A 115343-nucleotide genomic window follows, 5' to 3' on the forward strand; every position below is an offset into this window, starting at 1 on the left:
CTTATGTCGTTTCTGGACTTTTCATACTATTCCCAGGTATTATCCTGTACGGTATGACCGTTGGATTTCGAGTATCCAAGAAAACCATAACACAACAGATCGCCCAACAGGAATGTGTAACATTCGATCATAAAGGCCTATCCTATCAAATCCCCTTGCTAAAAACAACCCAATTTATCTCCTGGGAAATTATCGAGACCATTATATACACCAACTACCACAGCGACGACCTGGCGCAGTTCAGCTTTTATCTGACACAACCGGCATTGCAAATCGCTTCAGAAAAGCCAGGATGGATAGCGAAAGTTCTCTTACCCTTGATAAAAACAAGTAAAAAGGTCGTTATTTACGAAAATTGCATCAATTTTCGCGAAATCCCGAAAATGCTAGAAAAACATTTTTCCTCCATCACCCCTGTTGACATAAACGAAGTCCATGGAAAAGGAACACTACTGAGCTCAAAGACCACCTTAAGGGAAAATACGGTTCAGATCGAAGAATATTGGAAACCTAATCCAAATTTTGAACCTGAAAAAGTCATTTATGATCGATACAACCGGACTATTGATGAACTGAAACAATCAAAAAACAGCAAAAATTTGTTTTCCTGAGCAAAATCACCCACGTCATCGTGTAATATTCAACAGGTATTGCTTATTATTTATTACTACGTTGGTGCATTGGCTGGGTGATATTAATGTTCGCAGCTGAGGCAAGCAGAATAAAAATCCAAAATAAGTTGATCGGAGATATGACATAAATTCCAGCAATTGTTGCTGATAAAATGGATAAATTTGTACCCGTTAACATTATTACGATGATTAAAAGAATAACAGCATATTGGAATGACCGTAGTAGCTCCTGGCGCAAGGAAAGGGATGAAGCTTGGTCCCGGCCGGAGACCGAACGCTGGCTTGCGTTTTTCAAGTCGGTCCGTAGCCAGACTACGGGCAATAAAGTACTTGAAGTTGGTACTGCTACCGGATATTTTGCCAACATTATGACCCTTGCCGGTTTTGAAGTTACTGCCGTTGACCTCTCCCCGCAGATGATTGAATATGCAAAACTCGTCAGCGAAGAACTAGAACTTCGCGTAGACTATCGGGTCATGGATGCACAAGTACTACAATTTGAAGCCAACACCTTTGACTTCGTCTTCACCAGGTTGATGACATGGACCATCCCCGATCTTGAAAAATGCTACCGCGAGATGGAACGTGTACTTAAACCGGGTGGAAAACTGATCAACCTGGATGCCGATTTTGGGAAAACGGTCTTTAGTAACGACAGGCACGATGAATGCCCATCGGGCGCCATCGATCAGATCAATGACATCAAATCGGCATTGGACATCAGTGCACATCCACGTCCTGCCAAAGACGTCGAACTATTGGAAGCAGTTGGATTTGATTCTATTGAAGTCGATATGGATGCACAAAATCGTATTCTTGAACTCCCTTTCGAAACTGAAGGACTTTTTATGCTAGAGGCTATCAAAAAGTAAAATTTGTTCAACACCTTTGATGTGTTTTTCGTCTGGAAAAACCGCAAAATAATTGGTTTACGGATCTTTCATACCAACCGATCTTTCATGAAAAACTAAGTTTGTCATTTAAATTTTCATCAAAAAAGCCCGATCTATATCGGGCTTTTACAGTAGATAGATTGTTATCAAGAGACAGCCTGATAAGCCTTCCGCGGAAACGAGATCCGAACAGAAACGCCTGTACCATGCTGATTCTCGAACTGCATTTTTCCATCAATCCGTTTGATCAAATCCTTACAGAGGGAGATACCCAACCCTGCACCATTTTTGCTCTCAGATTTTTTACGGTCCCAGCTATTGACAAAATTTAGATTATGGAGGACTTCCGACGTAAGTTCTTCCCCTTCGTTGCTGACGATAAGTTCCCACCGATCGTTCGGATCATCTATCAGTTGCAGCACAATGCTACCGCCGACTCGTCCATATTTAATGGCGTTGCTAATCACATTTCTAAGCACAAAAGCGAGAATTCCTTTATGTGTATCCGCCCAAAAATCCGGACTCACCGAATTTATGATCTGTAAATTGAAACGCTGGATTTCTAGCGTATAGATCCCCAATACCGCATCAATTTGATCGCGAATATTACAGTTCTCGGTATTTTCAAGTTTATCCCGGAGTTGTGACTCTGTCCATAGTAAGACCTCTTCCAACATCGTACGCGATCTAGCCACTTGTCCTTTTAGATTTAAAAAGATGAGTTTAAGCTCCTCCTTATCAACTAGAGAAATATCATCAATCGCCAACAAAATTTCGACCGATGCAAATGGCGCTCTGAGATCATGTGAGGCAATCGATAAGACTTTAGTCTTGAAACTCTCGGCAATTTTTAATTCTTCATTATAATGGTGAATACGAATTGCCTGTTCACTGAGGATACTGTTTGCGGTCGTCAATTTGAGCTGCTCGACCTTTAACAACCGATTCTTTCGGATTAAAAAGTAGATCAGTACGCCTATCAGCGTTTTACTGATGACTATTCCAACAATAAGTAAGGTAATAATAGTTTGGCTTTGCACAATTTTTAGGTAATAAATTAACAATAATGACTAATGGAATATCAAAGCTAAACAATCACATGCTAATTAAAAAATTTACCTTAAAAAAAATTACACTTACCTCGATTCTTTCTTAATTCATTAAAAAAAAAGCTAGATCAATATTGACCTAGCCTTTAAAAAAAACTATCCTCTAATAGACGTATACCTTATATACCTTTGGTCTAATGAACAATAGCTCAGTAAAATAGTTTTAAGTATTTTATTTTTGTTAATTCACCAAATAAACCAATCTATTTTTAAATCCATTTCGGCGATGCTGCACTTTCAGCAAAGATTTCCTAAATTTCCAAAGCCTGCCTAAAGTCTACTGAATATGCTCAAAATTATTTGCGTTTGGGTATGGCTGTCATCACATCCAGTGACATATCCATCGCTTTCTTGGCCCACTTTTTCAGATTGTCCAAATCAGCTGCTTTTAACGCCTTATTTCCAAAGATTACCGCATTAAGTGAATAATTTTTGGCATTCGCACAATTGCAATCTGGAATTATACTGTAGGCAGAAGCTTCTTTTGCTTTACCTACGGCGTCCTTAAGCAAAACTTTGGCATCATCCAGTGATCCAGCCTGATAGGCTTTTTTAAAGCTCATAAAGGCCATCTCGGCATAGGTAGATGCCATACCGCAGCCCGTATTTACCTTTTTGTTCTCCTGGGCCATTACCGAAAAAAACATACTCAGCAAGGTCATCGTAAAAAAATATTTCTTTTTCATGATAAGGGTATAATTATAGGGGTATATCTAACTTAAAAACGCTATTTTATCGTTACTGTTTCTTTAATATCGAAAGAGCAATGTCCATTGTTCAATCCTACCTTAGCAATGGCTGTATACGTCCCCGCTTTTGTGTAGGTATGACTCGCATCTCGTCCTGTAAAATCTTGCACCGTGCCATCACCAAAGTCCACGCGAACCGCATTGTCCACTGTTTGCTTGCCGGTATATGTAATGTTAAAATCAATCTTTGATGCATTTGATTCTGAAGCTTTGTGATCCACATCAACTAGAATGGATTGACCGAAGCAATCCACCACGCTCTTCTCAACTTTATCACCGCAGGAAGAGACTGCTATCAGCCCCAAAAACAGTAGGCTCTTTTTTACAAGTTCCATAGAATAATCTGATTACACTTTTTTTGACAAGATAACAAGATATCCGTAACAACGTTTTCACTTTGTCCATTTTTTTTCTTGAAGAAAAATAACACATAATTCACAAAAACTTAATTATTTAAAAATACAGTACAAATAAACTTTGTTTAGTATTACAAAACTTATGTATTTTTATATAAAATGAAAAACCTAGCAACATATTACGTATTTGATCGTGCCAATACAGCGCTCTCCAAAGTGATTAAACCTATTCCACCTTTGCAGGATGGTGAAATTTTGGTCAACATACGTTATACCACACGCTGTGGCATCAGGCTCGTCGGGACAGGCATTGGTGTAATGAATATGTTTGCGTATGTATTTGCTGCTGTCGGTGAACCTTTGTTTGGCAAGCTGATCGATTACACGGGCAATACTGCCAATATATTTCTTTTCGTTACGCTAATATGTGCGATATGTGCAACAATCATTAGTTTTGTCCAAAGCCCAAAATCAATATCAATTAAAAAACCATGATAAACCGAAAAAAATTCCTAAAAATTGGCAGCCTGGGTATTTCGGGACTTTTAGTTCCCGCCGCATTCAGCTTTGCAAAAACACATACAGACCTAGACTCTGCAGCATCTGAGAACTTGGAAGCGAGACAGCAAAACCTAAAATTCGGTATTATTGCCGACCTGCATTATGACCTTATGCATGATGGTGAACGTCGCGCTCAACTTTTTATCGATGCAATGAACCAACAACAGCCTGATTTCATTATTTCCTTAGGCGATTTCTGTGTCCCAAAATCCGCTAACAAAAAACTGATGGCTATATGGGCACAGTTTAAGGGTAAAAAACACTACGTACTGGGCAACCACGATACCGACGGCGGATTTACCAAACAGTAGGCTTTGGCTTTCTGGGATGCAACATCCCCCTATTATTCTTTTGACGATAAAGGTTTCCACTTTGTGGTGCTGGACGGCAATGAAAAAGATCCCGAAAATAAGATTGAAGGCTATCCACGTACCATTGGAAAAGAACAGCTTAGTTGGTTAAAACAGGATCTCCAACAGACAAAACTTAGAACGATTATTTTTTGCCATCAAGGGCTCGATAATACCATGGGCGGCTTAGATAATGGCATGCAGGTACGCTATTTACTTGAACAAATCAACCAGGAAGCGGGTTTCAACAAAGTCATTCTCGTTTTGACAGGACACCATCACCTCAATTATCACAATGAGATAAACGGCATACACTACGTACAGATCAATAGCTCTTCGTACTATTGGGCAGGCGAAACCTTTGAGAGCAAAGCTTTTGATGCAGCGTTCTATAAAGATCATGGTATCTTAAAACGCACATTGGTTTATCAGGATCCCATTTGGGCAACGGTATCGATTGGTAAGAAAGATATTACGATTCAGGGAACGGAAACCGTTATGGCAGGCATTCCACTCGACCAAACCGGAATTGATGTTTACAAAGACGTCTATCCCATTACGTCGAAAGTCGACTCCCGTAAACTAATGTACTGATGCAACAATCAGTGAATAGCCTGGTAAAAAATCTCCTGATCTAAAAAAAGAAGCCGCTTTCCATAACGGAAAGGCGGCTTCTTTGTACTTCTTTCTTTCGACATCTTCAAGCAGAGCAACCCTAATGATTGGGTTCTACTTTTGTTCGCTATCCGTCTGATCGAGGACTATCTGTTGAATCGGCAAAGCCATATCGATACCTTCATCAGCAAAAGCTGCATAAATTTTGGTTAATAATCCGCTCTTGACACCGCCACTATCTTTGGATATTCTGACCCAAAAATAGAGTTCGACCACCAGTGCCTGCGAGCTCACCTGCACAAATTGCACAGCAGTGCCACCTGAAGAAAGAATCTGCTCGTCCTCGTCCATTATTTTTTTAAGCTGCTGAGTTACCCGTTCAAGATCTACCCCATATTTTACCTCAAGTCGAATACTGAGACGTTTTTTGGCACCACCCTGGCTCCAGTTCATCACATGTGCATTGAGCAGATCTCCATTCGGCATAATCAGATCGGCCCCCTCAGCTGTCGCAATAACACTGCTGCGAAATCCGATAGATTTCACTTTTCCCGATCGCCCACCGATCTCAATTAGATCATCAACATTCACAGGCTTTTCAAAGGCAATGATCAAACCACTCACAAGATTGTTGACAAGCGTCTGTAAGCCGAAACCTATTCCTACACCCAATGCCCCTACGATAATTCCGATCTGCTGAACCGGAATCCCCAGCGCAGAAAAGGCCAGAAAAAATCCAATCACGATAATCGTGATCCGAACGAGCAAAATCCAACTTCCCAGTCTAAATTTATGCTGAGCCGCACCTTCCTTTTTCTCCCATTGGGAGTCCGCAGCAAAATAAGAAACGATCTTCGAAAGCACCGTTGCACAGACCATAATTAATAGAAACACCGCGAGGTTATTGACAGAAAACTGATAGTTACCCAAACGGTGTTCGGTTTCCAAAAAGTCTCTCAATGGATCTGCAAGGAACCTGAATTCGTAGAAATTTCGGCCAAAGAGCACAAACCATCCAACAATCAATACCGCATAGAAAAAAACCGGGGCTCTTTTGCCCACCCTATTATAATTGATATAAAATAATCTTCTTTCCTGCTTCTGATAGACCGAAGAAGCCAATTGCAATCCTTCATTGACCAATCGAATCACCCACAAAAACAAAATAAAAACCACAGCATTTGTCAATCCCGCCACCAAAAGCACTTTACTAAGGTTGAAACGCCCAAAAAGGTTCATTATAATGGACCCAAATTCCAGGAAAACCATAAATGCAATTGGAAAAAGTATCCAGCGTTCTTTGATCTCGTCGCGACGTTTCTTATTCAAGAGCGCCAGCAGACCGACCAGGCAGGAAAGGCTAGCAATGACAAGAATCAACCAACGTTCCGATCGTGAAGGTTGAAGCACGAGGTTATCTAATCCGGCTAAAATAAAAAGGGTCAGAATGGAAAGCCATATCGCCATCCAATACCCTGTTATTGCCGGTCGAAAAACGAGGGATAAAAAGACCGAGGCAACAGTCAATATGGTGATGGTAAACACAAAAGGTGGCGCGGGAAATATAAATTGCATGACGCACAATCCGATGATTAACCCACTCAGAAGCGGCCGGTGCAGCAACAGACTTGACTGAACCATATTTTTATCGTTGATCCTCCTGCGCAATACATAAACATAGGAAACGACGACCAGGGTTGCCAGAAAAAAGAAAAGCAGTTTTCCCAGATGCGCTCTCAAATAATAGAAATAGAGCCATTTTGCTTTCACGAATGAGAAGAAGAGGATTTCATTCATCGGTCGCTCAAACTTACTTGGGACCCAAATATTGACAAAGTTGCGAGCTATCGTTCGGTCAGAGAGCCTGTTCTGATAGTAGAGCACCTCCTCCATATCCGATTCCAGCCGTGCCAGCTCGATATTAATTTTATTCTGCAGTTCGTGGACACTGTTGATCCGCTCTGCCAAATTCAGCGTAATGGGTGAAATCTCCCTTGCAATCACCCGAATCCTGTCCATATACCGGGCAAGATTAGTGGAATCCTTGGAGATGACAAAAAGTGCGGGGTCATTGCTCAAAGAGTCGAGATCCAACTGATAATTTGTGAGCCTATCCTGATAACGGTCCATATCGCGTTTTAAACTCCTTACCTCTATGGAAAGTGCGTTCAAAATGTTGAAGGTCACTTTAAGATTGCGCGATGATTGGGCAGACCCCTTGTTTTCGAAAACACCATCTTTTACAATATCGTGTAAGATGATCAGCTCCTTCAGCCCCTGGTCCACGCTCAACGAATCGAAACCTTTGTGCAGAAAGGAACGCGATTGGCTCGCCAATAACTTAATATCCTCCAATACCCGATTTTGGCGGATTGCAGCACGGTCCATTTCCAAATCCCGGATACTCCTTTTAGCCGATTCTTTAAAAAATCGTTCCGTCTTGGCGACAAATCCCTGTTGAAGAGAATCTTGCGGATTACCAAATAGCACCTTTGAAAACAGTATGATGAAGAAACACGCTAAAAATTTCCTACTCATTGCCCTTGAAGTTTATTTTTTTCCTTTAGGTATTTAAATTGTACTACGAACACCTAAATGTACATATATTGCTTTAATATTGTTTCATTATCCTTCATTTAACAGCAAGATATTTTATATTTTCCCTTCTTTCAATTCGATCTTTCACAAAGCCAAAGCCGCTTCGGTCAAAACGCGATCAGTAGCCTAAAAACACGTCCAGGATCATTCAACCATGATTCCAAGGCCAATTGTGCATCTTCCACCCGATAAATAGCCGTTATCAGTTCTTCGATCGGGCAGGTTTTCATTTTCAAGTAATTCATTACCGCAGCAAAATCCTTTGCCGTGGCATTGCGCGACCCTCTGATATCAAGTTCCTTTTTGACAAAAAATTGTGTATCAAAAGGAATCGCTTCCTTTGCATACCCGATATACAGCACTCTGCCTGTATATGCAGCGGCAGCAATGGCCGCCAGGTATGTTTCCTTTCGGCCAACGGCTTCGATAACAACATCAGCTCCCATGGACTGAGTCAACACATCCAACCTCGCATGCAGATCTTCCGTAGCGCTATTAATCGCATACTTTGCACCTAGTTTTTTCGCTAGTTCGAGCTTTTCAGTACTCACATCGACAGCAATGACTGTTGCTCCCCGTAATGCTGACCGAATGATTGCCCCCACGCCAATCATACCACATCCAAATACCAATACAATATCGCTATCTGTTACCGATGCTCGGTCAACGGCGTGGAAGCCCACACTCATAGGTTCCACAAGAGCCAATTCTTTGGATGTAAGTTGTCCCCCAACGATGATCTTTTCAACAGGTAAGACAAGATATTCGGTCATGGCACCATCGCGCTGTACCCCCATAGTCTCGTTGTAACGGCAAGCGTTGGGCCTATTATTTTTACATGCGGTACAAGCACCACAGTTGGAATACGGGTTTACTGTAACTTTTGTACCAACCTTAAGATCAGTTGTCACTTTAGTCCCCAATTCCACGACCGTTGCCCCAATTTCATGCCCTGGTATGACCGGCAAATTGACCAATGGATTCAACCCCCGAAAGGTATTCAGATCCGAACCGCAGAATCCAACATAGTCTACCTTTAAGAGGACATGTCCCTCCTTAACAGTCGGTTGCGGAATATCCATGATTTCCACACGTCCCTCTTTCACTATTTTTATTGCTTTCATTTATAAATGGCATCAAGATTTAAATAACAATTGCGTTGATTATGCAAAGTTCATATCGGAATTGATAAGATTTCCTGTTTTGGAATCTTTACTATTATCGTATAGTCAAAAATAATTATATAGAACGGAGAAAGGAACTCCATTAGCGACAAAAACTAACACGATATCGATCCATCCCATTATATATCGCAAAACATCTCTTTCAAAAATTCCAAATAAGGGAAGGTTATTAACGATCAGATAAATTGCTTGATGCTAAAAAAAATGCTCAGAGAAGTTAAGCTACTAGTAAGGCTGTTATGAAACCATAACCTTCACAAAAAACAAAACGCTCGGAATAATTCCACAAAAAACATACAACGATCTCTTAGATATGCGTTGATTGCGCAAAAAAAACACATTATCGACAACTGTACGTAAAAAGTGTTGTTTTTTTTTAGAGAAAACGAGTATTATTGTATCTGAGATTTATGGTATCTAACTATTTTTCTGTTTCGCATAATGATAAATAACGAAAAGAATAAACTCGATTTTACACTATTGAATATTGGCTATGCGGAACATCTGGCGGATTGGAACTTTCAAAATATCAAGAGTCCTTTTGCAAGAATACATTATGTATTTGAAGGTGAGGCATCTATTATTTTAAAGGATGAAATCATTAAACTTCGACCTGGCCATCTCTATCTTACACCAGCCTACACCCATCATAGCTATGCCTGTTCAGCTAAACTCTCGCTCTATTACATCCATATTTATGAAAATCCCGAAATAAGGTCAAGTATTTTTGATCGTTACACTTTTCCAAAGGAGATCAAATCTGATCAGCTATTGGAGACAGTCATCCAGCATCTCTATGCCTCAAATCCAGGTCGTGAGTTAAAAATTTACGATCCAAAGGGCTACGATAATTCATCAGAATTAATGAAAAACATGGCACTTCAAACGGCTTCGCCTTTCGCCAGAGCTTCCGAAAACCAAGCGATCATTCATTTGTTGATGAGCCGATTTCTAGCAGAAGCGACCAACAAAATACCACAAGTAGAAAAACGACTTCTGCGTGTGCTCGATTACATAGACGAAAATATCCATCATACGATTTCAATCGAACAACTTGCCAATCTGATTTTTATCTCCAAAGATCATCTGATCCGACTTTTCAAAAAACACATGAATGCCACACCGGTACATTACATCAATCAAAAAAAAATAGAAAAAGCACAGTTGATGATGTTAATCGATGAAGACAATATCCAACAGCTGTGCTTTAAATTGGGTTTTGAAAATATATCTTATTTCAACAGACTCTTTAAAAAAATAACGGGCGAAACACCTACGATTTATAAACGTCGAATAAGCAGATAAAGCAACCCATTATGAATAAGATCTTAAAGACATTGCTTTCGTTGCTAATTATGATGACCCATCGGTAACTTAATTTTCTTTAACTCCTCTAAATTATGTATCGGTCGCTCCAGCTCGTAAGGAATCGGCTGACGCGAAAAACACTGAAAGTACTGCAGACAAGCATCTTTCCACCAAACTGCATCTCTAGCCTGGATTCTCAGTTTAGCTTGAACAGCCAAAAAACGTGGTCGATCAATATATTTTTCCATACGATCCCAAACTTTTTGAAACTCCCTTACTTCTTGGACACCGTGGTCATAACGGAAACATAATTCAGTCCACAGCGTATTGCCGCTATTCATTCGATAATTCCAGGAAACATGATGAAACCACAATAAAAGATTTTCAGGACAAGTGGATATATTCCCATAAATTTTGTCCAATGGTGGATTATATTGTGTAACAGCACGACTTCCATTAACCGTTCGGTCAAAGCCCAATCCCAAAGTATCCGCATTATGGTAATACCAAGGCATCCAGTCTGCACGTCCCCCCGGGATATCTCCCCAAGGTTCTGGGCCGTAATGATGCTCAAAAGCAAAAAGGTGATGCAGGCCTAAAGGCATCATATAATCGACTGCTGCCTCCCGTGATTCAAGCATCAGCTTCTTTATAGGTTCTACAAACTCCTCGACTCCGGTAAAAGTCATACGTATCCACTCATCCGCTATCTGAACCGACGACAGGTTATTGTTCCAAGCCAAACGACCAAAGGCATACCAGTTAGCTTGAGCAAAATGATGCCCCGTCCAGTTGGTATCTAAACCAATATTGGCGACAGCAGCGATTGCAGTTTTACGTCCCAAATGCCCCCTAGTGTCGATCAATTTTGACACCGTCCGCCCTTTTCCATTGGCATAGGTATCACTATCCAATACTTCCTTAAACAAAGGGGCCAAATAGACCAAATGATTAGAAAAGCCTAGATATTCCTGTGTCAATTGAAATTCGAGCATCTTTGCTGTATTTGGCATCGCGCCCAACAATGGATTAAATGGCTCTCGGGGCTGAAAATCTATAGGCCCATTTTTTACTTGAAGAATAACATTGTCCCGAAACTGGCCATCAAGGGGAACAAACTCTTGATAAGCCTGTTTGGCACGGTCATCTTTGGTCGGATGATAGACAAAAGCCCGCCAAAACACTATACCACCATAAGGACTTAGCGCATCAGCAAGCATATTTGCCCCATCCGCATGGGTTCTTCCATAATCTTGCGGTCCTGGTTGTCCTTCAGAATTTGCTTTGACCAAAAATCCACCGAAATCCGGAATTAATGCATAAATTTCTTTGACTTTGGATTTCCACCAGCGCTCAACCTCCTGATTTAAGGGATCTGAATTGCTTAAACCGCCTATGTTTTGGGGTGAGGAAAAATTGATTGACACATATACTTTAATACCATATTTACGAAAGACATCCGCCAATGCTTTAACCTTTATCAGATAATCCGTCTTCAACAGATCCGACGAAGCATTCACGTTATTCAATACCGTCGCATTAATTCCTATTGAAGCATTGGCTCGTCCATATTGTTCATATCGGGGTGAAAGTTTATTCGGCAACTCCTCCCAGTTCCATAATGAATGCCCGGCATAGCCGCGTTCTATTGTCCCGTCGAGATTATCCCAGTGGTTTAATACCCTGATATCATAGGCAGGTATTTCAACCAATCCCGAGCGGGGTATCCCTGCTCCCGTTTCCTGAAGACGTAATAAATGATAAACAGCATATAATATACCCACAGATTGGCCGGCAATCACATAAACCTGATTTTCGTGTTGGCTTATCTGATAGCCATCTTTTAAATCCTTTCGGCTAGGATCTAATTTTAAGATGACATCCCCTCCCTCCCAGTAACATTCCAGTTCCTGTTTTGCCAATGCCAATGTTACATCGGTTGATTTTCTTTTTATAACCTGGATGGTGCCTACAGGTTTCTCCTGTTTTGAAAACCGCAGCCACAATTGACTGCCATCCTCCGACCATAAAGTAGTGGGGATACTACAAAGCAATATCAACAATAAGAAATGGAAATACATGGTATACCTCATCCGTGAAAAAACAAATACATCTTTTAAGAAGACAATCCATCGATTGGCTTAATATGACCATTCTCATCATACGTCAACTCAATAACTTTCATGCTTCTGAGCCAGGTCTTTCCTCCAGATGGAACCGAGTCGTGATAAAATAGGTACCACTTGCCCTTGAATTCCACGATGCTGTGGTGTGTGGTCCAACCAACAACAGGCGATAAGATCACCCCTTGATAAGTAAATGGTCCATAAGGATTGTCTCCGATGGCATAACAAATCAGATGGCTGTCGCCTGTAGAATAGGAAAAATAATACTTTCCTTGATATTTATGCATCCAGGAAGCTTCAAAAAATCGCTTTTCCGTATCCCCATGCTTTAATGGTTTGCCCTCTTTATCTAAAATAACTAGATCCCGCGGCTGTTCCGAAAACTCCAGCATATCAGCAGACATCTTGACAACCTTAGGCGACAATGCAGTTTCATCAGATTTTGGCAATTCATTGGGCGAAACAATCTTATTATTCCGATAAAATTGGAGCTGTCCACCCCATATACCACCAAAATATAAATAATAGGAACCATCTGTATCTTTAAAAGCACATGGATCAATACTGTAGCTTCCCTTAATTGGATTATCCTGCGGCACAAATGGTCCATAGGGTTGGTCTGCCATAGCGACACCCAGTCTAAAAATATCGTTTTTGTCTTTCATGGAGAAATACATATAGTACTTCCCATCTTTCTCGGCTACATCGGAATCCCAAAGCTGACGACCGGCCCAGGGAATGTTTTTTACATCCAATACCTTTCCATGATCAACAACCTCCGCATTGATATCTTCTAGGGAAAATACATGGTAATCCTGCATATCAAAATGGTCGCCGTTATCATTTTCGGGGATGCCGCTTTCCCTATCGTGAGAGGGATAAATATAAATTTTGTTTTCAAAAACATGTGCTGAAGGATCAGCCATGTAATCTCCGGGATATAAATACTTACTTTTGTTCATTTTTCTTATTTCTTTTTTTTTTGAGTCAACGCAATAATATCCTTTACAAAAGGTTTGGGCTGATAATTCCGGTCAAATAACAACGGATAGTCTGTACGTCCCGGAATAGGCCAGCCATTCTTCCATGAATCTCCATCGCCAACACCCCACAATGTCACACGTGATATTTTATCCCGATGTTTGAGATATAAATTAAAAAACGCTACATATCTCGCTCCCAACTCATTCATTTTCGCTGCAGGAAGTCCTTTTTCGTACGGATTCATCGCTTTACTGTAGGCATGACGCTCCCCTATTTCCGCTCCCATATTGGGACGTACATGCGGTAGGACCGAAATATCCATTTCCGTCACCATTACCTTCGCACCAAGCCCCGCAAATCCGAGTATGGTTTTTTCGACTTCATCGACCGATGGATTGTCCAATGCATTATGTTCCTGCATACCAATTCCAGTGACCTGCCCACCGGCAGCCTTTACCTGTTGCACCATGCGCATAATACCCTTTCTTTTTTCGGGGATAGCAGTTGAATAATCGTTATAATATAATTCTGCATTTGGATCTGCCTCATGCGCAAATTTGAAGGCCAATTCAATGAATTGCGGCCCGATGATCTGGTAGAATTTGCTTTTACGCCATTCTCCATTATCCAATATGGCCTCATTCACCACATCCCAACCAAATACCCTTCCTTTATAACGGGAAACAACGGTTTGTATATGCTTCTGCATGCGTTCGATAAGTACCTCTCGGGTGACCTCTTTCCCATTTTTATCGACAAAAAACCAAGCTGGTGTCTGCGAATGCCAAATCAGCGTATGACCGATAATTTGCATTTTATTTTTTTCTCCAAATGCGACAAAGCGGTCCGCATCTTTAAAATCGAACTCACCTTCCCTTGGTTGCAAAAACATACTTTTCATACAATTTTCGGCAACTATGGAGTTGAACTGCGTTTTGACCACCGCGACCGCTGCCTGATCGCGCTCCCATATCTGATCAAGGTTTAATGCTGTTCCTATAAAAAATTTACCCTCAAATGCATCTTTCAAGGTCAATGAATCAGGAGCCCGCTTCAGGTTCTGCAAAGTGGCTGAAGCAGCAGGACCAAATAGTAAGGCTGCTACTGCCACAACAATAGTTTTTAACATCTTCATGGTTTATTTTTGATTAATAAGTATGTCTTGATTCTATATCTTGGTTGATTTTGTCGATCGTTATATCATCCAGTTCGTATTTGGAGATAACATACATCGCGAGCACCAAAAGAACGGCAGGAATAACAGCCACCAACCATAGAATTCCCTTTTCAGCCAATGCAGATTGTCTTACGGCATTATCTTTATCAAATTCAACATAAGTCAGTACCAATCCAGGGACGACACCTCCCAATGCCATTCCAGCCTTATAAAAAATACCTGTCAGTGCATTGACAATACCCGAAATACGCTTACCGGTTTTATATTCACCATAAGATATGACCTCAGGCACAAGAGCCCACATATACCCCGTAGCGACGATTACACCCGTTGACTTGATAAACTGAGCAGCCAATACCAGTCCAATATTACTCTTGAGTGTCTCGTTAGATGAAATTATGTACAACATGAGCATTCCAAGGATAGCGACACTCAGAAAAACATAGAACATTTGCTTCTTTCCTATTGTACGTTTGATAGCCGGCACCAATGGCATAAAAATAAAAGCAGGCAGGGAGCCCAGAGCCATAAAATAAGGCAGCATATCCGGAGCATGTACATTATAGATCATGTAGTAGGATCCTGCCGAATTACCGATGGCCATCATCGCAAATGCTGTAATGAAAAAAAAGGCCAAAATACGCAAAGGCCTATTGTGCTTAAATTCTCGCCATAGATCAGATACGCGTACATTATCAGTATCCTTTTCATCCATAATAACCCGTTCTTTTGTTTGTGAGAAACAAAAAATCAGAAGCGCCAATCCGACTAAAGCATAGATCAGCATCGTTGTAAACCAGGCTTCGGCCGAATCTTTTGAGTTTATCTTTCCATCCGGAGCGAGATACTGTACGACCAGCGGTACACCATATCCAACAGCCAGCCCGCCCACGTTCGCCATAAACATGCGCGTCGATGTTAGTTTTGTCACCTCGTCCGTATCCCTCGTCAAGGAAGCATTTAGAGCACCATAGGGAACATTCACTAAAGTATAAAGCATTGAAAGGCCAACATATGTAATATAAGCGTAGGCCAAAGAACCCGAAAAGCCATTCCAAAAACACAGAATTGCAAACCCTGTCAATGGAATTCCTCCCAGCACCAAATAGGATCTGTACTTTCCCATCCGGGGATTTCTCTTATCGACAAATGCACCTACAATGGGATCCCACAGCACATCCACAATTCGGACAATGAGAAACATGACTCCTGCCGAAGCAGCAGAAATTCCATAAACATTGGTATAAAAAATCAGGAGGTACATCGAAACAGTCTGGTAAATAAGATTCTGTGCAAGATCACCAGCGCCAAACCCCACCCGTTGTTTCATTGAAAGTTTGTAAAAACCTTTAATAGGCTTTACCTCTGTTATACTTTGATCCATATAATTGGTTATTCGATTAGTTGAATTACAAGGGTAAAACTACAAGTAGCTTTCTACCGGGAACCAATACAAATGTTTTATATTCCAATAAAAATGTTTAAAAAAGGCTGTCCATTTTCATTGGACAGCCTTTTTCTACATGTTTGTAAAACCGCTTACCGGCTAACGGTTCAATTCTTTACATACTTTACAAGATAGCTTTTGGTTTGTCCTTTGTAAACACAATCGACCTGTGCGTAACCAGTCACCGAGCTGCCTTGTTTAACTTTGATTTCAACTTCAGGGTTATTTGCCATAGCCTTCACCACAGGAATCTTCTTGTCGTTGGTTTCCATTGGAAAAGTAACTTCATAATGGTTGTAACCAACGATGCCGTTCTCATCGGTAGATCGCACAGGAATCGAAGGCAACATTAGTTTTTTTCCATTCACTGTAATCGTAACCGAAGGCGGTACCGGACGTTCAATTTTTTTGTCTTTCGAACTAAATCCCAACCCTATAAAATCAAAAAGTTCCTTGCCTTCTTCACCCTCAGCGACCAGAAACAAGGCATGTTTGCTATCCAAGTGATCGACATAATTAGAAACATCGACCGTAAATTGCTTTACTGTTGTCGCCGTATTTGCGGGAACTGTTATTTGAGCAATACGCTTTCCTTTCCAGGTTTCATTATCCCAAGGGCCATCCAGCCACACATTGACCTTAAATGAGGCTTGTGTTTTTGGTGTAATAAACAGATTGAAGGTCGTACGATTTCCTTTTTTTGTTCCCTCAAACGCCTTTAATCCAAATTTATCCTGTTTCAGGCCACCAAATCCAAAATATTTAAAACCTGCGATAGTTCCATTTTTCATATTTGTCACAGGCATATGGTTATCCCATACGTCCCATGAATCCTGTTGCAAACTGATATCTGAAAGATAACAGGCATATCCAGCCGAGTAATACCGATAGGGGTCTAATCCATAGAAATGGAATCCTTCCGATGTCACCTCAGCACCTTTATATTCTTTTCCCTGCTTATCTTTAATGGTTAAATTTTCTTGAAATGGGTCAAAAGCTCGGATAGCAACCATCCCACCATCTTTTACGCTCTTTTCATCCCACGAAACTCTGATAGGTTCGACTACCGCTTGACGTGCAAAGCCAAATCCGCGTGGCGGTCTATGGTAAAATACGTACCATTGTCCATTGATCAGTTCGATACTGCCATGGGTATTATGCCCCGCATTGCTGGTTTCGATAGCCGATCCGTCTTTATTTAATACTGGAGCACGCGAATCGACCAAAACACCACCACTCTTCCAAGGCCCCAAAGGTGAATCTGCCACCGCGTACCGCAAGGTTGAATTTGAGCTCCCTACCCCATATTCAGGACCTGAATACCCACTGTATACCGAAACATATTTGTTGCCGACTTTACGAATTGATGAAGCTTCAAAAAAATTAAAAGTTCCTAAATCCTCGCCCTCAAAAATATTAGGATAGGCGGTACCTTTTGGATCACGCAATTCACCATATCGTGCACTTGCTGGCAATAGATAATTAATAATTTCGGTACCTGGTCGTAGCGAATACATCGTTTTCTGATCTAACTGTGCCGCCATCGAGCGTTGAAAACCCCAAAAACCGTATGCCCGGAATCCAATTTCATAATCAGGATCTTTGGGATCCGTCACATATTCAATGTAAATGGCCGGATCAAACCCTAAGATACTTCCAGGCAAAGTACGCTTACCGTCTTCCGTGAGGTTTATAGGTTTAAAGGGGCCATTCGGTCGATCGCCTTTGACTACCATTGCTTCACGTTTATCTCCTCTGCTGTGCGGAAACAAGTAGTATTCTTTTTTTCCATCTTTACGTTTGACCTCTACAAGATCTGGGGCATACATTACATCCCATTTTCCATCAATCGGATAGCTAAAAATAGCACCCTCGTCTCGCCAGCTCGTTAAGTTTTCAATCGGCGCTGACCACATCCGAATGTCAGGCCCACAATAACTCGTAAAACGTAAATCATGGGAACCAATGATATATGCGCGATATTTTCCTGGCTGGTCAGGATCTTCAAAAACACGGGGTTCACCATCAGGGAGATGCTCCCAAAGTGGTAGGTATGGATTACCTATAGACTGGTGCACAAACCCCTTACTGAGATCCTTCACCATATTTTGCTGCTGCCCCAACGCCCGTGTTGTTGATAAAATTCCCGTAACGGATAATAACAATACCATTGTCCGTTTTTTTAAGACAATATTTAGTCCCTTCATAAATTGATTATATTAATTACTTAAATTGCTGAATTATATTTTATACTATTCAATTGATTTTCTTGCCCCAAATTACTCATGCTACCAATTATCGGTACGAAATGGCACAGCTAGCATTCCTTCCTTGTTGACTAGATTTGCATCTTCGGGATTATTGCTCCATGCATAGCGGACTGCCTGTGGATTGCTGATCTTTGGATGACTCAATACAACCTCATTCCCACGTATAATTGCATTCGCCCATACAAATTTTCGGTCTGAACCTGCAATCGCAAAATGTTGCAATTTTTTACCATGACCGATAGCCAGTCCCTTTCCAATTTCGTTGAATGAAACGACAACTTGATTTCCATCGGTCCGCATATGTTTAAACCGTGGGCCGGAAGCGACTACTTGTTCGCCATACAACATCTTAAGCGCGCATAGAAATAATCGCTTTGCCATATCCTTCTTATTTAGCGGATGTATATCGTTCCACTCACCAAGATCATAAGTCACGGCGAGCGCTGTTAAAGGAACCTCTTTGCTAACCTCAAATTGAGCCTCCCTGATCCTTGCCCAGTTAGACTCCGCCGGTACCGTATCTTTGGCCATAAAGTTGGGCAGCTGCACCATCAAAAAAGGAAGCTGAGGCTGACCAAATTGCGCGCGCCAATTACTGATCAAACTAGCAAGATAGCTTTGATAATAGGATGGATCACCCGCATTTGCTTCCCCTTGATACCAGAGAACACCTTTTATTCCATAGCCGCGCAATGGATAGATCATTCCGTTATACAGGCCTGAACCAACCTGCCCCAAATGCCGCAGGCGGCTTTTATACTTTTCAACTTCTTCCTGGTCGATCGCAATTTGCCAACGCCATTCGCCTGCAAGATCAATACATACATCGTCCAATCTAATCTTATAGGATTTATCGGGTGTAAATCCGCCATCCCCTCCATCCGATCGCAGGCGCACGGTTAAATTATTTCTTCCTGCATGAAGTATCCCTGCAGGAATATCGTAAATCCGTGGCGGGTAACGGTAGGCAGTAGAACCTACAAAATGACCATTGACATACACCGAATCGCTATCGATCAAAGTCCCCAAATACAACTTGGCATGCCGCCCTTCTTTAGCTTCCGGAACAGTGAAATTCTTACGGTAATAACGTACCCCTTTAGTAGTTCGCTGCGCTTTTTCCCAGTATCCAGGCACCAGCACCGTTGGCCAATCCGAATCGTGATATTCTTCTTCCGTCCAATAATCCGCTCCCAGATCTCTTTCGGCCAACCGAAGGCTATCGACAGCATGTTGGTCTAGCAACAATTCAGGAAACTTTTTCAGATATTTCTGATCAATCCAGCGCTCTATTCCTGATCCGCCGAGACTAGATACGATCATTCCGACAGGAATACCATTATGCTGATAGGACTCCATCGCATAAAAATAGGCCAATGCCGTCCAATTCATAACATCAGAGGCGATTCCCGAATGCCATCGTTCACCAGAAGGTATATCTTCCTGTCTACCCACTATACTATTTTGTGTCGGCACCTTGAAATAACGGATCATATGATTATTCGATTCATTTATTTCAGGAAAACGTTCGACAAGCCGCTTAATCGGTGTCTCCATGTTGGACTGGCCCGAACAGAGCCAGACATCGCCAATTAACACATCCCGAATAACAATGTCATTGATCTCCATGAGATAAGGACCACCGTAATGCTGTGGCGGGATATGCACAGACCACTTACCATCCCTCCCTGCTTCTGTATAATAGTATGCACCTCTAAAACGAAGAGTAATCTTTTCGCCTTTCGCTGCCCATCCCCAAATATTGAGATCGATATCCCGCTGTAGAACCATCTGGTCCCCCAGGATTGCTGGCAACCGTACACTGGCAGCACTTGGTAGTAGTCCGAGAAGCCAAACAGTAACCAGCGTTAGACGACTAAAAAAAGATGAAAACCAAAAGAAATTTTCTATTCTAAAAAACATATTCTACCACTTTACCTTCCAAATTTCCAACAATCGAAAAACAGAATATTCGACGGAGCCTTGCCTTTAAAAACAAAGTATAAATCGTGTATTCCTTTCACTTTATCGGCTAGTACGGTCTCCACTGTAGTCCAGCGGTCATCGCCCCCTGTCATAGGAACTTGTATGGTAGCTAATAAAGCCCCGTCGATCGCTCCCGAACGAACCTCCATGCTGACTCCACCGTTATGTGTTGTTCCCACCCGTGCAAAAAAAGTGCGGGCACCTTTCTCACCAAAGTCAACATTTTTCACACAGGTATAAGCTCCATCTTTCCTTGCCTTTATAAAAACACCTACTTTTTCACGCTGATAGGATTTAACATGCTCGGACCAAGCAATCATTTCGGCCTGATGAAGTTCGTAAGGGTTTACGTTTGCTAGCCCCTGAGTAATTCCTGCAGTCATTTTCATCGGCGGGATACTGCCGTCTGGATTAAAGTTTAATTCCTGAACAGCAACAGAGCGCGTGAAACCTCCCCCACCGGGTAAAGCTCCATTGTGATAAAAGAAATAGGTCTTCCCTTTAAAATCGACAACACCAGGATGGTTTGTAAATGCTTTTCCTTCGGCTGACATAACTACACCACCATACTTCCAGGGTCCTTCGGCTTTTTTGCTGGTCGAATACCCAATAAATTCAGGTAAAGGGCCTCCCGGCCAAAAAAGATAATACAAGCTGTTTCTTTTGTACAACCAGGGACCTTCCTCGTAGGTTGTAGGTCGTTTCGGATCTCCCGCTCTTTTTCCAAATGATGCTGCTGTCATCGGAACCTCAACGATATCACCCGCATAAGAGATCATATCTTCATTCAGCCTGACATATTTCAGCTGAGGATTCCCCCAGTACATATGTGCCTCACCATCGTCATCAATAAACACAGTCGGATCGATATCGCCCCATTCACTCTGTAGTAATGGTTTTCCCAAGGGATCATGAAAAGGTCCCAACGGACTATCAGCAACTGCAACACCGATCGCACCACGATTGTTGAGTTTAGAAATAACAGGCACATACAGATAAAATTTACCATTCTTTTCAACACATTGCGCCGCCCAAGCATCCCCTTTTGCCCATTCAAAATCTGTATAAGAGAGAATCGCACCATGGTCGGTCCAGTTCACCATGTCATTGGTTGAATACACCCGCCAATTGTTCATATTAAACCAGGTGGATTCTTCCTCATCCTGCGTGGTATAAAGATAAAGACGGTTATTATACACTAATGGTGCCGGATCCGCCGTATAGGATGTCTGTACGATCGGATTTTGTGCTTTTAACGTATTTATTGAAGGCAAAAACAGGAATTGGAATCCAAACAGAAATAACGTAAAAAATTGTTTTCTCATATCATCTTAATTTATGGTCAAATGGAAGTAATCAAAATCTACGTAACCACCAGCCTCTTTACTCGCATAGTTAAAAAGTCCGAAACGATACCCCATAAAATGAGGAATTGTATAACTCATTTTTAGCACGTTACCTATCATCTTCCAATGGTGTCCATCGGTACTATAAAAAAATTGGGCCATATCTTTTTTGTTTGAAAAATCGCAGTTTGCTTTAAGAAATATACGCTGCTGTTTGAGGTCGATCTTGGCCAGTTCTTGTGGCGCCCCCGTCGTCGCATTGATCATTACCACCGATTTTGTATTTCCTTCCATCCGGACTCCTACTAAACCATAGTCTTTCTGCAATAGCGATAATCCTGCAAAATCACCATCTTTCATGTTAGAAACATCTACAGCAATAGCGGCGCTGCAGCTCGGCCCGACGGTGCGTTGCGTCAATGTATTTTTGGCCGACAGCAAGTCATTGGTACGTTCACCAGTTCGCAGTCTCAAAAAACCGCTGCGTTCGGTCACCGACCATAGATCTGCCGTTGGGTTATGGTTCCATTGCCATACCAGCGGGAGAGCGGGTTCTCCAGCTTTTCGCTCAAAATCATCTGAGTTAATGATTCCTGGTCTTAAACTTCTATTTGCGGCAAGATCCAATGTGGTTGGAACCTTTCCATCAATTCCAAGCACAGGCCAGCCATCTTTCCAGTTGACCGGAACCAAAAACGGAATTCGGCCTACAGCACCGTAATCCTGAAAAAGATAGGCATACCATTTTCCGTTGGGCATATCGATCAGCCCTCCCTGCGCCACACCCTGATCCTGCAAAACCACTTTTCCTTCATAGGGACCTTCCAATTGGCTCGCCCGATGTACAATTACTGTGCGCATCCCTCCCGCTGGCCATGAAATATTAAAAAGATAATACATACCATTAATCTTAAACATTTGGGATCCTTCCGCAGGTAAACCGGATTTGCCTTCTTTAGGCTTGGCGGGTAAAGAGGCATCTTCTATCAATACCCGTTGTGTTCCGGCTTTAACACCTGAAAAATCTGGCAATAATTCAGCAATATGGATACGTCCCCCACCCCAGATCATATATATTTTCCCCTCGTCAAAAAATAAGCTATGATCGTGCATCATCGGTTGAAATTCTTTCGAAACCCAGGGTCCATGTTCAATATCTGCAGTGTGGTAGACATGCGTTTTTCCTGTATTGGCCGAAAATGTACTGACATAGTACCGCCCATCATGAAAGCGCAAACTGCTTGCCCAGGAGCCGTGCCCATACGCATTTTTATGGTTTGACAGATTGAGTTCATCCTGATCGCCAAGACGATCGTACGCATAATTAATCAACGTCCAATTGACCAGGTCTTTGGACTTCATAATCGGGACACCGGGGTTCATGTGCATGGTCGTACTGCTCATATAATAGGTATCACCGACGCGTATCATGGACATATCGGGCACGTCAGCAAAGATGATTGGATTATGGGCTTGCTGCGCCAATGCTCCCAAAAACGGGATCATTAAGGAGAAGACAAAAGCGCCGATTTTCATTCTTAACATATTGACAGGATTCATTAGTCGCATTAATTTAGTAAGCCTTAAAAGTATAATGTTTTCCAGACAAGGTTTGTACATCGTATTCATAATAGCTTGGTAATTCAATTCCTTTCAGCTGTGAATCTGCAGATTGAATACTTACTGGTGTTATTACAGGAGCTAAAAGGGTATTAGTCTGATCGCCTTTTGCGATTTGAAGTTCAGATCCTTTCAATGGCGAAGCTGTCCGTAGCCGCAAATTACCGCCTAAAGGTGAAAAGACCATTACCTCCTTTATCTTCCCTTTTTTCCATTGCATTTCAATTTCAAATCCACCGCGCGCCTTGATACCCTTTACCCAACCCTCTTTCCATTGATCGGGAATCGCTGGCAGCAGATGCACAGCGCCATCGTGGCTTTGGACCAGCATCTCCGCAATACCCGCTGTTAAGCCAAAATTACCGTCAATCTGAAATGGAGGATGTGCCGTAAAAAGATTTGGATAGGTACGTCCATCGGGATGGTTTTCATCGGAAATGCTCAGCATTTTCTTTATAATTTCGTAGGCATGGTTTCCATCCAATAAACGGGCCCATAAATTTATTTTCCATCCAATTGACCATCCCGTCGCAAAATCACCTCGATATATCAATGAATTACGTGCAGCCTCAAACAATTTAGGCGTGCGGAACGGTGAAATTTGACTACCTGGAAACAATCCGTATAAATGGGATACATGCCGGTGTTGATTTTGAGGATCATCCACATCTTCCAGCCATTCTTGTAACTGATTAAATCGACCGATATGCATTGGTGGAATCCGCCGTGCCGTTGCCAGCAATGTATCCCTATACATTGCATCAACATCGAGCGCTTCTGCCGCCAAAGCGGTACGGGTAAGCATGTCGTAGCATAGTTGATTATCCATGGTCACGCCTGCCGCAAGTGGCCCTTGCTCGGGCGAAATTGAGGGACTCAGGACGAGCCATTTTTCAGCTGGATAACCACGATGCACGACAAGCGCAGACAAAAGAAAGTCGCAAGCTCCCTTCATAACCAGGTAAAGTTGCCTCAAAAACTCTTTATCTCCCGTAAAAAGATAATGCTCCCAAAGATGTTGGGACAACCACAGCCCCCCACTTGGCCACATTCCGGCAGCCGCAAAATCAATCGGACTCGTCACGCGCCAGATATCGGTATTGTGATGGGCCACCCAGCCACGGGCATGGTACAATGTCTTCGCGGTTTCTTCACCACGTTCACTGAGTTCTTTGATCATGGAAAATAACGGCTGAAGCGTACTGGAAAGATTGGTGACCTCTGCAGGCCAATAGTTCATTTCGGTATTTATATTGATTGTATATTTACTGTCCCATGCTGGTTGCATGGATCGGTTCCAGATTCCTTGTAGATTAGCAGGCTGGCCGCCCGCTTGTGATGAGCAGATGAGCAAATAGCGCCCAAATTGAGCCAACAAGGTCACTAAGGCCGGATCCTGTGTACGGGCAAAGTCTGCAATACGCGCGGACAGCGGCAACTGTTGTTCGCTATTGGCATCCCCCAAATGCAGCTGGAATCGATTAAACTGTCTGCTGTAAGCAAGGGTATGCTGGTGTGAAGCCTGCTGATAGTCTTTGTCCATTGCCTTTTGCAATCTTTCTGCAGCCAGCTTATAGGGATCAGCTCCCAGTTGTTTATAATTTTGAAAATTACTCGCAATTGAAATATAAAGACAAACGGAACTTGCATCTTTTATATCAATCGATTCCTCTTTCACAACAAGCTGTCCATCGGTATGCTTTACTCCCGTATGAATCTGATAAACAACCTGCCCTTTAATACCCTCGTGATCGGATCCTCGTCCTTCTAAAATAAGCTTATCACCGTTTTTGTAAATAGTATGCTTCGACTCATTCTCATAAGTTAATGTGAAATTGAGTTTCCCCTTCTTGCTCGACTTTATTTTCATAACAATGGCATCATCAGCAAACGAAGTGAAAACTTCTCTAGTAAATGTTACCCCATCTACTGTATAACGCGACAACGCAACTGCCCGTTCAATATCCAGTTCGCGATAATAGTGCCGGTACCGTTCATGCCCAGGGAATCGCAGCAGAATATTTCCTGCCGTTTGATAGGGCATGCCATGTGTCTTAGTGAAGAAGGTTTCATTTGCAAGCTTATCGGCTTCAGCTGGTTTCCCATCGAATATATAATTCTGAATAGTTTTTAATGCCGCGCCGCCTTTCTTATTATCGTTGCGATAAGGACCTCCCGCCCAAATTGTTTCCTCATTAAGCTGCATACGCTCACAAGATGGAATTCCATAAACCATCGCGCCCAACCGACCATTTCCAAGCGGTAAAGCTTGTTCCCATACCTTTTCGTCTGCAGGCCGATCATACCATAGGGTCAATGCCGATCGCTTTTGGGCAAACAACAATGTAGTATGCAGTGACAAGATCGCAATGAATAGGCTTATGTACTTCCAAATAAATTTTTCAATCATTTTTCTTGATAGTATTTTTTGCAGTTTCGGAATTAATCATCAGGACTAACAAACTCATTTTAAGAACGGCCAAGGCAAACCGTCGAATTGTTTATTGCTATTATCAAATTATTAAGGCCCTTATTTCTTATCCTTAAATAGCAATTGCGAAACATTATAGAGATCATTCCTCCATACATTGAAATCATGCCCGCCCGACTCCAGATAGTAAATATGAGGCACCCCATGTTCCGAAAGGTACTCATGTGTGCGCTTACTTATATTGAGCAAACCATCCTGGTCACCACAGGAGATCCACAGCAGTTTTAATTTATCTTTAGCTTCTTTCGGAACAGGCAGTAATTCCTGTGGCATCTTGGTATTGGGCGCGGAGGAAAAGCCCCCCACCCAGGCAAAAGTATCGATATGGCCAAGTCCAAAATTCAGGGCCTGTCCACCGCCCATAGACAATCCAAAAATCGCGCGGTGCTCGCGATCCTTAATAACGGGAAACTGCTTTTCAACAAATGGAATCAGGTCATCGAGCAGATCTTTTTCAAAAGTTGAAAACGCAGCTACCCGATCCGGTGCCATCACATTTCCACCAGCACGGTCATCTTCCATGGCGCGGCCATTGGGCATAATCACCAACATAGGTTCCATTTTTCCTTCTGCATACAGGTTATCGAAAATAACCTGAGGACTTCCATGTCTGAACCATTCCCGTTCATCACCGCCAATTCCGTGCAAGAGATATAATACGGGGTATTTTTTTGCTGCACTGTATCCCGGCGGGGTATATATCAGCGCTTTCCTCTTAACTCCTACAGTTTTTGAAGGATAAACAAGGGAATCTATTTTCCCAGTTGATGTCAATTTTCGTTCAACATCAAATCCCTGTGGGGCAGTCTGCTGCGCCTGGGCCACTAGGCTGGCGGAAAAAACGCACAACATGGTGCAGATCATCTTTTTCATATTATAATTGGTTTAATAGCAAATAGATAGCGAGGCTATCACCCATGACGGGACAACAGCCCAATTTCAACTAAATCACCACTTTCCTTTTGAGTACTCTTAATACCGCAGCTACAATAGCATCGGCGTTTAAGCCATATTTATCCATCAGCGCACTTGGCGGTCCCGATTCACCGAAGCTGTCGTTTACAGCCACATATTCCTGCGGAGTAGGCAATTGTTTTGCCAACAGTTGCGCTACACTATCTCCTAGTCCACCGATACGATTATGCTCTTCAGCTGTAACAACACAGCCCGTTTTAGCGACAGAAGTCAGTACGGCTTTCTCATCTAGAGGTTTGATGGTATGGATATTAATGATTTCGGCATGAATACCTAATGTTTCCAATTCTTCGCCGGCACATATGGCTTCCCAGACGAGATGTCCAGTTGCCAAAATAGTCACAGTTGTACCCGGATTGAGCATCACTGCTTCGCCGATCACAAATTCCTGATCTTCCGGGGTGAAAACCGGCACCACGGGTCGTCCAAACCGCAGGTAGACTGGCCCCTTGTGTTTGGCAGCAGCTAGCGTTGCAGCCTTCGTCTGATTATAATCGCAAGGATTGATAACCGTCATCCCTGGAAGCATTTTCATCAATCCAATATCTTCCAATATCTGATGGGTCGCCCCATCTTCACCCAACGTAAGGCCGGCATGCGAAGCCGCTATTTTCACATTTTTATCCGAATAGGCAATAGATTGACGAATCTGATCGTATACCCGTCCTGTGGAAAAATTAGCAAATGTACCTGTAAAAGGTATTTTTCCACCGATGGTAAGTCCAGCTGCAATACCCATCATATTTGCTTCGGCAATGCCGATCTGAAAAAAACGTTCCGGAAAGGCCTTGATGAAATCGTTCATTTTGAGCGAACCGATCAGGTCTGCACAGAGTGCAACCACATTTTCATCATCCTTTCCTGCTTCCAGCAAACCGGCACCAAATCCAGAACGTGTGTCTTTTGATTCTGTATATGTATATTTTTTCATGTTAATCTATTTCAAAATCGTCCTACGATTAGGCGATATAATCACCCAATGTTTCTGCATTCTGGTTTAAGGCCACAGCTAGTTGTTCATCACTGGGCGCTATGCCATGCCATTTATGTGAGCCCATCATAAAATCAACTCCATTTCCCATTTCGGTATGTAGCAATACCATTAAAGGCATTTTAGTTCCGGTCGAAGCTTGCGCCTTTCGAAGTCCTGAAATCACAGAACCAATGTCATTACCGCGCATAACCTCTATAACCTTCCAGCCAAATGCCATCCATTTGCGGGGTAGGTCGCCCAGCGAAAGGACATCATTGGTAGCCCCATCAATCTGCGCACCATTGTAATCTACAATAGCAATCAAATTGTCCATTTCGTTGTGAGCTGCATACATGGCCGCTTCCCATACCTGCCCTTCCTGCAATTCGCCATCGCCCATAAGCACATAAACCATGCGGTTATCTTGATTTAATTTTTTGGCTTGAGCAGCACCAATAGCGACAGAAAGACCTTGCCCCAAGGATCCCGAAGCGACACGGATACCTGGCAGTCCTTCATGCGTAGTCGGATGTCCCTGCAGTCTTGAATTGAGTTTTCTGAAGGTGGCAAGTTCATCGATTGGAAAATAACCTGCTCGCGCCAACACACTATAAAATACCGGAGAGATATGACCATTGGAAAGGAAAAACAGGTCTTCCCCGAGGCCATTCAAATCAAACTGATCGTTTCGCTGCATCAATTCAAAGTATAAGCAGACCAACAATTCGGTGCAGCCCAACGATCCTCCCGGATGCCCCGACTGGCAACCATGCACTATACGGAGTATATCCCTTCGGACTTGCTTAACAATCGCTTCTAAATTATGGATACTATGTCTTGTCATGACCATCTCAATTGTTACTTTGTGCGGCAACGCGTTTATGATCAGCTAAAAATTGAGCAAGGCCACTGTCCGTCAACGGGTGTTTTAAGAGGGAAAATATCGCCTGCAAAGGTCCAGTCATCACATCCGCACCAATTTTGGCACAACCCAAGATATGCGCACTATGACGTACCGAAGCCGCAAGAATCTGGGTAGGGAAAGCATAATTATCGTAGATCGTCCGAATTTCGCGAATCAGGGCCAGTCCATCGACAGAGATATCATCGAGCCTACCGACAAAAGGAGATACATAGGTTGCTCCGGCTTTGGCGGCCAAGAGGGCCTGCCCGGCAGAAAAGACCAGGGTGCAATTGGTTTTAATTTGTTTTGTACTAAAATATTTAATTGCTTTAATGCCGTCTTCAGTCATTGGAACCTTAACAACAATCTTATTGTCTAAGGCCGCTAAGAGCAAACCTTCCTCAATCATCGCGTTAAAATCAGTTGAAATCACTTCAGCACTTACATCACCGTCTACAATATCACAGATAGCTTTGTAGTGCGCATGTACAGGAGCTGTTCCTGTAATACCCTCTTTGGCCATCAGCGAAGGATTGGTCGTTACACCATCTAGGACACCTAAATTTTGAGCCATACGAATCTCACTGAGACTTGCCGTATCGATAAAAAATTTCATTTTTTTAGTTGATTAGTTTTGAATTCGCTAGATCTCCAGCGATTGGTTATAAGACAAAACTATAGCTTTCAACCAGATAGGATTGCAACAAATAAAAAAAAGAAGGGTAAAAATGTTTAAAACAGATTACCCTCCTAAAAAACTGACCTAAAACGACCTTTTAAATAACAATATTATGCTTAGTGCACGGATGTACTTTTATGCGATTGGATATATTCACTTGGCGTCATTTGATATTTTGCTTTAAAGACTTTTGTAAAATAGTTTGGATTGGCAAATCCCGTCTCATAAGCAATTTCAGAAATAGACTTATCGCTTTTTTCCAGCAAACCTGCCGCCTTTTCTAGTTTCACAGAGCGTATAAAATCTACGGGAGACATGCCCGTCAGTTCCAGCAGCTTATTGTAAAGGGAGGCTCGGCTCATTGAGGTGTGGGCACTTAGCGCTTCGACCGATAACTGCGGATTATCGATATTATCGTGTACATAATTGAGTACTTTTTGTAAAAATTTATCTTTTTCGGACCTGATCGTCATTTCGGGCGCTAAAATAGACACCTGTTTACTATAGACTTCCTTGAACGCCTGATTAAGCTGAAGCAAACTGTTAACCTTCGCTACCAGTACATCCATATCAAAAGGTTTGGTCAGATATCCAACCGCACCCGATTCAAGCCCGCAAACAAGACCATTGTCGACCTGTGAAGCCGTCAGCAGTACAACAGGAATATGTTTTGTCCGTTTATCCTGCGCCAGCTTCTGTGAAAATTCCATACCATTCATATATGGCATCTGAACATCGCTCACCACAAGGTCAGGGTGATGAAAAAGTGCTTTTTGCCAGCCATCCTTTCCGTTAGTAGCCTCGATAATCTGATAATACTCCTTTAAAGACTCGCTGAGGTAATATCTAAAATCTTCATCATCTTCAATAATCAACACAAGCGGGCACTGTCTAAGCTCCACAGGCTGTATCTCCGTAACTACTTCTGGTTCAACCCCTCCCTCATATACCGACTCAGCTTGATCCAGCCATAGATCAAATTTAAAGGTACTTCCGCTGTCGGGTTGACTGCTAACCGAAATCTCGCCATGGTACATCTGAACAAATGACTGTGCAATTGACAGTCCAATACCTGAACCCTGACTTGCCACCTTGCCCTCAGTATCATGCTGAAAAAAACTCTCAAATATCGATTGTTGCAATTGCTCGGGAATTCCGATACCAGTATCGCGCACTTCAAGGGAAACATGCAGTTTCTTGTCGACAAGGCTTATAGAGGATATACTTACAGCGATATCCCCACCCTTTTTGGTAAATTTAAAAGCGTTATAGATTAAATTAAATAGAATGCGCTCAACCTTATTTCGGTCAAAACGACAATACAATTTTTCCTGGCATGGAAAAAAAGAATAATCGATACCTTTTTGCAGCGCCATATCCTGAAATGAACGGTATACTTCCTGTACAAAAGATACCAATTCACCATCTTCATCCTGCACTTTCAATTCATGGTATTCCATTTTACGAAAATCCAGTAATTGGTTGACCAAATTTAAAAGCCGCCGCGCGTTACGGCTTACCAAATTTAGTTGATCGCCCAGTTTGCTATCTTTATTTTTGGCAATCAAAGCATCCACGGGACCTGTGATTAAAGAGATTGGGGTTCGGAATTCATGACTTAAATTTGTTAAGAATCGGATTTTCATTGCATCTATTTGATGCTTTGTCTCGGCATCTCTCTTTTGCTGTTCAATGAGCTGCCTCGCCTGGATACGCTCTTGTTCAATCGCAAATTTTTGTTTTAACTTTTGAATCCCGCGATGTCTGATCCACAGCAGGCCGCCCAATACTGCTAGCACATAAAATAGATAAGCATAAATGGTGCGCCAAAACGGTGGAGCAACGTGTATCGCAATCGATTTGATTTCCTTGTTCCAAATACCGTCGTTGTTGCTTGCGCGAACCTCAAAAACATAATCTCCCGGATCCAAATTTGTATAATAGGCACTATTTTCCTTTCCATTTCGAATCCAATTTTTGTCAAAGCCGACAAGTCGGTACTCGTATTGGTTATCCTCAGGTACAGTTAGATTTAGCGCAGCAAAAGAAATTGAAAAATTTTGTTTGTATTTCAGGTTGATGCGATCGGCAGTCAACAGCGACTGCTGTATTGGCCCCTTCTCCGTGGGCTGAACGATCACATTGTCAATTTTTAAATCCGTCAGTGCGACCTTCGCAGGATTGCCATTTGTTTTTAAATGAGCCGGATAAAAATGGTTAAACCCTTTCTGCCCACCAAAATAAATTTCTCCATCGTCCGTTTTTAATGACGCACCGAGCATAAAAGCACCTTCTTGCAATCCCACAGCATTAGAATAGTTTTTGAACTTATTTTGCACCGGAGAATAACAACTCAATCCTTTGTTTGTTGAAAACCAGATCCTCCCTTTATCGTCCTCGATAATACTCTGAATAGCACCATTCACTAATCCATCTTTCTCAGAAAGTGTCTCAAATAGTGTTTTCCCTTTTCGCAGCAAGCCTACTCCATTGCCATTTGTTCCAACCCATAAATTTCCATTTTTATCCGTATGGACGGCTAATATATAGTTGCTTGGGAGCTTATTTTTTACTTTATCATACAGTGTAGTCTGTTGTTTTAAAGGATCATACATCACCAGGCCCGAGCCGTAAGTTCCTATCCACATATTATGTTCCTGATCCTCCGCTAGCGCACGTATAAAATTTCCAGGTAGCTCTATCCCATCGTTTGAGTGCTCTTCCCGCTTATATTTTTTAACGATAGCGCTTCCTTTTTGAATGATGTTCACGCCGCCGCCATTTGTCCCAACCCAGGTATTTCCCCGAAAGTCAACTTTTAAACAAAAAATATCGTTATTATTCAAATTATCTTCCCTGTTACCAACAGTATATCTTTTTAGGTTTCCATTAAGCAGATCATAACAGATAACCCCTTGCTGATAGGTACCGATCCAAAGCTGATCGAGTTTTCTTTCCAAAGTCAACACCGTTAGATCTTTAGGTAAGTTGGCCGAAAGTTCAACAGACGACAGTCTATCTGTCGATCGGTCATATCTCCAGATACCACCACCATCAACGCCCAAAAAAATCTTATTTTGATAAGCCGCGAAAGAAGTTACTATAGCTGGGTCACCGGTCATACCCTCCAGAAAATCTAAACTTTTTAATCTAAATTGGCTTAAATTGGTATCGAATTTATTTAGCCCTCCCTGAAAGGTACCTATCCAGTAAATTCCGCTATTATCGACAAAAATAGATCGTATCGATTTATGAGAAAGACTATGAACATTACTTGGATCCGGCTTAAAGGTCCGAATTGTTAAATCCCTGGTATTAAGCACATCAAGACCCTTGTCCGTTCCGATCCATAAGTCTTGCTTTTGATTGTAACATAAGGTGTAAATGCGGGGGCTGCTTAAAGCTCCTTTCCCTTCTCCTGCGCTGAATTTATTGAACTGCGAATCGCCCGGATTCAAATATTTAAGGCCAAGCATAGATCCGACCCAGATACGGCCCTGATCATCTTCAACAATGGAACTAATTTCAATTCCATTTCCATATCCTTCCTTTTCCGAAAGAACTTCAAAACGTTTTATGGTCTTTAGGTCTGCTGATATGCGGAATATGCCATTCTCTGATGACACCCACATGTTGTTCTCACGGTCACGAAAAACACTGCCCGTTACTTTACCGGCAAAAGCTTCTACAATACGTCGATAAGTTGGATCCATTCTCTTTTGTAGATCATTGACGTCCAAAATATACAAAGCACCATAGGAAGCGATCCAGATATTTCCACTTGCATCCTTATCGATCGCATTAATAGCGGTACTGAGCCATTTACCATCAGGGGTAAGATTGTACGACCTGATCCGGTCAGCTTCCCGATCATAATAACTTAATCCCCCTCCATTTGTACCGATCCATATTCTTCCCTTCATGTCTTCACATAAAGCCGAAATATGGTTTGCCATTAAACTATTCTCTTTGTTGGCATCATAGCGGTAGACATTGTAATGACGTCCGTCGAAGCGATTAAGCCCATCTTCTGTTCCTAGCCAAAGAAAACCATAACTATCGCGGTAGATACTATAGATTGTATTGGAAGAAAGTCCATCCTTTGAAGAATAGCGTTGAAAAGTTACAGGCTGGCTTTGTCCATAAGAAAAAAACGTCAGCATCATCCAGGTGAATACCACTAAAGTTCGTATCATATATTTAGGTATGTAATCTTTAATACAAAAAAATCTGTATTGAACTGTCAACTAAATTATCAAATTAATCCCTACTAAACTAGTCTCTACAATCATTTGACCCATGTAAGCGGTATTTTTTGACATTCTTATCCTTCATTTAAACATTCTTGCTATCCACCAAATTTTCCAATGGCTAGCTTTGGTATACAATTATAAACTGCTTTGAAAGGCATTTCCAATATAGGGAAAACTATATGCAAACAATGCAACCGGTTGCTATATAGTTATAAAAAATTTAACCAATTATTATACAGCATATGACAGTACCTGATGATCCATGACTGTCCCTTAGATTTTTTATCAAAATGAATTAAGGGAACACCGATACAAACGTATCTAGCCAATTAGAGAAAATTTAACCAAGAATTCTTAAACCTATTTATCAATCCACAAATGCGATGATGATTACATGTACAATCACACGAGTAAGGCATTGGAAAAAGCTATGGGGTATAGCTAAGCCATTCACTTTACTGCTGTTCCTGCTTTATGTTGGACAGACAACACTCTATGCTCAGGCCAAAAGGCAGATAAGGGGCATTGTCGTCGATAGTAACCATAAAAAAGTGAGCGGTGCGTCCATCAGGGTAAAAGGCACCTCGCTAGCCACGGCTACCGATGACAATGGAGATTTCACGATCCAAGTCCCTGCAGATAATAATTTGTTGACTATCTCCAAGCTAGGATATAGCCAAATCGAAGTGGATATCCACAATAAGAACACGGTAGAAGTACAACTAAGCGATAAGTCTATCGAAATCGAGGAAACCATTGTCGTCGGTTATGGTCGTCAGAAAAAAGAAACTGTCGTTGGCGCCATTGCGCAAACTTCGGGTAAAATCCTTGAGCGCGCAGGTGGTGTTTCTAGTGTAGGCGCCGCATTGACCGGTAACGTCCCCGGAGTGATTACTACTGCAAGTACAGGTATGCCCGGCGAGGAAGATCCCCGTATTGTGATTCGGGGGCGTAGCACCTGGAACAATACTGATCCTTTAGTCATGGTGGACGGCGTAGAGAGGCCACTATCTGCCGTTGATATCAGTTCCATCGAAACTGTTTCCGTCCTCAAAGATGCCTCGGCAACTGCTGTCTATGGTGTTAGAGGGGCCAATGGCGTTATTTTAATCACCACCAAGCGGGGTAAAGAAGGGCAAATGCTGATACGCGGTACCGTCAACAACATTGTAAAAACGGTTTCCCAACTTCCGGGAAAAATGGATTCGTACGATGCTTTGATGCTACGCAACAAGGTTATCGAATATGAGTTAGGGATTTCTCCTTCCAGTTGGGCCAACTATCTTCCACAAGACGTCATCAATAAATACCGTTTTCCCGCTGACCAGACGGAACGCGAACGTTACGTGAATACCGACTGGGCAAAGGAATTATTTAAAAGCCACGCTTTTTCACAAAATAGCAGCGTCAATATTGCTGGTGGTACACCCTTTGTCAAATATTTTGCCAATGCGGACTTTCTTTACGAAGGCGATATGTTCCGCCAGTTCGAAAATGCTCGCGGTTATAAAGCTGGCTACGGTTTTAACCGTCTAAATGTACGGTCCAATTTAGACTTCCAGCTTACTCCCACAACTAAATTTTCAACCAACCTGGCAGGGTCTCGCGGTGTCAAAAAAAGTCCATGGGGCGGCGGCAACGATTATTCCTATTGGATCGCTGCCTATACGGTAGCTCCAGATGTTATTTATCCACGCTATTCAGACGGTACCTGGGGTTACTATGCCTTAAACACACAAGCCGGGATAAACTCTGCCCGTGTGCTGGCACTCAGCGGAACCGAATACATCACCACCAGTCGTATTACAACAGATTTTACGCTCGAACAAGATCTTAAGTTTTTAACGAAGGGGCTTAACGTTCGTGGGACAATCTCACTGGACAACACGTTTGTCGAGGGCGGCCGCGGTATCAATGATGCCAACAACAGTACACAAAGTAAATGGATCGATCCCAATACGGGATTGCCAACCTATCAGATCGCTTTCGATGGTACAAATAGATTTGACTTCGTCGAGGGCATAAACTGGACAACCGGTGCCGGACAGGTTAGAGACTGGTCTACCTATCGAAGATTATTTTATCAATTGCAGTTAAACTACGCAACGACCATCGCTAAGAATCACAACATCACTGCCATGGGGTTATTCAACCGCAATCAGACCGGAACAGGGAGTATGATTCCCTCCTATCGCGAAGACTGGGTATTCCGCACCACCTACAACTACAAAAATAAATATATGCTCGAGTACAATGGAGCCTATACGGGATCAGAAAAATTCGGTCCTGACAATAGATTTGCCTTTTTCAATTCCGGTGGGATAGGCTGGCTAGTTACTGAAGAAGAGTTTATGAGGCCTATCTCGTTTCTCAATATGCTCAAGTTACGTGCGTCCTATGGTGACATCGGCGACGATAGTGGCGGCCGTCAATTTCTGTACCTAACCCAATGGGCATATGGGGGCACCGCTGGCATGGGGGTTGAAGGCCGCTACTCCTACTCCGACGGCAATACCAGTCCTTATATCTGGTATAAGGAAAGTGCGCTTGGCAATCCAAATATCCGCTGGGAAAAAGTTAACAAATTCAATATCGGCCTCGACTTCGCTCTGTTCAATAGCCAGATAACCGGTAAAGTCGACTTTTTTAGAGACCGGCGGACAGATGTTCTGATTAGCGGCGCCAACCGAGCCATTCCTTCCTACTTTGGGATGGAGGCACCTACAGCCAACCTAGGTAAGGTACAGAATAAAGGGTTTGAAGTAGAACTGAAATTTAACAGACAGCTCAATACCGACTGGAGAATATGGGCTGATATCAATTTTACCCATGCCAAGGATAAAGTCATCAATGCCGATGCCCCCGAGTTGCTGCCCGAATATCAGAAACCGGATAACAAACAAGTTAGTCAAACCTATTCTTATGTTAGCTCCGGATATTACAATACTTGGGACGAACTTTATTCGAGTACCGCGCACGAAAGCAATGACCTAGCGAAACTACCCGGCAATTATCATATACTGGATTATAACGGGGATGGTATTATCGATGCTAAGGATAATATTCCCTACGCCTTTCCTTCGGTACCACAGAACACTTATAATTATACCATTGGATTTGATTGGAAGAATTTCAGTGTCATGACCCAGTGGTATGCCGTAAATAATGTCACCCGGCAAGTTGTTTTCAACAGCTTCTCGGGCCAGCTTAACCTTGCTTATGACGAAGGTTCCTATTGGTCAAAGGACAATGTCAATGCAGACGTACCACTACCACGCTGGTTATCACAGTCGAGTACTTATACACCCGGTAGCCGGTATATGTTTGATGGTTCCTACATTCGATTGAAAACAGCCGAAATTGCCTACAATTTTAATCGGGAATCCAGCGTAATCAAACGACTTGGGCTTCAAAACCTTCGCATTTTTCTAAATGGCAACAACTTAGTTTTCTGGTCCAAAATGCCAGACGACCGTGAATCCAATTATGCCGGTACGGGCTGGGCATCGCAGGGCGCCTACCCTACCGTAAAGCGGTTTAATCTAGGTGCAAACATTACATTTTAATCCTACCACTATGAAAAAGTATTTCAAGGTAATCTTTATATCTACTGTGATCTGGTCTTCAACATCCCTACTCTCGTGTAAAAAATACCTGGATAAAGAAGAACAGTCCAATGTGTCCTCCAAAGAAGCATTTAAAAACTTTATTAACTTTCAGGGCTATACAGAAGAGTTATACAGCTGTGTTGTCAACTTCAGCAACAACTACTGGACCAACTCGTGGAACTGGGGTGAAGATGAAATGACCTCAACGGCTGGCAATTACCATTTCGTTCACAAAATCGACAACGGTAATTTTTGGGGTTGGCAAAGAGAATCCGACGGCTGGGGCTCCGGCTGGATGGATCAGGGTGATTTTACCACCATCAATGGGGATGTATTTGCCAACCGTGCCTTCCGCGATTTATGGAGCGCGGCCTGGTTTGGTCTGCGAAAAGTAAGCCTCGGACTAGAAAATATCGACAAATTAACCGAAGCCACCTCCGAAGAAAAGAACCTGATCAAGGGGCAATTGTTATTTTTCCGAGGTTGGTTTCACCACCGATTGATGGAATATTTTGGCGGGATGCCGTACATCAATTATGTACTTCCAAGTGACGAAAAGCTGCGGTTGCCAAGATTGAGCTACCATGCCTGTGCGGATCTTGCTGCGGCCGATTTTAGAGAAGCGGCCAATCTATTGCCGATCGACTGGGACAATACCACTGCCGGAAAACGTACCCTGGGTAAAAATCAATTGCGCATCAACAAAATCATGGCCCTTGCTTATCTTGGCAAAAATTATCTTTGGGCGGGAAGCCCTTTGATGAATTTTCAGTCTACCGGGAATAAAACCTATCATACTGACTATTGTAAAAAAGCAGCTCAGGCCTTTGGCGAACTACTTTCACTTGTCGAAAGCGGACAGACAAATTACGCCCTTGTTCCTATGGCCAATATCCACTTGAATTTTTACACAACAGGCCAAAATTGGGCCATGCCCGGGAGTACAGAAGCTATATTTAGAGGGCCCTACATTGACGCATGGGTATCGAATTATGGTACCAGTAAACAGTACATTCCGCTGGTCGTCTCCGACGGAGATGCATTGAAGTTTATTCCAACAGCCAATTATGTCGACTACTATGGTATGAAAAACGGTTTACCGATCAAAGACATTACCCAGTCTGACGCAGAATCAGGTTACAATGCCGAATACCCTTGGAAAGATCGCGACCCACGCTTTTATAAGGACATCATTTTCGATGGAACAAAAGTCGTCCAGGGAAATACACAGGACGAAAAAAATCGATACGCTAACCTTTACAGTAATGGAAGCTATCGAGATATCCAGTCTGGCAGCCAGACAGGCTACGTGTTACGTAAATTTGTTCCTATAACAGCCAACAAATATGATCAAGCCTATAATTATGGATCCAATCTTCATATTTACGTGCCCTATATGCGTTTATCTGATGTCTATCTGATGTACGCCGAATCCGCCATGATGGCTTCCAACTCAGCTACAGGCAAAGCCGACAATTACGGTAAAACAGCAGTTGATGCGATCAATATCGTTCGGGATCGGGCTGGCGTGGGTCATGTAGATGCCAAATTTCTAGGTTCGGCGAACGCATTGTTGCCTGAATTACGGCGGGAACGAGCTGTGGAGCTCGCTTTTGAAGGTCATCGTTTTAATGATCTGCGACGCTGGTTGCTGTTGACCGAATCACCTTACACCTTAAAAAAATCGGTTGTTTTTGATCGGGTAGGAACCTTCAACACCGTAGATCCATCCCAAAACCGCGTCGTAAACATGAAAGAAAATGTGCTTTTGGAACGGAAGTTTACAAGCAAGCATTACTGGTTGCCCCTAAAGGTCAGAGATGTCAACATGTATCCCGAGTTCTATCAGAACCCAGGCTGGTAACAAGTTTTTCATTTAATCATTCAAAAAATGAAGTACAAAAAATTAAGAATAGCACTATGTCTTGGATTAAGTTGGATAGCTACCGCTGAAGGAATGGCGAAAGAATCACTTAATCCAACCATTAGACAACATAAAAATATTTTTCCGGAGCGCTCGACATTTGTTGGTCCGGACAGTATTGGCACCGATAGTACGACACTTGTACAGGTCGCTTTCCGAAAAGTTCAGAAGAAGGACCTCATGGGCAATGTACAATCCATCAATGTTCCACAATTGCTCGACAAGAGTTACAATACCTACAGTCTGGAAAATCTAGATGCCTTTATTCCGGGATACAACGGTAATATTTGGGGTATGGGTGGTTATTTGGTATTAGTGGACGGATTTCCGCGTGATGCCAATAACGTTATGCCAACAGAAATCGATCAGGTCAGTGTATTGAAAGGCGCCAATGCCATCGCTCTTTATGGTAGCCGAGCAGCCAAAGGCGTTATTAGCATCACGACAAAACGCGGAAAATCCGGAGGTCAACAGATAAAAATTAGAGCCAATAGCGGTATCAATGCGGCTATGAGCTATCCACAATATCTTGGCTCCGCAGAATATATGACATTGTATAACGAAGCTCGACAAAATGATGGATTATCACCACTCTATAGTACCGAAACAATCTACCAACATGCAGCCGGAACAAATCCTTATCGTTATCCCAACGTGGATTACTATTCATCGGACTATATCAAAGATCACTATAATCGCTACGATGCCACCGCCGAAATCTCAGGCGGAAATCAACGTGCACAATATTATACCAACTTTGGATTTTGGTCTGAAGGGTCCCTCCTCAATTTTGGACAGGCGAAAAAAAATGGTGGCGCCAATAGATTCAATATGCGCGGTAACATCGATGTGAAAGTCAATGATCTGATCTCCCTGAACGTCGATGCGGCAGCCAGTTTTTATATTTCCAAAGGGGTAAATGCGGACTACTGGGGTGCAGCAGCAACCGTGCGGCCACATCGCTTCTCTCCACTCATTCCTATTGATATGATCGAAGAAGGTGACGTCAACTCGATGGTGTATGTCAACAACAGCAATTTTCTCATCGATGGCAAATATCTCCTTGGGGGAAGTCAGCTGGATCAAACCAATGCCTTTGCAAACGTTTATGCCGGCGGCACAAACCGCTATCTAAATCGGCAGTTTCAATTTAATACGGGTTTGAATTTTGACTTGAAAAATATCCTGGAAGGATTGGTTTTCAAAACCAACCTGGCTGTGGATTATCAGTCAAATTACAACCAATCCTATAACAACAATTATGCTGTTTATCAGGCATCGTGGAACAACTATGATGGAAAAGACCTTATCAGTAGCCTCACAAAATATGGTGACGACCGTATTTCAGGCATCCAAAATATCAGTGGCAGTACCTATCGGCAGACCATCGGTCTCAATGGGTCCCTAAACTTTAACCGTACCTACGGTAATGACCACCATGTATCGGCAATCCTATTGGCCAATGCGTTCCAGATCGCTGCCTCTGGCAGCTACCACAAAACCAGCAATGCCAACCTAGGGCTGCAGTTGGGCTACAATTATTCAAGCAAATATTATGTTGACTTTAGCAGTGCTTACAGTCATTCCGCCAAATTACCACAAGGGAATAGAAGAGCCCTATCTCCTACTTTAGCGCTCGCCTGGCGTCTATCTAAAGAAAATTTTTTGGTCGACAGCAAAGTCGTCAATGAGTTAAGATTATCCGCCTCGGCCGGTATATTAAACACGGATCTGGATATTAGCGACTATTACCTCTATCAGGGCTATTATACCTATAACGACGCAGCATGGTATAGCTGGCGCGACGGTGACCTCGTCCATACCTTTGACAGACGCAGGGGTGACAACCCCAACATGAAATTCCCGAAACGCAAGGAATTTAATATCAACCTCGAAGGTGGGCTCTACAACAACCTGATCACCTTTAATACGTCCTACTTTGTTAATCGGATGAGCGGCGGGTTGGTACAGGCGGCAACACAGTACCCAATGTATTTTATGACTTACTGGCCGGTTTATTCAGACCTTCCCTATGTCAATTTTAACGACGACGAACGCCGGGGTGTCGACTTTGGCATCAACCTGAACAAACAGATCAACAAAACCTTCGTATCACTGGGTTTCAATGGGATGTACTATACGACCAAGGCGGTAAAAAGGGACGAACTCTATGAATTTGCTTACCAAAACAGAGCCGGAAAACCACTAGACGCCATCTGGGGCTTACAGCATGATGGTTTTTATAACAGTCAAAGTGAAATTGACCAAGCTGCCTTTTCAACATTTGGAGAAGTCAAGCCTGGGGATATCAAGTATAAAGATCAGAATGGTGATGGTACCATCGATACCCGCGACGAGGTATACTTAGGCAAAGGCGGATGGGCCGGTGCCCCACTGACATTAGGTTGCAACCTGACAGTCAAATGGAATAATTTCACATTATTTGCCGCGGCAACGGGACAGTTCGGAGCCAAAGCGATGAAAAACAGTTCTTACTTTTGGGTAGATGCGGAAGATAAATATTCAGTGGTCGTACGTGACCGCTGGACAGAGTCGACCAAGGAGACCGCAACTTATCCGCGCCTTACCACCTTTAACAGTGACAACAACTTTCGAAGCTCAGACTTTTGGCTTTACAAGACCGATCGCATCAACCTATCCAAAGTGCAGCTGTCTTACGATTTCCCAAAGCGTCTATTCAATGCTAAGTTTATACACGAACTGGGGATTTATGCCACGGGATCCAACCTACTGACCATTGCCAAAGAAAAGGAAACGATGCAATTGAATATTGGACAAGCACCACAAATGCGTTTTTTCAACATCGGACTGAAGGCACTATTTTAATCTTTACTATCTAAGACGAGAATGATGAAAAGAATACTAACCATAGCCATCCTAAGCAGCTTACTATTTTCTTCCTGTGAAGATATGTTTGAGCCGGCTCTTGAAAATAATCTTGAAATTGAAACAGCCAATAGTCGCCCCCTTTACGCACAAGGGCTACTTTTAAATGGATACAACCGGGTTCCGGCTAATAGCTATAGCTTTGATGATGTCGCCACAGACAATGCTGTGAGCAACGATAAAAGCAATACTTACCTTAAAACAGCAACCGGACAATGGACAAGCATCAACAATCCTTTCGACCAATGGCGCAATAGCTATGCAGCCATACAGTACCTCAACAATTTTTTATCCCTAAGTGATAAAGTAGAATGGGCCTTGGATCCCAAGGTCAGTACGATGTTTAACGATCGCATGAAAGGTGAAGCTTATGGTCTCCGGGCACTATTTATGTTTCACCTGTTGCAATCCCATGCCGGAAAGTCGAGTACCGGTGAGATACTTGGTGTGCCTATCCTGCTGACTCCCGAAGATGTCAATTCGGATTTTAACCACAGTCGTGCACCGTTCGAAGCCTGCATGCAGCAACTTTACGATGACATCAAAAATGCAGAAGACCTGTTGCCTATGGATTATGAAGACATCAGTGCAGACAGTCAAGTTCCGGTCAAATACGCAGGCACAATCAATAAAGACGACTACAACCGTGTATTTGGAGCCTATTTCAAACTCCGCATGACCAAGCGCATCGCGCAGGCAATTCGTGCCCGAGCAGCGTTAATGGCGGCAAGTCCGGCATACAGCGAGGGCAGCAAAACAACCTGGGAGCAAGCCGCCACCTATGCGGGGCAGGTCATCCAGGCCAAAGGCGGACCAAGTGGTATCGATCCGAAAGGATTCACCTGGTACAATAAAGATGTGGTCGATGGCTTAACCTCCGGATCCAATCCGGCCGAAATACTTTGGCGCACCGACAAAGGAAATAGCAACAGCATGGAACAGGACCATTTTCCGCCAACATTGTTTGGCAGAGGACGTCTCAATCCTACACAGAATCTGGTCGATGCCTTTCCCATGGAAAATGGCTATCCCATTGACGATGCCAATTCGGCTTACAATAAAACCAATCCGTACGACAAGCGGGATCCCCGATTGAAGACTTACATTATTGTCAATGGTGCCACGGCAGGCGTAAGCAACACGGCTATCAATACCGCTGCCAATAGTCCAACAAACGATGGGTTAAATAAGGTCGAGACATCTACTCGGACGGGCTATTACCTGAAAAAGCTGCTGCGCCAAGATGTAAACCTCAACCCTTCATCTTCTACACAACAAATGCATTTCAATACACGTATACGGATGACAGAAATGTATCTGGCCTATGCCGAAGCCGCAAATGAGGCCTGGGGGCCTACTGGCATGGGTACTTTTACCTTCTCGGCCTACGACATCATCAAGGCTATTCGCAGACGGGCGGGTGTAGGAGCCAACAATGGCGATCCTTACCTAGAACAGGTAAAAAACAACAAAGAGCAAATGCGGCAGCTGATCCGCAATGAGCGGAGACTAGAACTTTGTTTTGAAGGGTTTCGGTTTTGGGACCTGCGTCGCTGGAAGTTGGATATCAACGTTGCTGCAAAAGGAATCAGTATAAGCAACAACAGCTATACCGAGATTCCGGTAGAGAATAGACTTTATGAAAACTTTATGTACTACGGTCCGATCCCGTACAGTGAAGTACTCAAATACAGCAATCTTGTACAGAATACGGGATGGAATTAACATTAATACACGCATAATGAAAAAGATCAATCTTCTTTACGCCATGGCTTTGGTAAGCCTGGCGTCTTGCAAAAATAACGACTGGGAGTTCCCAGATTTCGAATTTCAATCGGTATACTTCGCCTATCAGACACCAGTCAGAACGGTAACCCTAGGCGAAGACATTTTTGACAACAGTCTCGACAACCAGCATAAGGTGAAAGTCATGGCAACCACTGGAGGAGTATACAACAATGGAAAAGACATCCGTATCGATTTTGTTGTCGACAACAGCCTTACGAATGGCCTTAGCTATCCAAACGGGCAGACAGTTACCGCATTACCCAACAATTACTATCAGCTTGCTAGCAATCAGATCAATATCCCAAGTGGTAGTCTCACAGGTGGTGTTGAAGTACAGCTGACTGACGCATTTTTTGCCGACCCAAAATCCTTGGAAACCTATTACGTACTTCCTCTAAGGATGACAAAAGTGGTTAACGCCGATTCCATCCTCTCCGGTAAAACTTCGCTACAGGCTGCCAATAGGGCTATTGTATCCGATTGGGATGTCGCACCAAAAGATTTTACCTTTTATGCACTCAAATATATCAATCCCTGGCACGGCAATTACCTGCGTCGGGGTACCGACCAAATTGTCGGCAAAGGTGCCAATAACAGCTTGACAAAAAATATCGTCAGACATCAGGCTTATGTAGAAAAAGACGAAGTCAAAAGCGTCACGACAGCAGCGCTAAAGAAATCGATCTTGCCTCTTTCTTTTAAAGGAGCTGATGATGTCAATATCAATGTCAATCTGAACTTAACTTTTGATGACGACAACAATTGTAGCATTAGCTCGGCAAGTGCTGGCATCTCCGCTACAGGAACCGGTAAGTTTGTCAAACGGGGCGAAAAAAACAGCTGGGGCAATGCAGACAGAGATGCACTTTATCTTTCCTACACGATCGATATGACACAAATGAGTGTCACCAGCAAGGATACCCTCGTGATGCGGGACAGATCTGTAAAAATGGAAACATTTACACCCATCAAAAAGTAGTATCAATTCTATAACGAACAACGATGAAAAAAATCAATAAAACTATCGTCATCCTACTTTCGCTCGGCACCGCCTGGAGTTCCTGTTCCAAATATCAACCACTGGATTACGCCGTCGATAAACCGGAGAAAGTACTGACGCAGGAAGATATAAATGCCTACAACCCATTAAAAAGTTATCTGGATAAGCAAGGCAACCCCGGATTTAAGCTCGGTGTTGCGCTCAATATGAACGATTATTTTAACAAAGGAGTACTCTACCGCTTGGCTAACCGCAATTTCGAAGAAATGGTGATGGGCTATGAAATGAAGCATGGTTCCATTGTGCAAGCCGACGGAAGCCTGAATCTATCTCGTGTAGAACAGCTGATCACAGCTGCACAGGAAAACAACATGGCACTGTATGGCCACACGCTGTGCTGGCATTCGGGACAGAATGCCGCCTACCTGAATAAGTTAATCGCTCCTGTGGTAATACCAGGTTCTGGAGGACCAGCTCTAGCGGGACATGCATTAAAAATGAGCAATCCCACTGTTGTCAATGCCTGGGAAGCACAGACAGCCACAGACATTAACCCCACGGAAATAGGGAAAGAATATGTATTGAAGATTGTAGCCCGGGGCAGCAAAGCGGGCAACATTGGTATCGATCTGCAGAGCACCTCCAATTATACGGGCGACAATATGGGTTCATTGGCATTAACAACAAGCTACAAAGAATACGAACTCAAAGTGACCGCAACTGCCGCGCGTAACCGTTTTATCATCAATTTTGGTCAATACGATGGTACCATCTTCATCGACAAGGTTGTGCTGACAAAAACAGGCAGTTCGGCAAGCCTCATTGCCAACAGTGATTTTGAAAGCAATATTGATGGCTGGTTTGGCTGGGGAAACAATTCCTCCCGAACGCAGTCCGCCAATGGCGAAGGTTATGGGAGCCCTGGGGGCAGCACGATCGAGAAAACCCCTGCCGAGAAAGAAGCCATTCTCGCGAAAGCACTGGAGACATTTATTGCCGGCATGCTTGAGAAAACCAAAGGCTACATCAAGGCTTGGGACGTAGTCAACGAACCGATGTCCGACTGGCCCGACCAATATGCCCTAAAGACGGGAGTGGGCAAAACCGATCTGGCGGATGATGAATTCTACTGGCAGGATTACTTGGGTAAAGATTATGCCGTAAAAGCCTTCCAGTTTGCCCGCAAATATGGTAATGCCAATGATCTCCTATTCATCAATGACTATGGCTTGGAAGGCAGTGACAACAAATGTAAAGGGCTGATCGCCTATGTCAGCTACGTCGAAAGCAAAGGGGCCAAAGTGGATGGAATCGGTACCCAGATGCACATCGACATCAACACAAGCAAAGACAATATCGTCAGTATGTTTAACCTATTGGCCGCCACCGGCAAGCTGATCAAAGTGTCTGAGCTCGATATTGGTTTGGGAAATGGCATAAAGACTAGCAATGCAACGACTGAAATGTATCAGCAGCAGGCCGACATGTACAAATTTGTCGTTCAAAAATATCTTGAGATCATTCCCAAGGATAAGCAATATGGTATTACCATATGGAGCCCACTGGACAGTCCGGACCAAGAGAATTCATTCTGGAGACGTGGGGAACCCATCGGTTTATGGACCGAAGGATTCGTTCGAAAGCCAGCCTATCAGGCGGTTGCTGAGGCATTGTTAGCTAAAAAATAAGATCATTAATCACCCTTTTATATTTAAATTATGAGAACAAACAAAATGTGGTTACTTCTGGTCTTTTTCTTAGTTTTTCTTTCCAGCTGCTCGCGGCTGGAAGAAAAAACCTTGACCAGCGAATCCGAAAGAAGTCTTAAATCCAATGTTTCCGCCCAAGCCGTTACAGGTTGGCCACGAACGACACCAACCTTACATGTAGGCGGGAAGTACCTCAAAGATCCCTGTGACAACAATATTGTCCTGCATGGAGTGGCCATTACACCCAGCCCTTGGTTCAATGGCTGCCAGTATGGTGCCAACTCCGGTTACTGCACCTGGGATAATTACAATGTTCAGGGTGCGCTCAATTACAATAAAGCAGTCATTGACAAACTCAGCAGCGCGGCCGACGGTTGGTATCTCAATTATATCCGTCTGCACATCGATCCGTATTGGACCAATGATCCAGGCGCTCCTATTCCTGAAGACGACATCTCAAGATTTAACTATAATCGCTTGGTTACCTATACTGATCAGGTCATTATTCCAGTAATCAACCATGCCCGCAGCCGGGGCATGTATGTGATCTTGCGTCCTCCTGGCGTATGTCCACACCGTATCGCAGTCAATGATGCCTATCATACCTATCTTAAGACCGTATGGACTTTCCTATCGCAGCACCCATCACTAAAGAATGCTGACAATGTGATGTTTGAATTGGCTAACGAACCCGTTGAGATTCTGGGAACAAATGGCAACTGGGGGACGACCGGCAACGAGCATTTTGCTGCGTTGAAAAATTTCTTTCAGCCCTTGGTCAATATCATCCGTAATAACGGTGCCAACAATGTATGCTGGATACCAGGAACTGGCTGGCAGTCCCATTATCAAGGCTATGTCAATAATCCGATTACGGGTGGCAACATTGGCTATGCAGTACATATCTACCCCGGGTATTGGGGTGGTGTCAATACCTATCAAGCTTTTCAAAATGCCTGGAATACCAATGTTAAACCTATTGCAGACATTGCTCCCATTGCCATTACAGAGACAGACTGGGCTCCACAGGGATATGGCACATTTGGTACGGGATCAACCGGTACCGCCGGCGGAAACGGTTTTGGTGCAAATTTAAAATATATTGTGGATCAGTCCGGCAATGTAAGCTGGAACCTTCTCGCCCCCGACGATCTGCTCCACAAAGGGGATCCCAACGCTGGGACAGCTTTTAACAATGATTGGGAAGCCTGTGCTGCTCCCGCTAAACAGTGGTTTCAGCAGTATGCTGCCTCCAATTACCCCATGTCTAACTGTACAGTTACTAGTCTGGTCAATAATGGCATTTACGAAATCGAATTCCAGACCGATGCCAACAAGGTACTTGATTTAAAATCAGGTGAAGATGCCAACGGTGCAGTGCTCAGACCGTGGACCAGAAATGGCGCAAATGCACAGCGCTGGGTCGCTATAGATGCCGGTAACGGATACTGGCGCTTTGTTTCAAAAGCAAGTGCAAGCAATCGCTGCATTGATCTGACGAGTAATAGCAATGCGCTTGGAACTGCCATCCGGCTTTGGCAGAACTATAGCAATGATGCTCAGGCCTGGAAGGTAACTGCTGTAGCCAATGGCTATTACAAAATTACCTCAAAGGTAGATGCTACACGCGGTTGGGATGTACCCAACTGTACCATGGACGGCAATTCCAATCTTCAGCTTTGGGATTACTATGGTACCTCCTGTCAATTATTTAAGTTCAAATTTATTGCCATGAACTAAACACTATCTTTTCGCGGTAAGCCATACTTACCGCGAAATAGGTTAATTTTAAAAACATAAAAAGCTTCACGATGCGACAAACACAATTTAAAATGCTGCTACTGATCTTCTTGGTATGTTGTTTTACCGGAACAACAGCTTTTGCCCAAGACAAGAACTTCCATATCTACCTTTGTTTAGGACAATCCAATATGGAGGGACATGGACAATTCGAACCTCAGGACACCATCACCAACAGCCGGTTTCATGTGCTAGCGGCAGTAGATTGCCCCGAATTGGGACGGCAGTACGGTAAGTGGTATCCTGCCCGGGCACCACTCACGCGTTGCCACACAGGCCTTACACCTGCAGATTATTTTGGCAGAACGCTTGTAGAAAAGCTTCCCAAAAATATCGAGATCGGAGTCATCAACGTTTCGGTAGGTGGTTGCCATATTCAATTATTTGATCAAGATAGCACGGCAAGCTATGTCGCAAAGGCACCCGAATGGATGAAATCCATGCTTGCAGCTTATGACAATAATCCTTATGAAAGGCTCCTCGTCCTGGCCAAGATGGCACAGCAGAAAGGTATTATCAAAGGTATTTTACTTCATCAGGGGGAATCCAATACCGGCGATCGCGAATGGCCCAATAAAGTAAAAAAAGTCTATGAAAGCCTCTTGCACGATTTGCACCTGAACGCCGAAGATGTACCCCTACTTGCTGGTGAACTCCTATCGGCCGAAGCAGGGGGTAAATGCGCAAGTATGAACAGTATCATCCAAACATTGCCCGCTACTATCCCAACTGCCCGTATCATTTCTTCTGCGGGTTGCCAGGGTATCGGCGATGGACTACACTTCAGTCCTGCCGGATACCGGCAGCTGGGTAAAAATTATGCGGCAAGCATGCTTAAATTGCTGACGAAAATAAAAAAATAAAAAAAGCTAGGGAGTCAATCCCTAGCTTTGAATGACAAGCAGCTAGCCGCCCGAATCACTAAACCGTTCTTTTCTTATAATTTCCTTCGTTATCTTTAAAAGAGATAACAAAACGCTCGATCATTAATTTCCAAAAATTTTGGCCAACTCCTGGTGTAACAGTTCACCTTTTATATTGATAGCGACAATGTTTCCTTTAGGATCCACTAAATAATTTTGTGGTACCGCACGTACGCCATACAATACCGCAGCCTCATTGCTCCAGCCTTTTAGATCTGCGACATGGATCCATGGCAAACCATCATCTTTGATGGCTTTTAACCAGGCATTTTTTCCTTTGGTATCATCTAGCGACACTGCAAGGACCTCCAATCCTTTACTTTTGTATTTGTTATAGGCCTTTAATAAGTTGGGGTTTTCAGCACGGCAAGGACTACACCAGCTTGCCCAAAAGTCGATAAGCACATACTGGCCTTTAAAATCGGATACTCTGATCATTTTCCCTTCCGTATCCGGCTGGGAAAAATCGGGTGCCTTATTGCCGATTTTTACACTTCTCTCCGCTAGAAAACGCGCTTCCAACTGTCGCGCATTGGTCATTTGACGCACTTCTTTGGACAGCTTCAAAAACAAAGGTTCGATCTCACTGAGCTTTCGTTTGTTGGCCGCATCAATAAGGGCGTCCACCGCAAATATTGAATTGGGATTTTTGGCAGCAAATGCAAGCTCTTTTACCCGGCGGGCTTCAAAACGCGCCTCAAACTTTTCATGAATAGCCTTATACTGCTCGCTGGCATCGGGAGCATCTTGCTTTACGGCCGCAAAGGCCTTATTCCCCGCATCAATGATATCCATGAAACCACCACCAATTTCATTTAAATAAGCGACATATGCGTTATGCAACGGCGACCCTTTTATGGAAGCGGTACGCAGCGAATCTCTGATGGTAATGTTATAATTTTCATTGCCTAAATAGAAGTATAAACGGTCGCCAATATTCTGTGCGATCAATTTACCCTTACCATCTTGATCAAAAACCATTCTGGAGTAAGACGGCTCCTCTACTATTCCTTTGAAACTAAACTTGCCATTCACAATAGCCGACGAATCCGATGCCGGAAATCCATCTTTTGTATAATCCAAATACACTTTTTTACCATTGAAAGCTTCTGGTGCACTTCCATTGATCTGGAAATTTGCTTGCTGCGCAAATGATGCCATGGGTAAAAATGCTAGTGCTAAGGCAACTATTTTTAAATTTTTCATGTTTATATGATTAGATTTTATTTTTATTCCTTATTACTTACGCCAAGTCATGTCCACAGGATTTCCTGGAAGACCCTCAATTGTTTTGAGCAACTCGCCATTTTTCCCAACACGGATATCCATATAATACAGCGCTCCTTCTGCCCCAGCAATCAGGATATTCTCATCGTCCTCTAATTTGAGCATGCTTATATTCGATTTGACGGTTGTTTTTAATAGATCGACTTGCTGATTGAGCGGGTTGTAGCGAAATATCTGATTTTTGTAGGCCACATAAATATACCCATTTCGGGTCGCCACCAACTTTGTTTCCGCATTGATCCATTCTTGTTTTATAAAGATCTTCTTATGTATTGCGGTGATCATAAATGGTCCATTAAAATTTGCATTGAACTTCAATTCATAAATATGACCACTCCCGTCCTTCGTATAAGCATAGGTATCCGTATTATTGATCTGCACCATTTTGATCAGATCCATGCCTACCTGTGTTGGATCAAAAATTTCAGTATTGACGGGACTATACTGGGTACCAAAATACATAGGGCTGCCGTAAATATTGATTCGGACAAACTGCTTTTTATTTTTTTCGAAAGCGATTACGCTATAATTATTGTCTACTGTTGTCAATACTACTTCTGGTGCTAACGCGTAGTCCCCATCCGCATAAGTCCCAAACATGCCGTAGGTGTTCGATTGATCCCAGGTGTTTGTAGTTCCCCCATAAAATTTGTCATTGATCACCCCCATCATTACCCCTTGAGGATGGGCGAACAAACTTCCCACAGCAATCGTTGACGGTGCCAAAAAAAAGTTATCGTGCAGGGTACCGGGTTTTACCGCCTCCTTAACAAGATTGTTTACATCTAGACGCACGCCGGCCTGTTTTGATATAATCCAGTAACCCAAGGGGGTATTTCCCGTAAACTGGTTTTTTAAGTAATGGATATGCATAGGATCCACCGGTAATGGTTCGCCGTTGATCGCCTCATAAATATTGGACTGTACAATATTATCGGGCTTTATAAACGAGAGTTTACTAACCCCGTTTTCGACAGATAACACAAGTGACCCACGCGAAAAAGCTGTCGTTCCCTGGATCTTAAAATTATAGAAATATTTCATCCCGTTACCCGTATTGGTCACCGTAAGGCGCGCCGTATATCTTTTGGCCTGAAGCCCAAAAACGATACGCAGCGCGGGACCTTCGTAGTGGTTAGCTTCGGGCACGAGTGCCTCTGGCACATCGATTCGCCAGTTACATTTCACTGAAGCCGCATCGATGCCGGTAATTTTTGGGGTTATAATAAGGCTGTCCCCCACCGATGCTTCATACAAAGTATCTAACCCTGAGATCTGCGGCCCATCAGGCATATCGATGGCATAATTTCCCTTGTCCTTATAACAGCTTTCGAAAGCCAATAGGGTTAAAGACACAATAGCAAAAAATAGTATTGCTCTCAATCTGTTTAAATTTCTTTTCATCTATCTGACTTCCTTTCCTGATTCATCTATAAAATAATACTTACCCGAAGCGCTATTTTTCTTTAATAAGATGCTTCGGTTTGGATTGTCCACATGATAGAATTGGTAGGTCTGTCCATTATCGTTGCTGCTCAGCACGTAATTTTTTTCTGGATGATCCTTGACCCATTTAAATGGATCGTTGAGCATCATGAGCAAGAGATTTGCAAAGTAGAGATTTTTGGGTGCATCGAGCCCGACCGTCGAAAGCGAACGTTGTTCGGTGACAATTAGGAAGAGCTGATGTTTTACCCGCGAATAATTATCGAGCCACATGGTCCACCAGGCAGGCTGTTCCAATTGGGCCGAAATAATAATTCGCGCCCGTATCAGTGTTGGGTTTTCAACCCCAAAGTCATCACTAGCCTTAAGTTTTACGAGCAGTGATACAGATTGACTTTCAAGCGCGCTTATATTATGCACAACGATAGGCATAAAGGCCCGACCGGCATTACTTTCCAATGGATATTCTGATTTCAACGGATCATAGTGCAGGTCTGCACGCGCCGTTGATGAATCTTTTTCCACGAAAGTCTCAAAATGCCGAGTGTGCTGGTCACGATATCCCATTATTTTGACAGGAACAAAAATGGTATCCTGCGCCTTGGTCATATCGTAGGCAAAAGTATATACAATGCTATCCCGATCAGCGTCGCTCAAATCAAAATAAACATTTGCCGACCTGTCGTAGGTCGCTAAAACTGCCTTTTTGCAAGAACACAACATCAGCAGTGGTAGTAGCAATAGCAGAAGTAATAAAGTATCTTTTTTCATTTTGGTTACAATTTACCGTTGTCCATAGATAATTTCATCATCCGGCAACGGCCATACATAAATTTGTTGACTGGCCGGAATTGTAGTGCCTTGCTGTCCGACAATTGGTTCATTGAGCCGTTTATACGCAAAAAACAATTGTCCTTCGGCAAACATTTCTTTCCGATATTCTTTCAGTAGTTCGGTTCGGAGTTTGGCGTTTGTCGAAATATCCACTTTCTGACCAATGCCTCGATGTTCACGGACCTCGTCAAGCCATGCTGCAGCCTGAGCGGGTGCTGTTTCGTAGCTACATTCGGCGGCGATATAGTAGATTTCACTCAAGCGGATCGCCGGAGCTACCAAATAATGAAGATTGGCGGCAAAACTGTCACCCAACGTATTCCGGCGATATTTGTGAATAGATGATATAAAGGAATTTCCAACGCTTACTGTTCCAAACCATTGAGTATAGCGCATGTCACCGCCACCGGCTCCTGCAACTTCGTAAATGGTTTTTGCCTCATCCTGATCCAAATAGATCGCGCTGTTGTTGTCCTGAAACCAGTCATTGTTATAGGTGTTGTTCATAGCCGGGATATACCAGGCAAACAACAGTTCTTTATAGAAAATCCGATCCTTTTTATCCGCATCGACAGCAAGGAAATCAGTGGCATTGGTCCATGGAAATTTTTTGGCATCAATCACTTCAAGTGCGTTCAGCAATGCCTTTACTTTGTCTCCGCTGTAGAGATAGGTGCGTGCCAGCAGTCCACACACAGCATAATAGTTAAGCCGGTGCCTTCTATTCTGTAAAAAGAGGCTCTTGTCCTGTAGCTCCGAATTTTTCAACGTGTCACCGACAGTGGGATAACCAACCACATAGGATTTCAGGCGGATGGGGTCAACTTTCAGCAATTCTTTGGCTTCTTCCAGATCTCCGATTACCGAATCCAATAGTTGGGACACTGTGGACAATTTGGTAGACTTATTTGAATAGGTCGTTACATATGGAATGGCTTCAATTTTGTTATTTACAACCGGAGCCGGACCAAATAGGCGCAAGGCATCAAAATGCAGATATGCTCTCAAAGCCAGCGACTCACCTTTGATCAATTGATAATTGCTTCCCGTAAACAATTGTTTTTTACGGTCGATTTCCTCGAGTATCAGATTGGTATTAACAATACCATTGTATAGACCTTTCCATATATTGTCCTTTCGGCCAATAAAATTACCGTCATTAAATTTAAACAACTTTGTCTGCTGATAACGCAACGGATCATTGCTTGATAATGCATAGTTCTGGACCAATACCTCCGGTGTTCCAATGGTTAGCTCCTTACCATAGAGATCGTCTTTTGCACATCGCGTATATACCCCAATCAGGGCTTCCTTGAAACCATCTTCGGTGGAGAAGAGAACTGATTTGTCAATTTCGCTTTCTGGTTGTATATCGAGCCACTTGGAGCAAGAAAGCGTACTCAGGGCTGTGAACAGTATTAAAACTATAGTTAAATTCTTCATCTGTACATATTTTTTCCATCCTTCGGATGGGATTTACCATCTTTTATAATCCTGCCTGTAGGGTAAAAGTCACACTTCGGGCAAATGGATACGTAATTCCACGTTCCACTTTCACCGAAGACCAACGAAAGATATCATTTGCAACAAGGCCGACACGCAGGCTTGACAGCGCCAATTTTTTCGACAGCGCTTTCCCTGCATCATAAGAAAGATTAAGAGACTGTAGGGCAAATAAGTTGTCCGGCATAATAAAACGCGAGGACACTCTTGTCTGTCCCAAATCCTGAATACTTTTGTAAAAGGTAACATCGCCAGGATTTTTCCATTTTTCCTCCAGAACCCTGCTATCCACATTGTAGCGTGGATCGGCATTTTCGACACGGTCTACCAAGGTTTGGTTATAGGTTTTACCTCCTATCCGCGTTTGGAAATAAGCGACCATCATAAATTGCTTATAGCGAAGTGTCCCTCCGAAAAATCCTTCCATTGTTGGAGTAGCTAACCCAACGACATCAATATCCCTTGCATCCCAGTCATACGACAACGTCCCGTCTTTTTTAATAAAAACTTCCTTTCCATTCTCGGGATCGATACCCAAAGAAGGAACGGCATAGATAGCGTCGAGGGATTGCCCTTCTTTATAACGAAGCAAAGGAACAGCCATTAAATCAGTTCCCTGCTGAGCTTCGTCGACACGTTCGTTGTAGCTCTTCAATGCGTTTGAAATACGGACGATTTTATTTCTGTTCCGCACCAAATTCGCCAATAGACTCAGAGTCCATTTTTCATTTTTAAGGGCAATCCAATTGGCATTGAGCTCAAATCCTTTATTTTCAAGGTCCCCCAGGTTTTCTTTATAAGAGCTAAATCCGGTAGAAGGTGCCAGGTTAATATCAGCCAAGATATCACGGGTTATCTTATGGTAGTAGCGTGGCGAAAGGGTCAGACGATCGTGCCAAAGGCCTAGATCAAGACCAACATCGGTACTTTGGGTCTTTTGCCAGGTCAGGTTTTCATTGCCATAGTTACGCACGATACTTCCCAGCCCCGATGAGTACCAATTGCTTTTATCGTAACTATAGGTTGTCCGCGACATGTAAGGATCGAACTGCACAGATCCCGTCAGCCCCAGTGTTGCACGCAGCCGCAGCTGGCTGACAACATCGTTGGCGAACCATTTCTCCTTGTGCATATTCCAGCCGATACCAGTCGACCAAAATGGTGCGGTGCGCTTATTTGCCCCAAATTTTGAGGAGCCATCGATTCGGACTGTTGCATCCATCAGATAGCGGTTATCATAGGAATAGTTAGCACTTAAAAAAGCTCCAAACAACCTGGAGGCACCCAAACTGCTCGACGGACTTGCATTCTCAGCATATCCCTTGGCAAATCCTACACTTGTAAACCGATCATTCGGAAATCCGATCGCTTGAAATGAACGCTCGTCATAGCTTTCTGTCCGTATATTGGTTCCCCCCACCACATTGAAGCTATGTTTATCAATCGTACGCATCCAATTGAGACGTATGTTTGCATCCCAGTACAATTCATTGTTTGTATAACTGGTATAACTACCCTTTTCGTCTGTTTGTGCCGTAGGATAGAAATAAAAGTCATTGGCTAAGGGCGAGCGGAAATTATCATCGGTATTCAAACGTTTCAACAAACTTACCTGTCCCCGAAGGCGCAGCCCATTACTCAGGTCAAAATCCCCCGAAAAATTGTTCAGCAGTTCGGTATAGCCCAATTTATTGAAGCTATTCAATGTCGCATTATAGAGTGGATTCAAGACGTATTCCCGTTGTGCACTACCTGAGTTTGCAACCCTTGTCCATACATCCGCCTCCTGTATAATATTGCCCTGATCATCTGTCATGCGGTAGTAAGGATTCATTCTTACATAATCCGCAAAATTTCCATAGGGCGATTCACGCCCGTCTACCACGGTTACGGCAAGCTCATTCTGAAATCTAAATTTATCCTTTAGGTTATAACTAAAGTTTAGCCCGCCCGAATATTGATTTCTTCCCGATCCCTTCATCACACCGGGTCTGGTCTGATAACGCATGTCTACGCCATAGCGGAAACTTTCCGACCCACCTTCTAGATAGAGACCATGCTTTTGTCCGACCGCGGTCCGTACTGGCTGTGACAGCCAATAGGTGTCAACACCGCCAAGCACATTTGCTAGTTTCTGATAATACAGCTCATCCAATGCATCCTGTGGTTGGCGCTGAATTGTTGCATCATACAGCCCAGCCAGTTTTTCATAGGCCAATTTATCAGCAGCATGCAATACATCGTATCCTGTCAAATCCGGCATATTTATATTGCTCTCATGCGTATAGGTCAATTGCAATTTCCCGTCCCTGGGCATCTTAGTCGTTATTACCATCACACCATTGGCCGCTCTCGAGCCATAAATGGCTGTAGCAGCAGCGTCTTTCAAGATCGTGACACTTTCAATACGGGTCATATCCAGATCGAGAACCTTCTGTACACTCACTTCGAAACCGTTTAATATAAAAGCCGGCATATTGATAGTTGTAGTGATATTATCCCTTCGCAGCACTTCGTTCCCGCCAGTAGGCAAAGATGAAGATCCGCGCACATTGATATTCGGCAAGGCATTGGGATTGGATCCAGCAAGATTATTGTCGAGCAATTTAAACGATGGATCGAATACCTGCATGGCTTGGAGGACGTTTTGCGGATTTACCTGTCGCAGCTCGTCGCCACTTTTCGTAATCGCCGTTCCTGTATAGGAATCTTTTTTTAGCACTTGGTACCCTGTTACAACGACCTGCTCAAGAGCATTCGCCTCTTCTTCCATCACTACACTGTATTCATCCTTGTTTTCGGACAAAGCGAGCGTGAAGTTTTTATAGCCAACCCTACTGAATGTAAGCGGTTGCATAGTACCGACAAAAGAAAAATGCCCATCTTTATCGACCACTGCGATGGTATTGCCCACCTGTGAAATATTCACGTCGGAAAGCGGCTTACGATCTTTCCCAAGGACTTGTCCACGAATCTGCTTCTGGGATGGTTTTTCTACCTGGGGGAGGCTTTTGGGCTCGGATTTCCGTGAACTGGCTTTCCTTTCCAGGAAAATTGTCTTTGATTCAATCGTGTAGCCGATTTCCTGCTGACTTAAAATTTTATCAAGAAATAATTTAAGGGGCATTTTGTCCGCTTTAATTGAAATTGACTTTGCCGATTCCAATATCTTTTTGGCTCCGAGCACCTCATAGTTCGTCTGAAGTTTGACCGCCTGCAGCACATCCATCAGTGGAACATTGTGCCCGGAATAGGTAACGGTTTGCGCATTTACCTTATGGCCCAGCTGGAGTAAGACAGCAAAAACGAGCCATAAAAGGGGTTTGGTCGCTTGTGAAAAACAACTTAATTTCATTAATTCTAGTTAGTTTAGTTAGGTTAGATTGTAGGATCCACTGATTAGATGAAAGGATCCACTGTCCAATTTGTTAATTCATATCGTTTGGTGAAGTATAATTTTTCGTTCTTTATTGCCCTCCTTTCTGTGCTTTAGGATCATTTTTTTCAATAATGAGTTTCCCATTTTCCGTCAAATGATACGACAGATCCTGGTCTTTTAATATTTTAAGGATAGTTGATAACTTGCTCGTTCTGAATGTTCCACCGAAAAAGGAAACATCAGGCACATCGCCCTTATACACGACATCTATGGCATACCATTGGGAAAGTTCATCCATCACTTGGCGAAGTGATTTTCCGTCAAAATTAAATTTGCCATATACCCAAGCCATTTCTTGTTGTACGTTTACCGGATGTTTGGTCAACTTTGTACCTGTGTTGACAGACTGATCGCCGGGCAATAAGGTTACTTTTTGACTTCCGAGCAGCGTCGTTACCATTACTTTACCTTCTAACAAAGTGGTCTTTGTAGGTACCGATGTCTGATAGGCATTGATATTGAAGTGCGTTCCAAGTACTTGTACTTGCTGGTTTTTAGTATGAACTATAAAAGGCTGATCCTTCTTTTTTGCAACTTCAAAATAAGCCTCTCCACGGAGCGTTACCTCGCGTTTATCTTTAGCGAATACTGTCGGATAAGAAAGTGTCGTCCCGGCATTTAGTTTAACGAGGGTTCCATCGGGAAGAGTGACTTCGTAGATACCACCCCGTGGGGTTTCGATTCTGGCAGACACCGCAGCATTGATCGGAGCAACTTCATGTCCGTCTTCATAGCGTATGCCGCCGCCATCGATAACAACTTGTTTTTCGCCTTTATTCAAAGCATATTGCCTACCGTCCGAGAGTGTGATAACAGCCTGATGGGAAGCTGGAAGCCAATCATTTACAACCTCCCGCTGCGTTTCAACCAGCCGGTTGCTATCCTTATTCCAATACCAAACCACAGAAAGAGCCAGCAGCACACTGGCGGCAGCAACGTAAGGCAATAGACGTTTCAGGAGCCCAGGTCCTTTCTTTGAAGTCTGGAAGGAAATTTTAGCTTTTAATGACTCAAAATTACGTCGCGTTTCAAAATCCTGTAGACGCGTATAAGCATCACGCTGCTGCTCCGCATCAAGACAACGTTGATAGATCTGTTTGTTCCTTTCGGATTCCTGTAGCCAAATCTCCAAAAAAAATCGATCTTCGCCTGTTAGCGTTCCCTGCATTTTTTGGAGAATGAGTGCACTGATACGGATGAGTTTTTCTTCTTCTTTAGGATCCATTTTGAGCTATTTCATCTATAGATACCACGCCGATTTAAAAAAGTACCAAAGACAATTAAAAAAAATTAAATTTTCCCAAAAAGAACGATTAATGACAATAGGTAATTAAAGGAATCTCGTCTCAAATGTTGGCGTAGCAGGCCTAGGGCACGTAACTTTTGATTTTTTACTGTTTGAATATTTAGTTGCAATAGATCCGCAATTTCCTGATTGCTGTTGCCTTCGAGGTAGCTCAGCTGTATAATTTCACGTGCTTTGGGTGGCAGCTTCTGAATGGCTTCGTAGAGTTCGGCCATGGCTTCGGTATACACAATTTCATGCAGGTAAGATTTTTGATTCTGTTCCTGTTGTGCCACATAACTATCGACTCGATTCAATCTTCGCTGCCGAGCGGTCTGGTGATTGATGCCTACATGACGGGTGGCCTGATAAAGCGCCGCCTTCAGATGTGATAAACTTTCAAAATGCCGTCTGCTCTGCCATAAGCGAAGAAATCCCTCCTCAGCGATATCTTCAGCTTCTTTGCTTTCATCCACAAAGCTCGATGCGTATAAACAAATGCGACTAAAATAACGGTTGTATACATGCGCACAAGCCTGCTCCTCCCCGTTAAGGAAATCTTCAAGCAGCTCTTTCTCGCTCGTATACTTCATGGGTAGATTCGTTTAGCTAGCGGTTAATCTTTTCGTGGATAAATATAACTAAAAAGAATGGATACTTCCTATGATTGGCCTATCCCTAAATTCTTCCTACTATTTTTTCACAATTTTCGCTCCTATACCATAAATTTTTCAGCCAAGCACATACAAAACAAGCTCAGGTCAGTAATTTATTCAGAACTGTTTCCCTACCCTTGTTTTTTCGTTGACAAATGCCCTACCTTTGAGCTGTCGCTTTTTAAAGCAAAACCTAATCCAATAAATCAACCTATTTGCCCTATGACACCTTGCTTCAACAAAATTTCTGAAAGCACCTTTCTCCGATACCTCATTATCTGGACAATTTTGTGCTTGATCACAGGCTTCAATTACTGCTTAGCGCAGCACAAGCAGACCGCTGACCGCGAGATACCGAGATCTATTATTGACCGAGCGCTAGCGGCCTCCATAAAAATGTTCGGTATAGACAGTGCGAGCAGTCAGCAAAACAGTGCGCCTTTCAGTGGAGTCATCGTGAACTCGGATGGAACGATCCTTACGGTGGCGCATTCCACCAAGCCGGGCAATTTTTATCGGGTGATTTTTCCTGATGGCAAGCAGGGTGTTGCCAAAGCGCTCGGACGACTGGTCGTCGACCAACAGAGCAACCTGCCCGATATTGCGATGATGAAGATGCAGGGTGAAGGTCCTTGGCCCTTTGCTGAAATGGGCTGGTCGTCATCCATCGCCGAAAAGCAACTCTGCTTTGGATTATCCTATCCCGAAACCCTGCCCTTCAACATCCCTTTTCTCCGCACTGGGCGCATTTTAAAAAAAATGGATGACTACGGTTTTATTCAAAGTAGCAGTATTATGGAGCCCGGTGATTCCGGCGGTCCATTATTTGACGCCTTAGGCCGCGTAATTGGCCTACATAGTCGTATCGATGCTGCGGAGAGCATCAATTTTGAAGTACCTATAAACAGCTATCGCATCTATTGGAGCTCGCTGACCCATCCGGTTGCAATAAACAGTAACCCCACTGCTACTGATTCAATCGGTAGCGATCCCTTAGCGAAAAACCTCGCGGTATTCGGAATCAAAAAGCCGACACAAGACCCCAAAACAAATGTTCAGTCTATCCCTATTCACAGTACATTGCAGGGAGATAGCATGTATATATTAGGCACCGCATTTAATCTGGCAAACAACAAGCAGGTGATCTTATCCAAGAGTAGCCAGATTGGCGCAGCGCCAATGGCCAAATTTCACAACAGCACCTATGCTTTGAAGATCCTGCTTAGAGATGAAGAAAACGACCTGATCGCACTTATAAGTGATCATAAATTTCCGGCAATCACTGTATCGGCGAACACCGGACTGGCCATTCCTGATTCTTTACTCGGTATAAAGCTGTTGTCGCTGCTTGCCGCCAATAAGCGTAAAAGCGGTGTCCTAGGCATGCCGCCGCGAACCTTTCCACGCATACCGATTCCGGGCACGTTCGATGCGCAGATGCAGGAAATTGCAGGTCTTCCAACCTTAACAAAAGTGGACAGTATGGGTGCTGCAGGACGGGCTGGACTTCGTATTGGAGATCAAATCATGGCATTAAACGGCCAGGATGTTGCAAGTGCCCTCAAAATCAATGCTGCCATGCCGCAATTTTCTGCAGGCGATACACTAGCGGTTCAATTCCGTCGCGGGGTGACGGCACTACATACCCAAGTCATTCTGTCCAAATGGGCAGTGCAGCAAAACCCACATCCCGCCAATCACATTCCCAAAGGAAAATCAACGCGCAGGGATAATTTTCCACGTGTATTTCTCCACGATTCCCGCATTCATGCCGACGAATGCGGAAGTCCGATCATCGACAGCGAAGGCAATTTTATAGGACTCAATATTGCACGCTTTAGTCATACAGCTTGCCTTGCTATCCCTCGAGATACTATCCTGGACATTTTATCCAAAGCGCAACAGCTCATTAGCAGCTCAAAAAGATAATGTTATCAGGTAATTTTTAATACTGTCGCAATATTGTTTTGAACGAAGTCGTCGGGTAGCGATACTTGCAGGGCATTGTCGAGTTGTCGAAAGGAAATCCGATCATCCGTTCCGAGCAGCTCTACCTGACTGACCTTTCGCGTATGGCCTGTCGAACGGCCCAATGACTTGATTGTAATCTGCGTTCCGGTCGTTGTTCCCATAATAAAGGCATACACTGTATTTCCCTTTGTCGTAAAACGGACATCATCGCCGGTAAAAGCTTTACCTTTTCCTTCATTGAAGCCCTGCACATGCAATGTAGGAGCTTCCTCTTGTGCAGGTCCCTCACCAAAAATGCGCCAAGGACGCGTTCCAACAATGGCTTCTTTGTGTATGGCCATCCAGCTTCCTATGCCTTGTACCACTTCCTTCGCCCTATCGTCGATAGAACCATCACCGCGCAATGGTACACTTAACAATAAGTTACCGTTTTTACTGACGACATCAATCAGCATATGAATTACGGTTTTAGCCGATTTATAGTGATTATTCTCATAAATCCGGCGATCATAATGCCAAGACCCGATACAGGTACAGGTCTGCCAGGGCTGCGGTTCAATGGTATTGCTCTGTCCACGTTCAATATCCCATACCAGGCATTTTCGTTGTTGTTCATTCAGTATTTTCCCATTGATTACCACATTAACCTTGCCTTTATTTGCCTGCACGCTTTTATTATAAAAATCGGCTACGATCTCCAAGCCAACATTGCTTATTGGATAAAGTGGCAGCACCGTATCGTCAAAATAAACGATATCGGGTTTGTAATTGTTGATCAATTCCAGGGTCCGGGCCTTAAAGTTTTCGCAATAGGCCTTTGTTGGCACACTTACCCCTGAATTCACATCCCAATGCCATTGCCGATGAACGGTGTTATCATCCTTACTATCCAAACTAAGCGCATGATCCTGTGCATAAAGCTCCTGCGGATCGTATGCTGCCCACCATTTTCCTGCGCCATCTTTTTTCGTTAGTTTCCCATCATAGGGTATACCGGCAAACTTGCCTTCTTTATCACTCCGCTGTGCCGTTTCATACCAGGTCCAGGCATGTGCCGCGTGTACGCTGACACCAAATTTCAGCCCTCTTTTTTTTGCAGCGCTTTCCCAACCCTTTATAATATCTTTCCTGGGGCCAACATTTACACTATTCCATTGATGGTGGCTGCTGCGATAAAGGTCTAGATTATCATGATGATTGGCCAAAGCCATAAAATACTGGGCTCCGGCATTTTGATACAGTTCCATTAACTCTTCCGGATTCCAATTTTCGGCTTTCCACTGATGGATAACATCTTTAAAACCAAACACCGAAGGATGTCCATATTTTTCAACGTGATAATTATACTGATCGGATCCCTCCTGATACATGCCCCGCGCATACCAATCGCCGCGCTCGGGCTGACACTGCGGGCCCCAGTGCGCCCAGATACCAAATTTGGCATCCCTGAACCACTCAGGCACCTGATAATTTTCTAATGAACGCCAGTCGGGATTAAAAGGAGCTTTCCCCAGATGAGCTTGGGAAAGGCTAAATTTACTCAGGAAAAGCGTCGGAATAGTTGCACCGAGAAACTTAATTGCTGTTCTTCTGTCCATTATACAATGATCTTCGATCAGAATGCCTCGACACAAATTGCACGACAAAGGCATTCGGTTTATAATTTGTTATCTACTTGAATACCAAAAATACCTGTATTGGATCAGGAAAGAAACTACATAATCGATCAATACTAGTACAATATCGACACAGGATTCTTTTTGATCAGTTGAACCAAAAAAAGGTGCCCTAAAAAGGACACCTCCACCTAACACTAACTATGAATAAATAAAAACATCTATTTTCCCAGATCAATTGTTCATATCATTGCCTTTCAAATTTTTATTGTTGTCCAATTCCGACTGTGGAAAAGGATAGAACATTGCTTTGGTAGACCAGCCGCCTTTTTTTAAAGGTTCCAGCCAGCTTGGATTGGCCATCCCCCACCGTAACAGGTCAAAATACCGCTGATATTCTCCCAAAAATTCAACAAATCGCTCATGCACGATAATATTTTTGATCGTATTTAAAGGAACGCCGTTTTTTACTAATCCCTGAGCGATCAATCCATCTACATCAGGAATTGTTCCATTGGATTTTTGATACCATAGGTGTGGCTGCTCATCCGGAACGATATTATTGGCGCGCTTACGCACCAGGTTGATGTATTGTTTCGCTCCGGCGATATCGCCACGTTCATTGAGACATTCCGCATAAAGCAGCAGCACATCGCTATAGCGAAAAATACGATCATTGTTACCATTATCAAAGTCAGCGATCTGAACATCCGGACAATATTTCCGGGTACCAAAGAAATCTTTATTGGTCGCCAGGTTTTTCATCCAGTCCGTATAGGTCGTGACCTTACCGTCCAGCTGCGTAAACTTTGCACCATTCTCGCACCAAAGCGTCATATATTTCCGGGGATCTCCTTCTTCAAATTCATCATGTGCCATTTTATTGGGCGCCAGATTCCACCAGGCACCACCCGTTCCGTCAAACATTCCGATTTCCTGCCACCGCCATGAACTCGATATATCGTCCCCCAGCCAGCCCGGTCCATTGTAGAGTTGCACCTCAAAAACAGACTCCTGATTATTCTCTTTTGTTTCCAGAAAATTATCCCTGTAAGAGGACATCAACTGATACTCCTTGCTATCAATCACGCTTTTCAACTGGATCTCAGCATTGGCAAAATCCGCTGCCTGTCCTTTTGCGAGGATGGGTTTATACAAATAAGTTTTGGCCAGGTAAGCCTGTGCTGCACCTTTGGTTGCCCGACCGATCATTTTACTGTCGGCATAGAGTGCTGCCCGCGTTGGCAACAATTCCGATGCTTTCTTAAAATCATCCACGATCAGCGCATACACGGCACCCGCCGCTGCGTTGCCCGGATAATAATCTTCGTTGGTCTCGACAGGTTTATTGATCAGCGGAATGGTTTCGCCAAACAACATGCTCAGGTGCAAATAGTTCAGTGCTCTCAAAAAATACGCTTCCCCCAAGAGTCTATTCTTTCTATTTTGATCTATTTCGCCTTCAAACTTCTGAATCCGATCGATGGCTAAATTAGCCGCAAACACCCCGTTCCAAAAATCTCTCCAGGTCTGGGCGGCCATCCCATCGCTCGCAGGGGTATTGTAGGTATCCTGATACATGGGTTCCCATTTGAAGGTATGATTGTAATCATCCCCAGGAGCCAAAAGCTCGAAATACAAACTGCGCGCATATCCACCCTGTGTGCGGCCGATTAACGCTTGGTAGGCCGGTATGACCGAATTTTCCAATTGATCTGCTGTTTTATAATAGGTGTCCGTCGACAATTCCTGCGGGTTGGAGAGATCCAGATTCGGTTTGCAGCTTGAAAACTGTATCAGCAATGCAGCAGCTGCGAGTTTTATATATTTTCTATTCATGATGTCAATAAGGGATTAGAATGTAAATTGAATACCCATAAAATACTCTCTTGAATTTGGAAAGCTCAACCCCCAAGGCGTTTGCCCATCGATACCACGGCTTAGATTGGAGCGTGTATCGCCCGACCCCACTTCAGGATCATAACCTGAATACTTGGTAAAGGTCAGTAGGTTTTTTGCGCCTACGTAAAACCGCAGTCGGTCGATCTTCCAACGTTCAAGTCTAGGACTTGAAAAACTGTAACCAATGTTGAGTACTTTAAGCCGGAGGTAAGAGCCATCCTCCACAAACCTGTTGGATGCCCTTAAATTTTGATTGGGATCGCCGAGTACAGCGCGTGGAATAGTAGTATCTGTATTTTTTGGATAGACCGTAGTTTCACCAGATACCGGATTTTTGAAGACAAGCTCCTCCGCACGATAACGATCCAGAGTCGATGCAAAATTATTGTAGTAATGGTACATTCCCTCGCCCCAATAGCGGCTATTGTTGTAGATGTCGTTTCCTTTACTTCCCTGCCACATCATCGACAGATCAAATGTGCCAATCGAACTGTTGTAGTTTACATCAGCATTGAAGCCGTAACTAAAATCAGGTATTGGGCTTCCCAAAAAATCCTTATCCTGATCATTTAAGACCTTGTCGCCATTTCGGTCATTGAAGCGTACATCGCCCAATGCTGCGTGGGGTGCAAAAGCTTTATCGGCATCCAATTGTGCCTGACTGGTATATAAACCGTTGGTGGTGTAGCCCCAAAATTCCCCTACCGAACGACCAACTGCTGTTCTTGTGACGTTTTCACCCCCAGGAGAGATACTTCCCCATAAAATTTCATTATTGTTGCCCAGACTCAGCACGCGGTTTTTCACAAAAGAAATATTGGCGCCGATACGATAGCCAAAATTACCGACCTGATCTTTGTAGGAAGCCAGGATATCCCAGCCCCGATTCCGTATGCTACCGGCATTCAGCACGGGAAAGTTGTTACCATAGCCTGCGGTAAACGAAATGGGTACATTGATCAGCATGTCCTCGGTCTTTTTATTATAGTAATCAACTGTCAAAGCCAATTTATGATCAAAAAGCTCCAGATCGAGACCAAGATCAGTTGAATACTGACTTTCCCATTTTACATTCGGATTCGAGGGAGTCTGTGGCAGGGCCCCCGTGACCATCACATTGTTCAGGTAATACCAGACATGGTCGAAACTAACTGTCCGTTGATACTGATATTGTGCAATATCCGAATTACCCAAAAGCCCGTAACTAGCTCGGAGCTTCAATTCGCTGATCGCAGGAAATGCTTTCATGAAAGATTCCTGACTGATCCGCCATCCCGCTGATACCGAAGGAAAGTTTCCATAGCGGTATTGATTGCTAAAGTTGGCCGATCCATCCCGTCGCATATTAAATGTCAACAAGTAGCGGTTATCATAATTATAGTTGACACGTCCCAGCATGGAATACATGGCAGACTGTCCCACACCTGACCCCACAAGACGGGAACTCGCCAGGGATGCCGAATTAAGGATCAAAACATCCGGACTCGGCAAACCACGGGCCCCAGCATTGACAGCATTATACCGGGATTCTTCTGAAGTGATTCCCGCCAAAGCCGAAATCGCATGCTTACCAAAGTTATTTTCATAAGTCAGCGTGTTTTCAAATAACCAGCGGTTATTCTGACTGCTGGAAATATTGAGTTCATCCGGATTATGGTTCTGATATTGTCCGACAGAGTAGTTACCTATATACCCCTCATTCCGCACCCGGCTAAGGTCGATCCCCATATTAAATTTGTAAACCAGGCCTTTTATAATCTCATAAGTAGCCCAGGCATTGCCGTTTACCGAAAAGTTGTCATTGACGTTTTTATTGAGGTATGCATTTGCCAATGCACTCTGAACATCCGTTCCATTGCCAGCTCCGGCAAAACCAGTGCTGCTGTTGGCATCGTAGAGCGGTAATGTCGAGGACCACTTTTGCGCATCGATGATATTTTTGTCGCTCCAGTTGCGGCGGGTGTAACCTAAGGAAAGGGTTTCGCCTATCTTGAGTTTTCCTTTGGTAAAATCAGAGATAAATTGGGCGCCATAATACTTATTTTTATCTTGAATAATAATGGATTTGTCTGTCGCATAGATACCGCTAAGCCGAAAATTGGCGTTTTGAGATCCGCCGGAAACCGAGAGATTATGCCGTTGATAATTGCCCGTCTGCAGCAATTCGTCCATCATATTATACCCGTGCCCGATGTCGGAGGGTTTAGACAGCGCGGCCAGATAATCTTTGCGCGAAGGATCCTTATTGTACATTTCCTCATTAATCAATTCGGCCAGTTGCTGTCCGTTCAGCAGAGGTATATTATGGGAAATATTTTTGATGCCGGCGAAGGCATTATAATCGAGCTTCACCTCTCCGGCTTTACCCCGTTTTGTGGTGACCAAAATAACGCCATTGGCCCCACGGGAACCATAGATGGCACTTGATGCGGCATCTTTCAAAACCTGAATGCTGGCAATATTATTTTCATCCGGCATAGCTCCGCCGATCATCCCATCCACGACATAGAGCGGATCGGTTCCGTTAATGGATCCAACGCCACGGATACGGATAGCGCCATTGGTTACCTGCACTCCAGGCACGGCGCTCTGAAGCGTAGCAATTGTACCACCAGGTACTTTCACCAGATCTTTGGTGTCCACAACAGCGATGGAAGAGGTCAGATCGACCTTCTTCTGTTTACCATAGCCTACCACCACAACTTCATCCACGGCAATTTCTGCGGCAACAAGTGGAATACTGATTTCCGAAGAATTACCGATTACATATTCTGCCTGATTATAACCCACATTGGATACAATAAGGACTTCTCCCGGATTGAGTTTGAGTACAAATTCGCCTTTCTCGTTTGTTGAAGTACTGAGGGTTTTATCCTTCACTTTGATCGATGCCCCAATAATTGGTTTTCCTTGATCACTGATGATCTTTCCATGAATCACTTTTTCCTGAGCAGACAGTCGTCCAATGCCCATTAAAATGGAAGCCATTAACAACCATTTCACTTTCCTATTCCTTTCTTTGGGAAAACAAAAGAAAGAAGACACATAATTTCTGTTCATAATCTTTATTTGAGATAAATGTCTTTTTGCCCCTTGAGGCGAGTACTTGGTTATTTATTTATACAAATTGGTTATTTATTACTTATATGCTAACTGTATCTGCTCACCGCTATGTGCTATCTGGTCACATAATAAGCTCGCTTTAACAGGTGGCATCCCTTAAAAATTCACTATTGCATTTACTGGATCATTTATTTAAAATGAACTGGCTTTTCGCCAATTGGTTACAAAGCAAAGCTATTGCTTTCAACAAAATCGCTTTGCAACGAATATTTAAAAGAAGGGTAAAAATGTTTAAAAGCTGTTATCGAAGACCATTGCCATTACTTTTGGATATCGATCCAGAACCTATCTTGAGATCAAAACAGGAAACCTACTGGAGATATCATTTTGAGAGATCTATAGAAATGCGGTGATTAAGTAGCCAAGCGAAAACAGTTTAACAAAAAAAAGCAACATTAATTTATAATCTTTTGAAGAAATATTAAAAATATTTCACATCTTTGAATTGACTTATGCAATCGATTGAATTGGCCATTTAACGCATATTTTGGATAGTTTATCCGACCTATTTTTTAAAGAAAAACCAAACTTAATGGAATATTTTTCGCTATTGAAACACCATTCCGATGAAATCATCAAATTCATCGCTAATTGCGGTATATTTTCCTTACTCCTCAAAAATGGTAAGGTGATCCATTTTATACCGGACGACCCGGATCATTTTACCGAATGGCTCCATAGGAAAGGCATCAAAAATATTAAAAAATCACAATCTGTCACTATTGAGGAAGAGATTCCCGTATAAACGAATAACGGAATAATCGTATTCCTAGATAAAAAGAATTTGCTTAACGGCCGAAAATAGTACAATATTAACCAATTGAACCCTTACCCTCATTCCAGTGTATGAATGGCCAGTATTAAACTTCGCATATCCTGCTGAATAGAACGTATGGTCGCCTGCAATTCATTGTGCATATTGGCTAGATCATGTAGTTCCTCGGCTGCAAAAGTTCCACCATTCTTAAAATAAAGCTGCTGCAGGGGACTATCCGGTTCATCGTCCAAACCATATTGCAGCCAGCGCTGCCGCATTGTTTCTATCAGTGACGAGTTTTCAGCGTTGCTAAATTTTTTCTCGGATAAAATTCCCCAAACTGAGCTTGGGTAGATCTGCGCCTTATTATTTTGATACCAAATACTTTCAAGCATATTACGTTGCAGCTGCATCTTGACCTTTTTGCCTTTTGGGTTCAGTGTCATAAATCCCAATACGGCGGTACCGACCCCGCCAGCGATGCTCAACCCATTGTTGAGGCCATCATTTTTGACCGTTGTTGCAGTAACCGCTGTCACCGCTCCCAGAAGTATAGAAGCCACCGTCAAACGGGTCTGCGTTTTCGCATTCAGTTCGTCTATATATCCTGCGAGCTTATCGATACGCTCACCGTTACAGTCCAACTCCGCTGCAATGGCATTCAGTTCTGTCTCAAACAGCATGTACCTTTCAGTCATCTTTTGCCTTGCCGCCAATTTCAGTGTAGCACTATTCGCAGTCCCCAAATACTGGATAATGGGTTCTGCAAGATTGAGGTATTTGATCAGCACAAAATCATGGTAAGAAAAAATTTTCCTTATCTGGATACTATCCGAGGCAGCGATTTCCTGTATTGGAATTGATGTATAGGCCACATTTGGCGCACAGTAGTTTGTTGTCAACGTATGTACCTGAACATTGTTGATCAAGGTCGAACAGGCTGTCAACAGCAATATGGACAAAAAGAGAAAAGATCTGATCGTTAGAAGAAGTATTTTCATTACCTGAGGTTATGCCTTAATTTTTACAACAATAACCTTTTCAGAATGTTTTTGCCCCACCTATTTACTTTTTTGGAAAACAAAAAGAAGGCCCTATATTTTTTTGAAAATCCGCACAACAGGTCGATCACTCCATATTTTTTTAATATATTTAAAATGAAAACAGGAACCCATTGTATACAGATACAATGCGGGTGCAAAATATACGAGCCTAGCAACATCAAAAGACCATTTATGAACAAAACCCTTTTTCGGAACCTATTTATTGTATTATCATTCGTTGTGATACTCTTGCCCATTTACCCATCTATGCGGTCGTATTTCAGCAAAACATGTATTACCGAAAAATATGGAGTCAATTACAACGAGCAACGCAAAAAGCTGGGGCTGCATCCCATTCCAGCTAGCTGGGGCAGAAGGAACCTTGATTCCTGCATCATCTGGTATAATCCGAGCGGCAATATAGGGCATCGCTGGAAAAACATCTATTTTAAAGGCTGCAGTATCAAAAAAGAACTCGATCTTTTTTCTTTCGGATATGATGCCGAAAAAAGACAATATACCAAGGTATTGGAAGTGACGACAGATTATGATTTACAGGAGAAAGTGTTGGATATCCGCTATAAAGTGCTGACCGCATCATACAGTAAACAGATCGAAAAAAAAGAAGCTGACTCATTGATCAGCTCTTTAGCGCTAAATGACTCCAAGTGATCCTTCTTCAGTAAACTTTCGATAAAAAACGGTATTGAACAATGTTCAATACCGTTTTTTATGGACATATCATTTTTACTTCCAGATACGAAGTCTTTCAAATTCACCATAACCTAACTGGTTGTTACCGGCAATCTGATAAAGTCCGACGCGCAGTCTTTTGCCGTTCAGATCGGGGCGTAGAAACGGTGTTCCGGGAAGATCCTTCCAGTCCATGCCATCTCCCGAGCAACGCAAAAAGAAATAATTACCGATCTTCTGAACCTGAAGGTAGGGCGAAAAATTTAGGCCGGTTCCTGTATTCTCTTCCTGAAAAATCTGTGGGCCGATGCTCCGCGAAAGATTGCCCAGGTTCCATCCCGTCAAAATACAATTGGTGATGTAGGCATCCTTACTATCCACGCGTTGAATCATGATACCGGCTTCACTTGATGTACGTGCTTTGCGGGCCAAGCCTGCCACATCGCTTATCTTAACCTCTAGCGTGAAATCTCCCTCCAGCTCTTTATAAACAAAGGGGGCCAGAAGGTCTGCATCACCCCATTTTGTATTTTTGGACTGGATTTTCCAGGTTCCATTCAAGTAGGAAAGCGCTGTCTGTGTACTGTCGGTTCTTTCACTGTATTGATAACCATCCCAGAAAGGAATTTTCTGATCCTTGGCGGAATAGCTTTCATCGTGTGCTGGCTGTACCAATTGCGGCCTTTTCGCCGAAACCCCTTCCACTACCGGCTTACTGACATGGCCAAAGGCATCCTTTGCCAGAACTTCGATGGATTTTCCAGGTTCGAATGATTTAAAGAGATGGTAAGACTGTTGCTTCCAGCCTGAACTTTCGCCCTCAGAACGGAAGAGATACCACATTCCCGCTTGCTTTTCGACCTGTACAAATACCTGATCCGCATTGATCAGGTGCGGCGGAGAAAGCACCTGCGGAACATACCCGTCCAGCCCATTGGCCAAGCCTGCTTTCCACTGACTGAACTTTGCGTTTATCTCATCCGATGTTAAGGTGCCAGAATAGGCGCGAAAGAAATGAAATGGATAAGCCAGTTCAATGCTAGTCTTATTTACCCCCAGCAGTTTTTCAGAAAACACCCGCTTTTCAGCCTTCCCATTGCGATAAAAGCGCTTTTTTCCTTTATCATGCACAAACAAAGCATGCTGCCAGGCAGCGCCGTCGTACCAGTCAAAATCCAGCGTATACTGCTGCTGACGAAGAATGTCCGTTAGCGCCGCACTTTCAAAAGCCTTACCTTTCAATGCCAATCTATTTCCCGCTACCACCACCTCCGCATCGTCAAGCGCCACTAAGGTATCCTTTGCTGTTCCCTGGTTCCGCAAAGTGCTGAGCTTTCCGAGATTTAAATCGTCAGTTTGCAGCCCAAAGAAATCCGATTTCGGGACTTCATTGGCCAAACTGGCCACTTCCTCCTCATCCAAGCTCGTATTATATACCTGCAAACTGGATACATAGCCCGAAAAATACTGATCTAGCACATCCGAAGCTCCCAGGACAAAAACATCTCCGGGCCTGACAAACAGCATCCTATTTTCCCTGCGTTGCAGCTTTCCGTCCACATAAATAGATTCCTGATAGCCGTCAAAAGAAAATACAATATGATGCCATATATTTGCGCCTGGAACCGATGCATATCCCAAATCAGGCCAGGAGCCATGCGTGATGGCCCCACGTCCGGGATCAGTACCATAACCAAAAATTGCTTTGCTGAGATCCTGCTGCCCCGACGACCAGGCAACCAACTGTTCAAACCTGGCGATGTCCGGATTATTGACCCATAGCGCAATACTATAAGAACTATTTGTAGCCAACGACTGTGGCACAGTGAAAGTCGAGCGCAATGCGGTAGCTCCATCAAAGAAGAATGCCTTTTTACCCTGATAATTTTTAACGGCCAAGGCATGTTCTGTACTGAACATCCCCCCGAGTAGCCCTTTATTCTGAATACCTTTTACCTGTTGCCCCTCCTGGTAATTGGCCGCATCGATATGGATTAAATTACCCAATGTTATTTCCTTGACGGGCATCGTTTGTGCTGCAGACCACAGCGTCTGTTGTGGAAGCTTTTGTGCATACACTTTCATGTTCCAAACGCCACGAGGAAGTCCATTCACTTGCGTGTTCAATACATGTAATCTAACATATCTTGCCATAGCTTTGCCGTGTTCAACAATAGGACTTGCCCAACGGTCATTATTCGAGCGATCTACAAAGCTTTTCCAGGCAAGACCATCCACAGAGGTTTCGAGTCGGTATTGATAGGCATAAGTTGGGTATTCAAACTGAATGGATATGGTCTGTATATCCAGCTTCTTACCCAGGTCAATAGCTACCCAGGCCGGTCCTTGATTATTTTTGGCACGCCATAGTGTTCCATTGTTGTTGTCGACTAAGAATGCAGGCCTAAAATCTGTATTGTAGTAAGAGGAGGCCTTCACCGTTTTCCCAAAAGCCAAATCGACCGGCCCTGTAACTGTTGGAAGCAAATCTGTCACACCAGCATGTGTGGGCCGCACCGGCTCAATATCGCCGTCAGGCCTAAAGAATAGCTCGTCCATGGCAACCTGACGGTGGAAGCCGCCCCCAGCATGTGGATTATTATGCCTGTGATAGACGATGAAATAACGATTATCCTGTTCAAGAATACTATGATGTCCCGGACCATGAATACTACCATCCTCGTTTGTAATCAATATCGGATTGGCCGATGGATATTCAAAAGGTCCCATGGGACCGATTTTACTTTTAACATATTGCACACGATAAGTACCATCTTCACAATGCCCCGAGGAGTACATCAGGTAATAGATGCCCTTACGCTTAAACATATAGGGCGCCTCAAAAAAGTCCTTTGCCACCGTATTAGGAATCAATGCTGTTTTTTCGAACGTTTTCATATCCCTGTTGAGTATCCCCACCCCACATCCATGATCGGGGTAGATTCCCCAGGTTCCCCAAAATAGATAGATGCGACCATCATCATCCCGAAAGGTTTGCCCGTCCAGAGTAATTACACCTGGAACCATATAGTTCGGGATCATCGATTTGCCACCGGCTACCAAAGGTTCCCAGGGGCCTGTGGGGCTGTCGGCCACTGCCCCAAAAATTTCTACAGGCTGACTATAATAGAGGTAATATCTTCCGTCGTATCCCTGCGTCATATCAGGAGCCCAGTACCAGTGTGTATTGGGCCAGTTCATGGGTTGAATGGTCCAGTTCTTAAAATCCCTGGATGTCCATACCTGTGATGGCCCTGCTCCCCAACCATTACCATCGGTGGTCGCATAGATATAATACGTATCTGCAATTTTCTTGATGCTCGGGTCCGCAAAATACCCAGGCAACAGTGGATTCAATACATTAGGCTGTTGGTAGGGTTTCAACGGCTGTGCCACCAGCCCTGTAAGCGACATAACCAGTGCAACCAAAATAGCGAAAGAAAAATGATGTTTCATGATAACACAAAGTTTACTGGTACATAAAAAACGATATCGCCATTCAACTAACTTTACAACAAATAAAATCTACGATAAATGTCTATTTAACATTAAATTTATAACTTCGATCATCGCATTACAAATTTTGAGGGCTAATAGGTTAAAAATGGGCTATTGAAGGTTAAAATCTACCCATAAATCGAGGGTACAATCCTTCATCTTTGTAAGAACAATGATCTTCGGCGTATTAAATGAGCAATAACATGTCAAAAATGAATCTTAAAAAAAGCTATTGGATCCTATTTGCGCTCGTATGCACACAGTTGCCAAGCAGCGTATATAGCCAACAGGACGAACACCCCGTATGGAAAGCAGTCAAAGCACAGCAAGCCACTTTAGGTGTAGAAGAGGGTGCCAAAAACTTTACCCTCAAAAACCTCCATGTAGCTATCCTCAATGCATCGCAGACGCTATCTTCTTTTCGCCCCAACGGCGGCGAAAAAGATTTTGACTATACACCTGTTGAGCTCCTGAGCAAAAGAGACCGCAATAAGTTTTTTCATATCGGTGATATCAATATCAGTTTGCGCCGTCAGGGTGATACCCCCTGGACTTCCTACTCATCGGCGGCAGACCGTAAACATGTCATCCCAATAAATCCGGCAAAAAACGATCTTGCAAGCGCAGATATCAGCCCTACGCTCAACAATATTCCGTTGAAGGTTGTACGCAGCTGGCGAGATGACGGAGGCGATCTGATCCTGAGTTTTGAAGTTTCAAATCCCAACGATTATCCCATCGAAATCGGCGCGCTGGGTATCCCACTTCCCTTCAACAACAACATGGATTGGAAAAATCTCGATCAGGCACATGCACAGAATGTCTTTTTCGATCCCTATATCGGCCAAGATGCGGGTTATCTACAGGTCAACCGCCTACATGGCAATGGGCCGAGTCTGTTGGTATTGCCCTATAAAAATGCAGGCTTTGAAGCCTACAATCCGCTCAATACAGACCCTACCCCCCGAAGTATTACCTTTGAGGGATTTCATGAATGGATGATCCACAGTAAGGCCTATGCCGAGACTGATTGGAAAGGCGTAGAACAATGGAATACACCGACTTCTACCCTCTTGAAACCACATGAGTCAAAGACCTTTGCCTTAAAATTTGTCCTCGCGCCAAGCATCCGGCAAATTGAATCGGAGTTATTGAAAAACAATAGGCCTGTCGCTGTTGGACTTCCCGGATATGTTGTCCCCATGGACAATCCCGCCAAACTTTTTGTTAAGCACAACAAAGCGGTCAAAAGTGTCAGTGTCTATCCCGAAGGTGCATTGACCCTGACAAAAAAAGGAAGCACAGCTCAGCAATGGACCAAATACGAAGTGAAGGGCAACCGTTGGGGACGTGCGCGGCTTACCATCAACTATGGGGATGGCATTACACAGACGATCCACTATAAAGTAATCAAATCCGAAAAAGAAGTTGTACAGGATCTGGGCCATTTCCTCACCACCAAGCAGTGGTATGAAAATGACAAGGATCTCTTTGGCCGTTCACCATCTGTCATATCCTATGACTATGAAGAACAGCAGCCCATCACCCAAAATAGGAGCGCCTGGTTTGCAGGCCTCAGCGATGAAGCTGGAGCAGCAAGCTGGCTTGCCGCCCTGATGAAACAAGTACTGCAGCCCGATCAACAGGAAATAGCCAAATTGAAACGTTTTGTCAATGAGACACTATACGGTCATATCCAGCATAAAGAAGGCGACAAGAAATATGGTGTTGTCAAAAGCCTTTTTTATTATGAACCAGATTCAATGCCCGCCGGTACCTACCGTTCGGATATCAACTGGAAAACCTGGTCTGCCTGGCCCAAAAAGGAAGCCGATGACATTGGACGATCCTACAATTATCCACATGTTGCGGCAGCACACTGGGTGATGTACAGGCTCGCCCGCAACTACAACAATCTGGTCAATGAGGAAACCTGGGACAAGTACCTCGAACGGGCTTACCAGACCAGTATCGCCATGGTCGAAAAAGCACCTTACTACGCGCAATTCGGTCAAATGGAAGGCAGTATCTTCCTTATCGTCCTCAATGATCTCCGTAAGGAAGGATTAACAACGATGGCCGACAAGCTTGAAGCCGCCATGCGCAAGCGAGCAGAGCATTGGAAAACCCTCAATTATCCATTCGGGAGTGAGATGCCATGGGATTCTACAGGTCAGGAAGAGGTATACCTCTGGTCGCGCTTTTTCGGCTTCGACGAAAAAGCTCAAGTGACGCTCAATGCCATCATTGCTTACATGCCTACCGTACCGCACTGGGGTTACAATGGCAGTGCACGCCGTTATTGGGATTTTGTCTATGGCGGCAAGCTCTCCCGTATCGAGCGGCAGCTCCATCATTATGGTTCGGCCCTCAATGCCATTCCCGTCCTTACAGCCTACCGCGACCATCCAGACGACTTCTACCTGCTCCGTATCGGACATGCAGGTATGATGGGTGCATTGGCCAATGTCACAGCCGACGGCTTTGGCCCCGGAGCATTCCACTCCTACCCATCCACACTGGCCAATGACGGCATCTCGGGCGATTATGGAACCGGCTTTTACGGGTATGCCGTCAATTCGGGGACCTATATTGTCGAACATCCCGAATTTGGCTGGCTGGCTTTCAGCGGAAATCTAAAAACCGAAAAACAACAGGTCAAGGTTGCCCTGACTACAGCTTCCAAAGGACGTGTCTTCCTGGCAAAAGAAAATCTTTGGTTGACCACAGATGCCGGAGAAATTGCCGAATTGCACTACGATCAAAAAGACCGCAGCGTCACCCTGATCTTCAATAATGAAGCAAAACATAACAGCACAAATATTCTGCTCAATGTAAATCCCGAAAGCCATTATGAGGTGGAAGGAATAAACCAAGATCCATTGAATCGCTATGTAATACCCCTATCAACAAAAACAGTAAAATTGAAAAAGCTGAAGTAGAAAAGAATCCAGACAATGGCCTACTAAAACATGGCCTATATCTTCTCCAGCCTCCATGCTAGAAACACAAGCGATTATAAGACTTCAAAAAGCGGGCTTTCATTTACATGGAAGCCCGCTTTGGTTTCGTAGCAGCAGCGCAGTTCAATTTATTTAAAAAAAATAATCTACTAATTTTATAGACTTTATTTTTAATTCCCTATATTTGCTTATCGTATTCAATCAACTAAACTTTTTTAACATTTAAGATCCCTTATGAAAAATCAACTATTCCACATTGCATCCATGCGAATGTGTTGCTAACACAAAACTACAGTGTTCTGCTGTAGAAACATTCCCCTAGAAATCCTGCAAGTAATCAATTGGCGTTGGCACTTGTTTAATTTTTAACTATTAATCCAAATTTCATGAAAAACATTGGAGTACGGCTGTATTCTATCTATTTTCTATTGTTCTTTTTTTGGGTACAACCCACTTATTCACAGAACAAGCCCAAACCTATCGTAAACGCTACCCTTGAGGGCCATATCATTGACGCTTCTACAAAACAGCCTATAGAAGATGTCACTGTGCAATTGGATGCTGTTACCCACTCTGTGAAAACCGACAGGGAGGGTAGATTTCAATTTGTTACTGGACAGAAGCTCCCCTTTAAGGTCAAGCTAACACATCTCAACTACAAGTCACTATCCCTTGTGATCGACAAAAGCCCCATTGTTATTGCGCTCAGCCCAGCGAGCAAAGACCTGGAAGAAGTTGTGGTAACAGGTGTTGCACAAGGTACGAGCCGCAAAAAGCTATCCTTTGCATTGACCAAAGTAGACCAGGAGCTGATCGGCACCGTTCCTGCGCTCGATGCTTCCACGAGTTTACGCGGAAAAGTCGCCGGCCTCCGCATCGACCAGTCGGGTGGCAATGCCGGGGCATCGGTATATCTCCGTGGATCAAAGTCGGTAACCGGAGAAATCGAACCGTTGATCGTGGTGGATGGCTTCGTCACAGCCCTCCGTCTTTCAGATCTTAATCCCAACGATATTGAGAGCATCGAAGTAGTCAAAGGAGCTGCAGCCTCGGCCTTATATGGAACCCGCGGCGAGGGCGGGGTCATTCAGGTGTTGACAAAAAACGGTAAAAAGGAAGGAAAACTGAATATCAGTATAGATAACGAACTTGGTTACTCAAGTCTGTTATTAGTTCCACCCCTATCCTATCAGCATCATTTCAAGGTCAATCCAGACGGATCTTTCCTGTTGGTCAATGGAGCCCGGGTGATCGACTACAAGGAAAATGGTTTTTCGGTCAATCTGCATCCCTATAAAGACTATGTGGACAATACCAAAAATCTATTGGGCCGGACCAGTTATTTTACCAATTCCATCTCGGCCGCAGCAAGTGGTGAAAAATACAACATCTATTTATCCGCACAAAACCAACATAAAGGCGGTGTTTCACCAGTGGTCGATGCAGACAAAAGACAGAACATTCTGTTCAATCTTGGTTACCGCGTTTCACCCAAAATTACAGCCGATCTAACCACGCAGTATAGCTTCTTCAATACACCTTCGAGTGCTGTATCCAGCCGTTCGGATGGACTGCTTTATTCGACTTTACTTGTCGAGCCTTTTATCGATCTCAGCGAAAAGAATGAATCGGGAAAATATGTCTACCTACCCAAAGGGAGCAATCTTTCCGGTCAGCAATGGACCAATCCTTTCTATCGACTGAGCAATGAGGAATACGCCTATCAGACCGAGAATCTGCTGCTGGGTGGAAAACTAAAATATGTAATTACCGAACACCTGAGTGCCGAAGGAGCCCTTTCCTTACAGACCAAACAATATAATACCGAAGAATACTACCCTAAAGGATATCAGACCATTGTCCCGGATGTCAGTCTGAATAATGGGAACTATGCTTTAAGAACCTCCAAAAGCACCAGCAAAAATGGTCAGCTACAATTAAATTACAACCGCAGGACTGGCAATCTGGATTGGGGTCTTACTGCCAAATATGTGTATGAATTTGCATCGCAGGCAGGTTTCAATGCTTCCGGTCGAAATCTTACGGCCCCAGTCAAAAGCCTAGATGTGACAGAACCGAGCACGAGGATTATTTCATCCAATTGGGAGAAAACAGTTAACCATGGCTATTTCCTCAACGCCAAGTTTGCCTGGGCAGATAAACTATTTGTCGACGCCCTCGGCCGGCTCGATCAGAGTTCACGGTTTGGCCGCGATGTCGGTACAGCCTTTTTCCCCCGCATTTCCGCCGCCTACCGTTTGACGCAGGATATCAAGCTCGATCCATTGACAGAGTTTAAGCTGCGGGTGGCATATGGAAAAGCGGGAAGCCTTCCTCCTTTTGGCGCCAAAGACAGCCGCGTCAGCATCACCAATACAGGGGGTGTCAGCTATACACAAAATGACAATACCGATCTGAAGCGGGCAGTTACCGCGGAAACGGAACTTGGTTTTGATGCCGTCTTATTTAAGCGACTGAATGTGCAGTTCAACTATGCTTTTTCAAATAGTACCAACGATTTTATTTCTGTCCCAGCCTTTACACCAATTTCGGGCTCAGCAAGCATCTACGACAACCTAGGCGCTGTAAAATCAAATTCTCTCGAGCTGGAGGTCAATGGAAAAGTGCTCGAGCATAAAAAGTTTAATTGGTCATCAGGCCTTACTTTCAGCCGCGTCCGTAGCCGGATTACCTCGCTGGGCGATGTTCCCGAGTTTACATACAACGGTTATCGAAAAGCTGTCGGTGCCAGTACCACCGCAATTTATGGGTACAGTATCCACTCGGATCTCGCGCAGTTGCAAACCAATGCCGACGGTTTTGTCATCAATGCCGGTAACGGTACCAAACGGGTTGAAGACTATGTGGTAAATGACTTTGGTGTTGTGGTCGAAAAAGCAGCTTTAGGTACGGCAAATGAAGCGCCCGTATTTTATGTCAATGCTGCAACTGGCAATGCCAAAATTATCGGCGATGCCAATCCAGATTTTTTACTGGGCTTTACAAACACCTTTAATTACGGGCGTTTTTCACTTTACAGCGTGCTGGATTGGCAACAAGGGGGACAGAAATTCAATGAAACCGCGCAATATCTGACCTATGTCTACCGCTCGGAATTTTCAGACCGGAGTGCCGCCGCAGGCAAACCGCTAAACTTTACCACCCAGGTATTCAACGCTTCACAAGTAACAGATTATTGGATCGAAAAAACCACCTATTTGGCCCTTCGCGAGCTAGCGTTATCCTATAAAATCCCAACAGAAAAACTAGGTCTTTCCAAGGTTCTGAAAAACGCCAATCTATCTCTTATCGGCAGAAACCTCTTTATCTGGACAAACTATAAGGGAGTTAATGTTGATGGAATCGGACAGGATGGATTCAACTACCCTACCTACCGTATTATTTCAGGAAAACTAACCTTCAATTTTTAACCTAATCAGACAAAGTAAAACATGAAGAAGATATTTTTTGGTTTAGCCGTGCTTTTCTCACTAGGCTCATGCGAATCAATCGGATTCGATGACCCCTCGACATTGACGAATGCCGAAGCCATAGAAAAGATAAAAAGTTTGGGTTATGTACTCACAACAAGCAGTGTGCAAACCGCCTTTAATACCACGACCAATAACGCTGGTGGCTCCCATTTTAGTCTTTGGGCAGACCAGTCAACCAATACCAACGGCAGCCAGTCCTGGTGGGATTTTGCGAACGAACCGCGGTTACGTTTGAACAACAATTCCGCTTACCGCGGTAATGCAGCCGTTCGTGAAGTGTATTCCAATTTCTATCAGTCCAATTTGGATGCCACCAAAGTGATCGACCTGATCGAGAATCAAAAGTTGACGATCTATGATGACAAGGGTGCCGACCGGACCAAAGACTGTCTTATTGGTGCCTACTATGCAAAAGGTGTCTCCCAAGGTTACCTGGGCGCAATATTCGACCGCGGACTGATTGTCGATGATGTCAACCTTAAACTCAAGGAGTTTCCCAATTCCTATAAAGAGCTGATCGAGAATGGCATCAAACATCTTGATAAGACCTTGCAGCTTATTGCCGAAACACCCAACCTGAATTTCGATTTTTTAAAGGGTGTCACCATTTCCAAAGGCGATCTCGTATTGCTGATCAATTCGCTTTCTGCACGGATCCTTTCCTCCGTAGCACGGGATAAGGCCGAAGCAGAAAATCTGGGTTCTCCTTATTGGAACAGAGTTCTTGCCTATGCCAACAAGGGTTTTACCACCGATTACACCATCACCACTACCGTGGGCGGCTATTACAATGCCCTGGTCGATGTACTCGAACGGCCTTACGGAACGGCCTCCTATGTTCCTGCAGATATCAAAATCGCTTATTTGGCGGATAAAACAAAAAAAACGCCCACAGCTTATCCAACCAACAACAGCATTATCTTGGGTCCTATTGAATCTGACGACAAACGTTTCTACCAATATTTTACTTACACAAGTAACTTCGGTATTTTGCTTGAAGCCAGAGGAAGGGGGCTTTTCAGCAATTACATGCGTTCCCGGTGGATGTATCCCAAATTGTCTACCCTCAATGTTGCTGGCGCTGTCAATCCTTACTTTTTGGCCGAAGAAACACGCTTATTGCGGGCAGAAGCAAAATACTGGTTGAAAGATTACGATGGTGCTGCCGCTGAGCTGAATGCTTCGACAGCCTCCCGCAAACAAAAAGGAGGTCTTCCTGATGTGATAGCCAACGCCAGTGCCCTACGCGATGCCATTCATTATGAATATGCCATAGAAATAGATGGGGCGGGTGGTACTTTTGTACCCTTCACCTTTATGCGGAGAAATGATCTGCTACAGGGCGGCACGCCCACCCAGTTTCCGATACCACAGATCCAACTGGAACTCATCGGAGAACCTGTCTACACTTTCGGTGGGAATGAGTCTGCCGGTGAAAAAGGCAAATTTGGTGAGCTTGGTACAGCCCGCGACAATGGCTGGAAGCCAGCTTCAAAATAATCAAACAGAACAACCATTCTGTCGAACTAACCCCGTTTATATATACGCCTTCTGTTTTCCGCGCTGCACACAGCAGCGTGGAAACAAAGGCTATTTTTAAGGTTCTATTTAGCTCAGCAGCTTTTGCTGAAATGCAAAACGGATCAGATCGGCCGTATTTTTGCTTTTGGTTTTGTCCATCAGGTTCTGACGGTGCCCTTCGACAGTCCGTTTGCTCAAAAAGATTTTATCCGCAATTTCCACAGCGGTGAAACCCTGCGCAATGAGTTCCAGTACGGCAAATTCCCTTTCTGTGATTTCATACTGCGACAGCCGTGAAGTAACATCAACATTCGCGCTATTCTCAACATCAAAATTTTCCATAAACCGTAGACCGAAATTGGTCATCAGATATTTATGCCCCTGAGATAAACGTAACAATCCAAATAAGATTTCATCATAATCCCCCCCTTTAGATAGATACCCGTCTGCGCCACTCCGAAAAGCTTCGGCTACATCAACCGGATCTTCAATCATGGAAAGCACAGCAAACCTAAGATCAGGATATATTTTTTTGGCCATTCGGATGAAACTCACACCATCCATGCCCTGCATATTCAGGTCCGTTAAAACCAGATCCGGCAATGCATTTTGTTCAAGATAGATTAATGCATCCTCTGCACTGTCTACTTCTCCTACCACCGAAAGCTTGTCGTGGGTATCAATGATCAAGCGTATCCCATTTCGCACAAGTCGATGGTCATCAACTAAAAGAATTTTAGTCATTTTTCCTCCAATCCTACCAAGATAATCTATTTTTTTAATTAAGTTATTTTTTAAAATAAGTTCACGTAAAAATCCCCTCCAGTTCTACTTGACCTTTCGCCATATCTTTTCATTACCCACCTGATTATAGTGGGGTGCCAGCGCAGAAAAGCGTAGTGTCTCCTGACTGCCTAAGGCAAGGTAGCCGAATGTTTCGAGGCTTTCATCAAAAAGGGACAATACCCTGGCCTGCAGCTCTGTGTCAAAATAGATCAGCACATTGCGACATAGAATCAGCTGAAAAGCATTAAAAGAAGCATCACTCACCAAGTTGTGAGAAGCAAAAACAATACGTTCCCGCAAAGTGGAATTGAATTTTACCCAGTTATAGTTCGCGGTATAGTATGATGAAAAATCAGCTTTACCGCCCGAAAGCTGATAATTTTCAACATAGGATTTTAGGTTTGCCATCGGGATAACAGCCTTCTTTGCCTGCTCAAGCACCGAGGGGTTGATATCGGTGCCGTAGATCAATGATTTGTGCAGCAGATTGTCTTCCTGCAATAGGATTGCCAGTGAGTACGCTTCCTCACCTGTCGCACAGCCCGCTATCCAGATGCGGATAAAGGGCGAAGTACGCAATTTGGGAAGGATTTCATGGCGAAGATTTGCAAAAAAGCTTGGGTCACGAAACATTTCGGTCACATTCACCGTCATCTTTTCAACAAATCGCTGCACGTATTCCGGATCGTGGACAACACGATAACGTAGCTCGGCGAAACTCGCAAAATTATCCAGCAGGCAAAGCTGGTTGATCCGCCGCGATAAGGATGCTTTCGTATAGTGGGTAAAGTCGTAACCATAGAGACGCTCCACATCCTCCATCAGGATCATGACCTGCTCTTGGCTGACAATTTTTTTCCCCGTGGTCATCCTGCTATTTCTCTTATCATCTGCACAAGCAGTTCAATGTCGATCGGTTTCGAGATATAGCCATTTGCCCCTGCAGACAGACATTTTTCACGATCGCCGGTCATGGCCTGTGCCGTCACGGCGATAATAGGCAATTCACTTGCATTCCATGAATCACGGATCAGCTTGGTGGCTTCATAGCCGTCTATCTCGGGCATCATCATATCCATGAGCACAATACCTATGCCGCCATGATCCCGTAACTGAGCAAGTCCTTCTTCTGCAGAAAGACTGCCTATCGCCTGAAAACCTCTTGACTTCAAAGCCAATTTCAACGCAAATATATTGTTCTGATCATCGTCGATGATCAATATGGTTTTATTTTTATCCATGCTCCTGATTTATTGCGTTATTATTCATACAGCCATACGCGCAAGAGAGACAATAGCTGATCGATATCCACCGGTTTGGATATATAATCAGACGCTCCTGCGGCAATACATTTTTCCCTATCCCCCATCATTGATTTGGCTGTAACAGCAATAATGGGCATATTTTCGTATCGCTGATCTTTTCGGATCGAAGCAATCGTTTCGTAACCATCCATTTCGGGCATCATCATGTCCATCAGGATCACCGCCACATCCGGATTATCTTCCAGCTGTTTCAGCGCATCTTTTCCGTCCGTTGCCGGCACAACGGTCATCTGATATTTTTCGAGCGCTTTGGTTAGCGAGAAAATATTTCGAATGTCGTCGTCCGCTACAAGTACTTTTTTTCCCTGCAGAATATCCTGCAAAAATCCAAGTCTACCCGGCGATTTGGTAGAAGGACCATTATTTTCCTCTACAAGATGTAGAAATAGACCGACTTCGTCCAAAATACGCTGATAGGAATTAGCCGTTTTTACAATGATAGAATCCGCATACCGTTTTAATTTCATTTCCTCTACCTGCGAAAGGTTCTTACCGGTAAATACAATAATCGGCAAATTTTCAAGGCCTTGGTTTCGTTTTACGGCTTCCAATGTCTCGTAGCCAACACGGTCTGGGACCCCCATATCAAGGATCACACAGTCGGCAGTGTCTGAGCTCAGCGCCACAATGCTATCTTCTACATTGCTCTTGATCTCCGAGGCAATGTCAAAACTTTCAAGAAAGAGCGACAGCGCCGCAGCATGTTTGGGATTTTCTTCAACGATCAATACTTTTTTGGGATGCCGCGTAAGGGCATCTTCTATTTTACGGAACATATCGCCCATCTGCTCCAATGCCATCGGTTTATTGATAAAGTCTATGGCGCCCTGAAGCAGGCTTTCTCTTTTAACCTGTAAAGAAGACATAATATGCACAGGTATATGTCGAGTCTTGGGGTTTTCCTTGATCTCAGCCATTACCTGCCAGCCATCTTTAAGTGGAAGCTGAATATCCAATAGGACCGCCAGCGGCATATAACGGGCCACCATCTCCGCAGCGATATCACCACGGACGACCACGATACCTTTGTAGTTTTGCTGACGCGTATATTTCAGCAGGATCTTTGCGAACTCAATATCATCTTCAACAATCAAGATAAAGCGGTCGCCTGCGACGATGCTATCGCGATCATCCGGAATATCGGCTGGAATAGGAATCTCAGGCATCCTTTCCATGGCCTGCACTGCCACTTGTGAATCTTGCCCCACTACGGCGTGCTCCACCGTTTCAACGTCTGTTTCTCCGATCATTGGTCGCTGCAATTCCGCAGCAAATACGGATGGCATGTTGCCCGAAATCTGCTCCGGAAGGATAAGGCGGAATACACTGCCTTTGTTTTCTTCACTATCCAACAAGATTTCGCCTCCGAGCAGACGCGCCAGTTCCCGACTGATCGAGAGCCCCAGTCCAGTACCGCCAAATTTGCGGCGCGTCGAACCATCAGCCTGTTGAAAAGCTTCAAAAATCAGATGCTGCTTGTCTTTTGGTATTCCTATTCCCGTATCGCGCACTTCAAATACGATACGGTGTCTCTGCGACTGTTCGCGGTCAATATGCAAGGTAACCTTACCCGAAGCTGTAAATTTGATGGCATTCGACAATAGATTACGTAAAATCTGATCCAGGCGCTGCTTGTCTGTTTCGAGCTGCATCGGCAAACCCTTCGCGGCGCTCATTTCTAATCCGAGCTGCTTATCTGCGGCGATTGGTCCGAACATAGCCGTCAGTCCATTCAGTATATCGGCAAAATATACAGGCTGTACATCCAGATCCATTTTTCCGGATTCTATTTTGGAAAGGTCCAGAATCTCGTCTATCAAGGTCAGCAGGCTCTTTCCAGAACTCTGGATAACGGCTGCCGATTCCATCTGCTCTTCATTCAGGTTACCATCTGAATTTTCGGCCATCAAACGGGAAAGTAACAAAATTGAATTGAGCGGTGTACGTAGTTCATGCGACATATTGGCCAAAAACTCAGACTTATAGCGTGTACTTTGCTCAAGCTCTGCCGCCTTTTTCTGAATTTCCTGATTGCGTTCCGCGATTTCAACATTTTTATCTTCCAATAATTTTGAGCGCTCCTCCAATTCACGGTTAGATTGCACTAGTTCTTCCTGCTGTACGCGGAGTTCCTCCTCCGATGCCTGTAATTTATGGGTATGCATTTCGAGGCTCGAATTAAGGGATTCCAATTCGGTATGCTGTGCCTGCAGCTCTTCAGTCTGCGCCTGAGTTTCTTCCAATAGATTCTGCACCACAAGTCTAGCCTGTGCCGCCGCAAGTGTGGTACCTACTTTTTGCACTGCATCTCTAAAAAATGCCAGCTGTATGGAAGAAAAAGGCTGTAGTGACCCCAGCTCAATCACACCGATACATTGATTACCATCAAAAACAGGCAAGATAAAAAGGTTGTTCACCTGCACCTTTCCGATAGCAAAACTGATAACATAGCTGCTATTTTCGAGGTTTTCAAATAACTTTTCTTTCTCGTCTTTAAAGACCTGACCGACCATACCTTCTCCTGGAGCAAAGCGCTTATGGTCGGGATCTTCGAGTCCATAGGCTCCCCTTAAGACAAGTTCATCCTGTTCCATCAGATAAATGGCACCATTGACACAATTGCCATATTTTGTCAGATGGCCGAGCATAACGGCTGTGAGCTCTTCCTGCTGTTTATTACCCATCAAGAGGTTGCCCAGCTGGGTTAGTCCGGCCTGATGCCAATTGTTATTACTGAGTTCATCAAATGATGTTTTGAGCGACCTGGCCATTTCGTTGAGGGATCCCGTCAAGCTGCCCAAATCGTCCTGTTCGGCATCCTGAATCTGCATATCGTAATTACCGGCAGCAATCTCGCGTGCTATACGCTGGGTAATGCTCAGTCGGCGCTGGATCTCCTCATCTTTTCGTTTCAGGTCATTCTGCAACTCCTCACGCTTAAAGAAATCTGCCCTGAGGCGGAAGTAAAAAAACAGCGTAATTAGCAACGAAACTGCCGCAGCCAATAAAACAAATATGGAGGTGTATCCCGAAGAGCGTGTAAGTTCATCTGAACGTCGATTTAGCAGCGATTCTTCTTTATCTATGATTTTGCTGATCAACAAACGGCAACTGTCCATGTAGGTTTTGCCTTCTTCGAGCTGGGCAACAGAGACCATACCACCTCGTTTTTTGATGTTCACCAAATTCTCTAATCGATCTAGTCGAGACTGAACAAGTGTTGACAGGGTATCAATCACCTGCTGCTGCGCTGGGTTATCAGCCGTAAGATCGTGCGCGCGGCTCAGCGATTGAGGCAAGGACTGAAGACCATTTTTGTAGGGATCGAGAAACTTGTCCATCCCCGTCAGCAGGAAGCCGCGCTGGCCTGTTTCTGCATTCTGTAAATCCTGCAAAATTTTATTGACACGGCTCATGACCCGGCGGCTGTGATCGACCATCGCACTATTATGGATCTGCTTACGGATACTCACATAAGAAGCCGTTGAACTCGCTAACAGGATCAACAGTGAAATTCCAAAACCTACCTGCAGGTTTCTTAAAATAGTTTTAGGCATGCTTTTCAACAATTGAGTTAAGACAATGCCAACTGATGATCTAGATGGCCGCCAAATATAGCAATAGGGAGCTTAAATTAAATCCCGTGTCGCCCGGCCCCAACCATCTTACCGTATTTTAACAAAAACTTACGTATTTATCCCCCTTCAGCAATCTTGCCAACAATGATAGCGGAGGTAGCGGCGCAAAAATCTAGCCCCGAATAATCCGGATTATAGCCGCCCATATAAGGTACAGCCATCATGAAAAGACGTTGACTGGCGTTGCCGCTGTGGTCTACCAGCCGGAAGCTGTCGTCTATCTTTACACCGGGTACCTGCAAAAAAATGGCGCCATCCGGAGCCACAAACATATGGTCGTTGCCTGCCAGCATTTGTTCTTTGGCCTGTTCCACTGAACGAAATCGCAGGTAAGCTGGACTGACATTGCCATTGTCGACTAAACTCTTGAAAGGAAATTCTTCAAAGTTCAAGGGTCGCTGTCCTACACAATCCACAAATGTCTTATAATGGGTTTTTACTTCTATCCCAGATTCATCGGTATAAAAATAGTTAGCGCCGCGGTCGCTCGCAGGTTCAATCCGACTGTCCGTACCAACATTGACCACTTCCAGCCGACCAGCATCGTGTAGTGCGAGGAGCTCACGACTGGAACTCTGCGGCACAAAAGCGATGACAATGGAAATCAACGGCATCAGTACTTTTTTTAAACGCAGCATATCTTCGGCAGACATATATTTGGCCGGGTAATTCAGGGTAAAGCTCAAGGCAGAAAGCACTTCTTTCCAATAGATAGACTGACGCCTTCTGATAGATTTCAGCGCTTGTTCGTGCTCCTGGCGAAATCCCTCGAAGGCATCTTTCTGTTCCCTTAAACTGAGTACTGCTTCTACAAAGTCTTCCAGGCTGAGCTTTTCCACGATCGCATAAAAGTCGGGATCCTTTTCTTTAAACTGCGCTTTAAAATTACGATCAAACAGAAAATCCAACGACACGAAACCTTCATTTTCAAGTCTGTTAAGCATGAGTTCCTCTTCGGAGATCAAGAGCTTGTTGGCTAGGAAAGGTTCTTCCTGATGGAATCGGATCGCAGGCAGAAGACCACTGCGGGTATGCATCAATAACTTAAAATTTTCACTTCCCGGGTCGATCTGATATCTTAACTCACCTGTCTCCAGCGCCTCAAAAGACCCATTGTGGCGTGCCAGTGTACGGATAGCATCAATTGCCGTGAGCGAAGCGCCACGTAAGCCTACTGCATGGTCTGTTTTTAAGGCGAGCTTTGACGGCGGATAGGGTGATTCAAAATAATGTTCTACATTGCCCTCATACCTGGTTGGCCATTTATGTCCGGTACAGATGATAACCTTGTCTACGATATAGGTATCGGTGCTGCCCACCATGATTTTAACCTGCATCTGGCTATCGAGATCAATGATATCACTGACCTGGCTGCCGAGATGAATCTGTGTTTCTATCCCCTTTCCATCCGCCATCCGTTTCAATAGCATAAACTGCTCCGAAAGGTAGCGGCCAAGCAGCAACCGTGGCACCACCTTGTAGCGATTAAAATCGTCAACATCGATTCCATAGCTTCGAAGCGCGGTTTCCGATAAGGATTGAACATAATCCTCAATCGTGGAGACCAGTGCGGGAATTTCATGATCCGAGACATTAGTTAGATGCTCCGATGTAGCACCTTCGTAGCTATAAGGCATCCCTGCCCCCAATTGCTTGCGGGACTCGAAAATAGATACTTTGAGACCGGCTATATTCTTTTCGACCAATCTCTTGTACATAAACAGGCCACTGGGTCCACCCCCGATAATGGCTACATGAATGTTTTGTTGCATAGTTTTCGTTGCGCTGCCTAAAGGACAGTATTCGGTTCTAAGAACAAGGGTAAATTGCAGAAAGTTTTAGGCCCATTTATTCCCGGACAATAAAAAACGGGATAAATACGGACCACGATTTAAATACCTGAATCTCGGATTCTGCAAACGATCATCAAGTACCTGCTGTTTTTCGAATAAACAAAATGATAACAAATAACAATATTATGGAAAACAACATCAACAATCCGGAGATCATCAATGACATTATTAAGATCAACAACGACCGCATCGAGGGTTATAAAAAAGCTATTGATCTGGCGACAAGTCATGGTTTAGATAAACTTATACCAACATTTCAAAAATTTATCGGACAATCGGAAGAATTTATTGCCGAGTTGACACCTTATGTTGAGCTTGAAGGCAAAGAGGCGACGGATAGCACCATGCTGAGCGGCAAGCTTTTCCGTGCCTGGATGGGCATAAAAGTGAATATCACGGGAGATGACGAAAGAAGTCTGCTCGAAACCTGTGAGCAGGGAGAAGATGCCTTCAAATCAACTTATCAAACAGCTTTGGCTGAAGGATCGGAAGAACTTTCGCAAAATGTTCATAGCTTGATCAATACACAACTCAGCAAGCAGCTCGAAGCGCATAATATCATTAAAATGCTGCGCGATAGCAAAACCCTCTAAGATTGAAATAGTAAGTTTTCTTTTTCACGAAAAATACCGAAGTGTAATCCCTTCGGTATTTTTTTGTGTTTCGACTTCGTCATTGACTCATCTTAGCCAGGAATGTAGCGCTGCTTTTTCTGATTGCCTCCATTTCTCCCGAACAGAGATTGTTGTCGTAACAATTAGCATGATCAATAATATCATTTCACTTAAATACATCATCCTAAGATCGTCATGCTTCCATACGGTAACCATAAGCGGAAAAAGGAAATCTGAAAAATCATATGGTATAGCAGCATTGACACCACCGAAAGTTACATATAAGAGTATAAAGACATAAAAAATAATTGCCGTATACTGTATGAAAAAATATGAATAGCAGGAGAACCATTAGGATACCCCACATACAATGAGCCCCATCAAGATCATATTATTAAGAAATTTTGACATCGTACAATGCTCGATTCGGTAAACGGTTAAAAAAAGTAATATTTTACATGATTTTAAGCCTTTAATACATGGCTTTTTTGGTTAATAATGCGTCTTTTGAGATACAATTTCAAATCAATTATAAAGATAGGTACACGCTGCCATTATTTCATTAAAATATTTTCAGCATTTATGAGACCGGTTTATACGAATGCACTTTCAAATTTAGGGAACAGGATTTTTGAAATTCGACGAGAAAATTGCGACAAATACCTCTCCGAATATCATTTTCACAGTGAATGCCAGCTTACCTACATCATCAAGGGTAATGGGCAACGCTGCATAGGAGATCATCTGGAAGACTTTGAAAGCGACGAGCTGACATTTATCGGCCCGGGCTTGCCACATGTTTGGTATAATGCCCATGGTGATACCAGCCACGAACCTCGTGCACAGTCAATCACCTTACATTTCGATCCAGAAGCCCTACTGTCTTTTTGCCCCTTATTAGTTGAAACGGCCCCGCTGCATGACTTCCTGGAAAGATCGCGACAGGGAATGTTATTTTATGGGCAAACAAAAGATGCACTCAAAAAAATACTACGAAAAATGGTCAGCGCCTCCGATATGCAGAAAACAGCCTATCTATTTGAGAGCTTAGCTACCCTTCTTCACACAGAAGAATATGCTGTACTATCGGATAAGTCTTATAGCAATGGATCACCGCGCAAGGACGGAGAACTTATTTTTAACATCTACAATTATGTTTTTGAAAATTTCAACAATGAAATTTCCTTAGAGGAGGCAGCTAAATTGGCGAACTTGACCAAGCCATCCTTCTGTCGCTTTTTTAAAGCACATACACGAAAAACATTCTCAAAATTCGTCAATGAAGTAAGGATCAATGAAGCTTGCAGGCTGTTGGTTCAGGATGAGAACCCGATCACCAATATTGCCTATGCCTGTGGATTCAACTCCCTGCCCAACTTCAACAAGTTTTTCAAATCGATTAAAGGGATTACGCCTTCCGATTATAAAAGTAAGCTTTTATCAAATAAAGATTAGCGAGCAGTGCCGCCCTTGTAAAAAAGAGCTGTTAACATAGCTCTTTTTTTTTTAGCCCTTCGGTTCCAATGGGCTAACGGATGTTCCGGCCAGCTCACGCATCCAGTTATTGAAATCCACATCTGATGGTATGTCGAACTTTTTGCGCAGTCTATTTTTACGGACCTGTACTGCCCTGATCGTCACAAAGGTATATTCCGCAATATTTTTAGTAGTAAAATTGAGAAAGGCCATGGCACAAAACTCTAATTCTGTACTTCGCAGATTAGCGTCAAATGATTTAAGCGCCTGGATAAACTGTGGATACAATTCAGTAAATAAGATCAAAAATTCAGGATTGTTACTTTTGGCCAGGTCTATGAGCGTATTGAATTTATTTTCTCCGATCTGTTCGGTCAGTTCCTTATTGATTGTTTCGGTTTCTTGGAGTGCATCCTCTTTCTGTCCCAATATCTTCCTGTTGTGCTTCGACCGCCAAACAAAAAACGAAACCGCAACAAGAAGCAACAATAGGGCGTTAAGCGCAATTGTTCCTGCCCTTGACACCTTGGTATTCGATTCCTCATCTTTGAGTTTCAAAATTTGGTTGAGCACCTGATCGACTACCTGTCTATTTTCGCTTTCCAGCGAATCATTGAGCCGGCTAAAGGCCATTTCATATTGATCGGCTTTAACCTTGCTCACTTTGCTCCTTCGATAAAAATCAGCTAGCTCTCGGTACGAGTTCTTCATCCCGTTTCTGCTGCCTATTGCCCGCTTATTTGCTAAGCTCATTTCATAAAAGTCCGCTGCTTTTTTTAAATCCCCTTTCTTTTCCTCCAGAGCTCCTAACGAACCATATGTATTTAACACAACCGGAATTTTATATTTTTTCACAAGTGCCAGGGCTTTATCGAGATATTGTTGCGCCTTTACGAAATCACCCTTCTTCACATATAACTTTCCTAGGTTATCATAGACCACCAGGTAACGAAAGGCCTCCTTCTTTTCATCCTCTCCCTTCAAGTGATCCAATAGAAGATGATTATACTTCTCCACAGAATCAAGCTGACCTGTCGCATCAAAAACAATACTTAAATTTTCGTAGGTAAACTGATAGGATTTTTTTTGTTTTTCGCCTGTCAGTTTTTTGATCAGGCCCAGTTGCAGACGAAACTCCCGGATGGCTTGTTGGTACAATTTGAGCTCACCATAAGCTCGTCCACGCACGCGATGCACTTCGGACTGCGCGAGAATACCTTCCTTATAAAAATTAGTCCTTTCTACACTTTCAAGATGTTGCAATCCCTCTTTAAACAAGCCTACATGCACAAGGCCTTCCGCAATCCAAGAATGAGCCTTTCCTTTTCCTTCATCATAATTTGCTGCATTGGAAAGATTCAGTGCTTCTATCGCGGTTTCTATAAAGGGCAATAATTGCCCAGTGTTAAATAATTCTCTTGTTTTATTCAAAAGTGAATCAACTTCACGCTTCTGGCGATCATCAGCGATTGACTTAAGTGTAAATAAACATAAAATAAAAAGTAAAATTTGCTTCTTCATGGTAGTTCTAGGTCATTATTTAGGCATCTCTCGATTGTCTCCCTTGCTAGGTTCTTTAGATCTTATTATAGCACGTGCACATTTAGCTATTTTGAAAATTTAAACCACTGTTAAATCGATACAAAATCAATTTAATTTCCAATACACTTCCGTTCATACCCTTAAAAGAAAGACAGTTATCCTTCTGACCAAGACACTATTGCCATCACGTTTATATAAATAAGCTGTAATAAATGGCAAACTCATTGGTAGGAGAAATGCAATAAACAATCGTATTGAATTACAATAATTTATTAAAAACGAAGATAAACAATTGTCAAACAACTGGTGAATACCCAGCTATCACATAAGTATCACACATTTAATAAAAACACGGACCACCCGATGTTTTTGGGATATACTCGAGTTAAATACATCGAGAGCAAAGTACAAAAGCAATTTATATTAGATCGTTTCAACAGCATGTTCTTGTTTAGCAAGAGGGTTTCGGTGAATCTGATCGCGCATCCAGTTGTTAAAATCTATATCAGAGGCAATGTTAAGCTTTTTGCGCAATCTATTTTTGCGTATCTGGACAGCCCGCACCGTTACAAAGGTATATTGAGCAATGTTTTTGGTCGAAAAATTCAGAAAGGTCATAGCACAGAATTCCAGTTCGCTGCTGCGGATTTTTGGGTTTATTGTCTTCAATGAGGCGATAAACCCGGGATAGATTTCATTAAACAAAGCCAAAAACTCGGCATCATTGTTCTTCGCTAAAGCAATTAGATCAGTAAAGTTATTCCTTTCCATTGTATATCGTATTTCAGTAAGTTTTGTTCTTATATTCAGTCCCTGAACCAAATTAACTCCCTCCAACACTGACAACTATTTTCGATCAGCTGAGGGAAGAGCAAATAAACTCGACGGGGCTCCATCTTCCCCATCGAGTAAATCCAAATATATTATCACAGACCTTCACGCAAATTGGTCCGAGCGATAATTCATTATTTTCATCATCAGGAAACATTTATATAGCGCATTTTCAGCTATGAATTTATCTACCAATCTCCTTTCCGAAATACCCTTCCTGATTATGGTGACAAATATTTGGATTAAAAGAAAGAAACAAAAAAAACAGCCTTTCACATTGCTATCACACTTAACAAACAACTGAAAAACAATAAGTTAAAACCAACACATCTGTATAACCAATTAACTTCTCGCTCAATTCAGTATACACCCAACCGTTGGATTTTCCACCGTTGTAAGCCGAACGTTGGTTTCTTACGTCGTTGTGTACAGCTCCCCTTCAAAAAAAACTCGGCTGAAATCTTTTAAATCCCTGCCGAGTATATTTACTTCAAGTTAGCTTCTGTCATCTGAGACAGCACTACCTTACCAATTAATGGTTCGATTATCGTCACCCGCATTGTCCCATGACTCTTGCGGATCGGTACTATGGATCGTATCAGGGGCTGAACCCGCTGCGATACCTTGCTCCAACTCTACTGTCGTTGTTTCAACACGTGGACTTATATAAACCTTCTTTTCTATATTTTTCATGATTTGATCTTTTTTTATTGGTATTCCAATGAATATATTATACGGCCAGATTAAGGACAGGCAATCTTTTTTCTACCGCTACCGGCGCCAATCATAGTCGTTTTACCCATTACTTGCTGGGTGATGACAACCGTATTTGAGCTTGGGCTCCAAGGCACAGTATTAAATGAACCTGCTGTTAGCACCAAAGGATATAATGGTCCTCCAGATAGTTTACTACCATACAAACTCACCTCACCTGTTCGGCTAATGACGACACGAAGAATTGGATTACTTGCAGTACCGTTCAAGTTATAAATCTGAACAATATTGCCGCCCGCTGGTTCAGTATTCGCTCCACCATAATTACTTCCATCCGCAAAAGCCACATTTTTCGGTGAAGTCGAAATACCGGCTTCAAATTGTATTTCTTGGGTTGCCAATTTAACACCGTTCACTTCCATATTGAATGAGTTATCCAATTGCTGGATATCAAATACGAAACCATAATCGGCCCCTGGCGCAGTCAATGTGCGCGTGATGTTCTGACCGTTTGGAACAACTACCCCATCGACCACTGCACCACTGGTTCCACCTGCACCTCCCGCTGGGTAATTCCAGTTCAAATTGGCCCCACCGGTTACTTCTTGCGTACAGGTTTTAAAGTTTAGGTTCAGGTTATAACGTTGTCCTGGAACAATACTTAAACCCGCTACCGATACATTATTCTTCGTTTCACCATCGATTGTGATGGATCCGAAATTAAAGACACCATTTGTTGCACTTGGATGGATCAATACTGTCGGCGTACTAGATACATTACGTAATCCAGCAGCACCCAATATCGGAAATACAACATTAGTTGTAGCTGTTGATCCATTGTAGGTAATTGTACCATCCACCAATTTTAGATTAGCACTTGGATGTGTTGGGTTAATAGTTGTCGCAGCCAGGTTTGTAATGGCACCAGTCATTTCTGTCGCCATGCTCAGATTGGTCGTTACTTCGCTGTATTGATGTTTTAAGACAACATCAAGATTATTATCGCCAGCTTGAACAGTGAGATCCTTCTTAAAGTACATCAGGTCAGCACTGATATTATCCAGACTGGCTGTTGTCAAATCTGTTTGTGCCGTCACCGCAGGTACCGTAGAAGTACTGTTCACCGAATAGGCTACGAACGTGTAGGCTTGTCCAGCATCCAGCGTGATGTCGCTCGTGTTGTCTACTGTGTTTGTATAGGTCTTTTCAGTCACATAATCACCGCTGCTATTGTAGACAACGATTTTGTATTTGACGTTATTGCCAAGTGGAGTACGCTCCTCGGTTACCGCAGCGCGATTTCCGGACGAGGCCCGCAATAGGTTGCCACTTGTTGCGGACGACTCGTTCGTCAACGTTGCTTCAAAAGAACTTGTCTTCGTAAGCGGTACTACAATGGTCTGATTGGATGCTATCGAGCTACTGCCGTTGCTCGCTTTCTTTGTTGTGACGACAGGATTTTCTACCCCGAGTAAATGAATGCTTACATTCGCTTTGCCACTCTGGGCTACACTGTCTTTACTTTCCTTACATGCGAATAAAGAACCGCAGATAAGTGCCGAAAAGGCTAACGTTTTCCAACCGTTTGTTGTTCGAAATTGTGAAATCATTTTGGAAATGGTTAATTAAATATTAATGTATTTTTTATGATTTTAGAATGAATACTTCGATTCGATGACATGTCAACAACGCCAGGTTCTTCCATGCTTCAAAACGTTGCCACAAAGATTAACATTCGAGCAAAAAAATAAAGAAAAAGCAGCTATCACATCGCTATCACACTTTGCTTTTAAAAACATAACAAACTAATTACCAGTATAATAAATAAAAACAAAACAGATTAACTTTAGGTTATATTGAATACAAAAGAAAAGCTAGATTATTAATGAAGAGGGTAAATATTATCCATTTATTACCGAAACCACGGCATTGATCTTCTGACAGCATAAGATCAATAGGGTATAAAAACTAAAAGGCCAATCCTTTTGGACTGGCCTTTTCAAGCTGTTATTAAACTTATCGTTTTTTGAAGTTTTTCGTTCAGGTTGGTTCGGTTTACCTATTGGTCGCTACCTGCTGCTTGCTTTCAGTATAAAATCGATAATCGGACTAGGGTCTACCAGACAATGCGGATGATGGCCGACCTCGGGTTTATGGATGATCTCAATACGACCACCTGCGCGACGAATCTCCTCCGCAAATGGCAAAGTATTTTCGGCGATAGGCACCACATCGTCCTTATCGCCGACAACATGGAGCAATGGTATTTTGAAACCCGCAATGATTTTGGCTTTATCAATAGGTGCATCCGCAAATGCCCAAGCCTGTGTTTCGGTCAATCCATAGTCTTTCTTAAAAATCTCCCAATCCGGTTTACTTCCTTTTCCTGTAGTTTTGCCGCCGGGCCAACTTTTAAAATCCAACACGGGCGCGTCGGCATAGATCGCATTTACCCGATCAGGATAACGTAGGCACCAATTGTAGATATAGACACCACCCCTGCTCATTCCCTCCATAGCCGATTTTTTACTGAGCCCACCTTCCTGTAACTTTCGGTAAAATCCATCCCAGATTGTAAGCGCTTCCTCATTGCCAAAAAGCTCGGCGACATCACAGTATACCACATGGTAGCCGTGCTCGAGCAGACCAATGTCTACCTGCGGTTCGTGCCCCCAAAAGCGGGCGCGCCATACCCAAGGATGCCCTTGTGCTGTCACTTTTGGACGGATAACCTTGGCCTCGTGTCCCTGGAAGGCGAAACTATAGCCCTCGAATCCGTGGAAATCTAAGTTTGAGGCACCCAATTTCATATTTTGGGCCAGATTAAAGTCTTCCAGTCCATTTTTCCCTGAGGTAATCCGATCTGAACTCGATTTGCGTTGCCCGATACTTGGCCCAGCGATAGTCAATAATAAGACAAATAAGCCGTACTGTAGGGTACGGCTTAGGTAAGAAATTTTATATTTCACTGCTTTTTTCATGCTTGTTTTAGGTTCTTAAAAGTTCAATGCCATTGATTTTCTAATTTAATCAAAATTGAGCGTTATCGATCTACTCACCTAATTATTATTACTCCAATATGCGCTGATATTTCCTAAATTTAAGCGATACGTTACACCACAATCAAACACAACATGAAAACATTCGTAACACTTATTTTGGTGCTCTGTTCCTTTGCAGGTTATAGCCAGGCATCCAAAGACCTTATTGGCAAATGGCAGCTGGTCAAGATTACAAAAAACGGAACTGAAAAATCCATTAGGGAGCAGTTCAAATCCGATCAGGTTTATCAGGTTTTTGAAGAAGGCGGAAAATTTGAAGGTATTATTGCCGAAGAAAGCATTAACGGAAAATGGAAGCTTTCAAAGGGTGATAAGGTATTGACTGTGACAGTCAAACTGATCCCTGTCAAATTTAATTTAGAGTACATTGATGGCATCAAACGTGTCATTTATCATAAACAATTGGGCACCCTCGAATACAAAAAAGTGCAAGAATAACAGCGTAAAATAATTCCTATTGGGAGCAATAAATTTTAAAACCCGGCATGGATCTCCATCGCCGGGCTTTTGTCTACTTTATCCTAAAACGATATTTTACTATCAGAAAGATATTATAACCCCAAAACTTTCAAATATTATAGCTAAGAAACAGTCGGGCAAAATTTATAGTGAATCCCTATTCAATGGCCATGGCAGTTTCAATCTCGTTGGAACGGCGCCAATGTGCATCCTGAAATTTATACTCCAACAATTCTCTGTCGCTAAGCTCCCAATTGTCCAATCGCTCTTCCAGATCAAAATAATAGATTACTCCACCGTCATCTTTCACCAGCGCCATCTGGACCAGTGGATTCAGCAATTGCTTACTTTTGAGCAGCCCCCACTTTACATCAGGTGATGCCTTTGATTTGAGGTAATCGCCCATTACCGCAATATAATTCAGTTTATATTTTTCAAAATTCTTCCTGTCTGCTACAAAGGCATAAATCTTATCGATTTCAGCTGCAGTAACTACCTCGGATTCAATTTCAGCCGCTTGCAGGAGCTCTTTTTTCAGTACAGGGATAAAGTTATTTAAATGATCCATTTTTTCTCTGTTATTGAAATAGAAACGGTTCAGCGTGCCTTCTATGGGAAATATTTCCTTCTGGATCCAGCTTTCCATCAATACGCTATCTTTGGTTAAGATCGCTTTGCTGAATGGGTTGAGCGGCATGATAATAAAGATCTCCTTATATTTATAGACCTGTGCATTGTTAAATGCTATCGATTTCAGGAACGATCCACCCTCTTTTGAGGACATATCATTGGCCGTGGCCCAATCGACCATCTTATAACTTGGCAATTGTGCCAATGATTTCATGGTCAGTAAACAGAAAATGCAGACAAGGAATCCAAAAGCTTTCATAAAAAATAATACGATTTAAAATAGAGAGATTTAAATTCAATTGAACAATTTTAAAAGTTTTTTATCGAATTTCTCTTTTGTCTCCTATGTTTATGACTCCCTATTTATTCAGCGCCTTTTCTATCCAGGATTTGGCAGCCTCAGTCTTGTTCTCGGGGGAGACAGCACGATCGGATAAGTTTCCTGCTTTATCAAAAATCGGCAACGCAGGCCCGAGAGTTACTCGATCACCTCTGGCTGATCGATCTTATCCACCAGCTCACGCATCCAATTATTGAAATCCACTTCCGAAGGGATATCGAACTTCTTACGCAGCCTATTTTTACGGACCTGCACTGCCCGTATTGTCACAAAGGTATATTCCGAAATATTTTTTGTCGAAAAGTTGAGAAAGGCCATTGCGCAAAACTCCAATTCGGTGCTTCTAAGATTTGCATCAACTGTTTTTAATGCTTGAATAAACTCGGGGTACAAATCGGAAAACAAGATCAAAAATTCGGGATTATTACTTTTGGCCAGGTCGACCAGATTATTGAATTTATTTTCTCCAATCTGTTCGGTCAGCACTCTATTTGTATTCTCTGTTTCCTGTAAGGCCCCTTCTTTCTCGGCCAGGATCTTTCGGTTGTGCCTAGCGCGTCGTATAAAAAATGCAATTGCGATAATGAGCAGCACGAAGGCCATGATTGAGACGGTTACTGATTTTGAAACCTTTACCTCAGACTCTGCATCTTTTGATTTCAAGATCTGGTTGAGCACAATATCCAATACTTGTTTATTTTCGTTCTCTAGCGAATCATTGAGTTGATTATAATGAATATTATATTCACTGGCTTTATTGGCACCCAACTTGTAGTATTGATAATACTCCGCTAGAAACTTGTATTGATTTCGCATGGCATTTCTATCGCCAACTGCCTGCATGTTGGCCAGGCTTTTATAAAAATAAGGCAATGCTTCCTTAATATTACCTTTCTCTTGCTCTAAGTTGCCCAGGTAAGTATATGTATTAAAGTATATTGGAATTTTATTCTGCTCAATCAATTCCAGCGACTTTTCGAGGTAAAATTTTGCTTTTGCAAAATCCCCCTTCTTGGTATGCAATGTCCCAAGATCATCATAAACGCCTAAACCGATCATCGCTGAATCTTTTCCATGCAACTTGGGTAATATATCCAACTGAAATTGGCTATATTTCAATACAGAATCCGCCTGTCCCAGCCAATCATATGCTGTACTTAAATTCCCGTATGCATGTAAATAGGATTTTATTTGTATTTCACCCTTCAAGCTACCGGTAGATGCTATTTGGAGATGAAATTCTCGAATCGCTTGGCGCAATAACCTTAGTCCCAAATACACCCGTCCTTTTAAGCGATGCGTTTCGGATTGTAAAAAGGTCTCCTTTTTATAATAATCTGTCGTCTGAATCTGTTGAAGATGGCTAAATGCCTCCTTAAACAATCCAATATTCAAAAGTGCGTCTGCTGTCCAAAAATGAGCTTTTGCTTTCCCTTCATCATAGCCATATTCAATGGACAAATCAAGAGCTTTCATAGCTGATTCCAGTTGCGGAGCCATTTTTGCGGCCACATGAAGCTCTTTCGTTTGATTTAAGATGGAATCAATCTCGTTTTCTCTGCTACCACTAGCGACTGTTTTCAGTGTAAATAACAATAAAATCAAAGAGAGATTTCGTTTTTTCATAGGATAGATTGTCTATTAAGATTTTTTTTCATAAGTATCATCTGAGCCCTACAAAAGCCAGCATGACAGGTTATGCAAACATAAGAATTTTGACAGAGAGGTCTTTCTGCAGGCGACAAAAAAGACTAGTCTCACGACTAGTCTTTGATTTTACGAAACAACAAATTTTAAGTATGATCTAAAATTAAATGTTATTTAGAATAATTCCAAATAAATTTTAAATAAATATGATTTCCTACTTTTTAACACAGCGGATCTGTACCGCTTCCGTACTGCTCGCCGCTCTCCATCCGATACCGTAACCAATATCTTTTGCTGCTCCGGTCATGTGCAGTGTTTTGTAGCCTCCCGCTGTTGCTGTCACCAGATAAGCCCCCTCACTGCCGATCACATTGCCGATATTATCGTTCGGGTAGTAACCGCGGTAAGCAAAAAATAGATATTTATCGCGTTCAGATACAGGGAAATTGACCGGTTCATCAGTTTTCACGCCAAAGAACATACCGCGCGTAGTCGCTGAGGTACCGTTGTAGTAATCAACATACCTTGCTGGATTCCAGATGGCCACAAGGTTGGGGTTATCCTGTCCCTTTCCGGCCTGCTGTTTGGGATCTGTGCGATCTATGAGTGTCTGCACTTCCACCTCTGTTGGCAGTCGCCATGTTGCAGCAGGCAATACCAAAGCACAAGGATCGCCATTACCGCCATTGGTACCATCGGCATTTTGATTGGTTCCATCCAATCGTTTTGGTAAGAGACGGTCTGGAAACCAATAATCGCCCGGACTATTCACTTCGCTTCCAAAACTATATTCCCCAGTGGACGGATTACGTTCCAAGTTACCACCCGACCAGATCTCATTACCGATATTAAACGTAGGAAGTTTCTTAGGACCTAGATTTAATTCCAGTGTATACTGTACGCCCTGTTTCAACGATAAGCCCGTTAATTCTACATTTCCCGTGATACTGTTGATGGTAACAGGATCCAGCCTTACTTTTCCTACCGTGGTGGTTCCAACGGCGATCATGGTGGGGTTGCTTGTCCATACCTGTGCACTGGCCAGGGTCGGAAAAGTTAACGATTTAGTGCTGGAAGCACCGGCGAAAGTAACCACACCGCTGACCTCATCAAAGGTGTAATTCGCAAAATTCGGTTCTATTGTTCCGCCGCCAATAGCCGATATTGTACGGCCACTACCCGCATCAAATTTGACGGTCACCTGCGTGAGCTTATGTTTAAGCACAATATCCAGGACATTGCTCCCCGAGGTTATCGTCTGATTTATTTCTTGCCATAGGGGGTCTTTGTCGGCACCTGTTGCGCTCGGATTTCCATAGGAAGACACGATAAATTTATAGGCGCCGGGTTCAAGCTCAAACTTATTGCTTGCTCCGCCCGTACAGTTCACTGTTGTAAGCAGTGTCGAATTTCCCTGTTTGTATACCCGTACAGTATAATCGCCATTAAAAGCGGTGATGGCACCGACGCCCGTTGCGGCCTTTGCCGAAGCACGCAGTCCTGAGGCAGACAAATTGCTGTCTTCGCTCAGGGTCGCCCGCACAACCAGATCATCGTTAAAAGGAACTGAAAAACTCTGTACCGAACTTGCCGCCGCCGTATTTGACGTGGAGGCCTTTGCAACTGTGCTGCTGCCATCATCAAGGCCAATACCATTCATTTTTAAAGTAATAGATGCTTTCTCTGTGGCCGTATTATCTTCTTTGCCTTTCTGACATGAAGTAACCAATAGGAATCCGATAACAGAAAAACACAGGAGGGTTTTCATAGAATACTTTTTCATAGCTAGATCATTTACGTGTTAGTCCCAATAATTGTTGTCTACGCTATGGGATTGTGTATCCGTTTCTTCCCATTGCTGTTTGGTTGAAGGATTGACAGAGCCTGCGGCTATACCATGTTCCAGTTCAATTTTTCGGACATTGAGGCGGGGTGCCACATAATCCGCACGGCCGTTGTCGTTGGCCAATTTTTCTTTGTTAGTTTCCATTTTCTATTTTTTTTGAATGTTCCAAGCAATTTGAAAGTTTACTATTGAGATGATTCGAAAAAAAAGGACACAAAGCACTAATAATTAAGAAATTAAAAACGGCAAATACTCTTTTCAATTCAGTAGATACCCTAAAGTAGAGATTATTTGAAAACAGTGGCGGGTATTGAGGTCAGCTTTATTTTTTCTGTAGCGAAGCAACTACAAAACAGCTAAAAATAAACACTTTAGCACCTTATTCCAGTGAAATTGAAGTTAAACTGACAGGGTAAGCGGCATTCGGTTGCCCCTAAAATAAACAGGTCTCTGCTTTGTAAGCAGAGACCTATACCGAAGTTCCAAAGGAGAACCCCTATTTTATCTGTATCCCCGATTACAATCGGTAGGAAACCGTCGCTACAAAGTTTCTGCGCTGCTGCGGATTGACAGACCAGTAGCCGATGTAATATTGTTTGTTGTTTATGTTATTGAGGTTGAAATTGACCCTGAATTTGTTAAACGAGTAGTATACGCTGCCATTTAAAAGCGCATAGCTCGGGAGCTCAAATACACCCGTTACGCTATTGTCGATGACCTTGTATTTGCCACCATAGTTACCACCAAGACCAAAGCCCAGATTTTTGAGTTTACCCTGCTGAATCTGGTACGATCCCCATAGATTGCCCAGTGTACTCGGTCCTTGTCCACCCGGAGCACGTCCCTTTTCGTTGTAGAAATCATTTCCGTTTCCGGCGATGATGGCAATATGGTTGTAACTGAATCCAGCTTTGATTGAAAAACCGGCGTATGGTATTGCTTCGACGTCAAAATCAAATCCCTTACTCTCGACCTTTCCACCCTGTATGGATCCGGTAGGTGTGCTATACACCCGATTGGCAACCCTAATATCATACAGGGCCAGTGTTGTCCACAATCTATCCTTGATCAGGCTCGCCTTGGTGCCGAGCTCCCATTGGTTGGCCCGCTCCGGCTTAAAGGATTGTACCCCGGTCTTGACATTATTGGCATCGTATACAATACTTGGCGCAACATTGTAGAATGCATTCATGTAATTGGCAAAGAGCGAAACACGATCTTTTACTACCTGGTAAACCAAGCCCAATTTGGGCGAAAGTGCCCATTGGCTATAATTGTCGTCCGCATTGGAAACCTCCCCTTTTGAATCAAAGTAATCGGCACGCAAACTCGCCATCAGCGAAAGGCGGTCGGTCAGATCCAATAAGTCTGAGGCATATACACTGAACGAACTGTTTTTGATATGCGAAGGATCGCCAGCTTCGGTATTTGCCAACAGCTGATCAATCGCCTGACTGGTGAGCGGAACCGGCGTCAGTTCCTTACCATCGCCATCCAGTGGCCCCTTGATCAGTCCCTGCGGATTTACCCGCCTTCCCAGTCCCCAGCCCGAACCATGGTCCTTCACATCACGGGCAAAATAGTCGACCCCGACCAAGAGCCTGTTTCTCAGACCAGCCAGCTTAAAATCGCCGTTAAAATTCTGCTGTATATCAAAGGTTCGGGTCTTTTGGTTTTCATTGTGGAAGTACTGGTCAAAAAAGCTATCACCGGGCTGATTTCCCCAGATATAGCTGTAGATCCCATCAGACTTTACATTGCCCATGGAGACCACAGTCTGTGAATTCCACTGCTCATTGATCTTGTACAGCACCTCGCCCTGTACATTGGACCGTGGATTTTTAATGGCCAGATCGTTACTTGTAAAGGAAAGTTTGGGGTTGAGGTTGAGTTCGGCAATATTTTTAAAGGTCAGCGGAGCCACACGGTCCGAATGGAAGAAAACCGGTGCTACAGCCCGTTTCATATCGAGTAGCTCGGCCATCAGATTGACCGTCAGCCTGTCATTGACCTTATAGGTCAGTGAGGGCGCAAAGTAGAATGAGTTTTTAAAACCCGCATCCTGAAAACTATGCTCGCGGTGGAAGGCTGAATTGATCCGGAGTGCGATCGTCTTATTTTTATTTAACGGTGAATTGAGATCTAAGGTTGCGCGATGCAGGTCGTTGCTACCATAGTTGTAGGCCACTTCACCACCGAAATCAAAATAAGGTTTTTTGGTGATGGTATTGATCACACCGCCGTAACCGTAAAAACTAGCGCCAAAAAGCGTTCCCGAAGGCCCTTTAAGCACCTGTATTTCCTCTACACCGGCCGGATCCAGGATACCGCTCGACAAGCCCGGAAGCCCATTGACCAGGTTGCTCTGTGCCTCAAAACCACGTAACGAAAAATAAGCACCGCCATCGCCACCCCGTCCTGTCGATTCCCAGGTACGGCTTATACCCGATACATTGCGCAGCAAAGCGTCATCAAAATTGGTAATGGCCTGCTGCTTCATTACTTCATGAGAGACTGTACTGTACAACTGTGGGTTTTCGAGATTGCTCAGCGGCATTTTGGCGACAGAGCTTACCGTCCGGTTGGATTTGAATGCCGATACGAGTACCTCCTGCAACTGCGCATAGTTTTCATTGAGGACAAAATCAAGCACGGTCGGCTTATTGCCCTCAACGGTTACTGTTTTTTCAATGGAGTTTAAACCCGTAAAACTGGTGACGAGCTGATAGCTGCCCGGTTTTAGGCGTTCAAATTTGTAGTGACCATTTTTATCTGTCTGTGTCTGTCTGTTCGTTCCCTTAATGGTTAGGTTGACCGATTCCGCTGGATTGCCATCCAAAGTCGTAATCTTTCCAAAGATACTGGCTGTCTGTGCATTGGCGACACCGGTAAGCGATAACATCGCTACAGCAATATGTATAGATTTCATTCCATAAAAAATTTATGGAGCCGAATATAGTACTATTTGATGTTTAATTAAAACTAATTAGACTAATTATAAATAATAATTTAGTTAACTGCTAACCTGTAGGTTAAATAATATGGTGCTCAACCCGCCTTATTGGCCTATTGATTGGCTATCGCAAAATTCCACGCTTAATTCATTGTCAAAAAAACTGTAACAAAGCGTATGTATTCTCAAAATAACTAACCTTATAGCGACAAATTATTTTCCACATCCTGTAACAGTACATAGCAGGGTTGTGGCTACTATTTATCTCGATCAGCCTACAAACTAAAAAGGTCAGCCCTATCGGACCAACCTTATCCAGAAGGAAATTATCGATAAAGATTTTAAAAGTCGCTTAATTCTCCAAGCAGCCTCACCTCGTAAAAAAAGGCGGCCGATAAAATCGGCCACCTTTAGGATTAGAATTGAATAATAATTGTCCTTAAAATTCGGTCATATCAATAAAAACTGATTATATTCTTATGAAAGTTTACTGTCATCTTGTACTGATTTAAAAACGGAGTTCCCAATAAGCCTTCTATCGGTAAGGCATCGTGACCTGTTCCGCCACCGATAGCCTGATCTGTAATCACAGTATACATATCCTGCAGAGCCAGCTTACCTACTTTCGCATGCGTTAGAAATGCGATACGATTGCCTTGACTTGTTCCATTCACCCCTTTGATATCCACCTCACCTTCCTCAAAATTAATATAAGGTTTTAGTTCAGTTTCCAATGTCTTTTTCAATACATTGGCATTTGCACCACAATCTATTCCCATTGGATACATCTTTCCGCCAATAGCAATATCCACAATCGGAATATGACGTTTCAAACGTAAAGGATATTGCGCAAGCAGAGGCCCTTTCTCGATTGACTTCGCAAGCAGCTCACCACGTTCGTCCAATTTTTCGAGCAATAACTCCTGCCGTCCATAATCTAATGTAAACTGGTAGTTTTTCAATACGCCGATGCCCAGCAAACCAAAAACAGGACTTCCATCTTCAAGTTGCATATCGTCCATTTCAGAAACTGGAGCCTCCAATCCATTGAGTACAATGCCTCCTATCTGAAGGCGATTGCCTGCTGACCAGACCACCTGTTGCATCTGCCCGCCAATACCTGCGAAATCTACTGAAACATCAGCACGAATCTGTTCTGCGGGAACAAATTTTTTGCGCAATATAACAACGGGGGCACCGCTATCAAATTGAAAGTAACCCTTTGTTCCGTTGACTATAGACTCCAGATACACCAATCCATTAACTAATCTAAAAGGAATCACCATTGTCTTGGGTTGCTCCGCATTCCCCACCGCATCAGCCAATGCTTTTTCAGGATTACCTTTCAAACGCCCTTTAATAATGCCAAGATTTATAATTTTTCCTGCACGATTAAATAAGAAACTTGGTTTGCCTGGTTTACCATCCTGATAGGTAACTTCAAGCTGAATCCGTTCATCCCCATTGGCAAGCTTATGCTGATTGGCTATGTGGAACGAACTTATGGCGGAGAATTTAGCCAAAATTTCTGGTACAGCAGCTTGGTTATTCATTTTGGGCAGATTACCGATCGTTGCGCTATCAGCCATCATACGTAACAGTGCGGTTGCATCTTTTGTATTCATTGCCCCAATAATCCGATCAATCGACTTTCTATTGTCATCTTGTTGGGCGATAGCAAGATTCCCAATCAGCAACAAAACAAATTGCATATAAATGACTTTCTTCATATTATTTTACTGTTTCGTCCAACCATTTAGCAATTGAATCCAAGGTACTATCAGGCATTTCACCAAGTTTTGTATACTCCGAAGGCAGGCAGGTTTGACAGACCTGCAATAAGTGGTTTACATTTGGCAATAAGATCGTCCTAACTTTTCCTCGCTGACCTGCGCCGCTATACTGTTGCCAATAGGTCAAGTTGACCGGGTCTACAAAAACATCCCTACTTCCATTGATTGCCAAGATGGGCACATCAACCTTACTTAAGAAGATCTGCGGCTCATAACTAACAAAATAGCGGTACCAAGGTCCGATAGCTTGCTGCACATAAGACCAGATCGGAAAACGAAAATGATCATGTTCAATACCTAAAGATTTAAAATAAAGGTCATCCTTTTGCTTCCAATAATTATAAACTGCATTGAGCTTACTCTCCATACTGTCCGACTTGGCATATTGAAAAGCTGTTGCAAACATCAGTCGATTGATTTCATTGGATCTCTTTTTGTCCACTGCGGTCATCGGTGAAGTATTGACCAAATTTTCGTTCTGGACAAAAAGTGATTCCAGACCGCTCGAAGCCAAACCCGATAAGCTGATCAAAAAAGCAACATCTTTGCTCTGTGATGCGGCTATCGAGATAACAGCTCCCCCTTCGCTATGACCTAACAATCCGATATGCCTCAAGTCAACATTCTTTTCTGTTTTCAAAAATTGCAGTGCGCCCAATATATCAAGTGCAAAATCTGCGGTCGTCGCATAGCGGTATTCGCCCGTAGTTTTACCTACACCACGGTCATCCATGCGCAAGACCACATATCCCTTTGGAGTCAGGTAACTGGCAATACGTGCAAACATTTTTGTCCCAGCCATTGTGCCATCCCGATCCTGCGGTCCAGTTCCCGAAGCGATAATAATGGCCGGGTATTTCCCCGCCTTGACAGGCGAGGAAATGGTGGCACCGATGGTGATACTATCTGCTTTTGACTTAAATACAACGTCTTTCTGTTGAATGGATTGCGCTGAAGCTTGGTCATAAAAAAGCAATACAAGCGCAGCCAATACAAGTGATTTGATTGTTTTCATGCCTTATTTTCCTGCTTTTAAAACGTTGACCATTTCAATAATTTCATCGGCAAGCTCTGAAGTGCTCCCCATATATCCAACCTCCGAAAAACGAAGTTTACCATTTGGACCAATCACCATCTTGTGCGGTATAGGACCTACCCCAGCTGCCTTCGAAGCCTTGCTATCCGCATCCAGCAATACCGTGAACGGATAACCATTTTCTTTCATATAGTTGTTCACATATTCTTTCATATCCGATTTACGTTCCTGTGTATTTATAAAGTAAAAGACTACATTCGGATCATTTTTGAAATGATCAACCGCCAGCTTCATACCCGGAAATGCGCCTTTGCATGGTGCACACCACGATGCCCAGAAATCCAAAACAACTATTTTTCCTTTTTGGGCAGAAAGGCGTACTTTTTTCCCATTTTGATCCAAAAGCTCAAAATCTGCAATACTCTTATTGATTAAAAGTTGCTGTACTTTTTCTTTCAGCTCTTTGCCTTTATCTGCATTTTTCAGACCAGCAAGATACTCTTCATAGCCCTTTTCTGATTTGGTTCTTGCGCTGTAGCTTTTTTTCATCAACTCCAACATATACGTCGAACTCTGATTCATCGCATAGCTTTTCTCTAGCGCCATCTGCAATTCTTTTGCTTTCCCTTGCCCTTCAAGCACGCGTACATAGGTATCGTTCAGGTCCGCATTTTTATAGCTTGCCGCACTCTGAGCTGCCGAGGCATACACAAAGGCTTCATCGTAAAGCTTATTGTCCACTAATATCTTGGCAAATAATGGTGCATTGCCGTAGTATAAAGTCGCGTATTTATCACCCTGAAAATTATCCTTGTAATAATTTAAACGCTCCATAATGACGCGTGCATAGGGCAATATCTCTGCAGGTCCCATACTTTTTTGTGCAATATAAGGAACGTCCAGCGAGCGATAGATCACATTTGAAAGTGCTTCGTATGGCGCTATCTTAGCCATATATTTGCTGTAATTCGGCAGATCTTTTTTCATGCTGGTATACACCGAAATGATCCAGTAAGCACTGATATAACTGATTCGGTTGGCCTCATTAAAAGAAACCTCAGCTTCCTGGTAAGGGTGTTTATCGATAAAATCCATCGCCGCTTTTAAGCGTTCATCGTCTGTTTTGGCCTTCTGGATCAGATTAAAATCGGTCAGGCGACGCTGATCCTTTACATATTGACCATTTGGAAACTGCGCAACAATCTTATGTTGGATTGCTTCTGTCTTTGGTCCATCTTTTAAAATATCCTTATAGACACGATAGATTTCTAGTAGATCCTCTTCTCTGATATCAGGAATCTGTTCCAGGGTGTTCAGCTCCTTATCGAGCTTAGCCAAAGACTCGGGCGTATTCATGTGTTTCAAAGCACTTGCAGCAGTATAAAGCACGCGAAAGCGGTTTTCCGGATGATACTGCAATTCATATTTCACCCACATCAGGAGTATCTCATCCGATTTGTAGGAGGCTGTATCCACCACATATGGTACACCTGCAACGATATGCGGTGTGCGCAACATGCCCCAACCCAGCATTCCTCCCGACATCTGACGCTTATCGTTTGCAGAGAGGATATAAGAATAGGTTTGCTCCCCACCTTTATCTACCAAAGTATCCGATTTAAAAACAAGATTCATCAGCCCCAAATGTGCCGGCAGAATATATTTTGCAGTCCATACCGAATCATTTTTAGTAAACTTGAGGTCCGTCGTCGTCCATTTAAAATCGGTATAACCTGTTAACTGTGCCGAGATATCTTTGGCATCCTTCAGCACAGTATTCCGAGCATCATATACGAGCTGAACAGTATCCTGTTCCTTTGGAAATTCCGGTATCACCCTAAAAATCTGCGGCTGTTTCTGTTGTTGCGCTAAAGCAACGGAGCAACTCATCAGTGCCCAAGCCAATATAGATGTTGTTTTCATCACCCTATTTTTCATATTTCTTATTCTTCCTTTTTCAATAATGGATCTACTGACCCGGTTTTATGGATTTTGCGCTATTTCGGGACTTAAATTGATTTCGTATTGGGCGATCCGAAACACATAGCGGTTGCTATTCGGAGCCAATGTGAAGGTGCTTCCGCCGAATGTACGCGTGTAAGTTTTCTGGAAGCGTGTGTCGTCTTTGAGACGGCGCATATCCCACCAGCGCAGCATGCGAAACATAAACTCACGACGGCGTTCCTGCATCACTTTCACCAATGCATCTTCAGCATCCGTCGCGCTGAGATTGACAGTTGACCCCGGCAGAATTCTACTGGCGCGTAAACGATTGACCAATGTCATTGCAGTGGCAGGCTGATTGTCTCGCGCAGCAGCCTCCGCCTTAATCAATAGCATTTCGGGAACTGACGGACCTACATTTCGGCCTTCATTCTTGATATAGTCCAGGTAAAAGTAGCGTCCATCATAAACCTCCCAATTTGATATCATTGAACCCGGCACCGTAAATAAATTATAACGCTGATCAGTGGCATCAAACAGGCCCAAAAGATCCTTACTCAAGCGTAACGCGGTGGTGGTGTAGGCCGTGATTCCGTTAACAGGTATTTTAGACAGCAATATTTCCGGATTGGATACCCGCAATGGATAATTGACCATGGTCGTCGTTGTCAGCTTGGTCAAATCGTTCAGTTTATCATTCAGCGCAAGTGCCTGGTCGGCCGCTTTTGCTGCATCCGCATAGCGATTCATATAAAGGTACGTGCGCGCCAATAAACCATAAGCCGAGGCTTTGGAAGGCAAGGTTGTAAACTGCTGTTGTGCCGGCAAGCCAGGCAGTGCTGTTTCAATATCCGCCAAAATAGCATCATATACCTGTTGCAGCGTACCTCTATCGAGCGACTTTTCTGTAGTTGGTTGCAAAACCAAAGGTACACCCAAATCCGTATTCGCACTTGCCTGCAGGTAAGGTTTAGCATACGTATTGGCCAACATCAAGTAAGCCGAAGCGCGATGAATCTTTGCCTCCGCAATCAGCTGGTTAATTTCAGCAGGAGTTCCATCTGAAACATTAGGTACCTCGCTGATAACAGTGTTAGCATATGCGATCGCATTATAAAGTGCCCCCCAGTTGTCATCTTTGTGATATTGATTGTCAATTGGGTAAATATCATCTGCCCACTGATACGCCCTGCGGTAATAACCATTAAAATCATTGTTCGCCAAGGAAAGTTGCTGCGGCGAACCATCGATGATTTCCAGGTCATCCGAAGCCATATCCGACACTGCCGGTGCAGCTTCCAAAGCGGTTGTATTATTTAATAGATAACGATAGTTTTCAATCGTCCCCGGTGTCAGTTGTCCCTGGGTTTTTATATCGACATATTTTTCACAACCTGTCATGGTAAAGCCGATGCTCAATGCGGCTACCGCTACTGCCCATTTACGGCTGCTGTGTTTTATAGCTATTTTCATGATTTTGGCGATTAGAAGTTAACATTGATTGAAAAGTTGTACGAAGGAACTGGACGCAGATTGGTCGTATTGCCTACATAATTGGCAAAATCCGGGTCAATCCCTTCCTTATTTGCTGTCCAGATCAATCCCAGATTACGTACGGACCCCGTCAGACTCACCTGCTCGATTTTCATCCTTTTTAAGAAATCTTTGGGCAAAGCATAGCTTAGCGAAACTTCCCGCAGACGGATATAGTCACCTTTGAGTACATTGATATCCGAATAGGTGTAGCGGTACAAACTATACTGCCCATAAATATCGGCTGTTACTGCAGGTATGTTCGTGGTAGCCTCATCTCCTGCCTGTCGCCAGCGATTGGCAATATCGGCACTTAAATCAAATTTAGGCAGGGTAAAACCACGACTCGGCGTCATGTACGACTCGATACTCGGTTTCATAAATACATTTCCAAACTGATAAGTCATCAAGGCATAGAACGACCATTGTTTATAACGCAGATTCGTTTTAAGACTCCCAAAATACGGTGCTACCGTACGGCCCATATATTTGAGATCATCCACACTTGTTAAGGTCTGCTTAACAGAAACGACTTCCCCCTCTTTATTGTAGATCTGTGTCAATCCGTTGGCATCCAGCCCAGCATGGCGAAATGCAAAGAGTTTATCGCTGGGGTATCCCTTCAGGTAACTAATACCTATAGGTGTATACGAGTAGGTAAATGTTGAGATATCTGCCGGATCAAAACGGTTATCGGTTATTTTATTGGTATTGTAGGAGAAATTAGCTGTCATGTCCCATTGCCAGTCTGCACTACGTAACAAAACGCCATTCAACCCAAGGTCAATCCCACGTCCGCTCATGGTTGCCGTATTCCGTTTGAGCGAGCCAGCGTTTATCGTACCTACATATGGTGCCGCGATCGGAAAACCATACAGTAGATCACGTCCTTTTTTCACATAATAATCCAATGTACCATTTAAGCGATTGTCCAATAAACCAAAATCCAGTCCCAGATTGGTCACATAAGTTTTCTCCCAGCGCAACTGCGGATTGGCAATAGCGATGATACTTGCCGCTGGCTGCGCTGTTGGATTACGTGAAGCGTCATCGAGCGAGATGTAGGTAAAGGGACGCACATCTTGTGTGATGTTGCCATTCACACCATAGGTTGCCCTAAAGCCCAATTGATTCAGCCATTGCAGGTTGTTCATAAAAGATTCTTTTCGCACATTCCATTTAAATCCGCTCGACCATAAAGGCGTTGCACGAAAGCTCCGGTCGAGACCAAAGTTGTTATAGTCATCGTAACGGACGCTACCGGAAAATGTAAAGCGACCATCGTAGGTATAGGCAGCATTCGAAAAATAAGAAAGGAAGCGACGCGTCCGATCCGCTTGCTGCGGTGCTCCGGAAAGGCTTTCATTGAACCCCTGTATGCTTGGATAGGCATTAGGCAAATAGCTTACCGCGGTATTAAATCCCGTCTGCATATTATAGCCGTAATAGGTGATATTACCTTGCCCTGTTTCCGTCTGCCTGATCTCCGATCCTGCTATTGCTGAGATATCGTGTTTCCGTCCAATTAAAGCGTCGTAACTCAACTGTCCCCTAACGGTATAATTGTTAACATCGGTATTGATGATATTATAGATACCGCCTTTGTTGATACCAATACTATTTGTCGACGCTCCGATGGGTGTAAAGCGATTCAACAGCGACCGGTTGGCGTAAGACTCCTCGCCATTGTAAATTCGGTTGTTGCCGAAAGATCGCTCATTGGAATACATCACCGCTCCCTTCAGTCCTTTATAGATGGGTACAGATAAGTTGATCACAGCCGAATAATTATTGTTTTTGAGCATGCGATCCATCTGCTCCAATTCCTGAAGATAATTGTACCGCCAGTCCTTATAGGCCGGCCCAAGGACATCGGCAAATCCAGGTGTCAGCCGATCGTAGGCAATGCCATTGCCGTTCTCGTCTGCCAGTAACTGATAAGGTAACAGGGTAGACCCGCCCGTATCGTAAATCTGAGAAAGACCGATTCCATTTTGTTTATTGCGGAAGAAAGTCCCCCGGATACTAGTTGACAGGGTTGCAATCTTAAATAACTTCCAATTGTTGTTTAGACTTAAAGTCAACCTTTTCCCATTTTCTCCTTTGGTATACGGGTTTTCATTCGCATAAGATGCCGAATAAAAATAGTTGTTATTTTCTGTTCCGTTACTGATCGACAAATTGTATTGCTGACTGTTCATGGGGCGCAACAGGTACTGTTGAATCTGTGAACGATTATCGATGGATTTTAGCGGATTCACCAATGCATCATAAGCTGCCTGCGTCATCTGCCCATTTTTCAATCGAATCGCCGCAGCCGCAACCTCGCCTGGATAATAGGTACTATAGCTGTACAGATTGGTCGCAATATTATTACCATTCAGAATATTCTTAGCCACCAGTTCCTCTTGATAATCGATCATCTGTGCGCTGTTCATCGTACGCAGATAACCTAAATCGGGTTTCCCCGAAAAAGTGGTATTCATGGAAAAGTTGATCCTTGGCACACCGGTGACTGACCCTTTTTTCGTTGTCACGACGATAACCCCATTGGCGGCACGAACGCCATAGATTGATGCTGCTGCAGCATCTTTCAGGACGGTTATATTGTCTACATCATTCGGATTGAGCATTGCCAAATCAATACTGGAAATAGCACCGTCGATAACGATCAAAGGTGATTTTTCAGTTTCGCTATCAATTGAACCGACTCCGCGAACCGTCAGTCCATAATCATTCTGGCCTATCGTTCTTGTGCTTGAGTAAATACCCAACTGATTGTTATTATAGGTAAAGGTACGATCGCCTGTTCCAATTGAAACCTGTACACCAGGAACCTGACCTTCCAAGCGTTGAATCAGATTGGCAGAGGGAATTTTTTCCAATTCTTTGGCCGTGATCAGTGAAACCGAACCCGTTGCCCTTTCTTTTGAAATCTTTTGATAACCTGTAGAAATCACCGCCTCCTCCAGCATGTGATTTTTTTCCTCCATGGTAAATGTAATCTGGTTACGATTTCCTGCTGTTAAGGCCGTGCTTTCATAA

Annotated in this window: 74 protein-coding genes (2 of these 74 running past the window's edge); 23 read left to right on the forward strand and 51 right to left on the reverse strand. The window is 43.4% G+C overall.

Annotated elements, in window-relative coordinates:
- Positions 1-611 carry the 3' portion of a hypothetical protein gene (locus tag K2F45_RS18970; protein ID WP_088162329.1) on the forward strand. 109 nt of this gene lie to the left of the window's left edge, so 611 of the gene's 720 nt are visible here — the last part of the coding sequence; its start codon lies beyond the left edge, outside the window; it ends in the stop codon at positions 609-611.
- 206 nt (positions 612-817) lie between these two features.
- The gene (locus K2F45_RS18975) at positions 818-1504 is read left to right on the forward strand and encodes a class I SAM-dependent methyltransferase (protein WP_248932060.1); all 687 of its coding nucleotides are present in this window, start codon (positions 818-820) and stop codon (positions 1502-1504) included.
- A 167-nt stretch (positions 1505-1671) separates the two neighbouring features.
- Here the strand turns inward: K2F45_RS18975 and K2F45_RS18980 are convergent, their stop codons facing one another.
- The 3 genes from K2F45_RS18980 to K2F45_RS18990 all read right to left on the reverse strand — a co-directional run bounded on the left by K2F45_RS18980 (position 1672) and on the right by K2F45_RS18990 (position 3718).
- A complete protein-coding gene (locus K2F45_RS18980; RefSeq protein ID WP_157626155.1) occupies positions 1672-2565 on the reverse strand; it encodes a sensor histidine kinase in 894 nt (297 codons plus the stop codon).
- A gap of 365 nt (positions 2566-2930) precedes the next feature.
- A complete protein-coding gene (locus K2F45_RS18985) occupies positions 2931-3320 on the reverse strand; it encodes a hypothetical protein (RefSeq protein ID WP_237241755.1) in 390 nt (129 codons plus the stop codon).
- Between the two features lie 41 nt (positions 3321-3361).
- Positions 3362-3718, reverse strand: a complete 357-nt coding sequence (locus tag K2F45_RS18990) for a PKD domain-containing protein (protein ID WP_248932061.1) — start codon at positions 3716-3718, stop codon at positions 3362-3364.
- Positions 3719-3898: 180 nt separating this feature from the next.
- Between K2F45_RS18990 and K2F45_RS18995 the strand changes: the two genes are divergently transcribed.
- Genes K2F45_RS18995 through K2F45_RS19005 form a run of 3 tightly spaced genes read left to right on the forward strand, consistent with a single transcriptional unit; the run spans position 3899 to position 5244 of the window.
- Complete coding sequence (locus K2F45_RS18995; protein WP_248932062.1) at positions 3899-4234, forward strand: hypothetical protein; 336 nt, start codon at positions 3899-3901, stop codon at positions 4232-4234.
- Positions 4231-4611 carry a metallophosphoesterase gene (locus tag K2F45_RS19000; protein WP_248932063.1) on the forward strand — a complete coding sequence of 127 codons (381 nt, stop codon included), beginning with the start codon at positions 4231-4233 and terminating at the stop codon, positions 4609-4611. The genes K2F45_RS18995 and K2F45_RS19000 overlap by 4 nt, the downstream gene beginning before the upstream one ends.
- Before the next feature lie 3 nt (positions 4612-4614).
- On the forward strand, positions 4615-5244 hold the full coding sequence (locus tag K2F45_RS19005; RefSeq protein WP_248932064.1) for a metallophosphoesterase family protein: 630 nt from the start codon (positions 4615-4617) through the stop codon (positions 5242-5244).
- A gap of 135 nt (positions 5245-5379) precedes the next feature.
- On the opposite strand, the gene K2F45_RS19010 is transcribed toward K2F45_RS19005, so the two are convergent.
- On the reverse strand, positions 5380-7803 hold the full coding sequence (locus K2F45_RS19010) for a mechanosensitive ion channel family protein (protein ID WP_248932065.1): 2424 nt from the start codon (positions 7801-7803) through the stop codon (positions 5380-5382).
- A gap of 167 nt (positions 7804-7970) precedes the next feature.
- On the reverse strand, positions 7971-8987 hold the full coding sequence (locus K2F45_RS19015; RefSeq protein ID WP_248932066.1) for a zinc-binding alcohol dehydrogenase family protein: 1017 nt from the start codon (positions 8985-8987) through the stop codon (positions 7971-7973).
- Positions 8988-9488: 501 nt separating this feature from the next.
- Between K2F45_RS19015 and K2F45_RS19020 the strand changes: the two genes are divergently transcribed.
- A complete protein-coding gene (locus K2F45_RS19020) occupies positions 9489-10352 on the forward strand; it encodes a helix-turn-helix transcriptional regulator (protein ID WP_248932067.1) in 864 nt (287 codons plus the stop codon).
- Between the two features lie 44 nt (positions 10353-10396).
- On the opposite strand, the gene K2F45_RS19025 is transcribed toward K2F45_RS19020, so the two are convergent.
- From K2F45_RS19025 to K2F45_RS19090, 14 genes are all read right to left on the reverse strand, one after another.
- The gene (locus K2F45_RS19025; RefSeq protein WP_248932068.1) at positions 10397-12448 is read right to left on the reverse strand and encodes an alpha-glucuronidase; all 2052 of its coding nucleotides are present in this window, start codon (positions 12446-12448) and stop codon (positions 10397-10399) included.
- Positions 12449-12471: 23 nt separating this feature from the next.
- Positions 12472-13443 carry a glycoside hydrolase family 43 protein gene (locus K2F45_RS19030; protein ID WP_248932069.1) on the reverse strand — a complete coding sequence of 324 codons (972 nt, stop codon included), beginning with the start codon at positions 13441-13443 and terminating at the stop codon, positions 12472-12474.
- 5 nt (positions 13444-13448) lie between these two features.
- Positions 13449-14594, reverse strand: a complete 1146-nt coding sequence (locus tag K2F45_RS19035; protein WP_198385949.1) for an endo-1,4-beta-xylanase — start codon at positions 14592-14594, stop codon at positions 13449-13451.
- 19 nt (positions 14595-14613) lie between these two features.
- Positions 14614-16026: an MFS transporter gene (locus K2F45_RS19040; protein ID WP_248932070.1), complete on the reverse strand. Its 1413-nt coding sequence runs from the start codon at positions 16024-16026 to the stop codon at positions 14614-14616.
- A gap of 170 nt (positions 16027-16196) precedes the next feature.
- Positions 16197-18296, reverse strand: coding sequence for a hypothetical protein (locus tag K2F45_RS19045; RefSeq protein WP_248932071.1), 2100 nt, complete (start codon positions 18294-18296; stop codon positions 16197-16199).
- 81 nt (positions 18297-18377) lie between these two features.
- On the reverse strand, positions 18378-20282 hold the full coding sequence (locus tag K2F45_RS19050) for a sialate O-acetylesterase (protein ID WP_248932072.1): 1905 nt from the start codon (positions 20280-20282) through the stop codon (positions 18378-18380).
- 11 nt (positions 20283-20293) lie between these two features.
- Positions 20294-21670, reverse strand: a complete 1377-nt coding sequence (locus K2F45_RS19055; RefSeq protein ID WP_088162338.1) for a glycoside hydrolase family 43 protein — start codon at positions 21668-21670, stop codon at positions 20294-20296.
- Between the two features lie 6 nt (positions 21671-21676).
- Entirely contained in the window at positions 21677-23236 is a 1560-nt protein-coding gene (locus tag K2F45_RS19060; RefSeq protein WP_248932073.1) for a glycoside hydrolase family 43 protein, read from the reverse strand.
- Between the two features lie 28 nt (positions 23237-23264).
- Entirely contained in the window at positions 23265-25721 is a 2457-nt protein-coding gene (locus K2F45_RS19065; protein WP_248932074.1) for a glycoside hydrolase family 95 protein, read from the reverse strand.
- A gap of 120 nt (positions 25722-25841) precedes the next feature.
- Positions 25842-26675: an alpha/beta hydrolase gene (locus K2F45_RS19070; protein WP_145327910.1), complete on the reverse strand. Its 834-nt coding sequence runs from the start codon at positions 26673-26675 to the stop codon at positions 25842-25844.
- 70 nt (positions 26676-26745) lie between these two features.
- On the reverse strand, positions 26746-27708 hold the full coding sequence (locus K2F45_RS19075) for a transketolase family protein (protein ID WP_248932075.1): 963 nt from the start codon (positions 27706-27708) through the stop codon (positions 26746-26748).
- A gap of 28 nt (positions 27709-27736) precedes the next feature.
- The gene (locus K2F45_RS19080) at positions 27737-28594 is read right to left on the reverse strand and encodes a transketolase (protein ID WP_248932076.1); all 858 of its coding nucleotides are present in this window, start codon (positions 28592-28594) and stop codon (positions 27737-27739) included.
- A gap of 7 nt (positions 28595-28601) precedes the next feature.
- Positions 28602-29270: a fructose-6-phosphate aldolase gene (gene fsa, locus K2F45_RS19085; protein WP_120332427.1), complete on the reverse strand. Its 669-nt coding sequence runs from the start codon at positions 29268-29270 to the stop codon at positions 28602-28604.
- A 179-nt stretch (positions 29271-29449) separates the two neighbouring features.
- Positions 29450-33529, reverse strand: coding sequence for a hybrid sensor histidine kinase/response regulator transcription factor (locus K2F45_RS19090; protein WP_248932077.1), 4080 nt, complete (start codon positions 33527-33529; stop codon positions 29450-29452).
- Positions 33530-33969: 440 nt separating this feature from the next.
- On the opposite strand from K2F45_RS19090, the gene K2F45_RS19095 reads away from it, so the two are divergent.
- The 8 genes from K2F45_RS19095 to K2F45_RS19130 all read left to right on the forward strand — a co-directional run bounded on the left by K2F45_RS19095 (position 33970) and on the right by K2F45_RS19130 (position 49185).
- Positions 33970-37152 carry a SusC/RagA family TonB-linked outer membrane protein gene (locus K2F45_RS19095; protein ID WP_248932078.1) on the forward strand — a complete coding sequence of 1061 codons (3183 nt, stop codon included), beginning with the start codon at positions 33970-33972 and terminating at the stop codon, positions 37150-37152.
- A gap of 10 nt (positions 37153-37162) precedes the next feature.
- Positions 37163-39058 carry a RagB/SusD family nutrient uptake outer membrane protein gene (locus tag K2F45_RS19100; RefSeq protein ID WP_248932079.1) on the forward strand — a complete coding sequence of 632 codons (1896 nt, stop codon included), beginning with the start codon at positions 37163-37165 and terminating at the stop codon, positions 39056-39058.
- Positions 39059-39085: 27 nt separating this feature from the next.
- A complete protein-coding gene (locus K2F45_RS19105; protein ID WP_075993564.1) occupies positions 39086-41965 on the forward strand; it encodes a SusC/RagA family TonB-linked outer membrane protein in 2880 nt (959 codons plus the stop codon).
- Positions 41966-41986: 21 nt separating this feature from the next.
- Complete coding sequence (locus tag K2F45_RS19110; protein WP_232475574.1) at positions 41987-43750, forward strand: RagB/SusD family nutrient uptake outer membrane protein; 1764 nt, start codon at positions 41987-41989, stop codon at positions 43748-43750.
- A 16-nt stretch (positions 43751-43766) separates the two neighbouring features.
- Positions 43767-44792: a DUF5627 domain-containing protein gene (locus K2F45_RS19115; RefSeq protein WP_145327914.1), complete on the forward strand. Its 1026-nt coding sequence runs from the start codon at positions 43767-43769 to the stop codon at positions 44790-44792.
- Between the two features lie 23 nt (positions 44793-44815).
- Complete coding sequence (locus K2F45_RS19120; protein WP_248932080.1) at positions 44816-46501, forward strand: endo-1,4-beta-xylanase; 1686 nt, start codon at positions 44816-44818, stop codon at positions 46499-46501.
- A 30-nt stretch (positions 46502-46531) separates the two neighbouring features.
- Positions 46532-48262, forward strand: coding sequence for an RICIN domain-containing protein (locus K2F45_RS19125; protein WP_248932081.1), 1731 nt, complete (start codon positions 46532-46534; stop codon positions 48260-48262).
- 71 nt (positions 48263-48333) lie between these two features.
- On the forward strand, positions 48334-49185 hold the full coding sequence (locus K2F45_RS19130) for a sialate O-acetylesterase (protein WP_248932082.1): 852 nt from the start codon (positions 48334-48336) through the stop codon (positions 49183-49185).
- Positions 49186-49308: 123 nt separating this feature from the next.
- Here the strand turns inward: K2F45_RS19130 and K2F45_RS19135 are convergent, their stop codons facing one another.
- From K2F45_RS19135 to K2F45_RS19165, 7 genes are all read right to left on the reverse strand, one after another.
- The gene (locus tag K2F45_RS19135) at positions 49309-50451 is read right to left on the reverse strand and encodes a TlpA disulfide reductase family protein (RefSeq protein ID WP_248932083.1); all 1143 of its coding nucleotides are present in this window, start codon (positions 50449-50451) and stop codon (positions 49309-49311) included.
- 33 nt (positions 50452-50484) lie between these two features.
- Positions 50485-51936 (reverse strand): PKD-like family lipoprotein, encoded by a 1452-nt coding sequence (locus K2F45_RS19140; protein WP_248932084.1) that lies wholly within the window; start codon positions 51934-51936, stop codon positions 50485-50487.
- Positions 51937-52749: a DUF4843 domain-containing protein gene (locus K2F45_RS19145; RefSeq protein ID WP_248932085.1), complete on the reverse strand. Its 813-nt coding sequence runs from the start codon at positions 52747-52749 to the stop codon at positions 51937-51939.
- Between the two features lie 12 nt (positions 52750-52761).
- Positions 52762-54255: a RagB/SusD family nutrient uptake outer membrane protein gene (locus K2F45_RS19150; protein ID WP_248932086.1), complete on the reverse strand. Its 1494-nt coding sequence runs from the start codon at positions 54253-54255 to the stop codon at positions 52762-52764.
- A gap of 43 nt (positions 54256-54298) precedes the next feature.
- The gene (locus K2F45_RS19155; RefSeq protein WP_248932087.1) at positions 54299-57670 is read right to left on the reverse strand and encodes a SusC/RagA family TonB-linked outer membrane protein; all 3372 of its coding nucleotides are present in this window, start codon (positions 57668-57670) and stop codon (positions 54299-54301) included.
- 112 nt (positions 57671-57782) lie between these two features.
- Complete coding sequence (locus K2F45_RS19160; protein ID WP_248932088.1) at positions 57783-58979, reverse strand: FecR family protein; 1197 nt, start codon at positions 58977-58979, stop codon at positions 57783-57785.
- 65 nt (positions 58980-59044) lie between these two features.
- Positions 59045-59632, reverse strand: coding sequence for an RNA polymerase sigma factor (locus K2F45_RS19165; protein ID WP_248932089.1), 588 nt, complete (start codon positions 59630-59632; stop codon positions 59045-59047).
- 459 nt (positions 59633-60091) lie between these two features.
- On the opposite strand from K2F45_RS19165, the gene K2F45_RS19170 reads away from it, so the two are divergent.
- Positions 60092-61624, forward strand: a complete 1533-nt coding sequence (locus K2F45_RS19170; RefSeq protein ID WP_248933808.1) for a trypsin-like peptidase domain-containing protein — start codon at positions 60092-60094, stop codon at positions 61622-61624.
- A gap of 5 nt (positions 61625-61629) precedes the next feature.
- On the opposite strand, the gene K2F45_RS19175 is transcribed toward K2F45_RS19170, so the two are convergent.
- The 3 genes from K2F45_RS19175 to K2F45_RS19185 all read right to left on the reverse strand — a co-directional run bounded on the left by K2F45_RS19175 (position 61630) and on the right by K2F45_RS19185 (position 68244).
- Positions 61630-63264 carry an alpha-L-fucosidase gene (locus tag K2F45_RS19175; protein ID WP_248932090.1) on the reverse strand — a complete coding sequence of 545 codons (1635 nt, stop codon included), beginning with the start codon at positions 63262-63264 and terminating at the stop codon, positions 61630-61632.
- Positions 63265-63516: 252 nt separating this feature from the next.
- Positions 63517-65121, reverse strand: coding sequence for a RagB/SusD family nutrient uptake outer membrane protein (locus K2F45_RS19180; RefSeq protein WP_075993570.1), 1605 nt, complete (start codon positions 65119-65121; stop codon positions 63517-63519).
- A gap of 15 nt (positions 65122-65136) precedes the next feature.
- Positions 65137-68244 carry a SusC/RagA family TonB-linked outer membrane protein gene (locus tag K2F45_RS19185; RefSeq protein ID WP_075993571.1) on the reverse strand — a complete coding sequence of 1036 codons (3108 nt, stop codon included), beginning with the start codon at positions 68242-68244 and terminating at the stop codon, positions 65137-65139.
- Positions 68245-68839: 595 nt separating this feature from the next.
- Here K2F45_RS19185 and K2F45_RS19190 point away from each other — a divergent pair.
- Positions 68840-69052: a hypothetical protein gene (locus K2F45_RS19190; RefSeq protein WP_075993573.1), complete on the forward strand. Its 213-nt coding sequence runs from the start codon at positions 68840-68842 to the stop codon at positions 69050-69052.
- 89 nt (positions 69053-69141) lie between these two features.
- Here K2F45_RS19190 and K2F45_RS19195 read toward each other — a convergent pair whose 3' ends face one another.
- A complete protein-coding gene (locus K2F45_RS19195) occupies positions 69142-70065 on the reverse strand; it encodes a hypothetical protein (RefSeq protein WP_248932091.1) in 924 nt (307 codons plus the stop codon).
- Positions 70066-70299: 234 nt separating this feature from the next.
- On the opposite strand from K2F45_RS19195, the gene K2F45_RS19200 reads away from it, so the two are divergent.
- The gene (locus tag K2F45_RS19200; RefSeq protein ID WP_248932092.1) at positions 70300-70779 is read left to right on the forward strand and encodes a hypothetical protein; all 480 of its coding nucleotides are present in this window, start codon (positions 70300-70302) and stop codon (positions 70777-70779) included.
- 75 nt (positions 70780-70854) lie between these two features.
- Here K2F45_RS19200 and K2F45_RS19205 read toward each other — a convergent pair whose 3' ends face one another.
- The gene (locus K2F45_RS19205) at positions 70855-74256 is read right to left on the reverse strand and encodes a family 43 glycosylhydrolase (RefSeq protein ID WP_075993576.1); all 3402 of its coding nucleotides are present in this window, start codon (positions 74254-74256) and stop codon (positions 70855-70857) included.
- A gap of 254 nt (positions 74257-74510) precedes the next feature.
- Here K2F45_RS19205 and K2F45_RS19210 point away from each other — a divergent pair, with 254 nt between their 5' ends.
- The 3 genes from K2F45_RS19210 to K2F45_RS19220 all read left to right on the forward strand — a co-directional run bounded on the left by K2F45_RS19210 (position 74511) and on the right by K2F45_RS19220 (position 82255).
- Entirely contained in the window at positions 74511-77240 is a 2730-nt protein-coding gene (locus K2F45_RS19210) for a DUF5695 domain-containing protein (protein ID WP_248932093.1), read from the forward strand.
- 407 nt (positions 77241-77647) lie between these two features.
- On the forward strand, positions 77648-80692 hold the full coding sequence (locus K2F45_RS19215) for a SusC/RagA family TonB-linked outer membrane protein (protein ID WP_248932094.1): 3045 nt from the start codon (positions 77648-77650) through the stop codon (positions 80690-80692).
- Between the two features lie 21 nt (positions 80693-80713).
- A complete protein-coding gene (locus K2F45_RS19220; RefSeq protein ID WP_248932095.1) occupies positions 80714-82255 on the forward strand; it encodes a hypothetical protein in 1542 nt (513 codons plus the stop codon).
- Between the two features lie 108 nt (positions 82256-82363).
- On the opposite strand, the gene K2F45_RS19225 is transcribed toward K2F45_RS19220, so the two are convergent.
- The 5 genes from K2F45_RS19225 to K2F45_RS19245 form a co-directional block, all read right to left on the reverse strand.
- Positions 82364-83020, reverse strand: coding sequence for a response regulator transcription factor (locus tag K2F45_RS19225; RefSeq protein ID WP_248932096.1), 657 nt, complete (start codon positions 83018-83020; stop codon positions 82364-82366).
- Between the two features lie 84 nt (positions 83021-83104).
- Positions 83105-83932, reverse strand: a complete 828-nt coding sequence (locus K2F45_RS19230) for a CheR family methyltransferase (RefSeq protein ID WP_248932097.1) — start codon at positions 83930-83932, stop codon at positions 83105-83107.
- Complete coding sequence (locus tag K2F45_RS19235) at positions 83929-84303, reverse strand: response regulator (RefSeq protein ID WP_248932098.1); 375 nt, start codon at positions 84301-84303, stop codon at positions 83929-83931. Before K2F45_RS19235 ends, K2F45_RS19230 begins: the two co-directional genes overlap by 4 nt.
- Before the next feature lie 20 nt (positions 84304-84323).
- Complete coding sequence (locus K2F45_RS19240; RefSeq protein WP_248932099.1) at positions 84324-87944, reverse strand: response regulator; 3621 nt, start codon at positions 87942-87944, stop codon at positions 84324-84326.
- Between the two features lie 137 nt (positions 87945-88081).
- Positions 88082-89797 carry an FAD/NAD(P)-binding protein gene (locus K2F45_RS19245; protein ID WP_248932100.1) on the reverse strand — a complete coding sequence of 572 codons (1716 nt, stop codon included), beginning with the start codon at positions 89795-89797 and terminating at the stop codon, positions 88082-88084.
- 206 nt (positions 89798-90003) lie between these two features.
- Between K2F45_RS19245 and K2F45_RS19250 the strand changes: the two genes are divergently transcribed.
- Positions 90004-90471: a PA2169 family four-helix-bundle protein gene (locus K2F45_RS19250; RefSeq protein WP_075994905.1), complete on the forward strand. Its 468-nt coding sequence runs from the start codon at positions 90004-90006 to the stop codon at positions 90469-90471.
- A gap of 603 nt (positions 90472-91074) precedes the next feature.
- Positions 91075-91947 carry a helix-turn-helix domain-containing protein gene (locus K2F45_RS19255; RefSeq protein WP_248932101.1) on the forward strand — a complete coding sequence of 291 codons (873 nt, stop codon included), beginning with the start codon at positions 91075-91077 and terminating at the stop codon, positions 91945-91947.
- A gap of 51 nt (positions 91948-91998) precedes the next feature.
- Here the strand turns inward: K2F45_RS19255 and K2F45_RS19260 are convergent, their stop codons facing one another.
- The 5 genes from K2F45_RS19260 to K2F45_RS19280 all read right to left on the reverse strand — a co-directional run bounded on the left by K2F45_RS19260 (position 91999) and on the right by K2F45_RS19280 (position 98036).
- The gene (locus K2F45_RS19260; protein WP_248932102.1) at positions 91999-93489 is read right to left on the reverse strand and encodes a tetratricopeptide repeat protein; all 1491 of its coding nucleotides are present in this window, start codon (positions 93487-93489) and stop codon (positions 91999-92001) included.
- Between the two features lie 444 nt (positions 93490-93933).
- Positions 93934-94281 (reverse strand): helix-turn-helix transcriptional regulator, encoded by a 348-nt coding sequence (locus K2F45_RS19265; protein ID WP_248932103.1) that lies wholly within the window; start codon positions 94279-94281, stop codon positions 93934-93936.
- 585 nt (positions 94282-94866) lie between these two features.
- Positions 94867-95034, reverse strand: coding sequence for a hypothetical protein (locus K2F45_RS19270; RefSeq protein ID WP_159727922.1), 168 nt, complete (start codon positions 95032-95034; stop codon positions 94867-94869).
- Between the two features lie 50 nt (positions 95035-95084).
- Positions 95085-96665, reverse strand: a complete 1581-nt coding sequence (locus K2F45_RS19275; protein ID WP_248932104.1) for a fimbrillin family protein — start codon at positions 96663-96665, stop codon at positions 95085-95087.
- A 459-nt stretch (positions 96666-97124) separates the two neighbouring features.
- Positions 97125-98036 (reverse strand): alpha/beta hydrolase family protein, encoded by a 912-nt coding sequence (locus tag K2F45_RS19280; protein ID WP_248932105.1) that lies wholly within the window; start codon positions 98034-98036, stop codon positions 97125-97127.
- A gap of 153 nt (positions 98037-98189) precedes the next feature.
- Between K2F45_RS19280 and K2F45_RS19285 the strand changes: the two genes are divergently transcribed.
- Positions 98190-98555 (forward strand): lipocalin family protein, encoded by a 366-nt coding sequence (locus K2F45_RS19285; protein WP_248932106.1) that lies wholly within the window; start codon positions 98190-98192, stop codon positions 98553-98555.
- A gap of 178 nt (positions 98556-98733) precedes the next feature.
- On the opposite strand, the gene K2F45_RS19290 is transcribed toward K2F45_RS19285, so the two are convergent.
- From K2F45_RS19290 to K2F45_RS19335, 10 genes are all read right to left on the reverse strand, one after another.
- The gene (locus tag K2F45_RS19290) at positions 98734-99465 is read right to left on the reverse strand and encodes a hypothetical protein (RefSeq protein ID WP_248932107.1); all 732 of its coding nucleotides are present in this window, start codon (positions 99463-99465) and stop codon (positions 98734-98736) included.
- Between the two features lie 219 nt (positions 99466-99684).
- A complete protein-coding gene (locus K2F45_RS19295; RefSeq protein ID WP_248932108.1) occupies positions 99685-101172 on the reverse strand; it encodes a tetratricopeptide repeat protein in 1488 nt (495 codons plus the stop codon).
- 235 nt (positions 101173-101407) lie between these two features.
- Complete coding sequence (locus tag K2F45_RS19300; protein ID WP_248932109.1) at positions 101408-102976, reverse strand: fimbrillin family protein; 1569 nt, start codon at positions 102974-102976, stop codon at positions 101408-101410.
- 18 nt (positions 102977-102994) lie between these two features.
- Positions 102995-103183 carry a hypothetical protein gene (locus K2F45_RS19305; RefSeq protein WP_248932110.1) on the reverse strand — a complete coding sequence of 63 codons (189 nt, stop codon included), beginning with the start codon at positions 103181-103183 and terminating at the stop codon, positions 102995-102997.
- A 373-nt stretch (positions 103184-103556) separates the two neighbouring features.
- A complete protein-coding gene (locus K2F45_RS19310; protein ID WP_248932111.1) occupies positions 103557-105968 on the reverse strand; it encodes a TonB-dependent receptor in 2412 nt (803 codons plus the stop codon).
- Positions 105969-106447: 479 nt separating this feature from the next.
- Entirely contained in the window at positions 106448-107722 is a 1275-nt protein-coding gene (locus K2F45_RS19315; protein ID WP_248932112.1) for an aspartyl protease family protein, read from the reverse strand.
- Between the two features lies 1 nt (position 107723).
- The gene (locus K2F45_RS19320) at positions 107724-108800 is read right to left on the reverse strand and encodes an alpha/beta hydrolase family protein (protein ID WP_248932113.1); all 1077 of its coding nucleotides are present in this window, start codon (positions 108798-108800) and stop codon (positions 107724-107726) included.
- A 3-nt stretch (positions 108801-108803) separates the two neighbouring features.
- The gene (locus K2F45_RS19325) at positions 108804-110744 is read right to left on the reverse strand and encodes a peroxiredoxin family protein (protein ID WP_248932114.1); all 1941 of its coding nucleotides are present in this window, start codon (positions 110742-110744) and stop codon (positions 108804-108806) included.
- A gap of 60 nt (positions 110745-110804) precedes the next feature.
- Positions 110805-112238 carry a RagB/SusD family nutrient uptake outer membrane protein gene (locus K2F45_RS19330; RefSeq protein ID WP_248932115.1) on the reverse strand — a complete coding sequence of 478 codons (1434 nt, stop codon included), beginning with the start codon at positions 112236-112238 and terminating at the stop codon, positions 110805-110807.
- A gap of 11 nt (positions 112239-112249) precedes the next feature.
- On the reverse strand, positions 112250-115343 hold the 3' portion of the coding sequence (locus K2F45_RS19335) for a SusC/RagA family TonB-linked outer membrane protein (RefSeq protein ID WP_248932116.1). It continues 527 nt past the right edge of the window; 3094 of the gene's 3621 nt are visible here — the last part of the coding sequence; its start codon lies beyond the right edge, outside the window — the gene reads right to left on this strand; it ends in the stop codon at positions 112250-112252.

The sequence above is a fragment of the Sphingobacterium siyangense genome, assembly GCF_023277505.1.
GTDB classification, from domain to species: Bacteria; Bacteroidota; Bacteroidia; order Sphingobacteriales; family Sphingobacteriaceae; genus Sphingobacterium; species Sphingobacterium siyangense.

Excerpts from the sequence above, each read along its gene's own strand:
- K2F45_RS18975 (WP_248932060.1), top strand. The coding sequence starts at position 818 with ATGATTAAAAGAATAACAGCATATTGGAATGACCGTAGTAGCTCCTGG.
- K2F45_RS18985 (WP_237241755.1), bottom strand. The coding sequence starts at position 3,320 with ATGAAAAAGAAATATTTTTTTACGATGACCTTGCTGAGTATGTTTTTT.
- K2F45_RS18990 (WP_248932061.1), bottom strand. The coding sequence starts at position 3,718 with ATGGAACTTGTAAAAAAGAGCCTACTGTTTTTGGGGCTGATAGCAGTC.
- K2F45_RS18995 (WP_248932062.1), top strand. The coding sequence starts at position 3,899 with ATGAAAAACCTAGCAACATATTACGTATTTGATCGTGCCAATACAGCG.
- K2F45_RS19000 (WP_248932063.1), top strand. The coding sequence starts at position 4,231 with ATGATAAACCGAAAAAAATTCCTAAAAATTGGCAGCCTGGGTATTTCG.
- K2F45_RS19010 (WP_248932065.1), bottom strand. The coding sequence starts at position 7,803 with ATGAGTAGGAAATTTTTAGCGTGTTTCTTCATCATACTGTTTTCAAAG.
- K2F45_RS19015 (WP_248932066.1), bottom strand. The coding sequence starts at position 8,987 with ATGAAAGCAATAAAAATAGTGAAAGAGGGACGTGTGGAAATCATGGAT.
- K2F45_RS19020 (WP_248932067.1), top strand. The coding sequence starts at position 9,489 with ATGATAAATAACGAAAAGAATAAACTCGATTTTACACTATTGAATATT.
- K2F45_RS19025 (WP_248932068.1), bottom strand. The coding sequence starts at position 12,448 with ATGAGGTATACCATGTATTTCCATTTCTTATTGTTGATATTGCTTTGT.
- K2F45_RS19030 (WP_248932069.1), bottom strand. The coding sequence starts at position 13,443 with ATGAACAAAAGTAAGTATTTATATCCCGGAGATTACATGGCTGATCCT.
- K2F45_RS19035 (WP_198385949.1), bottom strand. The coding sequence starts at position 14,594 with ATGTTAAAAACTATTGTTGTGGCAGTAGCAGCCTTACTATTTGGTCCT.
- K2F45_RS19040 (WP_248932070.1), bottom strand. The coding sequence starts at position 16,026 with ATGGATCAAAGTATAACAGAGGTAAAGCCTATTAAAGGTTTTTACAAA.
- K2F45_RS19045 (WP_248932071.1), bottom strand. The coding sequence starts at position 18,296 with ATGAAGGGACTAAATATTGTCTTAAAAAAACGGACAATGGTATTGTTA.
- K2F45_RS19050 (WP_248932072.1), bottom strand. The coding sequence starts at position 20,282 with ATGTTTTTTAGAATAGAAAATTTCTTTTGGTTTTCATCTTTTTTTAGT.
- K2F45_RS19055 (WP_088162338.1), bottom strand. The coding sequence starts at position 21,670 with ATGAGAAAACAATTTTTTACGTTATTTCTGTTTGGATTCCAATTCCTG.
- K2F45_RS19060 (WP_248932073.1), bottom strand. The coding sequence starts at position 23,236 with ATGTTAAGAATGAAAATCGGCGCTTTTGTCTTCTCCTTAATGATCCCG.
- K2F45_RS19065 (WP_248932074.1), bottom strand. The coding sequence starts at position 25,721 with ATGATTGAAAAATTTATTTGGAAGTACATAAGCCTATTCATTGCGATC.
- K2F45_RS19070 (WP_145327910.1), bottom strand. The coding sequence starts at position 26,675 with ATGAAAAAGATGATCTGCACCATGTTGTGCGTTTTTTCCGCCAGCCTA.
- K2F45_RS19075 (WP_248932075.1), bottom strand. The coding sequence starts at position 27,708 with ATGAAAAAATATACATATACAGAATCAAAAGACACACGTTCTGGATTT.
- K2F45_RS19080 (WP_248932076.1), bottom strand. The coding sequence starts at position 28,594 with ATGACAAGACATAGTATCCATAATTTAGAAGCGATTGTTAAGCAAGTC.
- fsa (WP_120332427.1), bottom strand. The coding sequence starts at position 29,270 with ATGAAATTTTTTATCGATACGGCAAGTCTCAGTGAGATTCGTATGGCT.
- K2F45_RS19090 (WP_248932077.1), bottom strand. The coding sequence starts at position 33,529 with ATGATACGAACTTTAGTGGTATTCACCTGGATGATGCTGACGTTTTTT.
- K2F45_RS19095 (WP_248932078.1), top strand. The coding sequence starts at position 33,970 with ATGATGATTACATGTACAATCACACGAGTAAGGCATTGGAAAAAGCTA.
- K2F45_RS19100 (WP_248932079.1), top strand. The coding sequence starts at position 37,163 with ATGAAAAAGTATTTCAAGGTAATCTTTATATCTACTGTGATCTGGTCT.
- K2F45_RS19105 (WP_075993564.1), top strand. The coding sequence starts at position 39,086 with ATGAAGTACAAAAAATTAAGAATAGCACTATGTCTTGGATTAAGTTGG.
- K2F45_RS19110 (WP_232475574.1), top strand. The coding sequence starts at position 41,987 with ATGATGAAAAGAATACTAACCATAGCCATCCTAAGCAGCTTACTATTT.
- K2F45_RS19115 (WP_145327914.1), top strand. The coding sequence starts at position 43,767 with ATGAAAAAGATCAATCTTCTTTACGCCATGGCTTTGGTAAGCCTGGCG.
- K2F45_RS19120 (WP_248932080.1), top strand. The coding sequence starts at position 44,816 with ATGAAAAAAATCAATAAAACTATCGTCATCCTACTTTCGCTCGGCACC.
- K2F45_RS19125 (WP_248932081.1), top strand. The coding sequence starts at position 46,532 with ATGAGAACAAACAAAATGTGGTTACTTCTGGTCTTTTTCTTAGTTTTT.
- K2F45_RS19130 (WP_248932082.1), top strand. The coding sequence starts at position 48,334 with ATGCGACAAACACAATTTAAAATGCTGCTACTGATCTTCTTGGTATGT.
- K2F45_RS19135 (WP_248932083.1), bottom strand. The coding sequence starts at position 50,451 with ATGAAAAATTTAAAAATAGTTGCCTTAGCACTAGCATTTTTACCCATG.
- K2F45_RS19140 (WP_248932084.1), bottom strand. The coding sequence starts at position 51,936 with ATGAAAAGAAATTTAAACAGATTGAGAGCAATACTATTTTTTGCTATT.
- K2F45_RS19145 (WP_248932085.1), bottom strand. The coding sequence starts at position 52,749 with ATGAAAAAAGATACTTTATTACTTCTGCTATTGCTACTACCACTGCTG.
- K2F45_RS19150 (WP_248932086.1), bottom strand. The coding sequence starts at position 54,255 with ATGAAGAATTTAACTATAGTTTTAATACTGTTCACAGCCCTGAGTACG.
- K2F45_RS19155 (WP_248932087.1), bottom strand. The coding sequence starts at position 57,670 with ATGAAATTAAGTTGTTTTTCACAAGCGACCAAACCCCTTTTATGGCTC.
- K2F45_RS19160 (WP_248932088.1), bottom strand. The coding sequence starts at position 58,979 with ATGGATCCTAAAGAAGAAGAAAAACTCATCCGTATCAGTGCACTCATT.
- K2F45_RS19165 (WP_248932089.1), bottom strand. The coding sequence starts at position 59,632 with ATGAAGTATACGAGCGAGAAAGAGCTGCTTGAAGATTTCCTTAACGGG.
- K2F45_RS19170 (WP_248933808.1), top strand. The coding sequence starts at position 60,092 with ATGTTCGGTATAGACAGTGCGAGCAGTCAGCAAAACAGTGCGCCTTTC.
- K2F45_RS19175 (WP_248932090.1), bottom strand. The coding sequence starts at position 63,264 with ATGGACAGAAGAACAGCAATTAAGTTTCTCGGTGCAACTATTCCGACG.
- K2F45_RS19180 (WP_075993570.1), bottom strand. The coding sequence starts at position 65,121 with ATGAATAGAAAATATATAAAACTCGCAGCTGCTGCATTGCTGATACAG.
- K2F45_RS19185 (WP_075993571.1), bottom strand. The coding sequence starts at position 68,244 with ATGAACAGAAATTATGTGTCTTCTTTCTTTTGTTTTCCCAAAGAAAGG.
- K2F45_RS19190 (WP_075993573.1), top strand. The coding sequence starts at position 68,840 with ATGGAATATTTTTCGCTATTGAAACACCATTCCGATGAAATCATCAAA.
- K2F45_RS19195 (WP_248932091.1), bottom strand. The coding sequence starts at position 70,065 with ATGAAAATACTTCTTCTAACGATCAGATCTTTTCTCTTTTTGTCCATA.
- K2F45_RS19200 (WP_248932092.1), top strand. The coding sequence starts at position 70,300 with ATGAACAAAACCCTTTTTCGGAACCTATTTATTGTATTATCATTCGTT.
- K2F45_RS19205 (WP_075993576.1), bottom strand. The coding sequence starts at position 74,256 with ATGAAACATCATTTTTCTTTCGCTATTTTGGTTGCACTGGTTATGTCG.
- K2F45_RS19210 (WP_248932093.1), top strand. The coding sequence starts at position 74,511 with ATGAATCTTAAAAAAAGCTATTGGATCCTATTTGCGCTCGTATGCACA.
- K2F45_RS19215 (WP_248932094.1), top strand. The coding sequence starts at position 77,648 with ATGAAAAACATTGGAGTACGGCTGTATTCTATCTATTTTCTATTGTTC.
- K2F45_RS19220 (WP_248932095.1), top strand. The coding sequence starts at position 80,714 with ATGAAGAAGATATTTTTTGGTTTAGCCGTGCTTTTCTCACTAGGCTCA.
- K2F45_RS19225 (WP_248932096.1), bottom strand. The coding sequence starts at position 83,020 with ATGACTAAAATTCTTTTAGTTGATGACCATCGACTTGTGCGAAATGGG.
- K2F45_RS19230 (WP_248932097.1), bottom strand. The coding sequence starts at position 83,932 with ATGACCACGGGGAAAAAAATTGTCAGCCAAGAGCAGGTCATGATCCTG.
- K2F45_RS19235 (WP_248932098.1), bottom strand. The coding sequence starts at position 84,303 with ATGGATAAAAATAAAACCATATTGATCATCGACGATGATCAGAACAAT.
- K2F45_RS19240 (WP_248932099.1), bottom strand. The coding sequence starts at position 87,944 with ATGCCTAAAACTATTTTAAGAAACCTGCAGGTAGGTTTTGGAATTTCA.
- K2F45_RS19245 (WP_248932100.1), bottom strand. The coding sequence starts at position 89,797 with ATGCAACAAAACATTCATGTAGCCATTATCGGGGGTGGACCCAGTGGC.
- K2F45_RS19250 (WP_075994905.1), top strand. The coding sequence starts at position 90,004 with ATGGAAAACAACATCAACAATCCGGAGATCATCAATGACATTATTAAG.
- K2F45_RS19255 (WP_248932101.1), top strand. The coding sequence starts at position 91,075 with ATGAGACCGGTTTATACGAATGCACTTTCAAATTTAGGGAACAGGATT.
- K2F45_RS19260 (WP_248932102.1), bottom strand. The coding sequence starts at position 93,489 with ATGAAGAAGCAAATTTTACTTTTTATTTTATGTTTATTTACACTTAAG.
- K2F45_RS19265 (WP_248932103.1), bottom strand. The coding sequence starts at position 94,281 with ATGGAAAGGAATAACTTTACTGATCTAATTGCTTTAGCGAAGAACAAT.
- K2F45_RS19270 (WP_159727922.1), bottom strand. The coding sequence starts at position 95,034 with ATGAAAAATATAGAAAAGAAGGTTTATATAAGTCCACGTGTTGAAACA.
- K2F45_RS19275 (WP_248932104.1), bottom strand. The coding sequence starts at position 96,665 with ATGATTTCACAATTTCGAACAACAAACGGTTGGAAAACGTTAGCCTTT.
- K2F45_RS19280 (WP_248932105.1), bottom strand. The coding sequence starts at position 98,036 with ATGAAAAAAGCAGTGAAATATAAAATTTCTTACCTAAGCCGTACCCTA.
- K2F45_RS19285 (WP_248932106.1), top strand. The coding sequence starts at position 98,190 with ATGAAAACATTCGTAACACTTATTTTGGTGCTCTGTTCCTTTGCAGGT.
- K2F45_RS19290 (WP_248932107.1), bottom strand. The coding sequence starts at position 99,465 with ATGAAAGCTTTTGGATTCCTTGTCTGCATTTTCTGTTTACTGACCATG.
- K2F45_RS19295 (WP_248932108.1), bottom strand. The coding sequence starts at position 101,172 with ATGAAAAAACGAAATCTCTCTTTGATTTTATTGTTATTTACACTGAAA.
- K2F45_RS19300 (WP_248932109.1), bottom strand. The coding sequence starts at position 102,976 with ATGAAAAAGTATTCTATGAAAACCCTCCTGTGTTTTTCTGTTATCGGA.
- K2F45_RS19305 (WP_248932110.1), bottom strand. The coding sequence starts at position 103,183 with ATGGAAACTAACAAAGAAAAATTGGCCAACGACAACGGCCGTGCGGAT.
- K2F45_RS19310 (WP_248932111.1), bottom strand. The coding sequence starts at position 105,968 with ATGAAATCTATACATATTGCTGTAGCGATGTTATCGCTTACCGGTGTC.
- K2F45_RS19315 (WP_248932112.1), bottom strand. The coding sequence starts at position 107,722 with ATGAAGAAAGTCATTTATATGCAATTTGTTTTGTTGCTGATTGGGAAT.
- K2F45_RS19320 (WP_248932113.1), bottom strand. The coding sequence starts at position 108,800 with ATGAAAACAATCAAATCACTTGTATTGGCTGCGCTTGTATTGCTTTTT.
- K2F45_RS19325 (WP_248932114.1), bottom strand. The coding sequence starts at position 110,744 with ATGAAAACAACATCTATATTGGCTTGGGCACTGATGAGTTGCTCCGTT.
- K2F45_RS19330 (WP_248932115.1), bottom strand. The coding sequence starts at position 112,238 with ATGAAAATAGCTATAAAACACAGCAGCCGTAAATGGGCAGTAGCGGTA.